General features: G+C 68.4%; 96 protein-coding genes, 1 tRNA gene, 7 pseudogenes and 2 CRISPR repeat arrays (2 of these 106 cut by a window edge). Of the genes and pseudogenes, 41 read left to right on the forward strand and 63 right to left on the reverse strand.

Annotated features, from left to right (window positions below; genetic code table 11):
- Positions 1–123: the 5' portion of a DMT family transporter gene (locus FHX45_RS03060; RefSeq protein WP_167096506.1), read on the reverse strand. Its footprint begins 780 nt before the window's first position; 123 of the gene's 903 nt are visible here — the first part of the coding sequence; its start codon is at positions 121–123; its stop codon lies off the left edge, out of view.
- Between the two features lie 169 nt (positions 124–292).
- Here FHX45_RS03060 and FHX45_RS03065 point away from each other — a divergent pair.
- Positions 293–376 (forward strand) — tRNA-Leu (locus FHX45_RS03065).
- 739 nt (positions 377–1115) lie between these two features.
- Here FHX45_RS03065 and FHX45_RS28675 read toward each other — a convergent pair.
- Both FHX45_RS28675 and FHX45_RS03075 read right to left on the reverse strand, forming a co-directional pair.
- Positions 1116–2015, reverse strand: a pseudogene (locus tag FHX45_RS28675) (recombinase family protein); the annotation flags it as partial.
- A gap of 1208 nt (positions 2016–3223) precedes the next feature.
- Complete coding sequence (locus tag FHX45_RS03075; protein ID WP_167096507.1) at positions 3224–3502, reverse strand: hypothetical protein; 279 nt, start codon at positions 3500–3502, stop codon at positions 3224–3226.
- 14 nt (positions 3503–3516) lie between these two features.
- On the opposite strand from FHX45_RS03075, the gene tmk reads away from it, so the two are divergent.
- Entirely contained in the window at positions 3517–4158 is a 642-nt protein-coding gene (tmk, locus tag FHX45_RS03080; RefSeq protein ID WP_167096508.1) for a dTMP kinase, read from the forward strand.
- Between the two features lie 9 nt (positions 4159–4167).
- Complete coding sequence (locus tag FHX45_RS03085; protein ID WP_167096509.1) at positions 4168–4635, forward strand: NUDIX domain-containing protein; 468 nt, start codon at positions 4168–4170, stop codon at positions 4633–4635.
- A 493-nt stretch (positions 4636–5128) separates the two neighbouring features.
- On the opposite strand, the gene FHX45_RS28535 is transcribed toward FHX45_RS03085, so the two are convergent.
- Positions 5129–5608 (reverse strand): winged helix-turn-helix domain-containing protein, encoded by a 480-nt coding sequence (locus tag FHX45_RS28535; protein WP_341771326.1) that lies wholly within the window; start codon positions 5606–5608, stop codon positions 5129–5131.
- A 197-nt stretch (positions 5609–5805) separates the two neighbouring features.
- Between FHX45_RS28535 and FHX45_RS03095 the strand changes: the two genes are divergently transcribed.
- Positions 5806–6525, forward strand: coding sequence for a DUF5753 domain-containing protein (locus tag FHX45_RS03095; protein ID WP_167096511.1), 720 nt, complete (start codon positions 5806–5808; stop codon positions 6523–6525).
- A gap of 90 nt (positions 6526–6615) precedes the next feature.
- On the opposite strand, the gene FHX45_RS03100 is transcribed toward FHX45_RS03095, so the two are convergent.
- The 3 genes from FHX45_RS03100 to FHX45_RS03110 form a co-directional block, all read right to left on the reverse strand.
- A complete protein-coding gene (locus FHX45_RS03100) occupies positions 6616–6849 on the reverse strand; it encodes a hypothetical protein (protein ID WP_167096512.1) in 234 nt (77 codons plus the stop codon).
- Between the two features lie 306 nt (positions 6850–7155).
- The gene (locus tag FHX45_RS03105; protein ID WP_167096513.1) at positions 7156–8103 is read right to left on the reverse strand and encodes a phosphotransferase family protein; all 948 of its coding nucleotides are present in this window, start codon (positions 8101–8103) and stop codon (positions 7156–7158) included.
- A gap of 15 nt (positions 8104–8118) precedes the next feature.
- Entirely contained in the window at positions 8119–8583 is a 465-nt protein-coding gene (locus tag FHX45_RS03110) for a glycine-rich domain-containing protein (RefSeq protein WP_167096514.1), read from the reverse strand.
- 191 nt (positions 8584–8774) lie between these two features.
- On the opposite strand from FHX45_RS03110, the gene FHX45_RS03115 reads away from it, so the two are divergent.
- A complete protein-coding gene (locus FHX45_RS03115) occupies positions 8775–9833 on the forward strand; it encodes a helix-turn-helix domain-containing protein (RefSeq protein ID WP_167096515.1) in 1059 nt (352 codons plus the stop codon).
- 12 nt (positions 9834–9845) lie between these two features.
- Positions 9846–10403, forward strand: a complete 558-nt coding sequence (locus FHX45_RS03120) for an HD domain-containing protein (protein ID WP_167096516.1) — start codon at positions 9846–9848, stop codon at positions 10401–10403.
- A gap of 102 nt (positions 10404–10505) precedes the next feature.
- Here FHX45_RS03120 and FHX45_RS03125 read toward each other — a convergent pair whose 3' ends face one another.
- Positions 10506–11141 (reverse strand): prepilin peptidase, encoded by a 636-nt coding sequence (locus FHX45_RS03125; protein ID WP_167096517.1) that lies wholly within the window; start codon positions 11139–11141, stop codon positions 10506–10508.
- A gap of 376 nt (positions 11142–11517) precedes the next feature.
- Here FHX45_RS03125 and FHX45_RS03130 point away from each other — a divergent pair, with 376 nt between their 5' ends.
- From FHX45_RS03130 to FHX45_RS03155, 6 genes are all read left to right on the forward strand, one after another.
- Entirely contained in the window at positions 11518–11961 is a 444-nt protein-coding gene (locus tag FHX45_RS03130; protein WP_341771327.1) for a hypothetical protein, read from the forward strand.
- Positions 11962–13117: 1156 nt separating this feature from the next.
- On the forward strand, positions 13118–14437 hold the full coding sequence (locus FHX45_RS03135) for a TadA family conjugal transfer-associated ATPase (RefSeq protein ID WP_424923786.1): 1320 nt from the start codon (positions 13118–13120) through the stop codon (positions 14435–14437).
- The gene (locus FHX45_RS03140; RefSeq protein WP_424923787.1) at positions 14434–15324 is read left to right on the forward strand and encodes a type II secretion system F family protein; all 891 of its coding nucleotides are present in this window, start codon (positions 14434–14436) and stop codon (positions 15322–15324) included. Before FHX45_RS03135 ends, FHX45_RS03140 begins: the two co-directional genes overlap by 4 nt.
- A gap of 5 nt (positions 15325–15329) precedes the next feature.
- A complete protein-coding gene (locus FHX45_RS03145) occupies positions 15330–16223 on the forward strand; it encodes a type II secretion system F family protein (RefSeq protein WP_167108297.1) in 894 nt (297 codons plus the stop codon).
- 24 nt (positions 16224–16247) lie between these two features.
- Positions 16248–16436, forward strand: a complete 189-nt coding sequence (locus FHX45_RS03150; RefSeq protein WP_167096519.1) for a hypothetical protein — start codon at positions 16248–16250, stop codon at positions 16434–16436.
- A gap of 4 nt (positions 16437–16440) precedes the next feature.
- The gene (locus FHX45_RS03155) at positions 16441–16932 is read left to right on the forward strand and encodes a TadE family protein (RefSeq protein ID WP_167096520.1); all 492 of its coding nucleotides are present in this window, start codon (positions 16441–16443) and stop codon (positions 16930–16932) included.
- Between the two features lie 5 nt (positions 16933–16937).
- Here the strand turns inward: FHX45_RS03155 and FHX45_RS03160 are convergent, their stop codons facing one another.
- Both FHX45_RS03160 and FHX45_RS03165 read right to left on the reverse strand, forming a co-directional pair.
- A complete protein-coding gene (locus tag FHX45_RS03160; RefSeq protein WP_208405777.1) occupies positions 16938–17774 on the reverse strand; it encodes a methyltransferase domain-containing protein in 837 nt (278 codons plus the stop codon).
- Positions 17775–17783: 9 nt separating this feature from the next.
- The gene (locus FHX45_RS03165) at positions 17784–18596 is read right to left on the reverse strand and encodes a hypothetical protein (protein ID WP_167096521.1); all 813 of its coding nucleotides are present in this window, start codon (positions 18594–18596) and stop codon (positions 17784–17786) included.
- A 113-nt stretch (positions 18597–18709) separates the two neighbouring features.
- Here FHX45_RS03165 and FHX45_RS03170 point away from each other — a divergent pair, with 113 nt between their 5' ends.
- The 4 genes from FHX45_RS03170 to FHX45_RS03185 all read left to right on the forward strand — a co-directional run bounded on the left by FHX45_RS03170 (position 18710) and on the right by FHX45_RS03185 (position 22733).
- Positions 18710–19204 (forward strand): TadE/TadG family type IV pilus assembly protein, encoded by a 495-nt coding sequence (locus FHX45_RS03170; protein ID WP_341771328.1) that lies wholly within the window; start codon positions 18710–18712, stop codon positions 19202–19204.
- A 52-nt stretch (positions 19205–19256) separates the two neighbouring features.
- A complete protein-coding gene (locus FHX45_RS03175; RefSeq protein ID WP_167096522.1) occupies positions 19257–19646 on the forward strand; it encodes a hypothetical protein in 390 nt (129 codons plus the stop codon).
- A 17-nt stretch (positions 19647–19663) separates the two neighbouring features.
- Positions 19664–20059 (forward strand): hypothetical protein, encoded by a 396-nt coding sequence (locus FHX45_RS03180; protein ID WP_208405778.1) that lies wholly within the window; start codon positions 19664–19666, stop codon positions 20057–20059.
- Between the two features lie 73 nt (positions 20060–20132).
- The gene (locus FHX45_RS03185; RefSeq protein ID WP_243868909.1) at positions 20133–22733 is read left to right on the forward strand and encodes a BTAD domain-containing putative transcriptional regulator; all 2601 of its coding nucleotides are present in this window, start codon (positions 20133–20135) and stop codon (positions 22731–22733) included.
- 32 nt (positions 22734–22765) lie between these two features.
- On the opposite strand, the gene FHX45_RS03190 is transcribed toward FHX45_RS03185, so the two are convergent.
- The 7 genes and pseudogenes from FHX45_RS03190 to FHX45_RS03220 all read right to left on the reverse strand — a co-directional run bounded on the left by FHX45_RS03190 (position 22766) and on the right by FHX45_RS03220 (position 32567).
- Positions 22766–23470 carry a replication-relaxation family protein gene (locus tag FHX45_RS03190; RefSeq protein ID WP_167096525.1) on the reverse strand — a complete coding sequence of 235 codons (705 nt, stop codon included), beginning with the start codon at positions 23468–23470 and terminating at the stop codon, positions 22766–22768.
- Positions 23471–23520: 50 nt separating this feature from the next.
- The gene (locus FHX45_RS03195; RefSeq protein ID WP_167096526.1) at positions 23521–26031 is read right to left on the reverse strand and encodes a type IV secretory system conjugative DNA transfer family protein; all 2511 of its coding nucleotides are present in this window, start codon (positions 26029–26031) and stop codon (positions 23521–23523) included.
- Positions 26032–26050: 19 nt separating this feature from the next.
- Positions 26051–27913, reverse strand: a pseudogene (locus FHX45_RS03200) (VirB4 family type IV secretion system protein).
- A complete protein-coding gene (locus tag FHX45_RS03205) occupies positions 27913–29079 on the reverse strand; it encodes a PrgI family protein (protein WP_167096527.1) in 1167 nt (388 codons plus the stop codon). The pseudogene FHX45_RS03200 and the gene FHX45_RS03205 overlap by 1 nt, the downstream one beginning before the upstream one ends.
- Positions 29076–31199, reverse strand: coding sequence for a TrbL/VirB6 family protein (locus tag FHX45_RS03210; RefSeq protein ID WP_243868910.1), 2124 nt, complete (start codon positions 31197–31199; stop codon positions 29076–29078). Before FHX45_RS03210 ends, FHX45_RS03205 begins: the two co-directional genes overlap by 4 nt.
- 4 nt (positions 31200–31203) lie before the next feature.
- On the reverse strand, positions 31204–31566 hold the full coding sequence (locus tag FHX45_RS03215; RefSeq protein WP_243868911.1) for a pilin: 363 nt from the start codon (positions 31564–31566) through the stop codon (positions 31204–31206).
- The gene (locus FHX45_RS03220) at positions 31557–32567 is read right to left on the reverse strand and encodes a hypothetical protein (RefSeq protein ID WP_243868912.1); all 1011 of its coding nucleotides are present in this window, start codon (positions 32565–32567) and stop codon (positions 31557–31559) included. The genes FHX45_RS03215 and FHX45_RS03220 overlap by 10 nt, the downstream gene beginning before the upstream one ends.
- Before the next feature lie 665 nt (positions 32568–33232).
- Between FHX45_RS03220 and FHX45_RS03225 the strand changes: the two genes are divergently transcribed.
- Together FHX45_RS03225 and FHX45_RS03230 are read left to right on the forward strand one after the other, a co-directional pair.
- Positions 33233–34036, forward strand: a complete 804-nt coding sequence (locus FHX45_RS03225; protein ID WP_208405779.1) for a hypothetical protein — start codon at positions 33233–33235, stop codon at positions 34034–34036.
- 126 nt (positions 34037–34162) lie between these two features.
- Entirely contained in the window at positions 34163–35113 is a 951-nt protein-coding gene (locus tag FHX45_RS03230; protein ID WP_167108315.1) for a TRM11 family SAM-dependent methyltransferase, read from the forward strand.
- A 967-nt stretch (positions 35114–36080) separates the two neighbouring features.
- A CRISPR array of direct repeats spans positions 36081–37150; the repeat unit is 29 nt; unit sequence GGGACCATCCCCGCTTGCGCGGGGAAGAC.
- A 51-nt stretch (positions 37151–37201) separates the two neighbouring features.
- Here FHX45_RS03230 and cas2e read toward each other — a convergent pair.
- The 12 genes from cas2e to FHX45_RS03290 all read right to left on the reverse strand — a co-directional run bounded on the left by cas2e (position 37202) and on the right by FHX45_RS03290 (position 57264).
- Positions 37202–37558 (reverse strand): type I-E CRISPR-associated endoribonuclease Cas2e, encoded by a 357-nt coding sequence (gene cas2e / locus FHX45_RS03235; protein WP_167096529.1) that lies wholly within the window; start codon positions 37556–37558, stop codon positions 37202–37204.
- Positions 37555–38502, reverse strand: coding sequence for a type I-E CRISPR-associated endonuclease Cas1e (cas1e, locus tag FHX45_RS03240; RefSeq protein WP_167096530.1), 948 nt, complete (start codon positions 38500–38502; stop codon positions 37555–37557). The genes cas2e and cas1e overlap by 4 nt, the downstream gene beginning before the upstream one ends.
- A gap of 3 nt (positions 38503–38505) precedes the next feature.
- Positions 38506–39174, reverse strand: coding sequence for a type I-E CRISPR-associated protein Cas6/Cse3/CasE (gene cas6e / locus FHX45_RS03245; protein WP_167096531.1), 669 nt, complete (start codon positions 39172–39174; stop codon positions 38506–38508).
- Entirely contained in the window at positions 39174–39893 is a 720-nt protein-coding gene (gene cas5e / locus FHX45_RS03250) for a type I-E CRISPR-associated protein Cas5/CasD (protein ID WP_167096532.1), read from the reverse strand. Before cas5e ends, cas6e begins: the two co-directional genes overlap by 1 nt.
- Positions 39890–41035, reverse strand: coding sequence for a type I-E CRISPR-associated protein Cas7/Cse4/CasC (gene cas7e / locus FHX45_RS03255; protein WP_167096533.1), 1146 nt, complete (start codon positions 41033–41035; stop codon positions 39890–39892). Before cas7e ends, cas5e begins: the two co-directional genes overlap by 4 nt.
- The gene (gene casB / locus FHX45_RS03260; protein ID WP_341771330.1) at positions 41032–41703 is read right to left on the reverse strand and encodes a type I-E CRISPR-associated protein Cse2/CasB; all 672 of its coding nucleotides are present in this window, start codon (positions 41701–41703) and stop codon (positions 41032–41034) included. Before casB ends, cas7e begins: the two co-directional genes overlap by 4 nt.
- Before the next feature lie 8 nt (positions 41704–41711).
- Positions 41712–43358: a type I-E CRISPR-associated protein Cse1/CasA gene (gene casA / locus FHX45_RS03265; protein WP_167096534.1), complete on the reverse strand. Its 1647-nt coding sequence runs from the start codon at positions 43356–43358 to the stop codon at positions 41712–41714.
- A 697-nt stretch (positions 43359–44055) separates the two neighbouring features.
- The gene (cas3, locus tag FHX45_RS03270) at positions 44056–46875 is read right to left on the reverse strand and encodes a CRISPR-associated helicase Cas3' (RefSeq protein WP_167096535.1); all 2820 of its coding nucleotides are present in this window, start codon (positions 46873–46875) and stop codon (positions 44056–44058) included.
- 248 nt (positions 46876–47123) lie between these two features.
- Positions 47124–47580: direct repeats of the CRISPR family, unit length 29 nt; unit sequence GTGATCCCCGCGCGAGCGGGGGTGGTCCC.
- Between the two features lie 766 nt (positions 47581–48346).
- Positions 48347–49939, reverse strand: coding sequence for a recombinase family protein (locus tag FHX45_RS27880; protein ID WP_341771331.1), 1593 nt, complete (start codon positions 49937–49939; stop codon positions 48347–48349).
- A 23-nt stretch (positions 49940–49962) separates the two neighbouring features.
- Positions 49963–50211, reverse strand: coding sequence for a hypothetical protein (locus FHX45_RS03280; protein ID WP_208405780.1), 249 nt, complete (start codon positions 50209–50211; stop codon positions 49963–49965).
- A gap of 586 nt (positions 50212–50797) precedes the next feature.
- A complete protein-coding gene (locus tag FHX45_RS03285) occupies positions 50798–51265 on the reverse strand; it encodes a hypothetical protein (RefSeq protein WP_167096536.1) in 468 nt (155 codons plus the stop codon).
- Positions 51262–57264 carry a PA14 domain-containing protein gene (locus FHX45_RS03290; RefSeq protein ID WP_341771332.1) on the reverse strand — a complete coding sequence of 2001 codons (6003 nt, stop codon included), beginning with the start codon at positions 57262–57264 and terminating at the stop codon, positions 51262–51264. Before FHX45_RS03290 ends, FHX45_RS03285 begins: the two co-directional genes overlap by 4 nt.
- Positions 57265–57927: 663 nt before the next feature.
- Here FHX45_RS03290 and FHX45_RS03295 point away from each other — a divergent pair.
- Complete coding sequence (locus FHX45_RS03295; RefSeq protein WP_341771333.1) at positions 57928–59922, forward strand: GH25 family lysozyme; 1995 nt, start codon at positions 57928–57930, stop codon at positions 59920–59922.
- A 787-nt stretch (positions 59923–60709) separates the two neighbouring features.
- Here the strand turns inward: FHX45_RS03295 and FHX45_RS03300 are convergent.
- Positions 60710–61405 (reverse strand): recombinase zinc ribbon domain-containing protein, encoded by a 696-nt coding sequence (locus tag FHX45_RS03300; RefSeq protein WP_167096538.1) that lies wholly within the window; start codon positions 61403–61405, stop codon positions 60710–60712.
- A 25-nt stretch (positions 61406–61430) separates the two neighbouring features.
- Between FHX45_RS03300 and FHX45_RS03305 the strand changes: the two are divergent.
- Positions 61431–61592, forward strand: a pseudogene (locus tag FHX45_RS03305) (proton-conducting transporter transmembrane domain-containing protein); the annotation flags it as partial.
- Positions 61593–61794: 202 nt separating this feature from the next.
- On the opposite strand, the pseudogene FHX45_RS28305 reads toward FHX45_RS03305, so the two are convergent.
- Positions 61795–61881: pseudogene (locus FHX45_RS28305) on the reverse strand (TIGR03943 family putative permease subunit); the annotation flags it as partial.
- A gap of 16 nt (positions 61882–61897) precedes the next feature.
- A complete protein-coding gene (locus tag FHX45_RS03315) occupies positions 61898–62260 on the reverse strand; it encodes an ArsR/SmtB family transcription factor (RefSeq protein WP_167096539.1) in 363 nt (120 codons plus the stop codon).
- 202 nt (positions 62261–62462) lie between these two features.
- On the opposite strand from FHX45_RS03315, the pseudogene FHX45_RS03320 reads away from it, so the two are divergent.
- Together FHX45_RS03320 and FHX45_RS03325 are read left to right on the forward strand one after the other, a co-directional pair.
- Positions 62463–62764 (forward strand): annotated as a pseudogene (locus tag FHX45_RS03320) (cation efflux transmembrane domain-containing protein); the annotation flags it as partial.
- 155 nt (positions 62765–62919) lie between these two features.
- Positions 62920–63072, forward strand: coding sequence for a DUF2382 domain-containing protein (locus tag FHX45_RS03325; RefSeq protein ID WP_167096540.1), 153 nt, complete (start codon positions 62920–62922; stop codon positions 63070–63072).
- Between the two features lie 136 nt (positions 63073–63208).
- On the opposite strand, the gene FHX45_RS03330 is transcribed toward FHX45_RS03325, so the two are convergent.
- The gene (locus tag FHX45_RS03330; RefSeq protein ID WP_167096541.1) at positions 63209–64801 is read right to left on the reverse strand and encodes a DEAD/DEAH box helicase; all 1593 of its coding nucleotides are present in this window, start codon (positions 64799–64801) and stop codon (positions 63209–63211) included.
- Positions 64802–65038: 237 nt separating this feature from the next.
- Here FHX45_RS03330 and FHX45_RS27885 point away from each other — a divergent pair, with 237 nt between their 5' ends.
- A complete protein-coding gene (locus FHX45_RS27885; RefSeq protein WP_341771334.1) occupies positions 65039–65497 on the forward strand; it encodes an SDR family oxidoreductase in 459 nt (152 codons plus the stop codon).
- Positions 65498–66110: 613 nt separating this feature from the next.
- Here the strand turns inward: FHX45_RS27885 and FHX45_RS03340 are convergent.
- From FHX45_RS03340 to FHX45_RS03360, 5 genes are all read right to left on the reverse strand, one after another.
- On the reverse strand, positions 66111–66686 hold the full coding sequence (locus FHX45_RS03340) for a hypothetical protein (RefSeq protein WP_167096542.1): 576 nt from the start codon (positions 66684–66686) through the stop codon (positions 66111–66113).
- Positions 66687–66702: 16 nt separating this feature from the next.
- On the reverse strand, positions 66703–67839 hold the full coding sequence (locus tag FHX45_RS03345; protein ID WP_208406426.1) for a zinc-dependent alcohol dehydrogenase: 1137 nt from the start codon (positions 67837–67839) through the stop codon (positions 66703–66705).
- Positions 67840–67971: 132 nt separating this feature from the next.
- Entirely contained in the window at positions 67972–68826 is an 855-nt protein-coding gene (locus FHX45_RS03350; RefSeq protein WP_167096544.1) for a formate/nitrite transporter family protein, read from the reverse strand.
- A 758-nt stretch (positions 68827–69584) separates the two neighbouring features.
- Positions 69585–70061 (reverse strand): ImmA/IrrE family metallo-endopeptidase, encoded by a 477-nt coding sequence (locus FHX45_RS28680; protein WP_208405781.1) that lies wholly within the window; start codon positions 70059–70061, stop codon positions 69585–69587.
- A gap of 398 nt (positions 70062–70459) precedes the next feature.
- A complete protein-coding gene (locus FHX45_RS03360) occupies positions 70460–71953 on the reverse strand; it encodes a hypothetical protein (protein ID WP_167096545.1) in 1494 nt (497 codons plus the stop codon).
- A gap of 115 nt (positions 71954–72068) precedes the next feature.
- Here FHX45_RS03360 and FHX45_RS03365 point away from each other — a divergent pair, with 115 nt between their 5' ends.
- Entirely contained in the window at positions 72069–72728 is a 660-nt protein-coding gene (locus FHX45_RS03365; protein WP_341771335.1) for a TetR/AcrR family transcriptional regulator, read from the forward strand.
- Positions 72722–72964, forward strand: a pseudogene (locus FHX45_RS03370) (NlpC/P60 family protein); the annotation flags it as partial. The gene FHX45_RS03365 and the pseudogene FHX45_RS03370, both read left to right, overlap by 7 nt.
- 158 nt (positions 72965–73122) lie before the next feature.
- On the opposite strand, the gene FHX45_RS03375 reads toward FHX45_RS03370, so the two are convergent.
- Positions 73123–73989: a transposase gene (locus FHX45_RS03375; RefSeq protein ID WP_424923829.1), complete on the reverse strand. Its 867-nt coding sequence runs from the start codon at positions 73987–73989 to the stop codon at positions 73123–73125.
- Between the two features lie 644 nt (positions 73990–74633).
- Between FHX45_RS03375 and FHX45_RS03380 the strand changes: the two genes are divergently transcribed.
- Positions 74634–75140 carry a tautomerase family protein gene (locus FHX45_RS03380; protein WP_208405782.1) on the forward strand — a complete coding sequence of 169 codons (507 nt, stop codon included), beginning with the start codon at positions 74634–74636 and terminating at the stop codon, positions 75138–75140.
- A gap of 323 nt (positions 75141–75463) precedes the next feature.
- Here FHX45_RS03380 and FHX45_RS27895 read toward each other — a convergent pair whose 3' ends face one another.
- Complete coding sequence (locus FHX45_RS27895) at positions 75464–76300, reverse strand: RHS repeat protein (protein WP_341771336.1); 837 nt, start codon at positions 76298–76300, stop codon at positions 75464–75466.
- 67 nt (positions 76301–76367) lie between these two features.
- On the opposite strand from FHX45_RS27895, the gene FHX45_RS28685 reads away from it, so the two are divergent.
- A complete protein-coding gene (locus FHX45_RS28685; protein WP_424923843.1) occupies positions 76368–76499 on the forward strand; it encodes a hypothetical protein in 132 nt (43 codons plus the stop codon).
- 74 nt (positions 76500–76573) lie between these two features.
- Entirely contained in the window at positions 76574–76900 is a 327-nt protein-coding gene (locus tag FHX45_RS27905; protein WP_341771641.1) for an LGFP repeat-containing protein, read from the forward strand.
- A gap of 957 nt (positions 76901–77857) precedes the next feature.
- Here the strand turns inward: FHX45_RS27905 and FHX45_RS03395 are convergent.
- A complete protein-coding gene (locus FHX45_RS03395) occupies positions 77858–78829 on the reverse strand; it encodes a GlxA family transcriptional regulator (protein WP_167096548.1) in 972 nt (323 codons plus the stop codon).
- 70 nt (positions 78830–78899) lie between these two features.
- On the opposite strand from FHX45_RS03395, the gene FHX45_RS03400 reads away from it, so the two are divergent.
- A complete protein-coding gene (locus FHX45_RS03400) occupies positions 78900–79532 on the forward strand; it encodes an HD domain-containing protein (protein WP_167096549.1) in 633 nt (210 codons plus the stop codon).
- Between the two features lie 562 nt (positions 79533–80094).
- On the opposite strand, the gene FHX45_RS03410 is transcribed toward FHX45_RS03400, so the two are convergent.
- Both FHX45_RS03410 and FHX45_RS03415 read right to left on the reverse strand, forming a co-directional pair.
- Positions 80095–81324 (reverse strand): hypothetical protein, encoded by a 1230-nt coding sequence (locus FHX45_RS03410; protein WP_167096550.1) that lies wholly within the window; start codon positions 81322–81324, stop codon positions 80095–80097.
- A gap of 65 nt (positions 81325–81389) precedes the next feature.
- Positions 81390–82007 (reverse strand): ABC transporter ATP-binding protein, encoded by a 618-nt coding sequence (locus FHX45_RS03415; protein WP_167096551.1) that lies wholly within the window; start codon positions 82005–82007, stop codon positions 81390–81392.
- A 53-nt stretch (positions 82008–82060) separates the two neighbouring features.
- On the opposite strand from FHX45_RS03415, the gene FHX45_RS03420 reads away from it, so the two are divergent.
- Complete coding sequence (locus FHX45_RS03420) at positions 82061–82639, forward strand: helix-turn-helix domain-containing protein (RefSeq protein WP_167096552.1); 579 nt, start codon at positions 82061–82063, stop codon at positions 82637–82639.
- A 263-nt stretch (positions 82640–82902) separates the two neighbouring features.
- Here the strand turns inward: FHX45_RS03420 and FHX45_RS27910 are convergent.
- From FHX45_RS27910 to FHX45_RS03450, 7 genes and pseudogenes are all read right to left on the reverse strand, one after another.
- Positions 82903–83104: pseudogene (locus FHX45_RS27910) on the reverse strand (aldehyde dehydrogenase family protein); the annotation flags it as partial.
- 602 nt (positions 83105–83706) lie between these two features.
- Positions 83707–83895: a transposase gene (locus tag FHX45_RS28690; RefSeq protein ID WP_167108336.1), complete on the reverse strand. Its 189-nt coding sequence runs from the start codon at positions 83893–83895 to the stop codon at positions 83707–83709.
- A gap of 47 nt (positions 83896–83942) precedes the next feature.
- Entirely contained in the window at positions 83943–84446 is a 504-nt protein-coding gene (locus FHX45_RS03430; protein WP_208405783.1) for a WapI family immunity protein, read from the reverse strand.
- Positions 84447–84527: 81 nt separating this feature from the next.
- Complete coding sequence (locus FHX45_RS03435) at positions 84528–84764, reverse strand: hypothetical protein (RefSeq protein ID WP_167096553.1); 237 nt, start codon at positions 84762–84764, stop codon at positions 84528–84530.
- Between the two features lie 864 nt (positions 84765–85628).
- Positions 85629–86384: an SDR family NAD(P)-dependent oxidoreductase gene (locus tag FHX45_RS03440; protein ID WP_167096554.1), complete on the reverse strand. Its 756-nt coding sequence runs from the start codon at positions 86382–86384 to the stop codon at positions 85629–85631.
- A gap of 79 nt (positions 86385–86463) precedes the next feature.
- Complete coding sequence (locus FHX45_RS03445) at positions 86464–87456, reverse strand: LLM class flavin-dependent oxidoreductase (protein WP_167096555.1); 993 nt, start codon at positions 87454–87456, stop codon at positions 86464–86466.
- Positions 87457–87498: 42 nt separating this feature from the next.
- Entirely contained in the window at positions 87499–89031 is a 1533-nt protein-coding gene (locus tag FHX45_RS03450) for an AMP-binding protein (protein WP_167096556.1), read from the reverse strand.
- 157 nt (positions 89032–89188) lie between these two features.
- Between FHX45_RS03450 and FHX45_RS03455 the strand changes: the two genes are divergently transcribed.
- Positions 89189–89806 (forward strand): TetR family transcriptional regulator, encoded by a 618-nt coding sequence (locus FHX45_RS03455; protein WP_167096557.1) that lies wholly within the window; start codon positions 89189–89191, stop codon positions 89804–89806.
- A gap of 58 nt (positions 89807–89864) precedes the next feature.
- On the opposite strand, the gene FHX45_RS03460 is transcribed toward FHX45_RS03455, so the two are convergent.
- Positions 89865–92576, reverse strand: coding sequence for an AAA family ATPase (locus FHX45_RS03460; RefSeq protein WP_208405785.1), 2712 nt, complete (start codon positions 92574–92576; stop codon positions 89865–89867).
- 54 nt (positions 92577–92630) lie between these two features.
- On the opposite strand from FHX45_RS03460, the gene FHX45_RS03465 reads away from it, so the two are divergent.
- Positions 92631–93083 (forward strand): winged helix-turn-helix transcriptional regulator, encoded by a 453-nt coding sequence (locus FHX45_RS03465; RefSeq protein ID WP_167096558.1) that lies wholly within the window; start codon positions 92631–92633, stop codon positions 93081–93083.
- A 43-nt stretch (positions 93084–93126) separates the two neighbouring features.
- Here FHX45_RS03465 and FHX45_RS03470 read toward each other — a convergent pair whose 3' ends face one another.
- Complete coding sequence (locus FHX45_RS03470; RefSeq protein ID WP_167096559.1) at positions 93127–93948, reverse strand: alpha/beta fold hydrolase; 822 nt, start codon at positions 93946–93948, stop codon at positions 93127–93129.
- A 159-nt stretch (positions 93949–94107) separates the two neighbouring features.
- Between FHX45_RS03470 and FHX45_RS03475 the strand changes: the two genes are divergently transcribed.
- The 6 genes from FHX45_RS03475 to FHX45_RS03500 all read left to right on the forward strand — a co-directional run bounded on the left by FHX45_RS03475 (position 94108) and on the right by FHX45_RS03500 (position 99721).
- Entirely contained in the window at positions 94108–94962 is an 855-nt protein-coding gene (locus FHX45_RS03475) for an alpha/beta fold hydrolase (protein WP_167096560.1), read from the forward strand.
- Positions 94963–94972: 10 nt separating this feature from the next.
- Positions 94973–95692, forward strand: a complete 720-nt coding sequence (locus FHX45_RS03480) for a hypothetical protein (RefSeq protein ID WP_167096561.1) — start codon at positions 94973–94975, stop codon at positions 95690–95692.
- 12 nt (positions 95693–95704) lie between these two features.
- Positions 95705–96649, forward strand: a complete 945-nt coding sequence (locus FHX45_RS03485) for an NADP-dependent oxidoreductase (protein ID WP_167096563.1) — start codon at positions 95705–95707, stop codon at positions 96647–96649.
- Positions 96646–97392 carry an enoyl-CoA hydratase-related protein gene (locus FHX45_RS03490; protein ID WP_167096565.1) on the forward strand — a complete coding sequence of 249 codons (747 nt, stop codon included), beginning with the start codon at positions 96646–96648 and terminating at the stop codon, positions 97390–97392. Before FHX45_RS03485 ends, FHX45_RS03490 begins: the two co-directional genes overlap by 4 nt.
- The gene (locus FHX45_RS03495) at positions 97385–98227 is read left to right on the forward strand and encodes an alpha/beta fold hydrolase (protein WP_167096567.1); all 843 of its coding nucleotides are present in this window, start codon (positions 97385–97387) and stop codon (positions 98225–98227) included. Before FHX45_RS03490 ends, FHX45_RS03495 begins: the two co-directional genes overlap by 8 nt.
- Positions 98228–98350: 123 nt before the next feature.
- The gene (locus tag FHX45_RS03500) at positions 98351–99721 is read left to right on the forward strand and encodes an FAD-dependent oxidoreductase (protein ID WP_167096569.1); all 1371 of its coding nucleotides are present in this window, start codon (positions 98351–98353) and stop codon (positions 99719–99721) included.
- Positions 99722–99857: 136 nt separating this feature from the next.
- Here the strand turns inward: FHX45_RS03500 and FHX45_RS27915 are convergent, their stop codons facing one another.
- The 7 genes from FHX45_RS27915 to uidA all read right to left on the reverse strand — a co-directional run bounded on the left by FHX45_RS27915 (position 99858) and on the right by uidA (position 106974).
- The gene (locus FHX45_RS27915; RefSeq protein ID WP_243868914.1) at positions 99858–100286 is read right to left on the reverse strand and encodes a hypothetical protein; all 429 of its coding nucleotides are present in this window, start codon (positions 100284–100286) and stop codon (positions 99858–99860) included.
- Between the two features lie 146 nt (positions 100287–100432).
- A complete protein-coding gene (locus FHX45_RS03510) occupies positions 100433–101026 on the reverse strand; it encodes a hypothetical protein (RefSeq protein WP_167096571.1) in 594 nt (197 codons plus the stop codon).
- A 103-nt stretch (positions 101027–101129) separates the two neighbouring features.
- Positions 101130–101693 carry a dihydrofolate reductase family protein gene (locus tag FHX45_RS03515; RefSeq protein WP_167096573.1) on the reverse strand — a complete coding sequence of 188 codons (564 nt, stop codon included), beginning with the start codon at positions 101691–101693 and terminating at the stop codon, positions 101130–101132.
- A gap of 223 nt (positions 101694–101916) precedes the next feature.
- The gene (locus FHX45_RS03520) at positions 101917–102384 is read right to left on the reverse strand and encodes a hypothetical protein (protein ID WP_167096575.1); all 468 of its coding nucleotides are present in this window, start codon (positions 102382–102384) and stop codon (positions 101917–101919) included.
- Between the two features lie 224 nt (positions 102385–102608).
- A complete protein-coding gene (gene manD, locus FHX45_RS03525) occupies positions 102609–103847 on the reverse strand; it encodes a D-mannonate dehydratase ManD (RefSeq protein WP_167096577.1) in 1239 nt (412 codons plus the stop codon).
- Between the two features lie 11 nt (positions 103848–103858).
- Positions 103859–105187: a glycoside-pentoside-hexuronide (GPH):cation symporter gene (locus FHX45_RS03530; RefSeq protein ID WP_167096579.1), complete on the reverse strand. Its 1329-nt coding sequence runs from the start codon at positions 105185–105187 to the stop codon at positions 103859–103861.
- Positions 105188–105195: 8 nt separating this feature from the next.
- Entirely contained in the window at positions 105196–106974 is a 1779-nt protein-coding gene (gene uidA, locus FHX45_RS03535; protein WP_167096581.1) for a beta-glucuronidase, read from the reverse strand.
- 106 nt (positions 106975–107080) lie between these two features.
- Here uidA and FHX45_RS03540 point away from each other — a divergent pair, with 106 nt between their 5' ends.
- From FHX45_RS03540 to FHX45_RS03550, 3 genes are read left to right on the forward strand one after another with little or no spacing between them, the layout of a single operon-like run.
- Entirely contained in the window at positions 107081–108088 is a 1008-nt protein-coding gene (locus FHX45_RS03540) for a substrate-binding domain-containing protein (RefSeq protein ID WP_167096583.1), read from the forward strand.
- A 36-nt stretch (positions 108089–108124) separates the two neighbouring features.
- Entirely contained in the window at positions 108125–109552 is a 1428-nt protein-coding gene (uxaC, locus tag FHX45_RS03545) for a glucuronate isomerase (protein ID WP_167096585.1), read from the forward strand.
- Between the two features lie 50 nt (positions 109553–109602).
- Positions 109603–110844 carry a mannitol dehydrogenase family protein gene (locus tag FHX45_RS03550; RefSeq protein WP_208405788.1) on the forward strand — a complete coding sequence of 414 codons (1242 nt, stop codon included), beginning with the start codon at positions 109603–109605 and terminating at the stop codon, positions 110842–110844.
- A gap of 45 nt (positions 110845–110889) precedes the next feature.
- Here the strand turns inward: FHX45_RS03550 and FHX45_RS03555 are convergent, their stop codons facing one another.
- The 4 genes from FHX45_RS03555 to FHX45_RS03570 form a co-directional block, all read right to left on the reverse strand.
- Positions 110890–111459 (reverse strand): potassium channel family protein, encoded by a 570-nt coding sequence (locus tag FHX45_RS03555; protein WP_167096588.1) that lies wholly within the window; start codon positions 111457–111459, stop codon positions 110890–110892.
- A 38-nt stretch (positions 111460–111497) separates the two neighbouring features.
- On the reverse strand, positions 111498–111908 hold the full coding sequence (locus FHX45_RS03560) for an SHOCT domain-containing protein (RefSeq protein WP_167096590.1): 411 nt from the start codon (positions 111906–111908) through the stop codon (positions 111498–111500).
- A 389-nt stretch (positions 111909–112297) separates the two neighbouring features.
- Entirely contained in the window at positions 112298–114811 is a 2514-nt protein-coding gene (locus tag FHX45_RS03565) for a winged helix-turn-helix domain-containing protein (RefSeq protein ID WP_167096592.1), read from the reverse strand.
- A gap of 140 nt (positions 114812–114951) precedes the next feature.
- On the reverse strand, positions 114952–115343 hold the 3' end of the coding sequence (locus FHX45_RS03570; RefSeq protein WP_167096594.1) for a winged helix-turn-helix domain-containing protein. 2278 nt of this gene lie beyond the right edge of the window; 392 of the gene's 2670 nt are visible here — the last part of the coding sequence; the start codon falls outside the window, past its right edge; the stop codon is at positions 114952–114954.

Genomic DNA, 115343 nt, shown 5'->3' on the forward strand with positions numbered 1-115343 from the left:
GAGCGCCAACGCACCCGGGGAGAAGTACTGGCCGGCCCCCCGGATGGCCACGAAGGCCGACGCCCAGAGCACGACGGTGACCCCCGCCGCGGCCACCGCCCGGCGATCCCTGCTGACCTGCATGCCCCCACGCTATTCGGGCGACGTTTCGGTGTCCGGCGAATTTCGGACGCCTCTCACCCAGCGTGAGCGCCCAGGCCCCATAGCGCACTGTTGATCACCCCCCGTGACCCACCCCCCGGACACGCCGCTCCGCGGATGGGCTACTCTTGTCCGCACAAGAGAAGAGCAGGTCCGAGTGGCGGAATGGCAGACGCGCTAGCTTGAGGTGCTAGTGCCCGTAAAGGGCGTGGGGGTTCAAGTCCCCCCTCGGACACAACCACTGCGCACACGGATGGTTGGGGCTGGGTTTCAGCCACCACCATCCGTTTTGTTTCGTTGTAGGTCAGTTTCAGGCCAAGCTGGCGGTAGACCTCCAGCTTGTCCCCCGGGTCCGCATCGCGCAGGACCTGGAGCAGCCCGCCCATCGCGTCGACCAGCTGACGGATCTCTGCAGCAGTCATTCTCCGGTCCGCCCCCGCACGGGTTCCCGACGTGGCGAGCTGCGCTTCCAGCGCCGCCTTCTCCTGCTGCACCTGCCTCGTCCACTTGGCCACCAGCGCCGGATCCGTGCCGGCTTCCAGTGCGGCCTGGTGACGCGCGAGTTTCCGGTCGCACTCCGCCAGCGCCCGGCGCGTCTCCGCTTCAGCGGGAGCATGGTCCGGCTGAGACTCCTCCATCGCGGTGAGCGACCGTTCGATCTTGCCGGGCGCGAACACCTGGGCCAGCCAGATGTCGAGCGGCTCCAGCACCACATCCTCGCGCAGGTGCACCGTCAGCGGGTGGTCGACCCGGTTGACGAGGGCGTACTCGTTCGGATAGCGGCAGCGGTAATGGGCCCGCTCGCGGATCCAGTTGCCCTGCATGCGCCGCCCACAGCTCTCATGGAACAGCAGACCCTTCAGCGCGTAGGGATGCTTCTTCCGCTCGGTCACCCGGCCAGTCGACCGCGGCCCACGCGAAGCCAGGAGAGCCCGCACCTGCTCGAACGTCTCCCGGCTGACCAGCGCCGGATGGACCCTCTGATCGGAGAAGACCCACTCGTCCCGCGGATTCCACGCCAGCCTGGTCCGATGCCCGAGCCCGACATCCTCGACATCGATCAGGGACTCCTGCTTGCGCTGCTTGTTCCACACCTCGTGACCGGTATAGCGCGGATTCGTCAGGATCGTCCGGACGGCGCTCTTCGACCACGCCGCCCCCGACCTGTGCTGATTGCGTCCACGGTCGTACGCGGACGGGCACGGAACCCCATCGGCGGTGAGCCGTTGCGCGATCGCGAAGACACCGATCCCCGACAGGTACTCGTGGAAGATCCGCTGCACGACCGGCGCCGTCTTCGGATCCGGCTCGAGCCGATGCAGCCGCTTGCCATCGGCCGCCTTCGCCGGGTTCGGATGCGGCCCGGCATCAGCCAGCCGATAGCCGTAGGGAGGTCGGCCACCGAGGTAACGGCCCTCAACCTGGGCCTGTGCCACCATCGCCGACCGCACCCGGACCTTGATCCTGGTCCGCTCCCCCTTGCTCATCCCACCGAACACCGACATCACCAGGTCGTGCGCCTCGGACTCCGGGTCAACTGCTCCCCCGACCTCCGGCACCCACAACCCCACCCCGTAATGCGCGAACACCGGGAAGGTCAGCCCGTACTGGTTGCCGTAGAACGCCCGCTGAGGTTCGCCGATCACCACTGCCTCGAAACTGCGATCAGGCCTCTTGCGCACCTCGAGCAGCCGAGCCGCCTCCGGCCGGCGCTTCCACGGAATCGAGCGGGACTGCCCCACGTCGAAGAACTCCACCACGATTTCACCGGGCCGCTCGACCAACGCTCGAGCCCGGGCCAGTTGCCAATTCCGCGAGGCATCCGGATCCTGCTGATCCTCAGTCGACACTCGCCCGTAGAACGCGAACCTCATCGCTACGCCGCCTCCCGCTCCCCCGACGCACCGCGCCGCGACGCTGCCCGGGTATCAGCGCCACCACACCCGCGCTCGCCCGCTACATTGCACACCAATCGCAACAGCGCGCGCTGCGGCCGACGACAGAACCGGCGACGTCGGCGGCACAACGACATCGACCTGTTCGTCACTGAAGCCGGGGGGCCGGTGCGGTCGGCGCTTCTTCCCCGCGGTCATCGCCGCGCCTTCCGCAGCGCGTCCGACCAGTCCGGTGGCCCGCCCATCGGCTGAACAACCACCTCTACCCGGAACAGCCCGGAACCTCTCAGCAGACCAAACGCCGTCCGCCCGGAAATCTCGACCACCAAAACATGCGACACGTCCATATCTACGCTCCGCAACTGCGCCGACGTCAAGGACAAACGTCAAGCTGTTCAGCCCTCGCTCACGAGCGCCGGGTTCCCATCCGGAACCATCACGGCCTGACACACTGAACTCCGCCAGAGGGGCACTTCGGGGACACATGGTCCGGAGGAAACGACGCCTGCGCGGTTGGAACAGCTCATCCAATCGCGTCGCTGAGCCCGCAGATAGAGCAACTGAGCCATCTGGCCGGGTTCGAGTACCTACCGATGCTCTGGGAGCACCTTCACGCAACAACTGCCGCTCCCCAGATCACCTCCACCGAGCCGCACTCGGCGCGATCCAGCTCGCACTCCACGGCGGACACGGATTCGGCTGTGGCGACACCTGAGACAGCTGGCGCACCCTGGACGGCCATCGACTGGGAAGGAGGACCCACGCAGACGAGGTCGTCCGTCACCTTCTCGGAATCGCAGCTGACCCCGACGGCCCTCTCCTGCGTGCAGGCGAGCTTCACCCAGGGAGGAACACAATCGGTGATCTCATTAACGTCGGGATTGATGGCATTCGAGTGCGGTCCCGCCCCTACAACGCAGTAGGCGCTGAAGCTGACGGCTGGACAACAGCACCAGGGGGCGATGACGAGTGACACTCGGGACTTCAGGCTCGGTTCACCACTTTCATGAGTAGCACAGGCGCCAGTGAGAATCCGATCGGAGCCAGCCGGATTTCCTTGATCATCTGGGCAATAACGGCTGGACGAGGAACCCCCAGAGCGACGACCTTATGCCCACGATGATGAGCGACCTGAGCAACGCCGGTCTTGACCTGCAGCGAATCAATCAGGCTATGGCTTCACTCGGCTATGGGACCTCACCGACAACCTGCCCGGCGCCTTCCGCGCCTCCGCCTTCGAATACCGCCCGTATCCCGGCACCCCTGATTGGCACCAGCTGCTCGCCACCGGCCGCTACACCCCGGACCAGCTGCTCAACTACAGCCACGTCGATCTCACCGACGCCGGCCTGGACGACACCCTCCGCGAACGCGACGAGTTCAACTTCTCCGTCAACCTCCCGCTCGCTGATGCCCCCATCGACTACATCCGCACCCACCTCGTCGCGCTCGCCCGCGAACAACACGCCCGGAAAGCCGCATGACCCTCCACCACCGGGGCCTCTTCATCGCCATCGACGGACCCGCCGGAACCGGCAAAACCACCCTCACCCACGCTCTCACCGAGCGCCTCACCCGTGACGGCTACGCCGTCCACGCCACCACTCAACCCTCCCGCGCCCAGCTCGGCGAGATCGCCCGCCACGGAACCGACACCTACCGCGGCCACGAGCTCGCCTGCCTCGTCGCCGCCGACCGCTACCACCAGCTCCGCACCGAAATCCAGCCCCACCGCGACGCCGGACGCATCGTGCTCTGCGACCGCTACATCGCCTCCTCCTACGTGCTGCAAACCATGGACGACGTACCACCCGCCTTCATCCACAACCTCAATGCCGCAGCCGATCCACCCGACGTCACGATCATCCTTACCGCCGATCCCGCCGTCGCCGCCGCACGCATCCGACGCCGCGGCGCGCACAGCCGCTTCCACACCGGCATCATCTCAAGCCGCACCGAAGCAGCCCTCTACCGAGACGCCGCCACCTACCTGAAGACGCAGGGCCAGGCCGTGCTCACGCTCGACAGCGCCCGCGCGTCGACCGCCGGACTCGTCGAGACCATCACCCGAAAGCTGGCCCCATTGGCCCGTCTCCCACGACCGGAACAAGCCACCGCGTAGCCTCACCGCGTGGCCGACCGACACCTCATCGACGTACACATACTCCTCGTCGACAACGGCAAACTCCTGCTCAGCCGCCGCCGCGACACCAATCCCACCTTCGACGGGCATTGGCACCTGCCCTCCGGCAAACTCGACGCCGGCGAATCCGTCCTCCACGCCGCAGCACGAGAAGCCCAAGAAGAAATCGGCGTCCTCATCAACCCCAACGACCTGAACCACGTCCACACACTCCACGTCAACGGCTCAGGCGGCGAGCCCCGCCTCGGACTGTTCTTCCTCGCCACCCACTGGACCGGTGAACCGGTCAACCGGGAACCCGACAAATGCTCCGCCATCGCCTGGTTCCCCCTCCACAACCTCCCCACCAACCTCATCGACTACCCCGCCGCCGGCATCCACGCCTACCTCACCGGACAAACCTTCGCCATCCACGGCTGGCCCACGAGCAGAACTCCTGCCAATATGCTCGGCTGACATCGCCCATAGCCACTTGCCGTCGCCGGAACACGCCGAGCCGCGAACAGGCATCACCTGCGAGCCCGCCCGCAACGTCCGAGCGGCGCTACAGGTTGTCCAGACCCCAGGCGAAGGCGGCGAGCAGCACGACCACCACAAGTGCGATAGCAACTCTTGCGAAAGGATCATGGACCCGTCTCGAAGTACGGGCGACGCTGCCCTGGATGACGCAGACCCGCTGATACGGCCTGAGCACGACCTGAGCGGCGGGGTGGTGGGGCCGGGCGTGGTGACGGTGGTGAACATCGTGTTCGGGGTGCTGGGGACCCTCCTACTCACCGCGGGCGACGGGGTATTTCGCGGCGCAGAAGCTCGCCTACATGGCGGTGGACCGCTCCCGGCTGAAGGCCCGCGCCGAGACGGGTGATCAGGGCGGCAGGGGTACTCTGGATCACCGGGCGGACGGAATCCACACAGGACTGAGACACGTCCGAAGCCACCCCAGGCAGACTCACTCTCGCGAGTCCGGCTCCTCGCACGGCCGCGCTCGAGACTCGCAGACGAACGTCCCCTTCGATGGCACCGTGACAACAAGGCCCTCGTCTCGGAGGAGCCGAGTCGCATGACGCACCGTCCCCAGCAAGAAGCCCAACTCCGCCGCCAGACGCTTTTCAGCCGGAAGGGCTGTGTTCGGCGGGAGCTCGCCGGATTCTATGCAAGCCTTGAGCTTCTCAAAAGCGACCCGATAGAGGTATTCCGGGGATCGGTGCCGCTCCGTCATCGCCAACTCCCGCGAACGCGTCCCCAACCGTTCTCCTCGTTGAGTGCGACCTTGACGCGCTTGGGCTTCGCGTGGCGGCGACGATGCTGCGACCGAGAGTCGCTGCCGCGATGAGTCAAAGCGTCGCGAATACGCAAAAACCGCCGCCACATGATTCTTCCCTTCACAACTCATGTTTGTCGCGTTGTTACGTACCAAACGACGGTGCATTGCCTGAACGAGAAGGGGCAATAGCCCATTCGGGTCGTTATGCCCCCGAGCTCTCTCTCGGTACTCTTGGCTTCATGCCGAGACGCCCCAGAGCGGCGACGTCGCTCCACGACCAACCGCTCGCAAGTCTCCTGCGCTCGCACTGGTTGTCTCGCGCGCCACGTCCCACCACGCGAAAGATCGGCCATGAGGTCGGCGTGTCCCACGCGACTGTCAGTCGTTGGCTCGACGGGTCACTCCTCCCCACCGTCGATCAGACCAAAGCGCTCGCTGACTCCCTGGGCATCACCGGCCAAGCACGCGCGGATCTGCTTCAGGTTGCCGAGTGGGTGAACCCGAACCGTGGCACTCGCGGTCTTTTCGGCATCTCTGATCGGGCCGCCGACGCACTCATGGCCGAGCACCGAGCGACCACGATTGTGGAATGGTCACCACTCCGCATCCCCGATCTGTTGCAAACCGATGCTTATGCTCGCCGCATCACAGATGAGACGAGCGGCGTGACCTCCAAAGCTGAACGCCAGAAAGCCTTGTTCGAGGACACGCGGAAGAAGTATGAAGTTTTCCTCGGTCTACCGGCCCTTACGTGGCGGGTAGGCGGAGCGAACGTTATGACGCAGCAGGTCGAGCGGCTAATCGACACCCTCGACCGCCAATCAGCCGTCGTGCGCCTCGTGCTCGACGGTTCCGACTGGCATGACGGCCAACTCGGCGCGTTTGTGCTCTACGACTGTGAGGGTGACGATGGCGCGGTCCTCATCCAACATCTCGGAGCCGCAACCCTCCTCACTGATCGCGCGCTGGTCAGGCGCTACCGACGGGTTCACGCCGAGCTGGAGCGATTGGCACTGACACCCGAGGAGACTCGCCAGCGCCTCGATGCTCTTCTGCGGGAGTTGAGCACCACATTGTCGTGAGGCCGACCGCGATCAGTCGTCGCGGCGACGTAGCGCGGAGGCCGGGACGAGCTGATCGACGACCTCGAGCTTGTTCCGCCGCGTATCGGCCTACGGGATCTCGAAATCGACAACACCGGGCCAGTCCCCCTTCGGCGTGGAGAACCAGCCCGTCAGACGGCCGGGCACGTCGCCGGTCATGTCCAGTCCGGTGACGACCGTGTGCGCGGGCGCACCCGGGACACGCACGTAGATGGCGTCCAGCCGAACCCAGACCGGGGTGATGACCAGGACCCGCTCGTGGTCGGCATCACCTGCGAACCGCATGTAGGGGGTGTGCAGCATCTGCAGCCTCCTACTTCCGCCCCCTCGGCGCCGGTTCCGACCACCTCCGGCTGTCTAAGTACGGCTGGTCGTCGAGCTCGGCCCGCGCGGCCGCCGACCCAGAAGTGTCGAGACGCCATGCTGCCGGAGAAGCGCCTTGGGCCCGGCACGCCTGGCACTCGACAGCGATCTCAACACCACCGACAACAGCCCGATACCCCGACGCAGCGAGGGAGTGCCGGCCCGCAAGCCCTGCAGGTCGCCGGCAGGACGATGACCCGCGCACCGTGCGCATCGACGCGGTAGTTGGCGAGGCCGTCGTACCGGTCACCGCCCAGGCCCTCCACGCTCATCACCGGAGACTAACACGTCGTCGAACTTGTGTTCGAATCCGAGGCCGTCCAGGTGGTACATCGCCCGGGCGCGGGCTGCCGGGACGAGGGTGCGCCACAGGTCGCGGCGCTGCTGCGCTGCCTGGTATTCCCAGATGCCCCAGATCTCGACCGCCAGCGCCGTGCGGACGGCCGGTGGAGTCTGCCGCCACACCGGAAGCGCCTCGGCCCACTCCTCGGCGGTGGGCGGTGGGTGGCCTGCGGCGACGAGCCGGGCGATCAGGAACGCGATGTCGACTGCCGCTGATCCGGTGCGCGACCACGCCCAGTCGATGATCACGGCCTGGTGCCCGGAGACCAGGATGTTGAGCGAGTGCAGGTCGGTGTGCACCAAGTCGTGCCCGTCGGCTGCCTCGACCGCCCGCTCCTCCCACGGGATGAGCTGCTCGGCTACCGCGGGACCGAGGCCAGGAGGCGGGTTCTTGGCGAGCCGTCGCCAGGGTGCGAGTCGTGCCCACTGGTCTGCCAGCCGGGGCGCGGTTGCTGGGCAGTCGGCGAGGTCTCGCCCGAGCGCTGCCACCGCGCCGGCCACCAGCGGCAGGTCGGGCGAGCCCGGGGCGAGGTCGGCGTGAGTGCCGGTGACGCGGTCGAAGCCGAGCAGGAGCCAGCCGTCGACCTCGACGCGCCACCGCAGTCGCGGCGCGATGGCCGAGGGCAACCACGGGTTGATGTCCGCCTCGTGGCGGTGCATCGCGCCGCGTTTGCCCTCGGCATCGGCGATGCCCTTGCAGAACACGACTCCGCCGGAGCGCAGGTGCAATGTGGCCGAGAAGTCGGAGTTGCGTCCGGCCGAGGGGATCTCGGCGCGCGCGACAAGTCCGGCCTTGCGCTCGATCGCGGCGCGCACTGTCGCGGGGAGCTCGTCCCAGGTGCTGCGAGGCATCGTGGAGCTCCCCTGTCAGTCGCGGGCCGGCGGCGGGTCGTCGTGGCAGCCATTGTGGCAACCGGTGCACCCGGCCGCCTGCGGCCACAGCTCGGTCTCCAGCGTGAAGCCCGCGGCCTCGATCGCCGTCACCGTTCGGGCGACCGTCTCGCGGGCGGCTTCGCCGCTGATGGACGGGTCGTGGTCCTCGGTGGGCACGTGGTGGAGGAACCGGCCGGCGATCTGCTCGCAGAAGGCCGCGTAGTCGCGGGTGTGCAGGAGGAAGGTGTGCCAGCCGATGTCCACCAGCTCGCTGGGCGCGAGCGCGGCACCGGTGTTGCGGGCGCACGCTGCCAGGAAGGCCAGCGCCTGGTCCATGATGCGTTCGGCCAGCCCCCGCTCGATGTCGTGCTCGGCGACGATCCCGTCCACCAAGCGCTCGAACAGAGCGGGCTCGACCAGGGACTGACCGGTCATCGAGGTGCTCAGTACTGCGGTCAACGTGTCCTCCTTCGGAGTGTGCGATCACTCGCCGTAATCGCTTGGGAACACGTTACGATCGGGGCGGCCACGGCAGAACGGACTGCCAGTGCGGGTTGCCTGGCAGCGGCGAGGCTCGACCTGGGGGCGAACGCATGGCGAGGACGTCACGAACACCGACCGGCAGTCAGGGATCACGCTGCCTGGGCGTCGTGGCGGGGTTCGTGCTCAAGCTCGCCCGCCAATCCGTGGGGGCGACGCAGGACCGGTTCGCCGAGGCCGCGGGGGTCGACGTCACGACGGTGCAGGGGTGGGAATCGGGACGGCGGCCCCTCGCCGCGATGCAGACCCGGGACTTCCTCCGGCTCCGGACCACCCTGACCCGGCTCGGCGCGCCGGCCTCGATCGGCCGGCACCTGCACGAGGCCGTCGAAGCCGACGTGGTCCTCGCCGCGGCGGTCGACGCCGGCCCGGCCTGGCTAGCCCCGGCGCAGCACCCGCTGGCGGCCAACGTGCATCGCCGGTCGCTGACGAACCTGATCACCTGGCCGATCACCGGGATCCTGCCCGAGCAACTCCGCCCGCTGGCAGCGCCCACTCGCCGACGTGGCCCATCGGCCTCGCGACCAGAGCTGTATCCCGACGAGCGAACGCGCTTCTTCGACCACCTGCTCACCCTCGCCGACCGCGCCGCAGGGCCCGACCACGCCCTGCTCCGTCGCCAGGCGGTCTACCTGCTCAGCTTCGACCAGCGGCCCGCGAGCGTCGACTGGCTCCGCGGCGAGTGGGCACGCGCCAGCCGCCAGTCCATCAGAGCCGACGACGTGAACCGGCTGCTCGAAACGCGCTCCGCCTCGGTCGCACTGGCCGGCCGCGGCGACGGCGACGTGCTGCGCGATTTCACCGCCGCCATGTCGGAGACCCCGGATGTGGCGAACCTGAACTACTGGGCCTACTGGATCGGTGAACTGCGCGAGGACCACGTCGACGACGCCTTCATGCTGCACGCCGACCCCCGATCCTGGGGCGGGATGCACCTGCTGGAGCACCTCACCCGCCGCGTCGCGCCGTCCTCGCCGCACCTACCGCTGAACCTGCACACCCTGTTCACGTTGATAGCCTCACGCCCGTCACTGCTGACCGACTGGCCCAACCTGCGCCCACCGCTCGCCGAGGCCGTCGAGGTGGGCCTGTCCACCGACGAACTCACCCGCACCGAGCGGGACCAGTTCGCCGGCCTGCACTACGCCCTCCGCATCGCCGACCGATAGGAGAAACCGAACGTGTCAGACGCCAGCGCCATCGCCAGCTTCGGCTACGAACTCGGCATCCTTAAACGGATCCGGCGCTCGGGCTGGTGGCACGCCGGCGTCCGCGACCCCGAATCCGTGGCCGAGCACTCCTTGCGCGTCGCCCAGCTCGCCGGGCTGCTCGCCGCCGAGGAAGGCGCCGACCCCGCCCGCGCCGCCTACCTCGCGCTCTGGCACGACACCCAGGAAACCCGCACCGGCGACCTCCCCCACACCGTCAAGCCCTACCTCACCAAGCCCGACCCCAGGCGCATCACCGCGGACCAGACCGCCGGGCTTCCCGAAGCCGCGGGCGCTTCGGTCCGGGACGCCGTCGACGAGTACGAGACAGCCGAGAGCGCGGAAGCCCGCTGCGCCCGCGACGCGGACAAGCTCGAGATGCTCCTCCAAGCTATCGAGTACCGCGAGATTGGCGTCCAGCGCGTCCGGGGCTGGATCGACAGCGCCCTCAAGGGCCTCACCACCGCAACCGCCCAACGCGTCGCCGAAGCAGCCACCTCGCTCTCACCCCTCGCCTGGCGCGACCGATGAGCCCGGGCGAACCGCGTTAATCGCGAATCGGAATTGGCGAGCCTGGTGGAATAAAGCCGCGGGATTTCGCCGAAAAGCCGTTAGCTGATTATTCCAAATTGCCTAGGGCGCGAGGCCGCACAGGATTGCCAACCACGCACCAAGAACAAGGTAGGGCCCCAAAGGCATCGGGGCATCACGAGCTACCTGCCCCGCGGCACGTAAGACCGCGCGTGCAATTCCAGCGAGCAGCCACCCCAGTACGGTGCCGGCCAGGACGGCGCCCCAGCTCTGCCAACCCAGCGCGAGCCCAAGGAGCCCGGCGAGCTTGACGTCCCCGGCGCCAAGGCCCCCGAGTGCGAGAGCGAGCACGAGATAGCAAGCGCCCAGAACAAACATCCCGGTCACGGCCCGGAACAAGTCGGCGTAACCCGCCACAAGCACAGACCCAAGGACGAAACTCGTCCCCACCGCGAGGACGCCCACGAGGATCAGCACACCGGGCAGGCGTTGCCCAACGACATCGATCAACGCCAAGACCACCGACACCGCCGCGAACGAGCTGTAGGCCACCAGGTCGATCCCCCAGCCGAAACGCCAGGCCGCGGCTGCGAACGCCACGGCCGTCACGCCGGCTGACACCGCCCGCTCCCCCACGCTGAGCAGTCTCGTCCGCACCAACGCTCGCGAGCCCATCGCCACCGCCGCACCGACGCCGGCGCCGACGGCAGCCCAGCCGGTCAAGGCAAGCGGATTCATCGAAACTCCAGTGACCGATGCGTGCGAAACTGTCGCGATTCCTAGCCGCCATGAATACCGGACGCAAGCCTCGAATGTTCATGTCGCGCGTCCAAAAGGGTGAATCTTTCATGGTTGAAGCCATGCCGACCTCAAAGTCAGTGCGAGATGACCGTTGCGACCACAGGGGGACCGTGGTGTAGAAAGTTTGATCTGGGTGAACAGCGATCAAGCGGTGGTGGGGGGTACCACGGTGCAGGGGAGAACACGTCGCTCCTCGAGCGGATGGGCGGTCACGGGGGTGACCAGCCTCGTCTTGTTCGCGGCATGCACTCCCGACGATCCGACGGATCTCGCGTCTGGGCCGTCGACTGCCGCCCCGGCTCCCTCAGCTGCCGTGAGCACCAGTCCTTCCCCGACGGGCGAGGACCAGGCGAGGCAGGACGCGCTGACGGCATACCGGGCGATGTGGGAGGACTTCGTCCAGGCCGGGACCACATCGGACTGGCAGTCTCCGGAGCTTGGGGATCATGCGACCGGCCTCGCGCTGACCAACTTGTCCCGCGGTCTCTACGCAGACCACTACAACGGCCTAGTGACCAAGGGACAGCCGATCCTGAACCCGACGGTGTCCTCGGTCGAACCGGCAGGCGACCCCGTGAAGATCATCGTGTCCGACTGCGGCGACTCCACGAACTGGCTCAAGTACCGGGCTGACAACGGTCAGCTCGCGGACGACGAGCCCGGAGGCCGGCACGCGATCAACGCGATCGTCGAGAAGCAGGCCGATGGCTCGTGGAAGGTCACCGACTACGGCGTTCACGACGCGGGGACGTGCTGACCATGCGCCGCACCGCTGTCGTCGCCGGAGCCTTCACCGTGGCCGTCCTCGGTCTCGCGACTCCTGCCGTTGCCGGCGGCGGCTGGGGCAGCACCACCTGCAGCCAAACGCCCACGCCCGCGTGTGAACTCGGCGCGGGCACCAACGGCACCCCGGGGAAGGCTCCAGGAGCCGGGGCCCCCAACTCCGGGCGTCCTGGCGGCGGAACCAAGCCAGGCAACGGAAAACCCACGAATCCCGGCGACACGATCACGGGCGGCGATGCCGACATGGCGAGCTGCTCGTACGTGAAGAGCGACTACCAGCCTCCCAGCGGCGGCGCGTTCCCCGTGGCGCACAAGCCTCGACCAAGCAGTGGAGGCGTCGTGCCGGTGGCATTGCCGCGCCCTGCTCCCGCCCAAGCCGGGCAGGGACCGGGCGCCTGGTACGTCTGGAAGTGCTCGGGAGAAGGCTCGGCCGACACGTTGTACCGGCCTCCCGTGTGGATCCCCGATGGGGAACAGCCCGGAGCAGCGCAGCTGCCATCACCTGAAGAGCTGGCGCAGATGGCGCGCCGCCAGCTGCGGCTGCCCTCGCCAACGAAGTGGATCCTGGCTCGCCCGGCCTGCCGATCGCCCGCTCCTCCAACGCGATCGTTCTCCTGTCACGTGCTCATGCCGACGACCTCGCGCACCTTCCACGACGACTACCCACCGTGGCCCGATGGAGCCCGAACCCCCGTTTTGTTGCTGGTCGGCCCGGGCTATTCCGAAGCAGAGGTCGCCCGCGAACTCGGGGTGCCGCCGCTGGGGCGGGTGCCTCACGATCCACGTGGTGCCGCCGTTCTCTGCGGCCGGCCGGCAACATCGCGATGGGGACCTTCCCGTTCGGCGCTCGGGCGTTTCGCAGAGAAGGTTGCCGGCGAACTCGCCAGCCGTGGACACCTGGCCACACCCGAACCGCCCCCATTGCACACGCCCGTCCCGGCTTTGCACGTGGTCCCCGGTGTCCCGCCCGCCGCTGTCTCGCCCAACGGTGTCCGCCCGGCACCCTCCGCCGGAGGGCAGGCATTGTGACGCCGTCAACCGCGCCTCAGCAGCCGGTCAACGGCGCGACCCCGAGGAGGTCGCCGACAAGTTGGCCTACCGATGGCCGCCCGGCCGAGCCGCCAGACGCAGTGAGCCGGTTACGCCAGTACCTCCGTGAGCGGCTGAACGCCGATTTGCCTCAGCGCGTCGCCGACCAGCAGGACCGCACCGGGACGACCGCCACGCGCGAGGCGCGCCGTGAGCTGGCCCGCGGAATCATCGACGACGCCCTGCGCAGGCATACGGAGAACGAACTGGCCGCGGGCCGGCAGTTGCTTCCGCGCGAGGTCGAGCAGCGGGTGGTGACCGAGGTCGTCAACGAGCTGTTCGGCATGGCGGGGTTGCAGCCGCTGCTGGACGACCCGGCGGTGGAGACCATCAACGCCAACCGTTACGACCGGGTTTTCGTGCAGTACAACGACGGCCGCCGCGCCCGGGTGGGCCCGATCGCGTCGTCCAATGAGGAGCTGACCGATCTCGTGCGGCTGCTGGCCGCGCGGGCGAGCAGTCAGGAACGGCGGTTCGACCAGGGCTCCCCAGCAGTCAACCTCCAACTGCCAGGCGGGGAGCGGTTGTTCGCGGTGATGGGGCTGACTGCCGGCGGCATGACCGCTCTGTCGATCAGACGCCACGGCTACCTCACCGTCACCCTGCGGGACCTCCGGCTGCGCGGCAGTCTCGATCCCGGCCTTGAGCAGTTCCTGCGCGCGCTGGTCAAGGCACGCAAGAACATCCTGATCACCGGCGGCACTGGTGCCGGCAAGACCACGCTGCTGAGGGCGCTGGCCTCCGAAATGGATCCGATGGAACGGATCGTCACCATCGAGGACGCGTTCGAACTCGGCCTGGACCACGATCCCGACATCCACGCCGACGTGACCGCCTTCCAAGCGCGTGAGCCCAACGTCGAAGGCGAGGGAGCCATCTCCCAAGCCGAACTCGTCCGCTGGGGTCTGCGGATGAGCCCGGATCGGGTCATCGTCGGGGAGATCCGCAGGCCGGAGGTCATCCCGATGTGCAACGCGATGTCGCAGGGCAACGACGGGTCGATGGCGACCCTGCACGCGTCCAGCTCGCGAATCGCGTTCACCCGCCTCGCCTCCTACGCCGCTCAAGGCGCGGAACGGCTACCGCTGGAGGCAACGAACCTGCTCGTCGCCTCGGCGGTGCACTTCGTCGTGCACCTGGCGCGCGCCGACGACCGACGAACCCGCGTGGTGTCCTCGATCCGCGAAGTAGTCGGCGCCGACGGACCGCAGATCATCTCCAACGAGATCTACCGGCCCGGTCCGGATCGCCGCGCTCGCCCCGTTGCCGGCGCCCTGCGCGGTGACACGCTCGACGATCTGGTCGACGCCGGATTCGACCCCGGTGTGCTCGAGAACCCCGAGGGCTGGTGGGCGCCGTGACCGTCGCTCTCACCGCGACCACCGGCCTCGCCGCGCTGCTCGGCGCCGGCGCCGGGTTCGGGTTGTTGCTGGTCGTCCTCGGCTTTCGGGGAACCGCCACTCACCTCCCTCGGCGCATCCGCCGTCCCGAGTATCCAGCCGACCCGCGTCGCTCGCTCCGGCTTGGTATCGCGGTCGCGGCCGGGCTGGCAGCCGGTCTGCTGACTGGCTGGGTGGTTGGCGGCGTCCTCGCCGGGCTCGCCTGCTGGGCGTTGCCCCGCGTCCTGGGCAGGGACCCGGAGCACACCCGTCGAATCGCTCGCATCGAAGCGATCGCGACCTGGACGGAGATGCTGCGCGACACGCTGTCGGCCGCCGCAGGGCTCGAACAAGCCGTCCTCGCCACCGCGCCCCTGGCCCCACCGGCCATCCGGACCGAGGTGCGTGAGCTGGCGGCGGGAATCGAAAACGGCGAGCGTCTGGCTCCGGCGTTGCGACGACTTGGCAAGCGGTTGGACGATCCGGTCGGAGACCTGGTGATCGCCGCCTTGCTGCTGGCCGCCGAGCACCAGACCCGGCAGCTGGCCGACCTCCTCGGGTCGCTGGCCGAGGCGGCCCGCGGCCAGGCGTCAATGCGGATGCGTGTGGAGGCCGGGCGAGCCCGCACCCGCACGTCGGTCCGGGTCATCGTGGGCACCACCGTGGCCTTCGCGGTGGCCGTGGTGCTGCTCAACCGCAGCTACATGGGCGCTTATGACAGCGCCGCCGGCCAGATCGTGCTGCTGGGGATCGGCGGTCTGTTCGCGGTGGGGTTCACCTGGCTGAGCCGGATCGCCCGTATCTCGCAGCCCGATCGGTTCCTCGCCACAGCCGATGACGCACGAGTAGCCATTGGGAGGCAGGAATGAGCCCCCTGATCATCTCCCTCGCACTTGGCACGGGCGTGGGCATCGGGCTGTGGGCGCTGGCGGTCTACTTGTTCCCGCCGCGTCCCGCACTGGGCGTCGTCCTGACCCGCGCCACCGCGCCGCCCAGTTCCGAGCCGATCCTGACCACTGGGGACGCCGGCTGGGCCGCACGACTCGGCCGGCCGGCCGTCGCGCCTCTGCGCGCCCTCAACCTGCCCGGCCCCCGTTTGGCGCGCGACCTCGCGGTGATCGGCCGCTCGAGTTCGACCCACCTGGCGGAAAAGGCCACCCTCGCCGTCGCCGGCCTCGTCCTGCCGGCGCTGTTGAGCGCTCTCCTCACGATCGCCGGATTCGGCCTTGGTGTCGAGTTCCCGATTATCGCCGGTCTGGTGCTCGCAGCAGCCGGGTTCGTCCTCCCCGACCTGCAGGTTCGCACCGAAGCAGCGAAACTCCGCTCCGGGTTCCGGCACGCGCTGTCGGCCTACCTGGACCTGGTGTGGATCGCGCTGGCCGGTGGCGCCGGCGTCGACAGTGCGCTGGGCGACTCCGTCGCCATCGGCCGCGGATGGGCCTTCGCACAGATCCGCCGCGCGCTGGACACCGCCCGCCTGACCCGCACGACCCCATGGGCGACACTGCGCCGGCTCGGCGAAGAACTCGACGTGACCGAACTCGCCGAGCTCGCCGCCTCGGTCAGCCTCGCCGGCACCGAGGGCGCCAAGGTCCGCACATCCCTCGCGGCCAAGGCACAGGCCCTGCGCACCCACCAGATGACCGAAGCCGAGGGCGATGCCCAAGCGGCAACCGAACGGATGTCGCTACCGGTGATGGCCTTGTTCCTCGGATTCCTCGCCTTCATCGCCTACCCCGCTCTAGTCCAGGTCCTCAATGGACTCTGAACCGGCGTACGAGAGGAGAATCTGATGCCCTCACAATGGGACACCTTGTGGACCATCATCCGGGCTCGGGTGGATATGCTGCGGCGTGAACCCGAGGCCGGGTACTCGACCGAAACGGTGCTCGTGACAGCGCTGCTGGTCGTCGCGGCCATCGCGGTGCTCGCGATCATCGTCGCCAAGGTCACGTCCAAGGCCAACAGCATCGACATGTGAAGCTATGAACCGCAGGCAGATCCTCTGCGCGAGACCCGCCTCGTGGCGAGTCCGGCTCCGCAAGTCGTTGATGGGCGATCGCGGCTCAGTGAGCGCGGAGCTGGTGATCGCCACTCCCCTGCTGGTGCTGCTGGCCATCGTGCAGTTCGCGCTGTGGTCGCACGCCACGCACGTCGCGCAGGCCGCCGCCTCACAGGGCCTGGCGACGGCGCGCTCGCAGAACGGGACCGCTGCGGCGGGCACGGCCAGCGCGCAACAGCTCCTCGGCCAGCTCGCCGGTGGCCCGCTGCGCGGCGCCGCCGTGTCGACTGACCGGGGCCCAGCTGCAGCCGAAGTCCGGATCTCCGGGACGGCCACGTCGGTGGTTCCGTTCCTGACGTTGCCCGTGCACGCCGAGGCCGCCGGTCCTGTCGAACGCTTCGTTCCGAACCTTTACGGGTTCACGAAGTCTGAAGCGGCCTCCGGCGGGAACCCGAGTGCTGGAGGCGCCGGATGACAGTATCAGGGAGCTTCGGTTCGGCGCGGCAGACAGCGATTGCCTCGGCCTGCGCGTCGCGCGGTGGCCAATTGAGTCATGTATCGCTTGGTTATCCGTCCACCGTAGCCGGTGTCGATCAGGTTCGCGATGCAGTTAAGCAGGCCGCGTTGACTGGTTGGTGGCATGGCTCGGTGTCCCGAGTAGGTCAAGAGCAGATCTATGTACTCCTGCGTGCTGTACGTGTGCTCCCACTCGTAGCGGCGGAACTGGACGGGACCGAAGCGTCGCGAGTCATCGATCTCAGTCGAATCGGTCGGCACGTTGGTGGATGCCTGAAGGCGCAAGCCTGGCGGTGTGGTGGGGTCGAAGCGTTCGTAACATTCCTGGACCTCGGCGAAGAACGGCTCTGTGCCCCCGGCGATGTGGTGCGTAGATATCACCGCCAAGGTGCCGCCGGAGCGCAGGGCGTCAGCGGCTTTGCTCGTCCGGATCTGGGGATCGATCCAGTGGAAGGCCGTCGCGGACAGCACGAGGTCGAATCCGGCGGCGGGCAACGGCCAGTCCTCGAAGGTCGACACCACAACCTGCGTTCCGGAAAACGCGGCGAGATGCTGCCGTGCGATGGCGGCCATGTCAGGGCTCAACTCCACGGCGACGATCGCGCATCCGCGCTGGGCCAAGGGGAGCGTCGCCTGGCCGGTGCCGCAGCCGATCTCCAACACCCGGGACTGAGGGGCGATGCCGGCCAGGATGGCGAGGTCGTCGAACATCTCGGCGGGATAGCCCGGTCGGCAACGGTCGTAGCGTTCGGCGTCTTCGCCGAACGTCGTTCGCAGCTTTTCCCGATCAGTCTCAGTCACGAGCCCAGACTACTGGGGTGTGGTGATGGGCTCGGGCGGATCGAGCACGGCGGTATAGCGGCTGGCGGCTTTGACGCTGACTCCGAACAGGTCGCAGAGGCACCGGACGTCGCCATCAGTGGCGCTGACTTCGTCGAGGATGCGGTCAGTGCGGATGTCGCGAGCGGCGGTGCCCAGCACGAGTCCGGGCCAGCGGGTGCCGACGGGTTTGGTGCCCAGCGCTGTGCGGTAGTGGATGAACAGGTGCGGGTTGGCCGTGTGCGGCCAACGGTGGTTGCGATAGTCCAGGTAAGCGGTCAGCCGGACGCGGACGGCCTCGGCGAGCAGGATGGTACGGCTGTCGAGGTGCAGACGGCCGTCTCGGATGTCGGTGAGGTGCAGGGCGCGCAGCTGCCCGGCGACCAGGCCGTGGAAGGCCGGCAGTGCGGTCATCGCCGCGCGGGTGGGGTTCGGGGAGGTCAGTCCTTCCTTGATCAGGGCCAGGTCGGCGGGCAGCGCTTGGCAACTCTCGGGTGCGCCGAGGCGCAGCCTGACGGAGGGGTCGACGGAGAGGACCTTGCGTGCCTTGAGGACTTTGAAAAATCGATTGCAGTCCGGCGCCGAGGGTGTAGCGGCCGTTGCCGCTTGCGGGCAGGACCGCGAGCACGTCGTCTCGGCCAATCTGGCGCAGCGAGTGGACTCCGTGATCGGCCCAGTCCTGAAGGACAGGCAGCGCCCGCGCAGTTTGATCTGCACGGTCGTGCGAACTCGGGGACGGCTGCTCGGCACGGCGGTGTTGCCGTCACGCAGCACCGTCCACCACACGCGCAACTTGTCGACCATGCGTCAACACATTCTTGCAATCGCGCGAAGCCACGGCTACCTGCACAAAGGCGTGACCAGGGCTTCTTCAGCCTGGACGAACTCGTAAGTGTTCTGACAGACGAGACGAGTGGATGACCTCGATGACCAAAACCTCACCTCGTCGCGGGCTACGCGGCCAGGAGGAGCGGATCGCCTGGTGGTGGGCCGACGACGGATCGGTGGCCTCCGAAATCACGCTCGTCGCCCCGTTGCTGATCATGCTCCTGGTGTTCGTGGGCGTCGTGATCCACCGCGGGGTGGACGCTCGGATCCGCATCGACGATGCCGCACACCAAGCCGCCCGCGCCGCGAGCATCGAGCGCACCGCTGCTGCCGCGATCCGTGCCGCCCAGTCCACGGCCGCCGCAGCCCTGGCCGACGCGGGTGTGGCCTGCCGGTCGTTCTCCGCGACCACCTCGACCGGAGGCCTGCGCCCGGGCGGCACCGTGGCGGTCACCGTCGTCTGCGATGTCGACTTCGGCGACGCCCTCATCCTCGGCGTACCCGGTGGCAAGCGGCTGACGGCCACGGCTGCCGAGCCGGTGGACCAGTGGCGGTCGACGGCGAACACCGGGACATCGTCGTGAGGCACCGAAGCACGAGCACGCGATCGTCTGGTGGCGTGCCGACGAGGGTCGCGTGTCCGCCTTCGTCGTCGTGCTCATCTCGGCAATCCTGGCCCTGGCCGGGCTGTCCCTCGACGGTGGGCTCGCCTTGGCCGCCAAGGTCCGGGCGAACGGGCAAGCCGAATCCGCCGCTCGCGCCGGCGCACAAGCCATCGACCTCACCGCGTACCGCAACAACGGAACCCTCCGCTTGGTGCCCGCGCAAGCCATCGCCAGGGCCCAAGCCCATCTGGCCGCTGAGGGCGCCGCGGGCACGGTCACGATCTCCGGCGACACCGTCACGGTCACCGTCACAGGCTCCCAGCCCACCCAGCTACTCGGGCTGATCGGAATCAGCTCCCTGTCCGTACACGGCCAGGGAAGTGCGCACCCTCAACGCGGAATCACCACCGTCGAGCCATGACGAAAGGAGAAGAGATCATGCCCACCGACGAAGAGGTCCAACACCGCATCGAAGACGTTGACGCCCCGCGTACTTCGAGGCGCAAAGCCGCCGCCCAGCAGGTGAATCAGCTGGCCCAGCGCCGTGCCGCGATCGTCGCCCAGCTGGAGGACATCGAGGGGCAACTCGGCGAGATTGTCGCCGACGCCGAGGACGTCATCAGCATCGAGGAACTCGCGCGGTTCACCGACCTGAAGGCCTCGGACCTCACGGAGTGGGTCACCGGTCGCAAGACCTCCCGAGCCAAGCGGAAGAAGCCAGCCGGGAGCAAGCTCGGTACTCGTTCCCGCAGCTCGTCCCAGACGAACGGACAATCGGGTGATCCTGCGCCCGCGCCGCCCGCACGTGATCTCAAGGTCGCTCAGCTCACGTGAGCGTCCGATGACTGGAAGTTCGATGCGTAGGGCCGGCCATGGTGTCGTCGTCGCAGCCAGGCTGCTTCGCGGGTTGCTCGCCACGGTGATCCTTGTTTCGCTGCTCGGCGGCGTTCCCTGGGCGCTCATCCGGTTCATCGGGTGGCCCCTGCCCGACCACCTGCCGACCTTGGCGGAGATCGAGGGCGTGCTGCTCGGCCCGATGACCGCAAACTTCCTGCTCAGCTCCCTCGCCTGCCTCAGCTGGGTGGTCTGGGCACTGTTCGCGGTTGACGTGGCCCGCTGCGCCATCGAGGTTGCGCGCGACATGCGCGTCCCTGGCGTGATAGCTGCCGGCCCCCTCCGCCACGTCACGGCGGCTCTCATCGGCGCGATCCTGATCGCGATCGTGGGTCACCGCGTTGACCACAGCCTTACCGCCGGGACGAGCTTGAGCGCCGAAGTCGTCACTACGTCCGATGTGAGGCTCGTGGCCCACGAGCACAACAGCGCCGAGGGGATCGCCGCGGCGAGGTCCGTGGTCGCCCTGGCGCCGGACCCGGAAACCGGCGTGCACGACTCGCTGTGGCGCATCGCCCAGCGCACTCTCGGAGACGGCAATCGGTGGCCGGAAATCTTCGACCTCAACAAAGGCAAACCGCAGCCCAACGGAGGCCTGTTCAACCGGCCAAACTTGATCTTCCCGGGCGAGGAGTTCAGGTTGCCGGCCGACGCAGCCACATCCCCGAAGACCGGACCTCCGTCCACGGCGGCTCCCGCCGAACAGCCGGCACCCGCGACACTGGAACCGCCGGCCGAGGACACGCCACCGCCGAACCCCGGCGCTTCCGGGGAGGCCGGGTTTCGCTGGGGTGAGGAGCTGTTCGTCGGACTCGGACTCGCCTCCACGGTCAGCGCGGCCTTGCTCATCGCGCGACGCCGGCACCGTCGTCGCTACCGTCCTGGCAGCGGCGACCGCACAGACCTGCCCGTCGCGCCAGTGGTGTACCAGCTACGACTGGCCCACTTGCGAGCCGCCGACGACGAGCCCGACACCACCGACCGCGAGCCACCAATGGCCTCCGAACCGCCGCTCGCGCAGGACAGCACCCTGCCCGTCGGTGTCCGCGACGGCCGGGAGGTTGCGTTGGACCTCGCCTCGGTCCATGGAATCGGCCTCATCGGCGAGGGTGCGCCAGCCGCGGCACGAGCACTACTGGTCGCCGCCGCCACGGCCACGCACTCCGGGGCACGGGTAATATGTCCAGCCGAAGACGCGGGCGCGCTGCTTGGACACAGGACGGACCAGACGAAGCTGCCGGCAGGTGTGCAGCTGGTCGCCAATGTCGAGGCGGCCCTGGACGCACTCGAAGCCGAGACACTGGCACGCGCACGACTTACGCCAAACGCGCAAGCCGAGCCGTGGCCTCCCGTCCTGCTGGTGGCACGCGCACCGGAACGGCATCGGCAGCGGCTGCAGGCCGTCCTGGACAACGGGTCGAGCTTCGGTATTACCGGGCTGCTGCTGGGCCAGTGGCCCGCCGGCGTCACCGCCTACGTCCGAGCCGACGGCACCGTCTCCGCAACCAACCCCGGCGCGGGCGAACGCCTGCGCGATATGCGGATGTTCGGCCTCGGTGACGACCACCTCGCCGATCTGCTCTCCCTGCTACGCCAGACCGAATCGCCGGACGAGAGCGACCGGCAGAACACCCCTGACGAGCCGAAACCCGGCCTCGAACTCCTGGCCGGAAAGAGCGCCCGCGACCAGTCTCACCCCGGCCTGGAAATTCTCAGCGGCACTGCCGACCTCGCTGATCCGCCCGTCCCGATTCCACCTCAGCAGCGGACGAGCGCAACCGGGAACCAACAGGACGCGCTCGCACCGCTGCGGGTCACGGTCCTGGGCCCGGTGCGCGTGTGGTGGCGGCCCCGGCCTGCTCAAGCAGCTGAGAGTGTCGAGAACGAGGTCACGTCGGCATTCCAACCCCGGGTACGCGAACTGCTGGTGTTCTTGAGCCTGCACCCGGACGGCGTCAGCCGCGAGGCACTCATCGCAGCCCTGTGGCCGGCGAGCCCTCCCGAGAAAACGACCAACGCGCTGAACACCAGCCTCAGCCGCCTCCGTCGCGCAGTCAGTGCCGCAACCGACGGTGCGCTCTCCGACGTGGTGGTGACCGGCGAGGGTCGCTACCACCTCCATCCGGGCTTGGTCGAGGTCGATTACCACCGCTTCGCCGCTGCCGTAGCAGCGCGGCGCGCCGCTACGAACCAGCAGGACCGGATCGACGCCAACCGCAGCGCGGTCGAGAGCTACGCCGGTCCCCTGGCCGACGGCATGAGTACGGAATGGCTTGAAACCGCCCGGGAATCCATTCGCCGAGATGCCATCGACGCCGTCGCCGCGCTTGCGCGAGCCCTGGTCGACCAGGACCCGCAGCAGACCCTTGATCTCCTTGAGATCGCCCGCGCTTTCGATCCGCACAACGAGCTGATCTACCGCGACATCATGCGGCTGCAGGGACGCCTCGGGCAGCTCGACGCCATCCCGCGGACCCTCACGCTGCTCACCACACGCCTCGCCGAGGTCGACGACCAACCGAGCCCGCAAACCATCGGCCTGTGCGAGCGGCTGCAACGCCGCCACGACCTACAGACAGATGCTGCCGGCCACGGTTACAGCAAAGCCGGGTGACCGCCCTCGGTGCACGACGCGGTCGTCGTGGTTCAGGCCGGCCGCGGCGGAAAATCGTCATCACCCTCGTCCCCGGACGACCCGCCGTGCTGGCCATGCTTGCGGCTGTATTCCTGAGCCTGCGCAAGCAAGTCAGGGTGTGCGCGAGTCCAGGCGATGAGCGGCTCCGCAGCCCGAAGCGCGTCGGCGACCGCCGGATTCAACGCGTATTCGACTTCCGGCGGAAAAGACTTCGTACTGCGCTCCCGGAAGACCAACCCCTGCATACGCATCTTTTTCAGCGTGCGCGCCAGAATGCTATCGTGCAGGACGGGTTGTTTATCCGTCCAGTTCTCGTCGATGAAATAAGAGTTGACCGTGGAAAGAACTTCTATCCGCCGCAACGGGCCAGCCCGAAGTGCCACCACGATCGCTGGCACCCACTTGTCCCCGAACAGGCTTCTCAAGTCGTACAGGCCCCTCAGAAGCCTGTCGTGCTGAAACCGGTCGACCACACCCCAGGTCCACAACTCGCGCAGCCGCATCCGACCGGACCGGAAGCTGGGAAAAGCAAGTGCGGTGAGCTGGTGCGAGGTGAGAACCCGGTGCTCCCACAGCATGCGGATGATCCATTTGTCGCGCGGAGTCAGCCGCCACGCGAGCATGGCTTGGTGTTCGGCGGTGTTGGCCGCGCGCGGGCTCGGGCGGCTTGCCTTGTGGCCGCGCAGGGAACGCTGCCTGGTGGGATTGGTGATCACGGCGGAGAAACCTCCTACTTTGAGAAAGGACGACGGGCGAATTGGGGTTCTCATTCGCTTCGGCGGGGGTCCGCGCTCCGAGGACCCGACACCCGGTCGTGGCGAGGCGCGGTCGGTGCTGAATCGATTGCTCGCGCGCTCGCCTTGCGGCGCGCCGCCGCACGGATCTCTCGTGCGCGCCCCGGAATAGCCGGCGGGAGTGGTCGCGTGCGGAGGGTGAACGGCTGGGCCTCTCCGCCGTTTAGGACGAGCCGGGCGGCGGCTTGGTAGGCGCCGAGGTGGGCCAGGTCGTGGTCGGACAGTCGTGGCGCGGTGTGGCGGGACAGCTCGCGCGCGTCTTCCGGGGAGGCGTTGAAGAAGATCTTGCTGCGTGCGTTGGTCGAGATGCCTTCGCGGAGTTCGCGGGGAAGCTGACCCAGGTGCTGGTGCGCCAGCGTCATCGAGGTTCGGAAACCGCGGGCCTCGGCCAGCATGTCCTCGATCGGGTATGGCAGGTTGAGGAAGTTGTGACACTCGTCGATGACGAGGCTCGCGTCCCTGCGACGGCGCTGTGGGATGCGGGCGCGGCCGGTGATGGCTTGCCAGGTGCGCGCGACGACCAGCGACCCGACCAGCCGGGTCGTCTCCTCCCCCAATGAGCCCTTCGGGATGCGCACCAGGCAGATGCCACCGTCAAGCACCTCCCTGAGGTCTACTGTAGAGCGTCCTCCCGCGATCGCGGCCCGGACGAAGGGGCGCAGGAGGAAGGCCCGGAGCTTGTTCATCAACGGGCTGATGACCTGCGAGCGGGCCGAGTCGGTCAGCTCCTCGTACCAGGACCAGAAGCCGCGCAGGACGGGGTCGGTGATGCCGGCGGTGACACGGCTGCGAAAAGCTTCGTCGGCCAGCAGCTTGGGCAGGTCCGCGAGGGTGGCGACGCCTTCCTGGGTGCGGAGGGTGAGGCAGGCCGCGCGCATCACGTCGTCCGTGCGCGGGCCCCAGAACGCCGAGTAGACCCGGCGGAACACGGACACGAGGTTGTCCACCATCAGGTCCGTTTCGCCGCCGTCCAGCGGGTTCAGGCAAGGTGGGCGCGCCTTGCTGTCGGCGTCGAAGAGCACGACCCGGTCGGCCGCAGAGCGAGGCAACCGAGACAGGACGTCGGTGACGAGATCGCCCTTGGGATCGATCAGGACGGTTCCGCGGCCGGCCTCGGCGTCGGCCAGGACCATGGTGGCCAGCAAGGTCGACTTGCCGGTTCCGGTCGCGCCCAGAACGTGGAGGTGGTGCCGGGCGTCGGGCACCCGTAGCGCGACGGGCCGCTCGTGGCCGGCATCGGTGACGCCGATGGGTTTCGCGTCGGGACCTTGGACAGCGATGCCGGGCGGGGGTGCGATGGCGCGGGCTCCGGCGCGCTGCAGCCCGGGGATGGCCTCGTCGGTTGGGAGGTGGGCGATTGCGGCCAGCTCGGGCACCGAGAGCAGGTCGCCCCGTGTCAGGAGCCTGGAGTCGATCACCTGGCCGGGGTGGCGGAGGCTGCGCCGGGTGTAGTAGTTGTGCTCGGTGTAGGAGGCGAAGGAGGCTGCGAGGGCGTGGGCCCGGCCGCGGGCGACCTGTCGAGCCGAGCGGACCTCCTCGGCGGCGGCGTCGGCGGGGAGAAGTGTGGCGACGGCGTAGCGGACGACGGTCTCGAACTGGCTGCCGCGCTGCTTGGCGACGATCGCCCGGTTCTGCGCACCGTACTCCAGCGAGGTCTGCGGATCGCTGTGCAGAGTTTTCGTCCGGGTCGCGGCTGATCGCCGGGTCCGTGGGGCGCCTGGCGTGATCGTGTCCAGCATGCGGCCGACCAGGCGCGCCGAGCCGCCGGTGTGGACCTGCCGGGCGACGCGGCGGGCACGCTGAACCCGGCGCCCGGCGACCGGCCGGGCCAGGATCTGCACGCAGGCGTGCTCGTTGCCACCGAGCCCGACCGGCGCGCCGATCAACGCGCGGACCGGGTCGGCCTCGAAGTCCGTGCGGATCGGCAGCGCCTCCGGCCGGGCGAGCCGCAGCTCGCCGCCGACCACGAGCCTCCGCTCGCCCTCGCGTGGAGCGGGTAGCGGCGGCTCAGCAGGCCGTACCCGCGTGTGGGCGCCGGGCCAGGCGGCCTCGATGGCGCGCTCGACGAGGCCGGGTGGGATGACGCCGGGCACCCACAGCCGGATCGCGACGCCGGCCTCGGAGAACACGTACTCGCAGGCGACGTGCGGCTGTCCGGTGAGCGCTCGTCGCCAGCCAGGCCGCAGCAGCCCCACGAGGTTGGACCACAACGCGGCACCGCCGGCGGGATCGACACTGGGTGGCGCGAGGACGGTGACCTGACGCGCGTTGTCGACGAGGCGCTCATGGCACCGTCGCACCCACCACCGCCGCCCGGCCAGCACTACCGTGGTCAGGACGGCAAGCACCGGCAGGGCGACTGGGCCATCATCCGCAGCGAGGTCGCGAAGCCGGTTCAGCAGTGCGATCAGCGCGCCGCCAGGGTCGCGCAGGTAGTTCTCAAGCCAATCTGTAGCGGCGAGATGCGTAGCCGGTATCCACATGGGACTGGTCCTCGGAGAGTCAAGCGGCGTCGAGGCTGATCTCGTCGCCTTCGAGGGGCTGAGGCCCCAGGTCGACGAACGCCGCAGCCTGGTCGTCGTCCTGCTCGGCGAGTTCGGCCGGGTTGCTGGTGATCAGGTAGTGCTCGGTTGGCGAGGCCACGCTTTGGAAGGCGACGCGCTGGGTTCCGGTGGACAGCAGTCCCTGGCCGCGGTCGGCTGCGAGCAGGAACTGGCGTTCTCCGGCGGAAAGGGTGAAGGTGCGGGCGATCTCGTCGATGGCCTGCGGGGCTTGCCGGAGCAGGATCTGGGTGGCCGCGTTGGCCACGACGGCTTTGCCGAGATCGGTGCCGAGGACGTCGTCGACGTCCTGGGTCGCCACCGTCAAACCGGCCCAGTACTTGCGGAAGGCTTTCGCCGAACGGAACAGGAACTCGGCGCCTGCCTTGTCCTGCAACAGCAGCCATGCCTCGTCCACCGCGACCATGCGCGGTCGGCGGTTCGCCGGGTTCGACACTCGCCGCCAGACGACGTCGAGCGTGAGCAGCGTGCCGATCGCTTTCAGCTCGTCGGGCAGATCGCGGAGGCTGAAGACCACGAGGTGTCCCTCGGGGTGAACGGTGCTGGGCCCGTCGAAGAGCTGTTTGAACGCGCCCTCGACGAATGGATGCAGTCTCGCCGCGAGCTCGCGGCCGGCCCCGTCCCCTGAGCTCGCGAGCTGATCTCGCAAAGTGCGGAGCTCGGGCGACGGGCGGGTCCAGGTGCGGGGGTCGGCGGTGATGCCCACGCTCTGGTAGGTGGCCGCGATCGCGCGGTCCAGCGCAGCGCGCTCGGCAGCCGACGGTTCGCCGCCGAGGAGAACGTCGATCACGGTGTGCAGGAACAGGCTTCGCCGGACGAGCGCGTCGTTGGGGGCGCTGCGTCGTCCGTCGGGACGCGTGTGGATGGGCAGGTCGAACGGGTTGAGCCGCACGCCTGGTGTGCCGAGGTGGACGTGGGTGCCGCCGACGGCGGCCGCGAGCCGGGCGTACTCGTCTTCCGGATCGACGACGGCGACCTCGATGCCCCGGTACAGCGAGCGCAGCAGCTCCAGCTTGACCAGATAGGACTTGCCGGCGCCGGAGCGGCCGAGGATGACCGAGTTGTGGTTGTGCATGCCCTCGCCGAAGCGGTCCCAGTGCACCAGCCCCTGCGAGCCGATGTTCTAGCCGTAGAGCACCCCCGCCGGTGCCGCGACCGAGGTCGGATCGGGCGCGGGCAGGTCCGGGCTGGTGAACGGGAACGCCGCCGACAACGCCGCGGTGTCGAAGGTGCGGCGCATGCCGATCAGGTCCAGCCCCAGTGGCAAGGTCGACACCCACCCCTGGAGGCTGCGGTAGGTGGTGTGCTTGGCGTCCAGCAGCAGGCTGGCGCACAGCGACCGCAGCGCGGCAACTTCCTCGGCGAGAGCGCTCTGGGAGGTGGCGTGAATGGTCAGGTACAGCCCGACGCGGAACAGCTTGCCGTCGCCACGCGCGACGCGGGAGGACAGGTCGTAGGCGTCCTCGGTGGCGGCCTCGACATGCGGGTCGAACAGCCGGCCGTGCTCGGCCGTGTGGCGGCGGCCGGCCTCGAGCTTGGCGAGCTGCTTCTTCAGCCGGGCGGCGGCGGTGGCCGGGTCGATCGGCTCGACGTGCAGAGAGACGTCCACGCGGCCGGGGTAGGTCAACAGCGGGGCGAGCCAGCCGGGGTGCACCTCGCGTGGGTAGCCGATGACGGCGAAGCTGGCGACCCATTCGCCGCCGACCTCCAGGTGCCGGGCGCCGACCGACAGCGCGTCCGGTGTGAAGGCGGCAGCTGCCGGAGAGGCCGGTGGGCGGGGCCGGTGGTGGTTGCGATGGCTCATCAGAACCGCTCCCCTCGCTCGTCCTCGTAGTCCCAGTCGTCGTCCTCGTCCCACGCGGGCTCGTCCTCTGCACGTGCATCCGCACGCCACCGGCCGGGGTCCTCATCGGCCACCTCCGAGGCGGTGGTGATGACCTCGTCCGCGCCGGCCAGTCCAGCTGATGGGGGCAGCAGGCTGTCGGGGTTGCACGCCGAGGCCAGCACCGCGGTGGCCTCTCCCGCGTCGAGCGGGTTCACTGTGATCCCTGCCGGGGACAGCAACTCCACAGCTTCGGTGAGGCGACGCACCAGCCGTGACTCGGCCGCTCGCCGTGTGGCGGCATCCACCTGTCCGGTGGTTCGGTCGCGGCGCGTACGCAGCGCAGCCAGCGGACCGGGTCCGCCGAGCCCGTCCGGCGGGCCGGCTACGGCGAGCGGTTCGCGCAGCACGAGCAGCACCTGCCGCCGCAGCAAATCAGACTCCTGCCCGAGCTGGACCAGGTAGTCGGCGTGCTCGACCGCTGCAGCTTCCAGCGCCGGGTGCGGCAGCCCGCCCGCGCGCTCGCGCAGCTCGGCGACCTGCGCCGAGAGGTCCAGGCGTTCGGTGCGCACCAGGACCTGCACCGGAGCGGTCAGCGAGTGCAGGTAGCGCCCGAACGCGGCGACCAGCGCCTCCTGCTCGGCCGGTGTCCGGAGCGCGAAATTCACCGTGCTCGCGACCGCCACGACCGCCAACCCGTCCGGGCCGAGGTCCACCACGCCGGTCTCCGTGACGGCCTCAGCGGGCAGGCGCAGCGCGGACGGGGAGACCGGTTCGGCCTCGGATGTCGGCCTGCGGAGGCCGGCTCCCTGGTCCGCGTTCGCGGTGAGCCACGCGGGCGCGGGACGCACGCCTTCCGGCGCGGCAACGCGGTAGCGGGGAGCGAGTCGCTGGCGGATCGCGGCGATCAGCAACTTGTCCAGGGGGACACCGTCGCGCTTGCCCAGAGCGAGCATCACCGACGCCGCGCCGACCGGAACCGCAAACGCGGCGAATAGCGGGATCGGCACGAACGCGCGCGTGGCGAGCCACACCAGGTACAGCGCCGCTCCCGCGGCGGCGAGGATGCCCAGTTGGCGTGCGGTGAGCGGGCCGAGCACACGGTCGTGCATGTCGACGTCGGCGGGAATGCGAACGGGTTCGGTCATGACGTGCTACCTCCTGGCTTGCGCCGTCGTGCGGCTGTCGGCGGTGGCGGGGTCACCCGCGGACGCGGCGTCTTGGCGGGCTTGGGCAGGTCCAGCGGGAGTCGCAGCTGCCGTCCGGCCGGCGGGGCACCTGGCTTCGGCGGTGGTGGCGGTGCGGGTTTGGACGGCACGCGTTTCAGCCCGTCGAGGGGCAGCGGGTACTGGCCGGAGCGGGTCGGTCGGCTGGCCTGGTAGGGGTCGAAGGGCAGTGGCGGTTGGACCACGCGCCGACCCGCTCCGCGACGAGCCGGAGGCGCTGGCGGGTTCGCCGGCCGAGCCACCTTGCGCAGGCCGTCCAGCGGCAGCGGGTACTGACCGGACCGGAGCGGCCGGTTGCCCTGGTAGGGGTCGAACGGCAGCTCGAGTTGTTTCCCGGTGCGCCCGCGGGGCGAGCGCCAACCACGCGTTCCCGCGGCGCCCGTTGAGGCGGCAGGTGGCGCCGCGCGCGGAACGTCGAAGGGCAGACGGTACTGCCCGTCGGGGCCGAGAACCGGCTTGTTCTCCGGCCAGTCATTGCCCAGCGGCAGCGCCAGCTGACGACCCGATTTCCGCGACGGCTTCGGTTCGGGTGCGGGCCCAGGCTTCGGCTTGGGGCGGGTCCGGCGAAGGCCGGGGAGCGGCAGCACGTACTGCCCGCTTGCGGTGGTCCTCGGCTCGGCTGAACGTGTGGACGAGCCGCCACGTCTGCTGCCACCGGTAGCTCGGGGCGTCGGGGGCTTTCCGCCGCCTCCGCCCAGGAGCCCGAACGTCTTGTAGGCGAGGAAGCCCCGGACGAGAGAGCCGATCAGGCTGCGCCCACCTCCGCCGCGGATCGAGCCCAGGATCCAGACCGGGATTTTGAGCAGGATGTACATCAGCGCGAGGGCGACCAGCAGGTTGATCAGCCCGGAGGCGGTCGGCCCGAACAGGGTGAACCCGCCAGGGGTGAAGAACACCTTCAGCGCGGTGATCAGGGTCAGGCTCTGTCCGAGCTGGATCGCGAGGCAGCCGCCGTAGGCCTTCCACCACCAGTAGGCGATGCCCTCGGTCTGGGGCAGGGCATGGAACATCAGCGCCAGCGGTGCGGCGACGATGAGAATGATCGTCAACGCGACCCGCACGACGTAGGTCACCAGCAGCGCGACGAGCAAACCGGCCAGGACGAGTCCGATGAAGACGATCCACATGCCACCCCTGAGCGAGCCCATCACGAGGTCGCGCAAGGCCGCGCCGGCGGCACTCGCGTCGAGCCCGCCGCCCATGATGGCGGCGACGAGGGCGTTGGCGATTTGGATGCCCTTGGTGGCCACCCACAGACTCAGGGCGCCGGCCAGGAACCCCACTGCCAGGCGCGGCGCGATCTCCAACGCAGAGTGCCGGGTCTGAATGGTCTGGTAGCTCATCACGATGACGCCGGCGATGAGAACCAGCAGTCCGTAGGAAGCGAGCAGGATCTGCCAGGAGTTGTCCCACAGTTCGCCCACGCGCGGCAGCGAGTCCGGCGTCGGTGTGGTCAGCAGTGTCTTGGACAGCAGGTCGAGCAGCGGGTTGAGCGCGCTCTCGACGATGCCGCGGAAGAACCCATCGATGACCTCGGTGATGCAGGCGCCGATGTTCGTGAGGCCGCAGTCGCCACCGTTCTCCGCGCCCGGGTCGGGCTGCTCACCGCCTGGTGCGGTGGGCAGCGTGGTCGTGCCGGGTTGCGGGATGCAGCCCTCACCGGTGCACGGCGGAGCGGGCGCGGTCGACGAGGACGGAACACACCCGCCCTGCAGCGAACCCGGGAAGCACGTCACCGACGTCGGCGCCTCGGTGGGAAGCGGCAGCGGCACCTCAGGCAGCGACGGTGCAGTGGTCGGCGCGGGCAGGGAGCACAGCGGAGAGCCGGGTTCGCACGGCTCGACGGTCGGGAGCGGCAGTGGTTGCGCGGCGGCCGGCGGCGCCATCGACGAACCGGGGTTGAGCGCTGCGACGGCGACCGTGCCGCCGAACAGTACGACGATGCTTACCGCCAGCCCCAGCAGCGCGCGGCCACGAGTCAGCTTGGGTAACCGCGCCTTCCGGCGTGATGGTGGGGCACCCGGTGTGTTCGAGGTGCGCATCGCCTCACGCCCCCACGATGCCTTTGAGCACCTCGACGACCAGCGGGGCGAGCGCGGCCAGAACGTAGCCGATGCCGGCGGCCTTGAACGCCTCCTTGGCCTTCTCCTGCTCACCCGGGTCGCCGCCGCCGAACACGCGCCGGACACCGCCGATGGTGAGGAACACCGTCGCCAGCCCGGCAAGGATCCCCATCAGCCAGTTGCGGATGTTGTTGAGGACTTCCTCGACGCTGGCCGCGAGCGCGAGCACCACCGTGTCGGCGTGCGCGTACACCCTGGAGGTCAGGAGGGTGAGCACGACGAGTTCGGCCAGCAGCAGCGTCCGCCGACGGCGATAGCGCGGGCGAGGAGTTCGAGTCAGGCGCATCGCTGCTCTCCCGGAGTCGAGCCCGGCCGCCACTGCGGCTGCTCGGGCGAGGGGGTGGTGTGCGCGCGGGAGGCTGGTTTCGTCCCGCACCCCTGAACTCCGGAAGACGCCGCCTTCGGGGACACACGGGCGCTCGAATTCCTGCCCTCACGACTACTCAGATCGGTTACGCCCCGTGACGATCTGGGCTGGACGATGGCAATCGTGTCGGCCACCTGAGTCGCCACATCGGACTCGCTCTGACCGGCATCGGCCTCACGGCGCATGTCCTCGAGGAGGTACGCAACGAGACGTCGCTCAGCCCTCTGCCGGGCCTTCTTCGCGGCTTGGTACGACACGTCGCGCTCGGCTGCGGCGTCCGCCAACGGCACACCCTCCAGACGGGTGGCGCCGATCAGCTCGGCCTCGGTAGCGGTGATCGCACCGTCCGCCACGGCGCGGGCGAGAACGAAGTCGGGGTGTCCCCACGGCGGCGGTGGCAGCGTCGAACGGAAGCCGTGTCCCGATGGCACGGGAGCGTCCAGCGCCTCCCGGACGCACGCGTGGCCGGCGCGGTAGGCCGCCCATCGAAGCCGGAGCATGATGCGCGGCTTGCGCAGGTCGATCGTCCCCAGCTCGGCGACGAATCCGGCGAGCACCGCCGCGTGAATGTCGCTCGGATCGCCCGCGAACTTCGCGGACAGGGTGGCGGCGATCGAGGTCAGTGCGGGCAGCGCGACACCGACCGCGGCAACCGTCCAGGTGCCGCCTTCGGTCCGAGCCCGCAACACCAGGTGCGCCCACACCGCATCGCGCAAAGTCTGCGGACACCGGCGCCGGAGCAGCCGGTCACGTAGCTCGTTCAGCGGCACTCGCCGCCGCGGCAAACCGGCGAACAACCGGCCATCGACCGTCACCGGATGCTCCCCGGCGACCAGCCACTCGAAGGCTGCCCGGGCGGCGTCCAACGGCATCGCGGCGCGCCCGAAACCCGAGCGCGGAACGGCATCACGCGGATTCATGAGTTGACTCCCGAAACGAGTCGGAACAATGACTCGCCCAGGACGCCACACCAGGTATTACCAACCACTGACCTAACCGGCACTGAACTAGTACCGAAGCCAAACCGACGATCGCACGCCGACCAGTTCAAGATCGACTTCCGCCGTCGCCCGGAGCATTCTCAAGATCGACGGCACCGACCTGGTAATACCGGTCTAGCTGCACCTTTGCCGTCGCGGTACCAGCTCGGTACCAGTTCGGTCAGACCCCGCTGAGGCGCCGCTCGACCGGTGGTTCAACGACCTCCAAAAGCAGACGGAGAACCCCGGGGGCGAAAGACTTCGCGAAGGACGCATCCGGTCGCCGAAAAGGAGCACAGCACGTGTCCCCGAAGGGCGTGTACGTCGGAGTTCAGGGGTGTCATCAGCGCCACGCACAGGCGGACGCGCTCGCCTTCTCAGAGGGGATACTCGTGACCACGCCCGACCGTCCCGGACGCCGCATACCTCGTAAGCGATCCAGCTCAACTCGCCCGCCATCAACCCGCACACGCGGGCGCCGCACCGGTGACCGCAGGCCGTGGCCGACCGCACCGACCACCACCCGGCCCAGCCCCGGCAAGCCCGCCAGCACCGCCCGTCGATCGCGGTCGAATGGTCTCCCATCGGCACCGACACCGTCCACCGTGTGGCCGGCAGGCCCATCCCCGATCGACCTCCACGCGGCCTGGCCGGCGGCCCTCATCGACCGGGTCGTAACCGCGTTCAGCGCACCCGGCGCGCGGGTCGTGCTACTCCCCTGGCCGTCGCCACACGGCCCGCGCCGGACGCTCACGCCCATCGATCCGGACGGCGTCGTCGAACGCACTCCCGACACAAATCCGGACCCCGAACTCACCGACGCCCTGCACACCGTCGAACGCCTCGGCCGCACCGCCCGCGTTCCGCACCCGACAGCGAGCGACACCCCCGCGTCAGCACCCTTCTGGGCGGACCTGATCGAAGGCACCGGTCCGGTGGTGACAACCTCTGCTGTCTCTGCGGACGACGCCATAGCGGACGAGGAAACGCAGAGCAGCAGCAGCGAAGATCTGATCATTTCCAGCCTGAGTCCCGGGCTCACCGGCGACCAAACCGCCGACCTTGTCGCACTGTTCGCCGCCCGCCGACTCCGCGTGGGCGGCATCCTCGTGGTGCTCACGCACTGTGACTGGACATCCGGCCAACTCACCGATCCGACCGGCGCCATCGTCGCGGCCGGACAGAACGCCGACCTGCTCTACCTCCAGCACATCGTCGCGGTCCACACGCCCATCCGTGACGGCCGATTCCACCACCCCGACGAGCACTCGGACAGCGCCGACGACAGCGCTCGCGGCCGGCACCGGGCGAGGGTGCGCGGGCTGCCGCTCCCGCATCGACGCATCCACTCCGACGTCCTCGTCTTCACGCAGCCCCACGACCAGCAGCCGCAGACCGACCACACCTGACGTGCACGCCGGAACTCGCCCTCGATCCTCATCACCAGGAAGGCATGCCCCGTGACAGACGAACGCCGCACACCGGTTCCCGCCGCCCCCGCCGACGAGCCGACGCAACCCATCCCCCGCACGCTCATCGATGCGCTCGACCACGCCGACGAAGACCAGGCCGACCTCTCGGTGTGGACCACCGCGCAGGTCTCCCCCGCAACGCAGCGCCGAGGCAAGTACACGCCCGAGTCGACCGCGCACCCGGCCAAGATGCTGCCCGACGTCGCCCGCCACGCGATCGAGCACTACACCAAGCCGGGCGAGCTGGTGCTCGACCCGATGTGCGGCATCGGCACCACGCTCGTCGAAGCCGTCCACCTCGGTCGGCGCGCCCTCGGCGTCGAATACGAACCCCACTGGGTCGCGGTCGCCCGATCGAATCTCCAGCTGGCCCGCGAACAGGGCATCGACCACGACGCGCACGTCATTCAGGGCGACGCCCGCCAGCTCGTCACGCTGCTTCCGCGGCAGTACGTGGGCCAGGCCGCGCTCGTAGTGACCTCCCCGCCCTACGGGCCGTCGACCCACGGACGTGTGGCCGTTGCGCCCAGCGAAGGCATCCAGAAGTACTGGCACCGCTACGGCAGCGCCCTCGACCGCGGCAACCTGGCCAACATCGGTCACCACCGGCTGCTGGCCGGGTTCACTCGGATCCTCGCCGGCCTCCGCACCTTTCTCCGGCCCGGCGGGCACGTCGTCGTCACCATCCGCCCCTGGCGTGAGCACTCCGAGCTCATCGACCTGCCCGCTCAGATCCTCGCCTGCGGCCGCGCCGCCGGGCTCATCCCCGCCGAACGCATCGTCGCGCTGCTCGCCCGGGCCGCCGAGACCGACCTCGTCGCCCGCGGCAGCTTCTTCCAACGCGACTTCATCCGCAAACAACGCGAAGCCGGACTGCCGCTGCACCTCATCGCCCACGAGGACGTGGTCGTCTTCCGAACACCCCTGCACCAGTCGATCTCAGCTTCGGCAGCTTGCAGGACCCACGTTCATCCACTTCATTGCCGTCCTCAAAACCGACGCCGGGCTGCATGACCCCTGGCAGGGAACTAGATGTACGCCGAACCGGGTCAAATCATGACCGCCGCGACGGTGACTGAGGACTGGCCAACCAGTCCTCGATCCCACACACGAGCCCGGACACCCCGTCTACCGAGGTGATTGAGCGAATTAAGGAGCTGGCGCGCGAGCACAAGTGGTCGGCACAGCGGATCATCCACCAGCTATCTGGGCTCGGCTAAGTGATCAATCATCGCACGTGATCAGGCACCTGGCCCGGCTTAGGGTCGAGCAGCGCCGGTCCCTCCGGAATACACTCTGCAGAAGAGGTCCTCGACACCGTTCACCAGCTAGAGCGAACGCGCAGCCGCATCCACTACAGAATGTCCACTTGCCTGATAGACCGGCTTTGACAAGACCTGCGCCCCTACCCCGACAGCACGATTGCCGTTGACCAACCCCGTAAGCTGCGGTCGAACGAAAGCCGAGCCGCAGATCAGCACCGGCGTCTCACCTTCAACGGTCACCTGCAACGTGCTCGCGGCCGCCCAACACGCACCAGCGACACAGATCGTCGCCATCAATCCCATCAGCCGTGACCACACAGTGGCTACCGTATTCAGCCCTCGTCTATGCATCCGGGCAAATCGACTGGAATCACACGTCAGGGTGCCTGGCCGATCGGACAATCACCGCCCTTATGAGGTACTTGTCCAGAAGGAGTGGTGAGAGCCCGACGAATGCCCCGCTGCACGACGTAACCGCGGGACCATCCCAGCCGCGCGGGCAAGACCACGCGGTCGTCCGCGAACTGCTGGGCGATCGGGAACCATCCCCGCTCGCGCGGGAAAGACCGGAACCGGGCTTTTGCCCAATGGTATTCACCGGGACTCTCCGCTCGCGCGGGGAAGATGGCGGCCTCTGAACCATGTGGGAGGCGACCTGGGACCATCCCCGCTCGCGGGGAAGACCACGCCGAATACGACTGGGATACCGACAGGTGGGGACCATCCTCGCTCGCGCGGGGAAGACTGATGGCTGTTCACCCCGGCCGCAGCTCAGCAGGGACCATCCCCGCTCGCGCGGGGAAGACGGAACCGTCTGCTTCCGCGAGGCCCAGCGCCGGGGACCATCCCCGCTCACGCGGGGAAGACCGGACACCGGCCGGAAGATTGGAGACGACTTGGGGACCATCCCCGCTCGCGCGGGGAAGACAACTGGCCCGGCTGCTCGACGAGGCGACCGAGGGGACCATCCCCGCTCGCGCGGGGAAGACTACAGCTCAACCGACCCGAAGCCTGGCATCCTGGGATCATCCCCGCTCGCGCGGGGAAGACGCGGTGAACGCGACCGACGCCTACGCCGCCCAGGGACCATCCCCGCTCGCGCGGGGAAGACATGCGGATGAAGTCGGCTGACGCGATGGCCACGGGACCATCCCCGCTCCCGCGGGGAAGACCAGCAGCCCGAAGACCAGCAGCCCGAACTGGTTGGGACCATCCCCGCTCGCGCGGGGAAGACGAACCACTCCGGAAACTGTTCCGCAGCATCGCGGGACCATCCCCGCTTGCGCGGGGAAGACGCGATCGCCACGTTGGTTGACCGCGGCGTGTTGGGACCATCCCCGCTTGCGCGGGGAAGACCACCTGGTCACCTCGATTTCGAGCCAGAGCCGTCGGGACCATCCCCGCTTGCGCGGGGAAGACTTGCCGAGGAACGCGTCGGTGAGCTGGTCGAGGGGACCATCCCCGCTTGCGCGGGGAAGACGCCCGCCCCGGCGGTGGGGGTGCCACCGTTGCCGGGACCATCCCCGCTTGCGCGGGGAAGACATCAAGTCCGGGGAGTTCGCCATCCACCCCGCGGGACCATCCCCGCTTGCGCGGGGAAGACCTGCTCGGCGACTTTTTCCCACGAGTAGGTGTGGGACCATCCCCGCTTGCGCGGGGAAGACTCCCGCGCCTCCACCCATCGGATCACCGCGAGGGGACCATCCCCGCTTGCGCGGGGAAGACAGAGCGCCCGCCTGTTAAGTGGGTGGTTCCAGGGGACCATCCCCGCTTGCGCGGGGAAGACACTTGGTGACCAGCGTAAACGCGGATCAAAACGGTGTTTCTTTGGCTTTGATCACCGATTGCCGTAGCGTCGGCGGCGGCTGGCTTTGCTCCAGCCCACTGATTTGACTGGCGGCTCGTGGTTGGGTCCGAGTGTGGTGTTGGGCCTGAGGATGAGGTGGATGCCTTCGTGCTCGATGGGTTGCCAGTCGTGCTGGTGGACTTCGAAAGCGAGGCCTTGTTCGTTGGGTGCGTGGTACACCATGATCGCCCGGCCAGTTTTGACCATGTCGATGACCCGCGCCCACATGAGTGCACGGATACGCTGGTTGATGGTGCCGACAAAGACGCCGGGTGAGATCTCCAACATCCATCGGGTGAGGTGGCCTCGGAGACCTACCGGACAAGCGGCGACCACAATGACTGTCACAGCTCGTCCTCGTAGGATGTTCCGCTGGGCAGAGGAGTTCCATCGTAGTCCCAGAGTTGCACGATATCGGCAGTGATGTCAGTGTCCTCGGTGCCTGCATCTTCGGGATTGAGGAGGTTCCTGATGTCGCGGACGCAGCGATCCATGAAGTTGTTGCCGCGGAGCCGGTCGCGGAACGCGCGGCGCGTTTCGGCGCCGATGTCGGCGTAGCCGGCTGCCGCGATGTCGAAGGCTACGGGAATGGTGAGTTCGGCCTTGTACAGGTCAGCGATATCGAAAACGAAGGATCGAATGTGTCCGGTGTGGACAAATCCGAGTCCGGGGGCGCAACCGAGCGCGACGATGGCAGCGTGTGCCGCACCGTAAAGGCAGGTGTTCGCGGCGGACAGCGCTTGGTTCACCAGGGTTCCACCAGCGAAGTCGTCGGGGCTGTAGTCGCGGCGTTTCCACGCGACACCGGTTCTTTCGGCGTTCTCGCGGTAGAGGCGTCGCACGCGGGCGCCTTCCCGGCCGCGCAGCTGCTGCATGGATAGCCCGCTAGTGTCTTCGCCGGGGAAGCGCATCGCGTACATGTGCCGGGCCACTCGCAGGCGGCTGGAGTCGGTGGACACGAGCACGGCTTGGACTTCCAGCAGCCGGGAGGAGCGTGTGAGGGTGCGGCCGTGCGCATAGTAGCGGACGCCGTGTTCTCCGACCCACACGGCGGTGGCCCCGCTCTCGGCGAGCAGCACGATGGCCTGTTGCGAGACCGTGGTGCCGGGCCCTAGCAGCAGGGTGCTGATGGTGGCGGCTGGGATGTGGACGGTGCCGCGCTGGTCCTGGGCGGTGATGGCGTTAGCGTCACGGTGGATCACGCAGTGCTCGAGGTAGAGGAAGCTGATCCGGTCTTGAGCACGCGTGAGGTGCGAGAGAGGGACCGGTGGTGCGCCTGGGATGTCGGCCATCGGTCACGTCGCCGGGGCGAGAGTGAGGAGTCCGCAACCGTAGCCCTTTGCTGGACCGATCCCGCGGGTGAGGGCGGCGCAGAGTGCGTCGGGGTCGGTGACCTCGAGGGTGCCGCCGTAGGTGGCGGTGGCCAGGGTGACGGTGCGGCCGTGGCGGGTGAACTTGTGGACGGTACGGCTGAGGATGGTCGCGTCGGGTTCCTTTTCGCCGTCGGCTGCCACTGGGGGGATGGTGAACCCGTGGCGCTCGGTGCGGGCAAGGAACCAGCCGAGTTGCTGGTTGACGGTGACGTGACCGAGCCTTTTGCCGCGACCTTCCGGTTGGGCGCGGGAGAAGGTGGGGTTGGCGGTGAGCCGGAACGCGTAGGTGTCTGTGGCGGCGAGCCGGCCGAGGAGGGGGGTGTAGTCGCGGGTGTCCCAGGTGTGGGTTGTGGGCCAGCCGGCCTCTTCGACGAGGTGGGTCAGATCGGGCTGCGCAGGGCTGACGATGTAAAGCAGTGCGCGGTGGGCTGGGTGGTCGAGACGCCATAGCACCCGCCCGCCGTCCTTGGTGACAGGTGAGTGTTCGCCGGGGAAGGCGGCGAGGACGGCGGCGTGGAGGCGGTGTGGTGAGGCGAGCAGGTGTTTGGCACCGCGTCGGGCAGGGTTGAACTCGAATCGGGTGAAGAACATCAGGAGGCTCCGAACAGCGCCATGGGGTCGTGGTCGCCCACTGCGGATGTGGGCATGTAGTCGGGGTTGGGCAAAGTCACCTGGCCAGCGATGACGGTGCGCCACGCGTGCTGGCGGTGCTCGGGAGCGAACGTGACGGGTTCGTCCTGCACCAGATAGCTCACGTCCTGGGCCTGCTCCCCGAGCGGCGCGTCCACGGCAGTGTCCAGGGTGACAGTCGCCGCACGGTGTTTCTGCTGAATTCGGGGCGAGGCTTGCCACGGCGTCCCGGCTAGCGCGTCCTCGAGGGTCTGGTTGCGGACGCCGAGGGTGAGTGGGCCGGAGGGCGGGCAGGAACGGCGGCCGAGGTAGAGCGGGAACACCGGTCGCCGCAACGCCTCGTGCAGTGTGGTCAGGAACTGTTCCTCGCCTTCGACGACGGCGAGGAACACCGCGTCGGCGAGGTAGAAGCGATACGACAGCGGCAGCGGCGCGGAGCCGTCGATGGGCCGGGCGGTGTGGAAGTCGCGTTCGACGTGTCCGGGTTGGTCGAGGCGAACCCCGAACCGCAGCGTGGCGAGGTCCTCGATCGAGTCGGTGCGCCGCCGACCTGCTGCGGCCGCCAACAGGCCGATGATGCCGCTCTTGCTGGGAGCGCGGTCGGTAGTGCGGCGGGTGAAGCGACTGCTGGTACCCCACGATTGCAGTGGGGCCGCGAGCCGGAGCAGCAGCACGCTCATAACGTGGCCTGTACCCGGTCGGCGACGGTGTCACCGAGGCTGGTGATGAGGGTGTCGAGGGTGGTGCGCTGGCCGAGTTCGCCCAGTTCGGCGGTCCGTTCGCCGACGCCGACGCTCCATCCGGCGACGGGCTGTTCGTCGTAGGCCTCGTGCACCTCGCGACCGTGGTCGGCCAGGCGGCCGACGGCGGCGGTGATGCGGCTGCCGTTGTCGCGGTCGGTGATGGCGTCCTCGAAAGCGCCGATGAGGTTGATCGACTGGGTTTCGCGCACCAGGACCAGGACCGCGTCGGGCAGCGTGCGGTTGGCGAAGGTGTTCTGTTTGCCGGTGGGCATGCTGGTCACGAACGCCCGGACGAACGTCTCTACCGCCTCGCGGGTGGCGGCCGGATCGCCGAGGTTGTCGTTGAGCCGGTCGACGTCGACGGTGGCGTAGCGGTACAGGGTGGATGAGGTGAACTCGACGGTGCCGATCATGCCGGCGCCGGCGTCTTCCTCGGGATCGTCGCGTTTGTGGTCGTCGACGGCGGTGTAGTAGTCGTACTCGGTGGCGGCCTCGTGCACGCTCAGCGCGTGGGCTACCTGCGCGGCGGCGTCGACGTTGAGATCGGTGTTGTCGGCGACCATCCGCCCAAACAACGCGATGTCAATCGAGTGCGCCTGGTCGGCGCGTGCCTTTGCTTCCTTTTTGTCCACCACGACCGCGGCGTCGCCAGCCTCCTTGGCGGCGGTGATCGCAAGCGCGGCCAACGACACGAGCTGGGCACGGGAGAGAAACAGCAGGTATGCGGACTCCTCCAACGGGGGTTCGCCGTTCTTTTTCCGCGGTTCCTTTAACTTGATGCCCGCGGCTTCCAATGTCGTCTTCGCCAGCACCGCGGATCGTTCCGCGTGCGCGGGAGACCGGGTGGCGATGGTTTCGGCAAGCAGCTCGACCACACGCTTGGTGCGCACGCCAAGTTTCGCGGTCTCCACCATGGCAGTAAAGGCGTCGCGAGTGGCCCGCTTCCACGCTTGGCTGGATACCCGGGCCCGCCGGGTGCCGCCGTAGGTGGCGGTTTTAGGGCTGCCGGTGTCGTCGCGATTGATATTGCTCGGCGGCACAGTCTGCAGCACGTGGATGTCAACGATGGTTCGCGTCAATACTTGTCCTCGGTAGGAAGCGGATCAGGGGATGAAGCACTGGCCGTCTCGATCGTGTCGGGCTTGGGCGCGCGGACGAAGTAGTCGCGACCCCATGCCAGGCGTACCTGCTCAACGCGGTGAGGGTACTGCCAGCGCAACAGGTCTTGCGCGAGCAGCCCGTAGTCCAGCGGCACCCGGGCGCCACGCAACTGCTGGATCAGGCTCCGGCTGTGATGAGTCAGCTCGGTGAAGCTGGTCGAGGTCAGCAGCGCCTGAAACCGGCGCACCGCCGGATGCGGGGGCGTGGTCAGCTCCCCCGGGGCCAGTCGCCGAGCCGACTTGCCCAGTCGGAACTCTCGCCCCTCGCGGTGCATCCCTGCGGGCACGGCTTGCTGATGCAGCGCGTAGAAGGTCAATGCGAGGTGCGCGGCGTGCTCGGCCGGGGTCGTCTCGTCACCGCACCCCGGTGGCGCGAATTCCGGATCGAGGGTGTACTGCAGGACATCCGGCACTGCACCCGGGGGCTTGCCGGCAGCTCGGCGCAACCGCGCCAGTGCGGCGACCGACGCTGACTCGTTGGCCAGGGCGCCCCTTTGCAGGTTGCGTACCTTGCGGGCGACGATGTCGCCGACTCTGGTTGTGAAGCTGTGTTCCTGCTCGACAGGCACGATGGAGGTGTCAGACACTCGGGCTCCTAGGGTGCAGAGCGGGTGTGGACAAGTGACTGCGCGTAGGGCAAAGCGTCGGCAAGGTCCCGGCGGAACCACTCGACGGCGTGCGCCACGGTGATCATTCGGTTGCCGACCTGGTGACCGGACCAGCCGGCGGCTGGGGTCTGCCGCACCAAATCGTCACCGAGGTCGCTCACGAGGCGATACGCTCGTTGATGCCAGGCCTGCTGCGCCTCCATCGAGTCAGTGTCGTCGTTCAGGGCGGCCAGCCACCGTCGAAATGGCTGGTCCAGCTCCGCGTACGCGGTCTCCGTCGCACGGGTGCGCTGCGCTACATCCTCCGGTGCTGGTATCCCGCCGCCGTTCGGTGGTGCCTTACCCGCGGCCTGCGCCAGCGTCAACGCTAGTTTCCCCACCGCTCGAACGGCTGCGTCGGTCGCTTCGACGCAGCTGACCGCGACACCGGCCAATAACGCTGCATCCTGCCGCAACAGCGTCGCGTGCAGCGCCAGCACGTCGTCGACGACCTCGTCGGTGACCGAGTTGTTGCTGCCGTACACCATGCCGATCGTGCGCAGCTGTAGTGGAAAGTCCGGCTCGACGACTTCGGCGTCGATGAGCTCGGCAAGCCACTCCAGCATCGTGCCCGGCCACCGCGCCGTGGCTTCCCGGCCTTGCCCAGCACCGGCGGTGGAGGCGAGCATGGACTGCAACCCCCGCCAGACGACCCGCTCCGGGTTGTGCTCCAACGGCATGTACACCACTGCTTCGCGGCGCTTCTTCTCCTGCGCCGGACTGCGCCGCCACCGCGAATGCGGCTCCAGGTGATGCTTGTTCTGCGGCTCCAGCGGATCGCCGTTGCAGACCAGCACGCTGCGCACAACACCGTCCTGCGGCACCAAACGTATCCGTCGGCTCTGCCAAGTGAACAGATCCACCGGGCCGCTCGGCGTGGACGATGCCCGGACAGCAGAGGTCAGCGGCTCACGTTCCCACGCGGGAAGATCGTCCCCCACCTTCTCGTGCCGAACCAAGTTGAGCAACAACGTCTCCCGCAGTGTGCGGCCCTCGGCGAGAACTCCACCGAGATTCCCGCTCCATCCCAGACCGATCGGGTATCCACGGCCGCCACGCACACGGTCGTCACCCACCGCACCGGACTTGATCCCCGAGGGGTCGAAAGCCTGGCAATGCACCAGCCAGCGCGCCGCCTCCGCAAACGACAACGTCACGTGCTTGCCCGGGCGGCTCGCGAAAAACGGCCGCCCGTTGGGGACATCCGCAATCAACCGGTTGAGCTCGAACGTCTCATCCCGCGCCGTCCGCAAGGACGCGACCTGGAAGAACGGAGCCTCAGCATCAAACAATTCAAAATGCGACTTGTGTTGCTCCAGATAGGCGTTGATCGCCTCATCAGGAAGGCGAGCGGCCTTCCACAGACCCTCCCACTGCTCCACATCTCGAGGCCCGTTCACAGCTCGGTGCAAGATCGCCACGAGCAACCGCACCAGAGCAAACGTCTGAGTTCCCAGATCGCCCTGCACGGCACGCAACTCGTGCGCACGGCCTAGAACGCTCCGCACGGAGAGAATTTCACGTTCCCCGCCGAGCGTGATCACGGGCAGCCAAGGCTCGGACACCAGGTTGAACCGTGGTGCACGTTCGTTCACAGGAAGCCCCCAGCTTCGCCTTGGATCCGTGTCACTAAGGATCTTGTCCGAATGAGCAACCGTTACATCGTGAGCCCGAATTAGCCCGTTTGGAGCAACGCGCTTGCCTTGGCGAGTTCCCAGTTCACGGTCGACGGAGCCGCCGAAACCGACGCGCACTGGCGAGACCGCCGTTCACACCCGCGCTGATCGCCAGCGCACCACACGTGCTCAGCGTGGCCGCGCTTGGCGGGCGGTCCAAAATCAGGAAGATGAAATGACCGACGCCGTAAGCGGTCGTCAGCCCGAGGGCGGTCGACGGCATCGAAACGAACAGGAAGTGGTGCATTCTCTCGACCCGGTTCGCCCAATCTCGTCCGTCGGGCCCACTGTGCCCGCTCTTCGAGCTTGCCATGCTGCACTCCCAGAACTTGCAGGGTATGTCTCGGTCGAGCTGGCCTGGTGCCGGCGTGCGCAGAACGCCGGCACCAGGCCCTAACGCCCCGCCTCCGCGCGGGGACTACCTGTACACGGTCAGCGCAGCAACGGACCATCCACGACGAGCGTGGATCAACGCGAGTACTTCCCGCGCAGCGATCAAGGTAGCGGTTGAGGGACAACGTAGCAAGTTCAACCAGAAGGCGGGTAGTGGCGTACCTCCCGACCAAGCGGAGGATGCACGCGTCAGCACCTCGGCTTATCTGATGAGGATCGCTTATTAGATCCTTTTCGCGCTGAGTCCGCGTCGTGGCTGGTAGGCGAGGTCGAACTGCACGTTCCCTGCTCGCACCAGCGCGCGCCGGGTCTGGTCCAGGACCAGCACGAGCTGGCCGGCCAGCAGCGGCGACCGGTCGAAGCTGGTGAAACGATGTGCTTCGAGGTCGGTGATCACGGCGTCGGCGACCCCGGGGTGCGACATGGCCAGTGGGAGTCGCAGGCTGCATCCGGCGATGATTCTCGCCAGCCAGGATGGAACCCGGTCGTCAAGCGGTACTTGGCATGATGCCCCGGTGGCGATCCAGTCCGGGGTGAGCAGGCCGCCGTGTTCGTCGCGCTGCACGACCAGAACCTCGATCGACTCGGCTCCGTCGCGGACTTGTGCTGCTCCTCGTGGGCCGTCCGCGTCGCCGACACCCGCCTGCAGCCACCCGACCAAGGTCCCGGGGCCTGTCGTCGAGCCCAAGAGGAAGACTTCCGCTTTCGCTGCTCGTCGCTCTGCGTCTTGCTCGGCCCGTTTGGCGGCTGCGTCGATGGCGTCCTGCCAGGATGCGGGTCCAAGGTTGTCGCTTCCGTAGGCGTGCTGGACGAGCGGATCGATGTCGGTGGGCAGTTCGACGGCCTGGAGGTCGTGCAGCAGTGCCGCGGCCCGCAGAAGCGGGTGCTCCGCATAGACGCGCCGTGCGCCGGCTACTGCCCGCACGGGCGCGCTGGTCCAGTCCTCGACGCCAGTGAGCGCGCAGCGCGGCGCTACCAGGGGGGCGGGGCGCGTGCGCTGGTGGCGGTGCAGTCGGCCCAGGCGTTGCAGGACAAGGTCAACTGGGGCGAGGTCGGTGACCAGCAGGTCGAAGTCGACGTCCAGCGATTGCTCCAGTACCTGCGAGGCCACGACCACGTGCCGGTGGGGGCGCTGGGCGCCGTCTCGGCCGAACCGGCGCACGAGGCCCTCATCGAGTTCGGCCCGGTCACAGCCCAAGAAGTGTGCATGGTTCACCGTGATCGCATCTTCGCCGAACTCGGCCACGAGCCGGTCAGCGGTCTCCTGTACCCGGGCCACGGTGTTGCGGATGACCGCCGCGCACCCGCCGTCGGCTAAGTGCCGCCTCAGATACGTCGCCAGTGCGTCCAGGTCGTCCGGCAGGCGATCCAGGGCGACCCTAACCGGGGATTCGGACGAGGGCACCACCACGGCCGGGCTCTGCGCGGAGGAAACCATCGGGTACCCCACCTCCGCGGGAACTGATGCATCCTCATCGCGGCCGGTACGGCCGTGGTGATAGGCGTTGAGCAAATCCCGGCGCCGCTCGGCCGGCAACGTCGCGGACAGCAACACCACCGGCACTTGATATGCTCCCAGCCACTGCAACACCCGGCGCAGATACACCGACATGTACACGTCATAGGCGTGTACCTCGTCAATCACGACGACCTTGCCCGCCAAGGCCAGATGCCGCAGCATCACGTGCCGGCACTTCAGCGCCGCCACCAAGATCTGATCGATCGTGCCGACCACGAACGGCGCCAGCGGCCCCTTCTTACTGCCGCGCATCCACTGATGCACGGCCACCGCGTCGTCCTCGTCCGCCCCAACACACGCGAAGTCGCCTCGGGAGAGCAGGCCCGTGTACTCGTCGTTCAACGCGGCCTTGCCGTGCGCCAAGTGCACCGCCGCACCGCCCACGCTGCCCGGCAGTGCCTGCAACCAATCCAGCACGCGGGAGAACATCGCGTTGGTGGTGGCCTGGGTCGGTAGCGCCACAAAGACCCCGTCCGCCCCAGACCCGCGAGCGAGAACCTCTGCCGCGATCAGTGCGGCTTCGGTCTTACCGACACCCATCGGCGCCTCTGCCACCACGATGCCCCCGCCCGCCTGCGCGCGGGCCATCTCCACGACCGCGGCCTGCGCCGGTCGTGCCACATCGATATGCGGGAACCGAGACGCGAACTCCGCGTCCAGATCAGGACCGACCGCAGAAGGCGTCCAGCGGGGCGGCAACGCCAATTCAGCCCACGCGTGCGCCACACGAGCCTCCAGCATCTCCTCCGGCCAAACGGGCCCAGGCGCATTCGCGGTGTCCATTGGCCACAACGGGAACAACTCGGCGTTCGAAGCGATCCAATCGGCCATGATCACGATCCCGGTCAGAAGTACCATCGCCGGCCGCCCTAAACGCACTCCCGCCAGTGACGCCAGCCGCTCGTGCCCGCCGACACGACCGGTCACGAACTCCAACAGCTGTGTGCGCGCCACGTCCCACACACCCGTGCCGGTCAAATGCGGGACCTGTCGTAGCGCGGCGACCTGCGACTGCTCCGGAGCGACACCATGATGACTAGCCACCACGGAAGCCAACTGCGCTGCCAACCCCGCCCGCTCAAACCCCGCCTCGCGACTAAGCCAAGTACGAACCGCACCGAAACCAACCAACGAATGAGTCGTGCGAGATCGCTGCGGATCAGCTTTCAACAGCGGAGATGCCGATAGGCCCGCATCCTGCATCCTGTCCGCGAGGAAATCGACCTGTACCGCGAATGCTGGTGACAACTTGCCAATATCATGGACGCCCGCCAGCCAGCACGCCAGAAAGCGAACATCAGCACTTCCTCCCGGCAGGTCCTTTCCGATCAGATCCAAAGCTTGACGAGAAACCCACCGGTCAACCAATAACCCGGCGACCGTCGCGCTGTCCATCAAATGCAGCCATAACGGCAGCCAACCCGTCAGCTCGCCACGATCATTGGTAACCGACTTTGCCCAAGAGGACAGCCATGCCGCCTTACCGATTGCATCGGCAGTTAAACCTCGCACCACATGGGCCATGATCGCGGATACCGCGCAAACCGTTACTCCGCGCCCGGGCGGGATCTCCTTTATCGACACTACGAACGAACTCCGCTATGCCTGCGAGTACCGGCGACCCTAGAACACCAAGCGCAACAGCCGCCCTACGAGGTCCACCTGCTCGCTAGAAGAGGACAGGCGCCGCAACCGTCCTGATCAGCTCACCCGGACGACGGCGAATGCCACAGTAACGCCGTTTCAGTTGATGAGTATGCTGGTCAGGTAGGGTGATCCCCGCGCGAGCGGGGGTGGTCCCGGGTGGAACGGGCATGTCGAAGACGAAGCTCTGTGATCCCCGCGCGAGCGGGGGTGGTCCCAGGTCAACCCTCACCTTGTAGCCAAGATCGCGGTGATCCCCGCGCGAGCGGGGGTGGTCCCACCTGCCGGATCGCGGGCAGCAGCTGCTGGAAGTGATCCCCGCGCGAGCGGGGGTGGTCCCGTGCCGCCCCCCTTGAGCACGATGCCGATCGTGTGATCCCCGCGCGAGCGGGGGTGGTCCCCGGCTGCCCAGTCGTTCACGTCTCGGCCCTTTGTGATCCCCGCGCGAGCGGGGGTGGTCCCAGCAGGCCGGGCTTCGGGTCGGTTGAGCTGTAGTGATCCCCGCGCGAGCGGGGGTGGTCCCGGGATCGGCAACTTCGCCGGCGCGATCCGGGAGTGATCCCCGCGCGAGCGGGGGTGGTCCCCCGCCGACGATGCTGGCGTCAGCCCGCTGGGTGTGATCCCGCGCGAGCGGGGGTGGTCCCGGGCTCATCGTGCAACTCGCTGTGTCGAGGCTGTGATCCCCGCGCGAGCGGGGGTGGTCCCTCGTAGAGGTCAGGCGGGATCGCGAGGCCGAGGTGATCCCCGGGCGAGCGGGGGTGGTGTCGTACGATTTCGGAAGGTCGTTCGATATTCGCCGTGATCCCCGCCCGAGCGGGGATCATTCCAACGTTCGGCGCGACTCAGCTCACAGTCGCAGGTGTCCCCTTGTAGGCGGGATAGTCCGACGCGAGCCAGAAACCTGTCCGGCACCTCGTCGTGCTCCCATCGAGCGGGGAGAGTTTCTGCGTAATACGTTCCCCGTATTTCCGCTTCCGGTGCTGCCTGCGCGAACAGAAGTGATGTCTTAAGCAATTGACCTAGGGCTTTTTCGTTCTCCATTCAAAGAATCGCGAAGAAGAGGTCCAGCGACCTGCCGGCAACGAGCCGGTGTCGGCTAACCCTAACCAACAAACACTCCATTTTCCGGTAGTTGTCCACGGTAGCAGCCAGTCCGCCAGGCCACGCGAGCGACGACTTCTCATTCCGCAAACCCTTCCGACACTCCATCCCCATCGGCGCCCGTACCTCAAGGACAAGCGACAGCTCAGCCCCAGGTTCCCGCGCGATTCCGCCTCAGCACGCCACCAGTTCGGCACGACCCGTATCCATTCGGACGGGGCCGCGCAGGATACTTGGTCTCCATGAAGCCCTATGCTCTATGGCAACTCAAACTGTTTCCGCTGGTAGAGCGCGTGTGCGTAGTGGCCGTTACGCCCCTCGGACACGTTCCATAACCCCAACCGTGCGGGTCGAGATTCGTCTCGACCCGCACAGTTCGTTTACCGGGGTGGTAGACCATCTGCAGGCCGAGCTGCTGGTAGACCGCTGCCTTGTCTTCGGGAGCGGCGTGGATCAGGGTGCGCCGGATGTCACCCAGCCCGTCGATCAAGCACTGGATCTCGTCCTTGCTCAGCCGCTGCGGCCGAGCAGCCGGCCGCGCCTTGGCGAGCGCTTCGGCGCGGCGGGCTTGGGTCTCGGCCATCCACCGAGTGACCAGTTGGGGGTCGGCCCCCGCTTCCAACGCGGCTCGGTGACGCCGGAGCGCCTGGTCGCACTCCTCGACGACCCGCATAGCCGCCACAGCGGCGGGTTCGCCATCGTCCTCGGCCTGGGCTTCGTACAACGTGTCGACCGTGTCTTTGAGCCGGTGCGGCGCGAAGGACTTCGCGAGCCACGCGTCCAGTGGCCGGAGGAGGTCACGCTCGGCGAGATAGACGTTGCGCGGATGCTCCACCTTGTTCGCCAAACCGTACTCCGCGGGAAACCGGCACCGGTAGAACAACACTTCCCAGCTTTGCTGCCCCTGCATCCGCCGACCGCATAGACCACAGCGAACCAACCCGCGCAACACATACCGGTGGCGGGTGCGTTGCCGCTCCCGCGTCGTTCGACCCGCTCCCCTGGCCCCCAGAACCTGCTGCGCCCGCTCGAACGTCTCCCCATCGATCAGCGCCTCATGCACAAGGTCATCCGACAAGATCCACTTGTCCCTCGCGTTCCACCGCATCCGCGTCTCATGACCCAACGCAACGTCCTCGACATCGATCAAGACCTCGTCCTTGCGCTGCTTGTTCCACACCTGACGACCGGTATAGCGCGGATTCGACAGAATCACCCGCACCGCACCCTTCGACCACGCGATGCCAGACCGATGCCGATTGCGTGCGGGGTCGTGGGCCGACGGCGAAGGCACATCGTCGCGCGTCAAGCCCTCCGCGATCGCGAACATCCCCCGCCCACCGAGGTACTCGCGATAGATCCGCTGCACCACCGGAGCCGTTACCGGGTCCGGCTCCAGTCGGCGCAGCCGCTTACCCTCAGCGGCCTTCGCTGGGTTTGGGTGCGGCCCGGCGTCCGCCAACCGGTACCCGTATGGCGGGCGGCCCCCCAGGAAACGGCCTTCGACGCTGGCCTGCGCTGCCATCGCCGACCGCACCCGAATCTTGATGCGGTTGCGCTCCCCCTTGCTCATCCCACCGAACACCGACATCACGAGATCGTGCGCCTCGGATTCGGGATCAACGGCGCCGCCGACCTCCGGCACCCACAGCTCGACGCCGTAGTGAACTAAGACCGGGAAGGTTAGTCCGTACTGGTTGCCATAGAACGCGCGTTGCGGCTCGCCGATCACCACCGCATCGAAATCCCGGCCCGGATCGCGCATAGCCACCAGCAGGCGTGCCGCCTCAGGCCGGCGCTTCCACGGAATCGACCGCGACTGCCCGATATCGAAGAACTCCACCACAAGCTTCCCGTGCCGGTCGATCAACGCCTGCGCAGAGCCCGCTTCTCCTCCGCGAATTCGTGTGGATTGTCCTGCGATATGTCGTACAGGGCGGTGTCGATGTCATAGATGGCGCGCCTGCCGGCCAGTGGATCGCGCGCCTCGAACGCCAACCCGAGCCAGCTCCGGGGCTCGACGACCACGGTGGCCTGCGACGTCGATCCCCCGAGCTGCCACTTCGACCAGCTGTCGGCCTCTTCGGTGACCACCACCGTCCACGTGGTCGTCACCTGGAGCTCGCGGAGGAGCTCAAGGAGCCGATCGCCCACTCCGCATGTCACGTACTCACCCCCTTGTAATAGCCATCCGGATCGGATAGCCAAAAAAGGATAATCGAAATCCGTGACAGGCGAATGAAATCGCTGACTCGAACCGGAACATCCCCGGAAACCCATCGGTACACACCGTCGCGATGACGCCGCTCCCTCGCAGCAGGACAAGGTGCCAGAGCATAGGCATGGGTCTAGATTTGTTCGACACGAAGCGGGCAGCCACCACGTGAGCCTGGTTCCTCAGGTCGAGGTTACCGGCATCATCAAAATCGAAGTCGATGTGGCCTGGTCTGCACTCAAGTTCTGCGAGCCCAGTGAACTTCACTACCACAACTCCTACCGCCTCCGCAGATGACCGTACACCCTGGCAATATCCCTCCAGCCTATGCTCGATACTGGCCCGTTACTCCCTCTACCGCCATTCGGATTCCTCGGATTTTTGCCCTGAGTATATTTATGCGGGGTCGGAATACGACGGCCAGTGGTTTTCTCATGGTGAGCCTCACGATGCCCAAAAGGGCCCCCGCCAGGTTGGCAAAAACATTCACTGCGATTCGACAACCCAACCGAGCGCGAACCCGATTTCCTGAATTGCGGGCTGAACGCGAAAGGCAAGCATATCCCGTGAGGCAGCAATGTGCAAGAACGAGCCATCACTTCCAGGCATCCAGGCCATCTTCAACTGGTCCGCCGAGAAGAATAGCAAGACAACATCTCCCAGCCACCAATCCAGATCGTCAACCGCTCCAACGAAATCAGCTGAACCTTCCTTGACCACACTTCTTCCTCGCTTCCCCGCAGTCAGCGTTTGATGGGTGCAATTTGGCGCTGCCGCCGTCATTATAAACTGCATCACCCGCCGCTTTTCATCGGGATTTGCAGCCTTCGGCCACTGCAATGTAATTGAATCGAATACGGTTGCTCGAAGTGTTTCCTTAGCAAAGGGTGGCACAAGCCCGGCGAATTCGCCAGGATTGTCGCGGAAGATAATCAGCAACATCTCACCGCTCATATCTTTCTCCAAACCCGGAAGACGCGTCTGGCTGTTCGACTAGACCCAGTGTGTATATGCCACCGTCCAGCGTGGTCATCTGCGTTCTTAGCGTACCGCTTCGTCAGATTGTGCGGAGCATTCAGGCTAAAAATGTGCCGGTTCCTGAATGTGATACCCTTCCCACCCAGTCTAACCTTTCTCAGCAACCTGTTCGCACGATTGGCAGCATCTTGCGACCGGGTTGTGGCAGTGACCCAGCGCCCTGCCTTCGATGCGACCCTACCGATGGCTTTCACCGCGGTAACGGCTCGTCCGACCCATCGGGTCACGCCGCCGGTGATGGCGGATGCGGCGAACTGGGCCGCTGCTGCCCAGTTGCCTTGGATGGCGTTGCCGGCGGCAGCGACGCCACTCGCGACAGCACCGATGGGCCCGGGAATGTTCGACACGACCTCGGCGACCGCGGTGACCGCCTTGACCAGGCTGCTGAACCAGCCGTGTCCGTCGAGGTCGAGGGTGTTGATGGGGTCGCCGGCGACGTAGTCGTAGTCGTTGGCGGAGCCGCCCTCTTCCGGGTCGACAGACAGGAACCTGCCCAGCAGCGGGCTGTAGGGCCGTGCGCCCATCTGGACCAGCGACAGCGCACCGGTGTGCTCATAGGGTCGCTGGTATTGGCCGAGCCAGCCGTAGTCCATGGAGCCGGGTGAGTTGTCGGGCACGTTCTGCGGATCAACCGCCCCGGCCTCGGTGAGGGGCTGGCCGTAGGGGTCGAAGGTGCGCAGCGCGCCGACCTGGTGACCGGCTGCGTCGGTGGTCAGGACCAGGTCGCCGCGGATTGAGGGGTGGTCGTAGCCGGGGGTGAAGGCGCCGTCGGTGCCGACTTTGCTGGTGTAGAGCACCCCGCCCGGCAGGGCCAGGGAGATCGAGGTGAGGCGGTTGTCTCCGTTGAGGGTGAGGTCAGGGGTGTCGCCGTCGCCGGTGAACCCGTACCGCACCACGGTGTTGTTGTCGCAATTCAGCGGGTCGCGGCGGATGATGCGGTTGGTCGCGTCGCGGGTATAGGTGACATTGGCGTTCAATGCCGGGTCGGCGCTGGTGGTGATCGCGCTGATGTTGCGGTCGGACCCGTCCCAGCCCAGTGTGGTGACGGTGCCGTCGGCGGCGGTCCAGCTGGTGGTGTTGCCGTCGGTGTCGTAGGTGAACCCGGTGAGCGCGGTGGCGCCTTCGGTCGCGAGCAGCCGGTCGGCGGCGTCGTAGCAGTAGCGGGTCTCCGCTGTACCGGGTGCGGTTTGGTCGAGCAGCCGCATCCGGTTGCCGTTCAAGCCGGCGTTGGTCTGGGTGCCGGTCGGGCAGGTGGCCGAGGCCGCGGACGTGTAGTCGTAGGTGTAGTGGTGCCCGCTGACGTAAGCCTCGGTCAACCGCCCCACACCGTCGTAGAGGTAGTTGGGAGCACCAGGGCGAGCATCGACCCCGGCGAGGGACTCGTCGATGATCGTGCCGGCCGCGGTGCGCCCGACCTGGCTCACGATGTGCTGGTTGTCGCTGGTCTTCCAGTCCAGGCTCAGCAGCCGGGCCGCGTTGTCCTTCGACACCGCGGCGAGGGAAGTGCCGTTGCCGTAGGTGACGGTGGCGAGTTCACCGGCGTTGTCGTAGGTGACGGTGGCGACGGTGGTGTTGTCCAGTTTCTGCGTCAGCACGCGGCCGGCGTCGTCGTAGGTGAACGACAGCACCCGCGCCGCGTCCGCCGCGTTGGGCGGGGTCACCGTGCTGGAGGTGACTCGTCCGACCTGGTCGTAGGCGGTGGTGGTGCGGACGCCGTTGGCGTCGGTGTAGGCGACGTCGCGGCCGAGCAGGTCGACGGTGGTGGTGATGGTGCCCTTGTCGTCGGCCACCGTGCTGGTGAGCGGGTCACCGCCGACTGCGTAGGTGTGGGTCACGGTGCGGGCGGGCACGGCGCCGTTGGCGGGGACCTGTTCCTGCAGCGGCCGGTCCCGGGTGTCGTAGGTGGTGCACGTCCACGCCCCGCCAGTGGCTTCGGCGACCACCCGGCCGGAGGCGTCGTAGACCTGCTCGTCCACCCGGCCCGGACCGGTAGCCGGGCTGGTGGAGGTGGTCAGCTTGGGTAGTCCGCCCTGGTTGACCGCGGGGCTGCCGGGCACGCAGGGGTTGGCGCGGGTTTCGGCGTCGCCGTAGTAGGCGTAGGTGGTGGCAGCGCCCGTGGCCATGGTCTTGGTGGTCTTGCGCAGGTAGCCCACACCAGGGGACTCGTAGGCGACGGAGCCTGCGATGTTGAGCCCGGTGGGGTTGGCCCGGCCGGAGGACGCGAGTCCGTAGACGGGGTCGAGGCCGTTTTCATCGAAGCGGGTGGTGCCGACCTTGTCTGCGACGCCGTCGGATTCCGAGGCGGTGGTGGACGTGGTCAGCCCGTATCGCGGTTTCAGCTGGACGCCGGGCACCGCTTCCTGCACACCTGCCGGAGTCGTCCAGTGCAACTCGAGCTGCGCGGTCAGGTCGAACTCGTAGTACTCGACCCGGATGCGTTTCGCCGCACCGGCGATGTCGTTGTGAAAGACACCGGTGCGCCACGCGGCAGTGGTGTTTCGCCAGTCGTCGATGACGACCTTGTCATCGACCCACACCCGGACGCCGTCGTCGGCCAGGACTCGCAAGGTGTAGTCACCGGCGGCGGGGAAGACGATGTCGCCGATGGCGCGGAGCGAGAAGTGGTCGGCGGGGACACCGGGAGTGGGGGCGGCGGTCCCCCAATTGTTCACCAGCTGCCCACCGGAACCGCCGATCCCGGTGGCGTAGACCTTGGGGGCGCCGGTGAGGCTGTCGTTGTCGTAGTAGGCGACCGACAGGCCGTTGATGTTCTCGTCGTAGGCGGTGTGCCCGTGCGAGACCTGCGGGCAGGTGCCGTTGGGCAGCTGTCCGGTGAAGCACGATGCCGGTGCGGGCCCGTAGGAGTCGGTGGCCCGGTCCGCGTAGTCGTAGACCGTGGTGGACTTGCGGCCCGCGGGGTCGGTGGTGGACAAGGGCTGGTCCTTGACGTTCCACTCCTGCGTGGAGGTTTTGCCCGCGGCGTCGGTGGTGGTGAGGGTGCGGTCGGCGTCGTCGTAGGTGACCCGGCTCGTGAACCCGATCGCGGGGTCGAGCCCGGCGGCGTAGGTGTAGGTCTGGCGGTGGTCAGGGTCGTAGCGGTAGCTCGTGGCCGGCCGCGGTTGTCCCGGCATCGGCGCGGGTTCGGTGACCTTGGTGGCCTTGGTGCGCCCGCTCAGCGTCGCGTAGTCGATCTTGGTGACGATGTCGGTGTAACCGGAGCGGGCCGCGGCATCGGCGGCAATCCAGTCCGTGACCAGCGGAGATCGCTGCGAGGTGAGCAGCCCGGCTGCGTTGTAGCCGTAGTCGGTGTTCTCCGAACCCGGGTCCTGGATGCGTGCCAGGCGCCCGCCCGTGTACCAGAGCAGGGTTTCGGTGCCGTCCCAGTAGGCGACGCGGCACAGCATTTGCGCGGGTGGGGCCGCGTCGGCACCCGGTGGCGGGGTCAGGCCGTGGTAACAGTCGTCGCCGGCCCGGTTGTAGTACAGGGTGTGTGCCCGCCCGGACACGGGATCCTTGATCTGGGTGAGCCGGGACGGTGTGCCGGTGTAGATGTTCTGCAGGGCGGCGGGTTTGCGGGAGTCCACCGCAGAGGCTTGGGTGTCGAGTTTGCCGTCGGAGCGGAACGTGTAGACGTCGCCGTCGTCGGTGAGGGTCACCTGACCCGCTGGGTTGAGGGCGAGGACGCCGTCTTCGCCGGTGGGCGGGGTGTAGCCGCCGGTGGATTTCTTGGTCCAGGTGTGTTTGGCGCCGGTGGCGTCGGTGAGCACGATGTTCTGGTCGGTCACCTTCGCGTCGGTGTAACTGGTGCCGTCCCCGTCCGCGTCGGCCGACAGTGACCAGCCCTGCGGCAGCGCCGGAAGGTCCGACGTGGACAGCCAGTCGGCGGGCACGATTTGCGGCGGAACGGTGGTTCCGTTGTCGGTGCGCGTGAACAACCGCATGCGCGCCAGGCCGACGCGTTCGGCGAGCTCGACCTTGATCGGCAGTCGTTGCCCCGCGGTCATCGGCACGCCCGTGGACTCGGTCCAGTTGACATCGCTGACGCCGCCCACGTCGTAGACCTTGGCGCCGTTGATCCAGATCACCGCTCCGTCGTCGTGCAAACCGGCGAACTGGTAGGTGCCGGTGGCCGGCGCTTGGAAGTAGCCTTCCCAGCGCACCACGAACCAGTCCGGCGCCAGCGCGGGCGCGAACGGGGACTGGTCGCCCCAGTCCACGTTGACCTGCGGTTCGGTGCGCACGAGCGCGGGCTGTTGCGCGTCGTTGATCAACCCGTTGTGCGACAGGTCGGCGTAGTACGAGGCACGCAGGCCCTTGGATTCGATTTGCTGGGAGTTGTAGGTCAGGGTGAGCCCGGCGTTGCCGCCCACGGTGTTGAAAGTGGGGGTTTGCTCCGACGTCGTGATGTTGCCGTTGGCGAGGTTCACCGTCACCGGTCCGGCGTCGTCGCTGGGTGACGGGCCACGGTCGCCGATGCGCTGGTCGGCCTTGAGGTGCCCTACCCAGGGTGGGGTGGTCGTGGTGATCCCGGAGTAGGTCATCGCCTGCCAGGTGTAGGCCACGCCGTCCTGCAACACGCCCGGCGGCACAGTCCACTGCGGACTCGGCTGACATCCGGAGTCCACCACGACACCGGACTTCGCGTCCGGGCCGGTGGCGATGCGGAAGCAATAGGACACCGGGTCCCCATCCGGGTCGGTCACGGGGTTCACCGCCAGCGTCGGGGTCAACACCGTCGACACGCTGTTGTCCGCGGGACCGACAAGTACCGCGGCGGGCGGGGCGGACCCGGTGTCCACGGTCAAGGTGGCGTCGAGGTTCTTGTAGGTCCAGGTGCCGGCGATCTCGCTGCCGGCCAGCATGAAGTACGCGCTCGCGTCGCGGTTGTTGACCACGGTGCGCAGGTAGTCCGCCAGGCGGGAATCGGTGAACGACCCCACGTCACCGGTCAACGCCGAACCCAGGTACTCACCGACGGCGTTGAAGTTGAACGCAGTCGCGTGATAAAGATCCGAGTTCCAGGTCTTGAGCGAACCCACCACGCTGGTGTTGCGGACGACATCCATCTTCGCGCCCACTACCGTCTTGCCGAACAGCGGCGAGTAGTCGAAGTGGAAAACCGACCGGTTGTAGGTGTCCCCCGCCGCCTGGCTGTTGCCGATCCGCAGACCGCATCCACTGCACTCCGTCCCGTCGCTGCGGTAGGCGTGCGGATCGACGACACCGAACGAGAACGTCGGATCGACCGTCACCGGATACACCCGCTTCGGGTCCTGCAGCCAGCTCTGGTCCACCGACACGGTCAACCACCACGACTTGCCTGCCTGATCCAGCCGGTACTGGCCACCGGTCACGGCGGGCGCGGTCTGCCCGCCGCCGGCCGAGTCCCAGGTCTCCACGGGCGGCATCACGATCTTCACCGCACCCGCCGGATCCACCAGCTCCACCGCCCCTGCACTCGTCAAGCGCGGGGTCACACCGGTGGTGTCCAACCGGAAGCGCCACGACGACCGACCCGCTGGCGGCGGCTTCTTCAGCGTGATGCTCTCCTTCACCGCACCCGGTGTCACCTCGTAACCCAGATCGGTGTCCTTGCTCACCTCCGCATACGAGACCCGGTCACCGCGCACCGCGCCCGGCACCGGCAGCGCCTGATCGAACCCCAGGCTGGCCGTTGCGTCGCCGGTCTGCACCCGCAGCACCGCCGGGTCGTTCGCGGTGCCCGCCAACGACGGGTGCAGCGGATGTGCCGGCGCGTCGGCACGCCGGCTGCCCTGATCGACGCCCAACATCGTGTCCACCGGACGCCACCGGCCCGAAGCTTCCTGCACGTTCAGCGGCTGCGTGGACTGCCGCACGGTGCGTGAGCCATCCGGGTTCGCGTACTCCTCGGCGAACATCGAGCGGGACACCACGGTCGAACGCTGCGGGTCGAAATGACTGCCACCCGATCCATCCGCCCGGGACAACGGTTCGAACCCGCCGCGCGCCGGAGGCGTCGGCGGTGGTGGCACCGGTGCCGGGCTCGGGAGCAGGGGCACATCCCGGGGATCGATGGGCGACGGCGCGGCTGCGGCCTGCGCCGAAGGCACTGCCTCTGCCAGGGACGCCACCAAAACCACGACGAGCACCGCGGCCAGCGCACGCAGAACCGACCACAACCGCGCACGCAGACGTGCCCCAGGCTGACGAGGAAACACTGAGCCTCCAGAATTCAGGCGCCCCAGAACCCGCGCCCCCAATGACGGCCTTCGAAGTATCAGGACACCGTTCAAACGCGGCAATACGCCAAATGTCCCAACCTTGGTGCGTAACCCCCGAACAGCCCAGACCGCACCACTCTTGGTACTCCTTATCGACGACGAGCTCCTCCGGTCGTCACCCGAATCGCCGTCAACCCCGGCTCTGGAAGTCAGTTATGCACCACACTTCCAGGCACTACCGCGTGACTCTTCTGATCGTGGTGACCCTTGTCACGCAAGGGTTCCTGCTTGGCCGTGGCCGGAACAGGGGTTAGAGTCTCGATGCCGGGCCGATCGGCCCCGCCATTTTCTGGGGGTTCTTTCACGGAGGTTCTCGTGGTATTTCGGCGTGCGCGCGTACTCGCGCTGGCACCCCTGCTCCTCGCCGGAGTGATGCTCGGAACCGGGCCGGCAGAGGCGGCACCCAAGGCGAGCCCGCCCGCTCATCCGGAGCTGGATTTCCTGGGTTCTACCATCCGAGCCCGGGAAATTCCGGCGAAACGAACACGGACACTGTCCACGCTCACTGCGTCGTCCAACGCGCAGGGGCTGGACGTGAGCCACTATCAAGGCGCGGTGGACTGGAGTTCAGCCGCCAGCGCGGGCGCGAGCTTCGCGTACATGAAGGCCACCGAAGGCACCACCTACGTCGACCCGCAGTTCGCCACCAACTACGCCGGATCGGCGAACGCGGGCCTCGCACGGGGTGCCTACCACTTCGCGTTGCCCGATGTCTCCACCGGTGCTGCGCAAGCCACCTTCTTCCTCGACAACGGCGGCGGCTGGGTCGGTGACGGCCACACCGCGCCGCCGGTGCTCGACATCGAGTACAACCCCTACGGCAGCGCCGACTGGCCCGGCTGGTGCTATAACAAGACCCCCGCCCAGATGACCGCCTGGATCAGCGACTTCACCACCACCATCCACGACCGCACCAACCAGTGGCCCGTGATCTATACGACCAACGGGTGGTGGACTAACTGCACCGGCGGCAACACCACCATCCCCGCCAACAGTCCACTATGGATCTCCCGCATCGGCGACGACCCCGGCGCCATCCCCAGCGGCTGGAGCAACTACACCATCTGGCAGTACGACACCGCCGGCACCTTCCCCGGCGACCAGGACCTCTTCAACGGCACCGTCGACCAGGTCCGAGCCTTCGCCCAAGGCAGCGTCCCCGACCAGATCGTCACCCACTACACCGCCCTCGGCGGCGCCGGCTCCTCCCTCGGCAACCCCGTCGGCGGCGAATACCCCATCGCCAAGGGCTGGGCGCAGAATTACCAAAACGGCACCATTTACTACGCGCCCAACACCGGCGCGTGGGCCGTCACCGGCCCGATCCTCACCCGCTACCAGCAACTCGGCGGCCCCGGCGGCAGCCTCGGCTTTCCCACCAGCGACACCACCGGCACCGGCGACGGCACAGGCCAATACACCACCTTCGGCGGCGCCTCCCTCTACTACTCACCCAACACCGGAACCCACACCGTCCAGGGCCAGATCCGCACCAAATGGCTCGCCCTCGGCGGACTCCAAACGCTCGGCTACCCGACTACCGACGAGGCCGTGACCCCGGACGGAACCGGGCGGTACAACCACTTCAGCCTCGCCGCCGGTGCATCCGTCTACTGGACCCCCAGCACCGGCGCCCATGCCGTGCAAGGCGCCATCCGCGACAAGTGGGCCGCCCTCGGGTGGGAAACCGGCCTCGGCTACCCCACTACGGACGAAACCGTCACCTCCGACGGGGCCGGCCGCTACAACGACTTCAGCCTCACCGCCGGCGCCTCGATCTACTGGTCCCCGAAAACCGCCGCGCACTCCGTCCTCGGACAGATCCGGGACAAGTGGGCAGCCCTGGGCCGTGAACGGGGCATCGGCTATCCCACCACCGACGAGGCAGTGACACCGGACGGGATCGGGCGCTACAACCACTTCAGCCTCGACGTCGGGGCATCGATCTACTGGTCCCCGAACTCCGGGGCCCACTCGATCCAAGGCGCGATCCGCGACAAGTGGGCCGCCTTCGGTTGGGAAAAGGGATTCGGCTACCCCACCACCGACGAATCGGTGACGCCGAACGGCACCGGCCGCTACAACCACTTCACCAACAACGCCTCCGTCTACTGGACATCCAGCACCGGAGCCTGGTCCGTCGTCGGCGCCATCCGTGACAAGTGGGCCTCCCTCGGCTGGGAAACCAGCGCGCTGGGCTACCCCACCAGCGACGAATACGGCGTCACCGGCGGCCGCCGCAACAACTTCCAACACGGCTACATCACCTGGTTCAGCGCCAACGGCACCACCCAAGTCACCTACAGCTGAACACCGGCATTACGTGGTGGTGCCTTCCACAACCGGGAGGCACCACCACCGCCATGCGGCCCCGCCTGCAGAGAGCCGTGTGCGCCTTGGAGTCCGGAACACGGCGTCGGCTACGCATTCGACCTGGCGAATGACAATGCGCCGAATTCGCGCGACGTCCTCGAACATTCTGTCGGCCGCGGCGCCCGATCGGTGGGCAGATCCGTCGAATGAGCATCAGCACCGGTATCCGCAATGGCAACCTCGGCCCAGGGTATTCGTCATCGCCGACGCCGCACGTAAGACACGCGGCGCGCCGTCGACACCAACGATGACCCCTTGCCGAACTGAGCGTCCTGGTCGGCATCGGCGGTCTGGCCGGCGAGGCCACCCGAGTCGGTACCCGCTGCGGCGACCCGACCAACATCCGCAGTGCTGGGCGCAAGGTCACCGCGATCACGACCGCCCGCGCAAGACTGTCTTCCGCTGATCGCCGGAATTGCCTCGCCGGCGACGATCACCATATGGCCCTCCACGCCCAACCAGATGCTGGCGGTAGCCGTCACCTTCGCCACATCCGCGCGAGCATCATGTCTCCCGGCACGACCGCCCATCTAAAGTAGCTGCAGGTCGGCGGCGTACATCAACCTGGGGTTTTGGGTCAGCTCCCCCCTCGGACACGTTCCATAACCCCAACTGTGCGGGTCGAGATTCGTCTCGACCCGCACAGTTCGTTTACCGGAGTGGTAGATCATCTTCAGGCCGAGCTGCTGGTAGACGGCTGCCTTGTCTTCGGGCGCGGCGAGGATCAGGGTGCGCCGGGGTCGCCCAGCCTGTCGATCAGGCCCTGGATCTCGTCCTTGCTCAGCCGCTGCGGCCGAGCAGCCGGCCGCGCCTTGGCGAGCGCTTCGGCGCGGCGTGCTTGAGTCTCGGCCATCCACCGAGTGACCAGTTGGGGGTCGGCCCCCGCTTCCAGCGCGGCTCGGTGACGCCGGAGCGCCTGGTCGCACTCCTCGACGACCCGCATAGCCGCCACAGCGGCGGGTTCGCCATCGTCCTCGGCCTGGGCTTCGTACAACGTGTCGACCGTGTCTTTGAGCCGGTGCGGCGCGAAGGACTTCGCGAGCCACGCGTCCAGTGGCCGGAGGAGGTCACGCTCGGCGAGATAGACGTTGCGCGGATGCTCCACCTTGTTCGCCAAACCGTACTCCGCGGGAAACCGGCACCGGTAGAACAACACTTCCCAGCTTTGCTGCCCCTGCATCCGCCGACCGCATAGACCACACCGCACCAACCCGCGCAACACATACCGGTGGCGGGTGCGTTGCCGCTCCCGCGTCGTTCGACCCGCTCCCCTGGCCCCCAGAACCTGCTGCGCCCGCTCGAACGTCTCCCCATCGATCAGCGCCTCATGCACAAGGTCATCCGACAAGATCCACTTGTCCCTCGCGTTCCACCGCATCCGCGTCTCGTCACCCAACGCGACGTCCTCGACATCGATCAAGACCTCGTCCTTGCGCTGCTTGGTCGTCGTCGTGATCGGCGTGGTCAGCGTCCTCTATGGAGCGTCCGTGGCGCTGGCGCAGCGGGACTTCAAGCGGATGATCGCCTACACCTCGGTCAACCACATGGGCTACATCATCCTCGCGGTCGGCGCCGCCGGGCTGGTCGCCGATTCGGCAGCCGAAGCCTCGCTCTGGCTCGACGATGCGGAGAAGGAGGCCCTCTACGACGACTTCGTCTCGGCAATCCGGAAGCGGCTCGACCACAGCCCGTCGCCCGGCCGCAGGCGGCATCTCCTGGCCACGATCATGTTCCCGACTGAGGTCACGGCATGACCCGGGACAGGGCTGTCGTCTACTGCCCGGCCCTCCCGCATTCGCCGTTGAGCTTGTAGCACAGGTAGCTGCCGTCCAGGCCGATCTTGAGCAACGCGCCGCCGAGCAGGAGCAGCAGGATGTTCTGGGTCTCGCGGCGCACGTGCGGAGGTGGCCCTTCATCCGACCGAGTGGCCGGTGTCCTCATCGGTGGTGATGCGGTGCGGGTGGTGCGGGATGCCGCGCACCGCATGGCCGACCAGGTCAGCCCGGTGGTCGCTGGTCAGGTGGTAGAGCATCCGGCGTCCGTCCCGCCGCGCCTGCACGAGGCCGGCGAGCCGCAACCGGCCCAGGTGCTGCGACACCGACGACCGCGACGCCGCCACCTGCGTGGTCAGGCTGGTGACGTCCTGCTCGGTGGACAGCAACCGCAGCAGGTGCAGGCGCGTCGGGTCGGCGACGTGTCCGAGCACCTCGGCCGCCACCGCGAGCCGTTCGGCTTCGGACGCACCTGCCCCCGAGGCGTTGTTACGCGCGCGCATGCCTGCCTAATGAGTGCCGTCAGGGGTACCTGGCAAGGGAACAGCCGCGAAAAAGAGACAGACGCCGATGGGCATGTCGAACGAGCACACCAGCCAGCACGGCCATGGACACGGACACGGCCATGCGCACGGCCACGGCCACGGTCACGCACATGGTCACGGCCGGCGCCCCGGCACCTGGGCCGGGCGGGTCTGGGCGTAGCTGCGGCACGTGGTCACCCCGCACAGCCACGACAGCGCCGACCGGTTCGACAGCGCGCTGGAGACCAGCAAGCGCGGGATGCGCACCCTGGTGTGGTCGTTCCTGGCGCTGTTCGTGACCGCAATCGCGCAACTGGTGATCGTGCGTTCACCGGCTCGGTCGCCCTGCTGGGCGACACGATCCACAACTTCGCCGACGCCCTGACGGCGCTGCCGGTCGGCATCGCCTTCGCACTCGGCCGCCGCGCCGCGACCCGCCGGTTCACCTACGGCCTGGGCCGCGCCGAAGACCTCGCCGGCGTCGCGGCCACGGCAGGGTGTGCGGACGAGACAGTCGGCAGTCGGCGGCGTCCCGCGGTGGCCGGGCAGGCAGCTCGCGATACCCGTCGTCAACGCGCGGGAGGGTGGACCGACGACGAGGACGGCCACCCGACCTGGTTGACGGTGCGGACCGGCATGTGAGGTGGAGGAACAGCAGCTCTACCGGCACCCTGCACGAGGAACGGCCCGTGGTGGCCACCGAAGCCGTGCCCGTGGAACGGGTCCGGCTGGCCAAGGACCAGATGCACGTGAACCACCTGTTCACCGCGGAACCCGGCGGCCACCGATGATGGTGCCGAGGCCCTGGGGCGGGAACCCTGGCGAACCCGAAGTCGACGACCGCCGCGACCAACCGCTCCGGGCTCGGGTGTGCGCGGCCCAGCCCCGCGGGTGAGCGGGTCCCCCGGAAGCCCCGGCCCGCAAGAGTCAGCGCGAGCGGCGGGAACCAGCGCGCGCACCGGCCGAGAAGGCGGCGGCACCGCCGGTTCGGGCAGGAACGCCACCGGAGGAGTCGCGACCGGATCCGGACGTTGCGTCGCCGGAACGGCGTGGACGGGACTCGGCGGCACCACGACGAGCCTGGCCGAACTTCCCGGCGCCCTCGCGACGTCCGGCGGGGTCGGCCGAGCGGCGGCCCTGACCAGCGGACGGGCCGCCATCGTGGTCTTCACCGGCCCGGGACCGCGCCGGCCGTCCGGCTGCGGCACCACGCCGCGCGTCACGGGCACTCCCGGACCCGCCACGGCCCAGCCCGGACGAGCGGTCCTCGGCACCCGACCGCGCCGCGCCAATCTTCGCGGACACCTTCTTCGGCCGCGTGTCCGCGGCCGGCCGCGACGGCGGTGTGGTGAACGACCGCTCACCCGGCGCCAGCTCGGACAGCAGCGGATGACCGGGACCAATCCGCGTCGTGGTGGGCTTGATCCCTGCCTTGCGGGTCAGGTCACGGACGTCGGCGACCTGCTCGTCGGTCATCAGCGTGACCACCGTGCCAGCCGCCCCGGCCCGCGCCGTGCGGCCGGACCGGTGCAGGTACGCCTTGTGCTCGACCGGCGGATCCGCGTGGATGACCAGCGTGACGTCGTCGACGTGAATTCCGCGGGCCGCGATGTCGGTCGCTACCAGCGTTCTCGCCGCTCCGGACGAGAAAGCCTCCAGATTGCGCGTCCGCGCCCCCTGCCCGAGGTTGCCGTGCAGTTCGACCGCCGGGACGCCGGAGGCGAGCAGTTTGCGCGTCAACTGCTTCGCACGGTGCTTCGTCCGGGTGAACACCAGCGTCCGGCCTGCCGCCGCGGTGAGATCGACCAGCACCGGCAGCCGGTGGCTCTCCTCCAGGTGCAGCACGTGGTGCGTCATGGTCGACACCGGCGACCGCGCCGAGTCCACGCTGTGCGTAACTGGATTGTTCATGAACCGCTTGACCAGCACATCGACCCCAGTGTCGAGGGTCGCGGAGAACAGCAGCCGCTGCCCGCGCGCGGGAGTGGCCGCCATGATGCGACGGACTTCGGGCAGGAAACCGAGGTCAGCCATGTGGTCGGCCTCGTCGAGCACGGTGATCTCGACGGCGTCGAGCCCGATGGCGCCCGAACGCATGTGGTCGGCCAGCCGGCCCGGGCACGCGACGACGATGTCAACGCCCTCACGCAGGCGGGAGATCTGCGGGTTGGCGCTGACGCCGCCGAAGATCGTGGTGACCTTGAGGCCGAGCGGCCCGGCCAGCGGCAGGATCGAGCCTTCGATCTGGGTGGCCAGCTCGCGGGTCGGCGCGAGGATCAGGGCCCGCGGGCGGCCGGGTCGGCGCCGCACCGGGGCGGCGGCGAGCCGGGCCAGCACAGGCAGCACGAAACCGTAGGTCTTGCCGGAACCCGTGCGGCCGCGACCCAGGACGTCCCGGCCCGCGAGCGAATGCGGCAGCGTGGCGGCCTGAATGGGGAAGGGGCTGGTGACGCCTTGCCCGGCCAGCGCGTCGACGAGGGTCGTGGACAGACCGAGTTCGGTGAAGGTAGGTGTGCTCATAAGCAGTTGTGGACGCGGGCGCCCTGGATCTCCATCAGTAGAGGGTTGTCCTGCCCGGCGCGGACCTGGTGACCGCGGCGCGTGGGAGTCGACAACGGAACGCGGCCCGAGGCAGAACTGAGCGGGCCGCGTGATCAGTGTACCCGACGCACGCGCGAGTCCCGTGGCTTCCGGTCTGAGCGCGGTGGTAACGGGTACCGACCGGGGCGAGGCGAAGAACCGACGACAGGAGTTCCCGTGTCCCAGCCTCCGCAGCAGCACACCCCGCCAGGCACCACCGGCGACATGGATCCCGCGCCCGACCACGGGGAGCACAGCTACCGCGGCTCCGGGCGGCTGGCGCGGAAAGCGGCCTTCATCACCGGGGCCGACAGCGGCATCGGCCGTGCCGTGGCGATCGCGTTCGCCCTCGAGGGCGCGGACGTGCTCATCTCCTACCTCGACGAGCACGAGGACGCGCGGGAGACCCAGCGGTGGGTCGAGGAGGCCGGACGCAAGGTTGTGCTGCTGCCCGGCGACCTGGCCAGACCCGCGCACTGCCGGTCGGTGATCGCCACCGCGGTGGCCGAGTTCGGCCGGATCGACGTGCCGGTCAGCAACGCGGCGTTCCAGATGACGCATGAGTGGATCGAAGACATCCCCGACGAGGATGGGACCACACGCTGGCCATCAACCTCAGCGCGTTCTTCCACCTGACGAAGGCGGCGGTGCCCATATAGCGCCGGGCTCCTCCATCATCGCCAGCAGCTCGGTCAACTCCGACAACCCGCCGCCCCAGCCGCTGCCCTATGACGTGACCAAGGCGGGGATCACCAACATGACCGCGGCGCTGGCCCAGATGCTCGGTCGAAGGGAATCCGGGCGAACAGCGTGGCCCCGGGGCGGATCTGGACGCCGCTGATTCCCTCGACCATGCCCGAGGAACAGGTGAAGAGCTTCGGTGCCCAGGGGCCCTTGGGCGGCGCCGGCCAGCTGGCCGAGCTCGCCCGGTGTACGTGCTGCTCGCCTCCGACGAGGCCAGCTACGTTTCCGGAGCGCGAATCGCGGTCACCGGCGCACGCCGGTCCTGTGACCCGCGGCCGCGTCCGGTGCGGTGGTGCCCGGCGGGGTGTGCCGCAGCACAACCAGGGCAGCTCGCTCCTCCCCCACCGCATGGGCCGGAAGAACGTCCGTAATCGTCCACAGTGGGCGGATAGCCGAATTCGGCACCGGTGCCCGCGCCGGCCAGGGCGTGTCCCTTCCGCTTCCTCCCGTGACCCGAAGGCGAGCGCCACAGGCCAGGTCCTGGCCGTTCGGCCGCCGGGAGGGATCACTGGCCCCCGCGCCGCAGCATCCTCCTGATGGCCGCGAAGACCAGCCCGCCCACCAGGACCCACGGCCCGGCGACGATGACCGGGTCCAGCATCTGGTGCTTGACGTCCGCGCGCTTCTTCCCGAACCGCGAGGACACGCCGTGACGGGAGAACTCGCTGAGCACCCCGGTCTGCGTGATCGGGTTGTCGGGACGCAGAGTCAGCAGCGAACGGATGTGGCTCTCCCACGCGTCCACCCGGTCCGCGGCCAGCAGGAGCAGCCAGTGCGCCGCCCGGCCCTCGCTGTACTTCCGGTAGGACAGTTTCCGCAGCATCCCCGAAAAACCCGCCGGTGGGCACGAAGTGCCAAAGACCGGGGTTAGAAACTCATGCTCGATCGACCGTTCCCGGGGCCACTTCTCCGGCTGCCGCTCCGGGAACTCCCAGTGCGCGCCGGTGCGGTCCTCCTGCCACTGCAGCTTGGGCACCGACGGGCGATCCTTCGGATCGAGGTCGGCGCCCCAGCCCGGAATCCGGGCGCGCAGCTGCTCACTCGTCTCGGGCAGCGGCGGTCGTTCCGAGGTGTAGGTCATGGCACCTTTCCTTCCTTCAGCTGCCCGCCACGATGAGGGGCTTGATGCAGCCGTCCAGCTTCGCCGAGAACATGTGGTAGCCCTCGGCGATGTGCTCGAGCGGGATGCGGTGGGTGACGATGTCGCTCGGTTTCAGGTAACCGTTGCGGATGTGCTCGAACAGCCGCGGCCATTGCCGCTTCACGGGACACTGGTTCATCCGCAGCGTCAGGCCCTTGTTGAGGGCGTCCCCGAACTTCACGGCGCTGAACATCGGCCCGTAGGCGCCCATCACCGAGATGGTGCCGCCCTTGCGCACCGAGTCGATCGCCCAGTTGAGGGCCACCGGTGAACCGCCCTGGAGCTTCAGCTTCGCCGACGTCACGTGCTGCACGAAGTTGCCGTCGGCCTCGGCGCCCGCGGCGTCGATCGCGACATCGGCGCCGAGGTAGCCGGTGATCTTCTTCAGGTGCACGACGATGTCGTCGTACTCGCTGAAGTTGTACGTCTCGGCGTGGGCGAACGTGCGGGCCTTCGCCAGCCGGTACTCCAGGTGATCGATGACGATCACCCGGCCCGCCCCCATCAACCAGGCGGACTTCGCGGCGTACAGGCCCACCGGCCCGGCCCCGAAGACCACCACCACGTCACCCTCCACGATGTCGCCGAGCTGCGCACCGAAGTACCCGGTCGCGAGCGCGTCGGTGAGCAGGACCGCGTCCTCGTCGTCCATCCAGCCGGGAATGACGGCGGGCCCCACGTCGGCGAACGGCACCCGCACGTACTCGGCCTGCCCTCCGTCGTACCCACCGCAGGTGTGCGAGTAGCCGTAGATGCCGCCGACAGCCGTGGCGTTTGGGTTGACGTTGTGGCAGTTGGAATAAAGACCACGAGCGCAGTACCAGCACGTCCCGCAGAAGATGTTGAACGGCACCATCACGCGGTCCCCCCTTGCGAGGTTCCGCACGCTGGAGCCCACCTCCTCGACCACGCCGACGAACTCGTGCCCGAAGGTCATGCCGACCCGCGTGTCCGGCATCATCCCGTGGTACAGGTGCAGGTCGGAGCCGCAGATCGCGGCCCGGGTGACGCGGACGACGGCGTCGTTCGGGTGCTCGATGGCCGGAACGTCCTTCTCCTCGACACGGACCTTGTACGGCCCGCGATAGACCATCGCACGCACGGCTTCTCCTCCGCCCTGTCGTCGAACGGCCTCTCGGGCCCCTCCCGGCACATACCCGTCCCGTGTCCGCGTAATCCTCCCGGGTGTTCCTCCGATGACGCTCGGCCGATCGGGCGGCCCGGGTCAGGTCGCTTGGCGGCCGGTTCCTCCACGGGACTCCTGCTGGGCCTCCTCGACGCGGTGGGACACCCGGAGCAGCCGGATCGAGGTGACCAGGCCGATGCCGCCGACTATGTTGCCCAGCGAGGACCAGGCCAGCGCGAGCGCCCAGTCGGCCCACGAGTAGTGCGCCATGCCTCCGAGCAGGCCGGCGAACATGAGGATCGAGTCGAGTACCGAATGGAACAGCTGCCCCCCGACGAGCAGGAACGGCATCGCCACCGCCGCGACGAGCTTGACTCCCATGTCGTTGGTCGCGTGCTGCATCCTGGTCATGAGAGTGATCACCGCGCCCGCGAGCACGGCCAGGAACAGCGAGGCCCAGGACACGCCCAGCGTCGCGTAGTGGTCGCCGGTCGTGGCGGCGGTGTCCCGAAGGCCGGGCAGCGCGACCACGATCATGCCGGCCATCACGAAACCCCCGGCGAGGTTCGCGGCGAGAGTGACCAGCCACAACCGGAGCAACCGTGGCCAGGAACCACTTCCGGACGCCAAAGCGGTCACCGGCACCAGGAAGTTTTCGGTGAACAGCTCGCTGCGCGCGAGAAGCAGCGCGATGAACCCGATCGTGAACGCGGCGGCGGCCAGCAGCGGCTGGCCGGTCTCGTGCTTGACGACCAGGTAGGCCAGCACTCCCACGGCGACGTCGACACCGCCGAGCACGCCGGTCGCCATCAACGGCAGCAACGGACGTCCCAGCCGGTCCCGCCCTTCGGCGATGATCCGGTCGAACGCCTCCTCCAGTTCCGGCTCGTCCCGGCTGCCGGCCTGGGACCGCAGGGGCAGAGTTGCGTGTTCGTCGTTCGAATCGTCTGACATCGTGTCTCCAACCGTGGCGGAACCCGGCGACCGGCCGCATACCCGGACGGGAGCGGACCTATTCGCCAGCCAGGCGCCGCGGCGGGGGTGCCACCACGCCACGGCTGATCAGCCCGTTGGAGGACAACAATTTCTTCAGTGGGAGGCGAAGCACGGGAGCTGGATTCGGAACGGGCGGAAGGCCTGCTTCCGCTAAGCGAAGGCTTGGGGGGACCTGCGAGTGGAAGCGGGGGATCAAGGCCGGTACGGGGTCGCCTCTCGGCGAGTGACGCCACACGGCTCCGGTGTTACCGGTATTCCGTGAGGGTGGAGGGTGAGGCCCGGGGACTCGGCCGTACCGACACCTGTTATAATGCGACCGCCGCCGGATAGTTCCCGCTCCCAGGCGTGATGTGCGTCGCCGCCGGCAGGGCAGCCGGCGGTGGATAAGTTGGTCACCAAAAGCGCGGGAGAACGCGGGGTCGGCGTGGCACGCGGGGAATCTGCCCGATCCGCTCGTCCTTATGCCGAAATCGCGCGGCAAGTTTTGCGACGGCTGTCATCTAGTCGAACCGAGTCGAACGGCGCGCAACCGCTTCAGAAGAAGCTATTGCGGGCTAACGTGCAGGAAAGTCACAGATGACGACGTTTGACCCGGCGCTAAAAACGCCCCACCTTTGGGCAATGACCAGCCAGTTCGGGTCGTCCGGACGCGGTCGCCCCGCCGGAAGAGCTCGCCGATGTACATATTGAGTGCAGCCACCACGTCACCTTCCACATCAAAGCTTCCATGCATCGGCTGACGTCACAGCCGAAGCCGTGTGGTTGGTGTGCAACTCCCCCTCGGACACAGTTTCGTGGCAGATCTGCCACATCTGACGTGCTGGAGCTGGACATTCATGGACAACCAGGCGACCAGCTGCGCGCGGTCGTTCTCGACCTTGATGCATCACCAAGTGTCCGAGTTCGTGCGCCGCGTCGAAGCGCTGTCGTTCTGCTGTCTTGCCGGTGTCGATGAAGATGAACGGCTCGTTCTCGATGTACAGCGAGAAGGCGTCGAGAGAACATCTCCGCTTGCTAACTAGCGAGCCCTGACCACGCGTCACCGACAAACAGCGAGAGAGCAGCCCGGGGCATCTCGATGCGCAGTGCCCAGTGGACTGGAGTCGAGCTCCTACTGGCACGTTGCGGCACACGGTGCTGTCCAGCGCGGAGAAAAGTTCCTGATCGACGAGCGTGGCGGCCGCCGTCTGCACCTGAGCCAGACAACGGCCGCCGCTGCTCCCACGTGTGCCTATTTCCTACCGCGTAGCCGATCCCACATCTTGACCACCAGCCCGAGGCCAAGCAGCACTGCGCACCCGATGGTCGCACAGATCACAGCGAAGATCGGATCGTGAAACACGAAGGGGAGCGCTACCCCGAAGGGCACGAGCCAGCAGGTCGCGACGACGAGGACGATGTCGCGAAGGTGGTGGCGGCTAATCCGTTTCAGCGGATCACCCAATGGTGTCGTGTGCGCAAGAGGGCTCGGGAAACGCGGATATGGCGTGCGACTGCTCGCATGTTCCCTCTAGAGCGCACGAACCGCTTCCCTGGTGCCCCGAATGGGACCTGGCTTCATCGTCCATGACGATGGGGTCGAGTTTTGCCTTCACCGCGCGCTCGGCGGTATTGCGGGGCGTTCAGCTGGGGTGGTGTCGATGAAGACAGGGGTCGACGAAACGGGGATTCGAAGTTCTCCGTCGTGGGTTTCCGTGGGCACGCTGACGCAGAGGGCGTCCACCGCGTGCGCGCTGGGGTATGGCCATTCCCAGGTGAGTTCGATCGAGGGCAGGTCCTCCCGGTCCGCACCATCGTGTCGTTGCCAGGCGATCAGCAGTGGTGTGCGGTTGGTTCGCTGGATCTCGAACAAGTACAGGTCCGGGTGGTTGGGCACTGTGATCCGGTCGACTCGTTCGACCTTGTCGAGGTGACGTGTCAACAGTTCGAACGTGTCGGCGGCCGGGTATCGGTGGCTGATGGTGTCGTCGCTGTAGTCCATCAGTTTGAGTTTGTCGAACATCAGTATCGGGGTGATGCGGAGGGCACGGTCCAGTTTCCACTCGGGTCCCATCGCGTAGTAGAGGTTGCGCCGCACGCCCGCCGACAAGGCCAGTACGGTTCGGACGACCAGATCTCGGCAGGCGATCCGATGACGCTTGTCGTCGAGTTCGGTCGGACATCCGGCCATGAACATCTGCAGGGTCGGCGGCAGCTCGTCCATGCGTTCGTAGAGGGCTATCACCGCGGGGGCTTCGGCGGCCTGCATGTCCTCGATCGTGTCGGGCATGGGCACCTCACCGAGGAACTGCTTCTGGTGCGCTGCGAGGACCGCGGCCAGGTACGGATGGTTGTCGGGGAAGTCTGTCGGCAGGGGGCCGCTGTGTTCGCTGGCGACGACGGGTTGCCGGCACCCGTGCGCGGCCAGCTGAGTGTGGCATGTCTGCACCAGAGCCGGGACCTGGTAGGCGTCACCGTAGGGGTGGATGTCGAAGATGTCGAAATACTCGGACCCGTCGCGCAACACCTGGCCGAAGAAACTCGCCCACGTCTGCGCTCCAGCCGGGCCGTCGCCGAGCATCGCTCCTGGCACCGCCGCACCGAGCACCACCAGGGCGGCGGGGTCGGCGGCCTTGACCGCGGCATGGAACACACGCAGGTGAGCCAGATACTCCTCAGCCGTGCCCGCCCAGAACAGCGGCAGGCATGGCTCGATCTCGGACTGCCAGAACCGGATCGATCCGGGCCGGCGGCCCACCAGTTCGGTGACGAATCGGTGGTACCGGTCGATATCGACCGCCGGTGATGCCGGTAGCCATCGAGTCGCGCGGCGCGTCGCCCACGGCGAGCTAGCACAGACCGTCACCCATGCCTCGTCACCGTCGTCGAGTTGATCCAGCAGCGCGTCCACGGCGCCCCACTCGAAAACCCCGGGCTCGGGCTCCACCTGCGACCAGTAGATGTTCACCCGCACGATGCCCGCCCCCAGCGCGTGCGCCTGCGGCATGAACTGCTCCGGCGGACCGAACAACCCGTAGGTCGTGGCACGCACCACGCCGACTCGGATGCCGGGCAGCAGATCCTCTGCCTGTGCGGTGTACGTCATCGCTACCATCTCTCCCTGAACACCCGTTAGAGGACGAACCGTCCCCTATATTGACGAGCTACAGTAACAGGACACGACAACGATAGAGGACCATCAGTCCCCTACTGTGATGGGAGTGACAGTGTCGACGAGATCCGACCGCGACCCCCGCGGGAGGCCACGGCGGCGCGGCACGGTACTGGAGCAGGCGATCCTGCAAGCCGCGCTGGACGAGCTGACCGAGGTCGGCTACACCGGCCTGACCATTGACCGAGTCGCCGCCCGCGCCCGCACCAACAAAACCGCGATCTATCGCCGCTGGCCCAGCCGCGCCGCACTGGCTGTCGCCGCGCATCGCCACGCCACGACGGCCGAGGATCCACCCGACACCGGCGACCTTCGCGCCGACGTACTCGCGCTGCTGCGCGGAGCAGCTCGACGGATCAGTTCCCCGCAAGGAGACATCCTGCACATCCTCGCCGCCGAGATGGGAAACGAACCCGACCTCATCCGTGAGGCCCGCGATCAAATGCTCGATACCAGCCTCACTCGATGGCTGACCGTACTGGGCCGGGCGGTCGCCCGCGGGCAAGCCCGACCCGAAGCACTCTCGCCCCGCATCGCCACCGTCGCTGTCGACCTGCTCCGCCACGAGTACCTCATCCGTGGCGCCGACACCATCGCCGACCACACCATCACCGAGATCGTTGACACGATCTACCTCCCCCTCGTGCAGACCCACAGCGACACGGACAAACCGAAAACTCGACGAGAAAGCGCAGACGCGGAGGAATAGAGCACCCCTGGAACAAGTCCCCTCCGCCAGCCAACGGACCCGACAACGGCGACCAAGGGTTCGACTGCAGCGGCCTGACAAAAGCCGCCTACGACGCCGCGGGAATCACCCTCCCCCGCACCGCCCACGCCCAATTCCACACAGGAACCCGCGTTCCCGACGGATCCCCGCTACCCGTCCAGATCGACAACTACCGCCATCCGAATGACAACTACGCCGGCGCCACGCGACCCTCATCAGACCACGACGAGACGCATTCACGTTCTATTGCAGTCATCCGTTTTTGGCGGCGCGCTCGCGTAGCACGGTAAGATCGTCAGGATGAGAGCGCGCCGTGATGAGGTGTCGAGCCCCCTCGCGCATCTCCTTGATGAGTTGTACGGCATCCGGGGCGTCAAGCACGAGACCCATTCGCTACGCGAACACACCGAGCTCGCCCGCACCGACAGTGGATTTTTGGACAATCGCTTGACATGGAGGCGGTGACGAAGCGTCCATAGTCGTCTAGCCCGAACCACCGGATGCGCATCGGCGGGCCACCGCCCCGGCCGGGGGATGACCACCCAATTCCATTCCAGCACACCAGGAGTTCGTCATGTCCCGTAAGAACCGCAAGAACCGGACCGCCCCCGCCATCGACGAGCGCCACCTTCATGCCCTCGACGACGGCCCCGGTCAACAGAACACGGCGACGACCACGGACGACAAGGTTCGCGCCCCACCTAGGGCGCGTCTGACAATGTTGTGGTCCAGGTGATGACGTCGTGGATGAGTATGGCGGCGCGGTGGAGGGTGGCGAGTTCGTCGTAGCGGGTGGCGATTCCTCGCCATTGTTTGATCTGGTTGAGCTGCGTTTGATGGCGTTGTGGCCACGGTAGTCGTGGGTGTCGAAGGCGGGTGGTCGTCCGCCGCGGGCCCCGCGGCGTGTGCGGTGTCGGGCTTGGTCGGACGGTTCGGGGATGACCGCCCGGATCTTCCGCCTGCGCAGGTGGGAGCGGATGGCGCGGGAGGAGTACGCCTTATCGGCGCGCAGCCGGTCAGGGCGGGTCCGGGCTCGCCCGCCGCCTCGACGAGGCACCCGCAGGTGGGCCATCAGCGGCTCGAAGATCAGCGAGTCCCCGGCCTGGCCCGGTGTCAGCAGCGTGACCAGACCGCGTCCGCTCCCGTCGACCACACGGTGGATCTTGGTAGTCCAGCCGCCGCGAGCGGCCGATCGCGTGATCAGGCGGCTCGGATCCGGGTTTCGTGTAGTTCGATCCAGCCCCCTGTGTGGCGGGTGATGTTCGTGGCGTGCTGATGCGCCCGCACGATGGTGGAATTCACCGAGACCGCTCGAGCACCAGTACCGCGCGGATTACCCGTTGGACCCCGGTACCGCAGTCGCGGTGCTGGAACTGGTGCGGGAGAAGATCCTCGTACCGTTCCCGGAGCACGATGAGGAGTGCCTCTCCATCCGGCACCAGTCCTTCAAGGCCACCTACCTGGTCAGCAGCCGCCTGGCGGTTGCCCATCGCGGTGACCACCGACGGCACCGACACCAGCGAGGTGCAGATCCACCCGGACGTCCGGTTCGCCCTCGGCGTGGCCGACGCCCCCGCCGCCGAGGGCACCGTGTAGCCGATGGCGACGCGGTCATGTCGCTGAACCGGTGGGTGTGGCCGCGTGGCTACCGTCGCCGCTCATGGCCGCAACACTGACACCGCAGCACCACGGCTGGCCGCACGGCTGGCGAACTCGTGGACACCCACCAGCGCGCTACGAGCGGGAGACCAACCTCGGCCGACGTGCGCGCCGCTGAGGCCGACGCCATCAAACAGGAAGTCAGGTCGATCGGCGAACAACTGAACAGGGGGTAGGGTAGTTTTCACGCAACAGACAACCGTTTGGGGTCTGACCTGCGGTGATGTGGGCCCGGCGCTGGACCGGGTGATCGGCTGGGGGACGATATTGCTCGTCATGACAATCGGCGAAGTAGCCACCGAGGGGGTTCCCATGCCGTTCGTCCGGATCACGTTGAGTACGGACCGTCCCGAACCGATGCGCGCAGCCGTTGCCGAGGGCGTGCGCAGCGCGTTGGTCAGCGCCATCGGCGTTCCCCCGGACGATCGGTTCCAGGTCGTCGACGCGCAACCGGCCACCGCCTTCCATGTAGACCGCCACTACCTCGACGGTGATCGGCGCGATCCGGTGGTGGTGGAGATCACGCTCACCCGCGGGCGGACCCGGGACATGAAACTCGCGCTCTACCAGGCGATCGTGGCCAACCTGTCCGAGGTCGGCGTGCGACCGGACGATGTGCTGATCATGCTGCAGGAGTCCGGGCGGGAGGACTGGTCCTTGGGCGGCGGGAAGATGCAGCTGCTCGACGAGGACCTGATCCGCAAGTACGGCTGGTCACCACCGGAGGCGTGATCCCGACTTGCCCTACGGCAACGCATTGGTTCCCGGAACTTCCCTGATCGACTCCGCCGCGCTCCATCAATGCCTGCGGCCCGGGGGATCTACCAGACCTACAGCGCGGTGCTCGTCGAGCGCGACGTAAAGGCCTGCGTGTGGTCCCACGTCGACTGACCAGAAGTGGTTTTGCCGTAGCAGCAGAAGGATCGTCGGCATTCACGCGGGGTGCGCGGTGGACAGCGCGTCGGCGGGCAGCCAGTACAGGCCTCCGACCTCCATGCGATCCAGCACTTTGATGCTTGTCTCGGGTCGATTTGCTTTTTCCAGTCTCGTGCGGGTTACGGCCTTCTTGGTTGAGGGGCAACTTCTTCTTGGTGAACGCCATCTTCAGAATTGCCGGCGGCTTGCGGGATACGCGAGGTAACTTGGCCGCCAACCGGGTATTCACTTTTGCGGGCCCTAACCCACCTAGTGACCTTCACGGCTGCGGCGACGTACTTTGTTGCGCCCATGGTTACAGCGGCAGCCGCGTACATCGCTGCTGCGCCCCAGTTGCCTTGAATGGCGTTGCCGGCGGCTGCGACGCCGCTGGCGATGGCGCCGATGGGGCCGGGGACCCAGGAGACGACTTCGGCGACCTTGGTGACGGCTTTGACGATGGAGCTGAACCAGCCGTGGCCGTCGAGGTCGAGGGTGTTGATGGGGTCGCCGGCGACGTAGTCGTAGTCGTTGGCGGAGCCGCCCTCTTGCGGGTCGACGGACAGGAACCGGCCGAGTAGGGGGCTGTAGGGCCGTGCGCCCATCTGGACCAGGGACAGCGCGCCGGCGTGTTCGTAGGGTCGCTGGTATTGGCCGAGCCAGCCGTAGTCCATCGAGCCGGGTGAGTTGTCGGGCACGTTCTGCGGATCAATCGCGCCGCCCGCGGTGAGGGGCTGGCCGTAGGGGTCGAAGGTGCGCAGCGCGCCGACCTGGTGCCCGGCCGCATCGGTGCTCAGCACCAGGTCGCCACGGATCGAGGGGTGGTCGTAGCCGGGGGCGAAGGCGCCGTCGGGGCCGATCTTGCTCGTGTAGAGCACCCCACCGGGCAGGGCCAGGGAGATCGAGGTGAGGCGGTTGTCTCCGTTCAGGGTGACGTCGGGGGTGTCGCTATCGCCGGTGAAGCCATACCGTGCCACGGTGTTGTTGTCGCAATTCAGCGGATCCCGGCGGATGATGCGGTTGGTCGCGTCGCGGGTATAGGTGATGTTGGCACTGAGAGCCGGATTGGGGCTGGTGGTGATCGCGCTGATGTTGCGGTCGGACCCGTCCCAGCCCAGTGTGGTGACGGTGCCGTCGGCGGCGGTCCAGCTGGTGGTGTTGCCGTCGGTGTCGTAGGTGAACCCGGTGAGCGCGGTGGCGCCTCCCTCTACTACTCACCCAACACCGGAACCCACACCGTCCAGGGCCAGATCCGCACCAAATGGCTCGCCCTCGGCGGACTCCAGACCCTCGGCTACCCCACCACCGACGAGGCCGTGACCCCGGACGGAACCGGGCGGTACAACCACTTCAGCCTCGCCGCCGGTGCATCCGTCTACTGGACCCCCAGCACCGGCGCCCACGCCGTGCAAGGCGCCATCCGCGACAAGTGGGCCGCCCTCGGGTGGGAAACCAGCGCGCTGGGCTACCCCACCAGCGACGAATACGGCGTCACCGGCGGCCGCCGCAACAACTTCCAACACGACTACATCACCTGGTTCAGCGCCAACGGCACCACCCAAGTCACCTACAGCTGAACACCGGCATTACGTGGTGGTGCCTTCCACAACCGGGAGGCACCACCACCGCCATGCGGCCCCGCCTGCAGAGAGCCGTGTGCGCCCTGGAGTCCGGAACACGGCGCCGGCTACGCATTCGACCTGGCGAATGACAATGCGCCGAATTCGCGCGACGTCCTCGAACAGTTTGTCGGCCGCGGCGCCCGATCGGTGGGCAGATCCGTCGAATGAGCATCAGCACCGGTATCCGCAATGGCAACCTCGGCCCAGGGTATTCGTCATCGCCGACGCCGCACGTAAGACACGCGGCGACCCGACCAACATCCGCAGCGCCGGGCGCAAGGTCACCACGATCACGACCGCCCGCGCAAGACTGTCTTCCGCTGATCGCCGGAATTGCCTCGCCGGCGATGATCACCATATCGCCCTCCACGCCCTACCAGATACTGGCGGTAGCCGTCGCCATCGCCAACATCCGCGTGCGCATCATGTCTCCCGGCACGACGCCCATCTAAAGTAGCTGCAGGTCGGCGGCGTACATCAACCTGGGGTTCTGGGTTAGCTCCCCCCTCGGACACACGCGCTAACCACAAGGGGCGACACCGTAGCAACCACGGTGCGCCCCTCAGGTTGGTAGAGGAGCCCTACGCCGAGCTCGCCGTACGACTGGTTGAGCGCTCCTGGTTCGGCTTCCTTCAGCTTCGCCCTCACGTCACCGAGTGAGTCGATCATGGCGTGTATCTCGGCGTCGGTCACGGCCGTCGGGGCCGGTGCACCTTCCAGTTCGGCTCTCGCGGCCGCCCGCTGGGCTTGGGCTTCGTTGATCGCGTCGACCAACGCCGCGGGATCAACGCCCGCCTCCACCGCGGCCTGGAGGCGCTTCAATACCAGCGGCTGTCACCACCGACTACGGAACAGACCCGAACGTTCCACAGTCCCCCGAGACGCATCCCCGACAGCGGTGGGGCACTGGAGTCAGTGGCACGCGGCTCGGCCCGGTTCTCGTCTGTGCTGGAAGAGGGTCCGGTACTCCTGGGGGGAGGTGCCGACGTGCCGGTGGAAAGCTGCCCGGAGCGCGGCGGGGCTGCCGAGTCCGCTGAGGCGGCCGATCCGTTCGACGGGCACGTCTGTCGCCTCCAGGAGTTCGCGCGCCCAGTCAATGCGGGCGCTGGTGAGCCAGGCCATCGGTGAGTTGCCTGTTTCCTGCTGGAAGCGTCGGATGAACGTGCGGCGGGACATGGACGCGCGGTGTGCCAACGCGTCGAGGGTCTGACGGTGGTCGAGGTTCTCGAGCATCCAGCTCCTGATCGCCGCGAGGTCGTCGCCTCGCGCCGCCGGCCGGAAGCGCTCGATGAACTGCGCCTGGCCGCCCGCGCGTTGTGGTGGGGCCACGAGTCGTCGCGCGCGAGCGTTGGCAGCCGCGGCACCGTGGTCCTTGCGGATGATGTGCAGGCATAGGTCGACGCCGGCGGTGACTCCGGCAGAAGTGAGGACGTCGCCCTCGTCGACGTACAGCCGGTTCGGCAGGACGTCGATCTGTGGATACAGGCGTTGCAGGCGCTCGGTCTCCTGCCAGTGGGTCGTCGCGGGGCGGCCGTCGAGCACGCCGGCGGCGGCCAATGCGAACGCGCCCGTACAGATCGAGACCAGTCGCGCTCCTCGCGCGTGGGAGCGGCGGATCGCGGACAGGGCTGCTGCGGGCAACAGCGCCTCCGGGTCCTCATAGCCCGGGACGACCACGGTCTCGGCATCCTCCAGTGCCTCCAGGCCGCGGGACGGGGTCACCGTAAAGCCACCGCTGTGCACCGGCCGGGCGGCCGCGGCGGAGCAGACGGTGACGTCGTAATGGGGATCCGGCCCGAACACCTGGACCGGAATGCCCAGGTCGAGCGCGAGGACCCCCTCAAGCACCAGTACCGCGACGCGGTGGACGTCGATTGCCGACATGGCACGATCCTAGCGACGGTGGGTTCTCGGGCCACTGTTGGTGTGCTGACGCTGTTCGTAGCGTGCGGTTATGACGTTCTCGCTTGAATTTCCCAGCGGCCCTATGGCCGACGCCGTCCTCGCCGTCGTACGGACCTCGGAGAGTCCATCGATCGCGAATCACAGCGTGCGCAGCTTCTTCTTCGCGCAACTCCTCGCCGAACACGAGGGGCGCCTGGACGATGCCGCCTACGATCGGAACCTCCTCTTCGCCGCGACTGTCATGCATGATCTTGGCGTCGGCGCGCTCGCACACGGCGAGGCCCGCTTCGAGGTGGAGGGCGCGGATCTCGCGGCCGAGGTACTGCGCGAGCATGGCGTCGCCGAGGCGGATGTCGACCGCGTCTGGGAGGCGATCGCTCTGCACACCTCGCCCGGCATTGCCGAGCGCCGCTCCCTTCTGGCCCGGCTGACCCGCGGCGGCATCGGCATCGATTTCGGGCGCGACGCCAAGGTCGTATCCGCCTGGGAGCAGGAGATCCACGCCGCCTATCCACGGCTCGCCATGGTCCGGTCACTGACCGACGCGATCGTGGAGCGGGCCGCCCGGTCCGACGCCGCGGCGCCCCGGTACTCGCTGGGCGGCGAACTCCTGCGTGAGCGCCAGACCGACGGGGTCACCACCTTGGAACTCGCTGCCGCGTCCTGCCCCTGGGGGGAGTGACACCAACGGGCCCAGCGGCGCGGAGTGGTGGTCACAGTCGATGGCGCGATCCGCGTGATGCGTGTCATTGACGCCATCGGTGAGCCCTCGCCGCTTCCAGCGCCGATTCACCGCCGAACTCGGCATCCCACCGGCGTCCTACGCCGCGCAGGTGCGCGTCGACGCGGCGCAGCGCTCCCGGTCGAGGGCGACGAACCGGTGGAGGCCATCGCACGGCGCTACGGCTTCGCCACGGCCGAGACCCTGCCCCGCACCTTCATCGCAGGCTCGGTGTCGCGCCGCCCGACTACCGGGCCCGGTTCCGCTCGACTCGGGAGCTCGCCACAAATCCCGGATAAACCATCTGAGCAAGGGAGTTGGCATGACCATCTATGGGCTGCTCGTCTTCGACGAGGCCGATGAGCTGGACATCGTAGGACCCTGGGAGGTCTTCACCCAGTCCGCCCTGCTGCGTGCCGGCGGCGACACCGTACTGCTCGTCGCCGAGCGCTCCAAGGCAGGCATCCGGAGGATAAGGATCACGCTTAGCACGGGATTGTCGCCTCTCCACCACAGGGCGCGGTCAGAAGAGGATGGCCAGTACACAAAGGACGATGGCGATCGGCGCGGCGAAGGCGACGCCGTTGCCAAGCAGGAGCAGCCCGAGCGCCAGCACCTCGGGACCGCGCGCCAGCTGCGTCAGCAGGCCCACCGGCAACAGCACCCCCTCGACGGCGACGATGCCGAGATTCCGGAAGTCGATGGGGGACCGGGTGACACTGCGGACCACCGCGGCCACTCCCACCGCGACGGCGAGCGCTGACATCGTCGACCACGGCACACCGAGCGCAAGGGTCACACCGAACCACAACGCCCCCACCACGAGGAGTATCCCAGCAGCGGTCACGGTCAGAACGCGGTCTCCGTTGCTCAGCCACCGTCGCAGGCCTGGGCTCCGGTTCAGCTGCGCGATCGGCGCCGAGAACGGCAGCACCGCCAGGTACGCGCCGATGCCGACCCACCACACCGGGTTCGCGCCGGGGAACGCCTTTCGCAGCGCCGCGATGGTCAGCGCCAGCATCAACGCGAACAACAGCGACCGCGCGCGGGTGATCACCCCCGCGAACACGAACCGCACCACCACCGGGCTCCCGGCCAGGGCCCCGCGCCACTTCAGCGGCCGCCCCTGCGGCAGCAGCGTCCATACGTCGAGAAAGCTCACCGAGGTGCGACGGACCATGCGTGCGGTGTACCGCTCGACCAGTTCCCGCCGCCCGGCCATCGACGGAAGCGACCGGCCCCGGGTCAGCAAGACCGCCGCGCACGTCGCCACCGCGGCCAGGCCCCACAGGACCACCGTGCTCACCACAGCGGAGGCCACCAGTAACCCGAAGACGGTGAGCACCAGCGGCATCAGCTGTTCGAGCAGGCGCAGCAGCGGACCCGGCGCCCGCGCTGCGGCCACCAACGCCAGCGCCGTCACCGCGGCGAACAGTGCCCCACAGGCGGCGAGCACCGGCCCCGGCCAGCCCAGGAGCATCCCGCCCGCACAGACGGCGTAGACGACCACGGCGAACCGCAGCGCCCACCCCACCCGCAGCCGCCGCAGCAGCGTCGCCGGCCGGGAACCGTCGAAGTCCGACCAGGTCAAGGCGGCGGGATCGGCCCAAAGGTACCCACGGCGCAACGTCGACCACCACGCCAGGGCGAGGCTCAGGCACAACAGCGCCGGCACCGCGAGGGGCGCCGGGGCCCGCGCGCCCAGCAGCTGATCGCGCACGGCGTCGCCGCCGTAGAACGGGGAGCCCAACAAGGCGACCAGGATGACACCCGCTACAACTCGGTCCGCGACCTCTTCCGAGGTCAACCCCAACCGGCTCACGCGAACTCCAGTACGGAGTGAGCGACCTCGTCGGCGAGTGCTTCGTGGTGGCTCGCCACGATCACCGCCGCCCCCGCCGCGGTGTCCTTCTCGATCAGACCCGCCAGCCACTCCCGCCCGGCGTCGTCCAGAGCTCGTTCCGGCTCGTCGAGCAGCAGCGCCTCGTGCGGGCGGGCCAACGCCGCCACCAGCAGGAGACGACGCCGTTGTCCCGCCGACAACGCGCCGGCGGCCAGATCCAGCCGCCCGGCCAGGCCGGCGGTCGCGAGAAGGCCCTCCACATCGGCCAGGGCCGCGGCGTCGGGGAACGACCGCAGGAGGAGGTCCATGTGCTGACGCGGCGTGAGCTCTTCGAATACGGCGGAGTCGTCCAGCAGTACCGAGACCCTGCGGCGAAACTCGGCGGAGCGCTCGTCAGGGAGGCTGCCGAACACAGTCACCGTTCCCGAGGTCAGCGGCTGGGAGCCGTACACACAGCGCAGCAGGGTCGATTTGCCGGCGCCATTCGGCCCGCTCACCACCATGCACTCCCCCGGCGAAACCGTGAAATCGAGCCCCTCGAACAACTCCGTGTCACCGGCCACCACGCCGAGGCCTCGCGCCTCGATCGACATCCGATACCCCCTTGTCGCGACCACCAGTCCAAGAAAATGTATCATTCTTATTTATGAGAACGTTTGAGGGGGGTCGTGCCGAACTGATGCTGCATCCGGTCCGGATGCGGATCATCCGGGTGCTCGCCCGTCACCAGCGCACCGTCAAGCAACTGGCGGCGCAACTCGCGGACGTGCCCAAGGCCACGCTGTACCGGCACCTCACGCTGATGGCCGAGGCCGAGATCATCCGGGTCGTCGCGGAGCACCGGGTACGCGGCACGGTCGAGCGGGTGTACGCACTCGGGCCGGGAGCGGCCCCGCTGGGCTCCGAGGATGTCGCGGGGGCGAGCGCGGATGACCATTTCCGATACTTCGCGACGTTCCTGTCCACCCTGCTCAGCGAGTTCGACCGGTACCTCGGCCGCGGGAAGATCGACATCGCGGCCGACGGGACGTTGTTCCAGGAGTTCGCGCTGCGGCTCGACGACAAGGAGTACGAGGAACTGTTCCGCGGCATCGGCAAGCTGATCCGGCGGTACCTGGAGAACGAACCGCGGCCCGGTCGCCGCACCAGGTTGCTGGCGATGGAGGTGTTCCCCGCCGACGACGACTTCGACCCGCCTGATCGGCGCAGCTCCACCCAGGATTGACCGGCCCGGCAGCGCACCGGCCAGCGGCACACGACGGCCTGGCGTGTCTCATGGACCGACCGCCACCGTGCTCACGGTCTTCGCGGTCATGCACACCGGGGCGGGCTGGGCGATTCTGCTCGCAGTCGTGTGGGTGCTGCCGGGGATCGTCGTGTCCACATCGACGACCCCGGCAGCGGTTCGGTGGAGGGACGTGTCCTCCCCGGTTCTCAGCCGGCGGTCGGGACGTGCGTGCTCGCGTCCGAGGTCTGCGCGGCCTGCGGTCAGCGGCTGGTGATCACCTTCGCGCGTGTGTAGAAGCCGACGCCCTCGGGACCGTGGATGTCGCTTTCCCCCAAACGGGGAGTCCTTCCCAGCCACCGAAGCTGTACTACGCCATCGGCACCGGGATCGGGACGTTGATGCGATCATGCCGACCTGCACGCCGCGCTGGAAACGGCGGGCTGCCTCACCGGATCCGGCGAAGGGTACTCTCTCATCGCAGGCACCCATCAATTCCTCACCGGCGCTGTCCCGTGGACCGTGCTCGTAGGCGCTTCGGCGACGATGCGATGCGGCTGCAGGAGGTGTATCGCAGTTTGCCTGACGTGGCTGCCCGATTGACACCCACGCGGCCGGTACTGGCCTCGCCCCGGGATGTCGATCCCGGTTCGGCACTGGCCGAACAGGTCCGGCTGCTGGAGTCGTTCACGAGCGGTGAGATCGCCGCCCCGGACTTTGCGCGCCGCTGGTTGGCCGCTCGCCGTGCAAACCCCCTCGTTCGCACGTTCTCGACAATCGCAAACGCAACATCCGACTAGCGCTTGGTTGCGTTGCCGAGATATGTTCTGTCACAGGAACACGCATTCTGCCCATGAATGCGACGAAAGCGCGATCCCCCCTCGGACACGCACACTATTCACCCGAATCGCCGGTTGGATGGTCACCTGACAGCCTGAGAGTCGCGATCGTAACGGACAGCTAGGTTGAGCGTTTCGTAAAGGCTCGACAAGCGGTCCGTTCTTGCTTTCGCGAGCTTCCTCCTGCGAGTTCTCGATCCGGGCGGCAGATCCGGCGTATTGGCGGTTTCACGCCGACGGCATCGGGCCTTTCTTCAGGTCCCCGGTCTCGCCAACAATCAGGACCGTGCCCTGGCTGCCGAGGGGATCACACGCGTCGCCACGCAGGTGGTCGCGGACCACGTCGGCATCCCACGCCGCCCGGGCGAACAGCTGCTGCAGGCCGTCTGGTTTCGCGTCCCTGACATGCTCGGCGATGGTTCAGCAAATCTTCCGCGCGCCCAGCAACCGCTTCTCCGCCCGGCCTACCGGGGCTTCTGTTCACGAAGCCGCCGGAGCCTCTGCTCCTCACCTCTGACTGGAAACTCATTCTCGATAGACAGTAACGAATCGATTATGCCAGGAAGATAAGACTGATCGATACCGTCGAGGCGGAATATCAGCTTGTTCCGACTGCCGATGGAATCGATGACCTCGCCGTCAATTTCGACGCGCCCGGACGAGTGCACCGTTGCAGCGAGACTTAGCCACCCCTCCATTGACTGCAGCCGTGCGATACCTCCGAAATTTTCGTAGACTTCTGAGAGGCCCGTTCGGAAAGCGCGCAATTCGTCAGCTCGAAGACTTGCCGGAATGCAAGCCGAGAAGTGGCCGACAACAACCTCCACCGGACTCAGCAACCAGTTCCCATCATCGAAATCGATGGCTTCTGGATGCATACGACCAACAACACTAATCGTCAGGCTACCACCGGCCGAGGAGCCGATCGTTACGGACGGCGTATCATTCCTATACTGCTCATCACTCATTTTATCATCACCGTTACGACGTCACCAAATTCATTGATAATGACTTGTGCGCACCCCCGTCGAGTTGGGGTTGACTCCGCCTCAGAACGTACCGTTGTCGCCGATCCCGGTCTTGGGCGGCCTGGCGCCGACCGTGCCGAGGGCCCGCCGGCGCACTGGACCCTCGGCGAACTCGGTACCTGCATCCGCAGAGATCCACTCCGCATGGTTGAGGACCCCAGTGCCGTCCACCCTGCCGTCGAAATGCGCGGAGATGCCCGCCGAGTGCGGATCGGTCCGCGCCGTCGGCTCCTCCACCGCGTCGAGCATCGTGTGCACGCGGCACTCGACGACGCCGTCAGCTATCGACGACGGCCGCACTCTCCGCATCCGGCTGGCACCGCGCGGGTCAGCGCCGCGGCACCCAAGCCGGCGAACTCACTCGTGACGCCCTGGGCGCTGCACGGGCCGTGCACGACTACGCCGATGCCCCAGGCACCGCTCGTCTTTAGTGCTAGACGAACATGACATAGACGACGGGGCGGTCTTGATCCAGCACCTCGGTGCGGCAGCACTCGTGACCGACCGCCAACTGCCTTCCCACAGGCATCACAGCGCGATCGAAACGCACCCAAGCGAACCAGGGTGCGGCGAGGAGCGACCGAACAACTGTGCACAGCTGGCACGTGCCATGCTCTGGATGTCATCCCCACCTGAACCGGGACGTTCACAGGGGTTGACAGCGGGGCTCCCGGTCGAGGAGCCGGGGTTCTGGCGACCTCGGCCGGGAGCCCTCCCACCCGTGTCAGTTCTGCCCGACGCACCGCTGGCAGGGCGCGGACGACCATCACGCCCACCCACGCCGAGCGGAACGCTCGTGTTGACCGTCGGCGAGGTGGGTCGCGGCGCCGACGTCGACCAGCATGGTGGTGGCCCGCGGTTTCCTGTCCTACGAAGCCGAACAGCACACCCTGGTTGGCGTGTGAACGACCGACGGTGGCGTGGTGAATGCGAACACCAGCATGAGCAGAATTCCGAACAGCGCACCGGCGGGCCGGCCGACGGCGAAGATCGCCGGACAGGGGATCGGTCAGCGAGCTCGCCCGCGGACCGCGAACGCCGGCTGATCGCGACCGCCCATCGCACGTCCCTGCGCGCGCCAGGCTGGCGGTCTCCTCGCACAGGCCCGCCACCCGGCGGGGTTCAGACGAGCGACGCGGTGAGCCCGCCGTCGAGGACGTAGTGGCTACCGGTGATCCACGTCGCCCGGTCGGAGGCGAGGAAGGCCGCCACCTCGGCGATGTCCTCGGGGGTGCCGAGCCTGCCCTGTTTCATCGCGACGAGATCGCCGAAGGGAACCTGGGTCGCCGCCTCGAAGTCCGGCACCAGCCGTTCGACCATGGCGGTGTCGGCGAAACCGGGGCAGACCGCGTTGACCCGCACGCCCGCCGGCCGCATCTCCACCGCCGCGACCCGGGTGAGCTGGATCAGCGCCGCCTTCGTCGCGCAGTACGAGCCGAGCAGCGGGCTGCCGCCGATGCCGGCGATGGAGGCGATGTTGACGACGTTGCCCTTGGACGCCACCAGGTGCGGTGTTGCGGCCTTCATCGCGACGAACGGACCACGCACGTTGACGGCGTAGATCTTGTCGAAGCTCTCCGTCGACTGCTGCAGCAGCGGTGAGGAGATCTCGATCCCGGCGTTGTTCACCAGGACGTCCAGGCCGCCGAGGAGGTCGGCGGTCTGCTGGATCGCGGCCTGGACCTGTCCCTCGTCGGTGACGTCGCAGTTCGCGACGCCCGCGGCGCCGATCTCGCCGGCCGCCCGTTTGGCCGCCTCGGCGTCGATGTCGCTGACCACGACCCGCGCGCCCCGTTCGATGAACAGCTTCGCGATCGCCTTGCCGATGCCGGCACCGGACCCGGTGACGAAGACCCGCTTACCCTCGAGCTCGGACATCTGTCTTCCTCTCACTTCGTTGTGCGGGAGGCGCCGCGGCGCGGAACCTCGGGATGGGGCTCTCGGTCGTCGCGGTCGGCTACATGGCCTCGACCTTCGGCATGATCTCCTCCTTGAGACGCTTGAGGTCGTCCAGCGTCTTGGCGACCGGCACGTCCGCGAACGGCGGCCAGAGCATCGGCATCGTCAAGCCGGCCTCCCGGTAGCGCTTGAGCATGTCGGTGATCTGCGCGGCGGAACCCGCCAGGAGGTTGGTGCCCTTGCCCATGGGCGTCTGGTCCATGTCCTGGTCGGTGATGACGAACCAGATCATGCTGCTGATCTCGAGGTCGTCGATCGAGCGTGCGGTGTCGAGCTCGTCGAGCTCGCGCTGGATCTCGCCGCGCCACCGCTGGATGTCCTCGGGCGAGTCCTGGATGCCGATCCAGCCGGCGAGGCCGTACTTCGCGACCCGGTTCGCCGCCCGCTTGGGGTCCTTCAGGCCGCTGAAGAAGATCGGCGGGTGCGGCTGCTGCAGCGGCTTGGCGCCGAACCCGCACCGCTCGAAGTCGGCGAACTCGCCGTGGTACTCGAAGACGTCGTTGTTCCAGATGCCCTGGATCACCTCGATGGTCTCGCGCACGTGCTTGTTGCGCTTGGGGAAGATGTGCGAGGCGCTCGAGGCGGCGAACTCCTCGGGCATCCAGCCCGCGCCGAGCGCGACGTTGAGCCTGCCGTCCGAGAGGTGGTCGATGGTCCCCAGCTCCGCGGCGAGCACACCGGGCGCGCGGTAGGGGGTGTCGATCACGCTCATGCCGATCCGGACCCTGGACGTCTTCGCGGCGAGCCACGGGATCAGCGGCATGCCCTGGAACCACTGCCCCCGCGAGGACACCGGCAGGCCCTTGGGGAAGCCCTCGATCATCCCGAAGGCGTACTGCATCTCCTGGCGGTCCGACGACTCGGGGACCACGATCCGGTCCAGCGTCCAGACGGAGTCGAAATCGAGGTCCTCGGCGAGGGCGGTGAGGTCCGCCAGCTCCTCGACGGTCACCTTGTCGCGGAAGTTGGGCAGGTAGAGTGCGAGCTTCACGGTGCGGCCTCCTTGCAGCTGCGTGAACGGGCGGTTGGTACCTCAGCGGGTGCTGAGCCGGGAACGGATCTCGGTCTTGAGGACCTTGCCGACGGTGGAGCGCGGCAGATCGGGCCAGATCTCGATCTGCTTGGGCGCCTTGACGCTGCCGATGCGGTCCTTGACGAAGGCGGTCAGCTCGTCGAGGTCGATCTCGGTGCCGGGCCGGGGCTGGACCACCGCGGTGACCCGTTCGCCCCACTTCTCGTCGGGCAGGCCGACCACCGCGCAGTCACGCACGGCGTCGTGGGCCATCAGCGCCTGCTCGACCTCGGCGGAGTAGACGTTGAACCCGCCGGTGATGACCATGTCCTTGGCGCGGTCGACGATGTGCAGGTAGCCGTCCTCGTCGAGGAACCCGATGTCGCCGGTGTGGTGCCACCCGTGGGCGGAGACCTCCGCGGTCGCGTCCGGGTTCTTGTAGTAGCCGGCCATCACCAGCGACCCGCGTACGCAGATCTCCCCCCGCTCCCCGCGCGCGACGGGCCGGCCGTGCTGGTCGAGGATGGCGACGGTCACGAGCGGTGATGGCCTGCCAGCGGAGGACAGCCGGGCGGTGTTGATCGTGCCGTCGGCGTTGCGGTGCTCGGCGGGCGACATCGTCGAGATCATCATGGGCGCCTCGGACTGGCCGAAGAGCTGCGCCATCGGCCCGATGCGATCCAGCGCTTCCGCCAGCCTGGCCGCCGACATCGGCGCCGCGCCGTACCAGAAGCACTGCAGCGACGACAGGTCCGTCCCCTCCAGCGCGGGGTGACCGAGGACCATGTAGATCAGCGTCGGCGGGAGGAAGGTGTGGGTGACGCGGTGGTGCTCGATGAGCTCGAGGAACCGGCCGACGTCGGGCTTGGCCATGATCACGACTTCGCCACCGCGGGCCAGCACCGGGAAGCACAGCACGCCGGCCGCGTGGGTCAGCGGCGCCAGGGCCAGGTACACCGGGCGCCCGTCGAACGGGTAGCTCATCAGCGTGATGGCCGACATCGCCTCGAGATTGCGGTCGGTGAGCATGACGCCTTTGGGGCGTCCCGTGGTGCCTCCGGTGCCGACCAAGGCCACGACGTCACCGGGCGGCGCCGCTTCGGCTGAAGGGTCGCCGCGCGCGGCGTCGAGCCAGGCGTCGAAGCCCGCCGCCAGCTCGTCGCCGTCGCCCAGCCGGACGAGGGTGGTGAGCTTCGGCAGGCGCGGCGCGATCGTGGCGACCAGTTCGTCGAAAGCCGGCTGGAAGATCAGCGCCGAGCAGTCGAACAGGTCGAGAAGCTGGGCGTTCTCCCCCGCCGCGTTGCGCGGGTTGATCGGGCACCACACCGCGCCCGCCCGCGCGATGCCGAACACGCAGCTGAACGCGGCCGGATCGTTGGCCGAGAGGATGCCGACCTTGTCCCCGGGCGCGACACCCGAGCGCCGCAGCGCCCTGGCGACCGCGTGCGACAGGTCGGCGACCTCGCCGTAGGTCAGTGACTTCCCGTCGAGCGTCAGGCAGGGGGCGTCCGGGTCGAGGGAAGCGCCTTTGTCCAGGTAGAAGGTCAGGGACACCGTTGTCTCCGTCGGTCGCTGGGGCGCGGGAAGGGCCGGTTCGGGAGTGCGGCCACCACCGTCGGGGGCCTGGCAGGACTGTTTCTCATCTTTGGACAGTTGTCAAGATTTCTTTGGACAGTTGGCCAGGAAAACGCTCGATGGGTATCGTCGTGGCGTGAGCAGCTCAACAGCCGCGCGGCGGCGAACCCGCGTCGACAAGTTTGAGGACCGCCGCCGCGAGCTCGCGGACGCGGCGCTGGCCACCCTGGCCGACTTCGGCTACGCCCGCACGAGCCTGCGCACGATCGCCGACAACACCGAGTTCTCGCACGGACTGCTGCACTACTACTTCGCGGACAAGATCGAGCTGATCACCTACTGCGTGCGGCGCTACAAAACCTCCTGCGTGCAGCGCTACGAGAACCTCCTGGCCGAGGCGTCCAGTCCCGCCGACCTGGCCGCCGCCTGCGGACACGGACTGTCCGCCACTCTCGCGGAGGCGCCGCTCATGCACCGGCTCTGGTACGACCTCCGCTCGCAGTCGATGTTCGAGGAGGCCTTCCGGGACGACGTCGCGGAGATCGACGGCACCCTGCAGAACATGATCTGGCGTGTCGTCTGCGCCTACGCCGACCTGGCCGACATCTCCCCGACCTGCTCACCCTCCCAGGCCTACGCCCTGTTCGACGGGCTGTTCCAGCAGGCGCTGCTGCGCCACCTCGCCGGTTCCGGAACGGCGCTGGACGACCTCCGCGAGGGGGCCCGCGACCTGCTGCCGCGCCTGTTCGTCTGACCGCTCGGCGCTGCTCGCGATCTCCAGCGACCAGTCTGGGCCACCACGTGGCGGACGGCTAGTGCGCGGCGTCGCCGAGGGCGGCGTGCAGTTGGCTCCGGCTGGTGATTCCCAGTTTCGGGAACACCTTGTACAGGTGTGCGGCCACGGTCCGGTGCGACACGTAGATCCGGTCGGCGATCTCGCGGTTGGTCAATCCGGAGGAGGCCAGTTGCGCGATCTGCAGCTCTTGTGAGGTCAAGGTTGCCGAGGGTCCGACCCTCGCCGCGCCCGGCGCCGCCACGCCTGCGGCCCGCAGTTCGGCGGCAGCGCGGTCGGTGAACGGCGTCGCACCGGCCGAGCCGAAAGCGGTCACCGCGGTGGTCAGATGGGTGCGCGCATCCACGATCCGGCGACGCCGGCGCAGCCATTCCCCGTAGAGCAGCTGGGTACGGGCCAGTTCCAGGTCGGCGTCGAGCCCCTCGCTCCCGGTCAACGCGGCCCTGAAGTGATCCTCGGCTTCAGCGTCGGTGGGGGCCAGCAACGCGTGAGCCCGGTGCACGAGGAGGCTTTCCAGCGGGGTGCCCAGTCGCCGGGCTTGTTCTTCGGCGTCGGCCAGGATCGGCCGCACCAGGTCCGGCCGATCGCATCCGGCCGCCGCCTCGGCCAGATCCGCGACGGCCCATCGCCGGCTTGTCCGGTGCACCGACATCCGCAGCAGATGGTGCAGTGCTTCGGTGTGGTTCGCCGCGCACAGCGCTGCCAGCCCCGCCGCCCAGTGCGCGTCGTCGTTCCAGAGGATCCCCGGATCCGCTGCCAGCAACTGCCGGGCCCGGTCGAGCGCTGGCCGCGCACGCTCGGTGTGACCCTGCCACGCCAGCGCCCGGGCCAGGATCGCCGCCGCGGACGCCGCGGTCATCGGCAGGTTCATGTCCTCGGCCATCCGCAGCGCGTTCTGCGCCGTGATCACCGCCGTTTGCAGGCTCCCGCGCTGCACCAGCAGGTGCGCCGAACCGCGCAGGCCTTCGCACTCGTCGGCCGAGGAGTTCCGGCGCCGGGACTGGTCCCGCACAAGTGTCCAGCACCGCAGCGCGCTGGCCCGGTCCGAGACCGCCTCGGCGGCGAAGGCGAGGGACATCACCGACAACGGACTGGCACCGACGCGGTCGATGAGGGCCGGTAGCCGTTCCTGCAGCCGCAGTCCGTCGCCGACGTCGTCGACCAGTGCCATGGCGATGTCGATCAACGGGTCGTCGCGGATGTCGAGGCTGCCGATGGCCGTCACGATGGCCTGCCGCGGTCCCTCGGCCAGGCCGCGCATGCGGCATTCGATCGCCGCCGCCCACAACAGCTCGCGCTGCCTGTCGTCACCGTCGGGGTATTTTCCGGCCAACGCGACCAGTGCGTCCGCCGGCTGACCCGGAATCGCCGCGGTCACGTTCAGCACGAACCTGGTGATCGCCAGTGGTTGCGCGCCTGACTGCTCCTCGGCGAGCGGTTCCGCCTCCTGCAGGATGCTGATGGCTTCCGCCGTCAAGCCCGCACCGCGGGCGACGTCGGCGGCCGCGGCCAGCCGCCGCACTCGATCCTCGACCGCGGGTGAGAGCAGCGCCGCTCGTCGCAACGCGGCCGCCGACTCGGCCCCCGCACCTCGCGCCCGGGTCAGTTCGGCCGCGCGCTCCAAGTCGGCCGCCACCTCTTCGTCGGGGCCGAAGGCCGCTTCGGCCCGGTGCCACGCCGCGCGGGTCGGATCGATTGTGGTGTCCGCCAGGGCGCGGTGGACGATCGCGCGTGCCGACAGCGGAGCAGCCCCGTACGCGGTGGAGCGGAGCAGCGGATGCCGTACGTGCACGTGGCCGCCGCCGACGGTGACCAGACCGGCCCGCTCCAGCGGCGCCAGCTCCTCCGTGAAACCCAATCCGATGCTGCGCGCGGCGGCGTGGACCTCGGACACCGACCCCTGCGCGGCCGCGATCAACAGCAGAAGCAGGCGACTGCCGTCGGGCAGGGCCTCGAGCTGGGTCAGGAAGGCTCGTTCGACGCGCTGGCTGGTGGGTAGCGGCTCGCCGGAAAACGCAACAGTGCGGCTGCGGCTTTCCCCGAGCGCCGCGCTCAGCTCGATGACGGCCAGCGGGTTGCCGCTCGCTTGTTCCAGCACCCGCTGCTGCAGGTGGACGTCGATCTCACGCGGCGAGTGCCGCAGCGTGTGCGCCAGCAGCTGTCGCGCATCCCCGGGCTCGAGCGGGGTCAACGGCAACCGCCGTACCCCCTCCAGACGGACTGCCGAGCCGGGGCCCGCACGCTCGGCGCACAGCAGCATCAACGGCGCGTTGGTCAGCCGGCGAGCGACGAAGGCCAGGACGTCCAGTGAAGACTGGTCGAGCCACTGCACGTCGTCGACCACGAGCAGCAGACGCCGCCGGGTCGCGGCTTCCTCCAGCAGGCCCAGCACCGCGAGGCTGACCAGTAACCGGTCCGGAGCAGGCCCGTCCTCCAGCCCGAACGCGGTCATGAGGGCGCCGCGCTGGCGGGGCGGCAGCTCCGCGGCCTCGCCCAGCAGCGGGTGGATGAGTTCGTGAATCCCGGCGAACCCGACCTCGGTGTGGCTCTGCACGCCCGAGCACCCGAGCAGGCGGAAACCGTCGGCCGTTGCCCGGTCGGCGACGGCGGCCAGCAGGGTGGACTTGCCGATGCCCGCCTCGCCGTCGATCACGATCGCCGAACCGCTTTCGGAAATCGACGCGAGCGCCTCGCTGAGCACGGCGAGTTCCGCTGATCGGCCGAATATCACTCTCGCCAGGCTAGCACGCTGGCTTGGTCTGACCTACCCAGCTACGCTGTGACGATGCGCATCGACCCGTGGTCCGACGACGCCTGCCCCATCGCGCGCGCCATGTCGGTGCTGGGCCAGCGGTGGGCCGTCCTGATCGTTCGCGAGGCCATGCTGGGACGATCGCGTTTCTCGGAGTTCCGGGAGCGGTTGGGCGTCGCCTCCGATGTCCTGAGCGCCCGGCTGTCCCAGCTGGTGGCGGCCGGCGTCCTGGAGTCGGTTGACTACCAGCGGCCCGGCGACCGCACGCGCATCCGCTACGTCCTGACCGACGCCGGACGCGACCTCGTGCCGGTACTGGCGGCGCTGGGGCAGTGGGGACACGTGCACCTGGCCCGGTCCGCCAGCAGCGGTTACCGCGTTGTCGACACCGAAACCGGCGAACCCGTCGGTGTCGGCTTCCGCCGCCCGGACGGCAGCAGCGTCCCGCCGGCCGGCGTCGGCCTGGTGGAACGTCCTCCCGGATAGCCGTGCGCCCGGGCGGCACAGCGGCTGCCCGGGCGCCGTCCTGCTAGCTCCGGATGAACTCGAGCAGATCGCGGCCCAGCTGCTTCTGGTACTCGCCGTGAATGCCGTGTGACGCACCGGGATACACCCGCAACGTGCCGTACCGGACCAGTTCGATCGCCTTCGCTGCGGCGTCGTGGATCGGCACGATCTGATCGTCGTCGCCGTGGGCGATGAGGATCGGCACGTCCAGCGCCTTCAGATCGTCGGTGAGGTCCGTCTCGGAGAACGCACGCACACAGTCGTAGGCCGGCGCCAGCCCGGCGTGCATGCCCTGCAGCCAGAAGTGGTCGACCAGCCCCTGCGACAGGACCGCGCCCTCCCGGTTGAACCCGTAGAAGGGCAGCGCCAGTTCCTTCCAGTACTGCGACCGGTCCGCGAGCACGTTGGCGCGGATCTCGTCGAACACCGACAGCGGAGTCCCCTCCGGATTCGTGTCCGAACGCACCATCACCGGTGGGATAGCGCCGACCGTGACCACCTTGCGGACCCGGCCCGCGCCATGGCGCGCCGCGTAGCGCACCGCCTCACCGCCGCCGGTGGAATGCCCGACCACCACGACGTCCGACAACCCCAGACCGTCCACCAACGCGGCGAGGTCCGCGGCGTAGGTGTCCATGTCGTTACCCGTCCAGGTGTCCTCGGAACGGCCGTGACCGCGCCGGTCGTGGGCGATGGCGCGAAAACCGTTGTCGGCGAGAAGCTTCAGCTCGACATCCCACGCATCCGAGCTGAGCGGCCAGCCGTGGCTGAACACCACGGGCGGACCGCTCCCCCAGTCCTTGTAGTACAGCTGAGCACCGTCGGAACCTTCGAAATATGGCATGCCTTCAGTCTGGGGCGCCGACCCCGATGCCGCCATACGTCACTTGACTACCGATTCCGCCGCGCGGTCGGCACGAAACCGTGGTCATCCTGCGGATACCCGGGAGGCCCGGCCTCGGTCAGTGTGGTGGTCGGACACCGGCTCATGAGGAGATGTGCGATGACGACCACCACCGGCAGCGCGGACGCGGCCAACCGCCGCGTCGACGTGGGGAACGAAACCTTCGCCTACCGCCGATTCGGTTCGCCGTCGGCCACGTTGCCACCGCTGGTGCTGCTGCAGCATTTCCGCGGAAATCTGGACTACTGGGACCCGGCGCTGCTCGACGTCCTCGCCGCCGACCGCGAGGTGATCACCGTCGACCTGCGCGGTGTCGGGCGATCCACCGGCACCACGCCCGACACCGTCGGTGAGATGGCCCGCGACGCGCTGCGTTTCATCGACGCGCTGGGACTGGACATCGTCGACCTGCTCGGGTTCTCGCTGGGCGGCCACATCGCCCAGGAGATCGCGCTGGTGCGCCCGCGGCTGCCGCGCCGGCTCGTGCTGGCCGGCACCGCTGCGCAGGGCGCACCGGATCTGCACCGCTGGTCCGACGACGTCTACGCCTACGCGTGCGGGGACGTGACGACGCCGGAGGACTTCATCGCGCTGTTCTTCTCCGGATCCGAGCACAGCACCCGGCGCGGATGGGAGTACCTCGCACGCACCCGGGCCCGCACGGTGGACCGCGACGCCGAAACCACGCTGGCGTGCCGCGACGCCCAGTACCAGGCGCTGATGACGTGGGGAATCCCGGAATCGGCGAAGCTGGAACGCCTGTCGGCCATCACCCAGCCGACCCTGGTGGCCAACGGCGACAACGACACCATGATGTCGACGAAGAACAGCTACCTGCTGGCCGACAAGATCCGTGGCGCGCAAATCCGCATCTACACCGACGCCGGGCACGGCTTCCTCGACCAGTACCCGGTGGAATTCGGCCACCACATCCGTCAGTTCCTCGGCCGCTAGGAGCAACACGATGACAGACCTTCTCGACCGGACCCTGCAGGCCTACGGCGGCTACGACCGCTGGAAAGCGGTGACGTCCGTCACCGCGCACAAGCACTTCGGTGGCGCGATCTGGGACATCAAACAGGTTCCCGGCATCGTCCACGACGGCGGGATCACGGTGTGGCTCAAGGAGCAGCGCACCTCCCTGTGGCCGTTCACCGGGCCCGGCCTGAAAACCGCATACACACCAGGTCGTGTCGGCATCGAAACCACCAGCGGCGACGTCGTCGAAGTGCTCGACGACCCGCGCTCGTCGTTCGCCGGGCACACCCTGGAAACGCCGTGGACCGCGCTGCAATTGGCGTATTTCACCGGTTATGCCATGTGGACCTACACCGCCGAGCCGTTCAACCTCACCTTCCCCGGTGTGCACACCGAAGAAGGCGAGCCCTGGTCCGAGGACGGCCGGCGCTGGCGGCGGCTGCACGTGAGCTATCCGGACACCATCGCCACCCACAGTCCGCACCAGGTGCTCTACATCGACGACGACGGCCTCATCCGGCGCCGCGACTACCAGGTGGACATCGCCGGCGGCTCCCCCGGCGCGCACTACGTGTCGGGCTTCGACGAGATCGACGGCATCGTCGTGCCCCGCACCCGGCTCATCTACGTCCGCGACGAGAACAACCGGCCGGTGCCCGAGCAGCTCGTCGTGTCCATCGAACTGACCGACATCAAGATCGACTGAGGAGTGACGCAAATGCGGATCGTGACCCAGCAGGAGCTCGGGGGACCGGAAGTCCTGCGCGTCACCGACGCCCCCCGCCCCGAGCCCGGCCCGACGGAGGTGCTCGTCCGGGTCGAGGGCGCCGGCATCAACCCGGTCGATCTCAAGGTGCGCCGGGGCGGCGGGTTTCTCTCCCGGCCACCGTTCACCGTCGGCTGGGACGTCGCCGGGGTCGTCGAGAAGATCGGCTTCGGCGCCACCGGCGTGCGGGAGGGTGACGAAGTCCTCGGGATGCCGTGGTTCCCGCGACCGGCCAATGCCTACGCGGAGTACGTCACCGCACCGTCGCGGCACTTCGTGCGCAAGCCCGCGGGGCTGTCGTTCACCGAAGCCGCCGCGTTGCCGCTTGCCGGGCTCACGGCGTGGCAGAGCCTGGTCGACATCGCGGACGTCCAGCCGGGACAGCGGGTCTTCATCGACGCCGCGGCGGGCGGCGTCGGGCACTTGGCGGTGCAGATCGCGAAGGCACGCGGCGCGCACGTGATCGGCGCCGCGGCGGCGGGCAAGCACGACCTGCTGCGGGATCTCGGTGCCGACGAGGTGATCGACTACCACGACGAGGACGCAACCGTGTCCGGTGTGGACATCCACCTGGGACTCGTCGGCGAGGACAGCGACCTGCGGTGGCTGCCCGCCATCAAGCGCGGTGGGTGGCTGATCGGTGTGCCCTCCGGTGTCTCCGGCCGCGTCCGGGACGCTGCGGCCGGGCGCGGTGTGCGGACGTCGCAGATCCTCGTCGAGCCGGACCGTGGCGGGCTGACCGCCCTCACCGGGCTGGTCGAGGCCGGCCGGCTGACGGTGCGTGTCGCGCGGGCCTTCCCGCTCGACGATGTCGTCCAGGCGCACGAACTGATCGAATCCGGCCGTGCCGGCGGCAAAGTGGTGCTGACGACCGGGCCGCGAGGGACCGACCGGTGAACGGGTGGAGCTTCGACCGGCACGGCGCGGTGGCCGTGCTCACCTTCCGGCGCCCGCCGGTGAACCTGATCGATTTCGCCGCGCTGCTCGAGCTGGGAGATCTGCTGGAACGCTGCGCGGCCGAACCGGAAGGCATCAAGGTGGTCGTCCTCGCCGGCGGGACACCGGGCTACTTCGTCAACCACGCGGATCTGGCGGACCTGGAGCGGGCGGGCAAGGGACTGGTACCGCCGGAAGAGCTGGGCAGCTGGGACAGGGCGCTGCGCCTGCTGGAAGAGATCCCGCAGCCCACCGTCGCGGCGATCGACGGCCTGGCCTCCGGCGGCGGGAACGAGCTGGCACTGGCCTGCACCGTCCGGATCGGTTCGGTCGGCGCCCGGCTCGAGCAACCCGAGGTGAGCGTCGGGATCATCCCCGGTGGCGGCGGCACCGTCCGGCTGTCCCGGCTCGTCGGCCCCGGCGTCACCGCGGACGCCGTCCTGACGGGCCGGACCTTCGACGCCGACGAGGCCGTCCGCGTCGGCTGGCTGACGCTCCTCCTGCCCGGGGACGACTTCTTCGGCGAGGTGCTGCGCTGGACCGGGCGGGTCGCCGCCGCGCCCGCCGCGGCGTTGAGCTCGGCCAAACGCTCCATCGTCGCCGGATCCCGGATGCCGTTCGCCGACGCTCAGCAACTCGAGAAGAGCCTGTTCCGCGCACTCAGCGCGAACAACACCGCCCTGCGGGAGGACAGCAATGCCTGACTACCGTGCCGACGTCGCCAAGACCGAATACGTAGAATCCGGTCCGGTGACGTTCGCCTATCGCAGGCTGGGACCTTCCGGCGGCGTACCTCTGGTTCTGTGCATGCGTTTCCGCGGCACCATCGACCACTGGGACCCGGCGTTCCTCGACGAGATCTGCGCGGACCGGGAGGTGATCATCTTCGACAACGCCGGTGTCGGCTTCTCGTCGGGGACCGTGCCCGCGAGTATCGGCGAGATGGCGCTCGGAGCGCTCGACTTCATCGACGCGCTGGGATTGACCACCATCGATCTGATGGGCTGGTCCATGGGTGGTTTCGTGGCGCAGTCGGTCGCGCTGACCCGGCCCGGGCTCGTGCGGCGGCTGATCGTCGCGGGCAGCAACCCCGGCAAGGTGGATGGCGCGCCCCGAGCGCCGCAGAAGACGTTGGAAATCTTGCCCAAGCCGGTCAATGACGACGACGACTTCCTGTACCTCTTCTTCCCCGAAACTCCCTCGGCCCAGGAAGCGGGGCGCGCGTCGCTGCGCCGGCTGGAACCGCGACTGGCGTCGTCCGGGATCTCCGTCTCCCCGGGAGGTGGCGCAGCGCAGCTGGGCGCGCTCCTGGACTGGTCGGCGGGCAAGAACGCCGCGTGGGACAGGCTTCATGAGCTGACCATGCCGGTGCTGGTCGCCAACGGAGCGCACGACGTGATGACCCACGCCTACCACTCCTATGCGATGTCGCAGCGGTTGCCCGACGGCAAGGTCGTGCTCTACGCCAACGGCGGGCACGGATTCCTCTTCCAGTTCCATGAGGACTTCGCCGGCGAGGTGAACACGTTCCTGTCCTGAGCACACGCACGGGATCGGCGCACCCACCGTGATGCGCGAGCTCACGCCGATCCCCGGGCACCCGCACCGGCTCGGTCACGGGCCGGCCGGGAGTCTCCCCGGTTCATCGAAAGGACCACACCAATGACAGCACCGGCCCTGACCTTCGACGTCCTCGTGATCGGCTTCGGCAAGGGCGGCAAGACCCTCGCCGCCACCCTCGGCCGCCGCGGACGCCGGGTCGCCATGGTCGAACAGTCCGACCGGATGTACGGCGGTACCTGCATCAACATCGGTTGCGTCCCCACCAAGGCGCTCGTGCACCAGGCCGAGCAGCGACGGGCGGGTGACGATCCCGGCGGCTGGTACGAACAGGCCATCCGCGGCGCCGACTCGCTCACCACCCTGTTGCGTGGCAACAACCTGCGCATGCTCGACACCCTCGACACCGTCACCGTCATCACCGGCCGCGCCCGGTTCGCCGACCCCAAGACCGTGTCCGTGCGAGCCGGTGACGACGAACTCCGCGTCAGCGCCGACACCATCGTGATCAACACCGGCGCCCATCCCGTCACCGGCGGCCTGCCGCTGGGCGGCCGGATCATGACCAGTACCGGGCTGCTCGCGCTGGAGACGCTCCCCAGCCGGCTCGTCATCGTCGGCGGCGGTTACGTCGGGACCGAGTTCGCCAGCATGTACGCGCAGTTCGGGTCGGAGGTCACGGTGATCGACCACGCCCCGCGCGTCCTGGCGCGGGAGGACCCGGACGTCGCCGCGGCCGCCGAGGAGATCCTGCGCGGAGCGGGAATCACCTTCGTCAACGGTGCGCGCGTGACCGACGCGAGGGACGGCACCAACTCCGCGGTGGTCACCTACACCTCGGGCGACACGACATCCACTGTGGAGGCCGAGGCGGTGCTCGTCGCGCTGGGGCGCGCCCCGGCCACCCGCGACCTCGGCCTGTCGGCGGCGGGGGTGCACACCACGGCGGGCGGCGCCATCGCGGTCGACGACCACCTGCGGACCTCGCAGCCGCACATCTACGCCATCGGAGACGTCAACGGCGGGCCCCAGTTCACCTACGTCTCGCTCGACGACCACCGCATCGTGCTCGACCAGCTCACCGGCGACGGAACGCGGTCGACCGCGGACCGCGTCGCCGTGCCCAGCACCGTGTTCATGACCCCGCCGCTGGCCAGGGTCGGGCTCACCGAGACCGAGGCCCGCGCGAACGGGCACTCCGTCCGCATCGCCAGCAAGCTGGTCGCGCAGATCGCGGCGATGCCCCGCGCGCGGATCATGAGCGACACCAGGGGCCTGATCAAGTTCGTCGTGGACGCCACGACCGACCACATCCTCGGCGCGGCACTGCTGTGCATCGACGCCCAGGAGCTGGTCAACACCGTAGCCCTGGCCATGCGGCACGGCGTCACCGCGACCGAACTGCGGGACGCCATCTACACCCACCCGTCCTCGACCGAAGCGTTCAACGAAGTCCTCGCCACCCTCGCGTGACGGGACCGGACCGCACGGCGATCCCCCGGGCGGCGGCCCGCGGCGGGTGACGGTGCGTTGAGCACGTGCACCCGCCGCTGGGTCCGGGCGTAGTGGACGTCATCGACCGGCTTGTCGTCGGCGAACGGCGCCAGGCCTATTCCACCACGACGTAGTCGCCGCCGGTCCGGGCGGCGGCAAGATCGGCGCACGTGGACACGCCGGCCAGGAAGCGACCCTGGACGACGCGGACATAGGAGCCGTTCAGAGGAAAGACGAGCACGAACTTCGACCCGTCATTCCCGCGCAGAACGGCTCCCGTTCGCAGGTTGCCGAGGAACTCGATGATATCCCGTTCTATCTCATCCGCGAATTCACGTTGATTGTCCTGCGAGATGTCGTACAGGTCGGTGTCGATGTCGTAGGTGGCGCGCCTGCCGGTCACCGGATCCCGCGCCTCGAACGCCAGCCCGAGCCAGCTGCGCGGTTCGACGATCACGTCGGCCTGCCATGTCGGTCCCCCGAGCCGCCACTTCGACCAGCCGTCGCCCTCGTCGGTGACCACCACCGTCCACGTGGTGCTCACCTGGAGCTCGCGGAGGAAATCAACGAGCCGACCGCCCACTCCGGATGTCACGTACCCACCACTTCTCGTAATAGCCCCCGCGGAACCAGGTGAAGTCCCTGCCCGCGATCGCGTCCACAACCGCGCGGCCAGCTCGAGGAGCGGGATCAGCGCCTTCCGAAGATATCCCGCACGATCTTGCGTAGCCGGTAAGAATTGGACCTCATGACTTTCCGGTAATCCCGGCGACCTACTGAATCAAATGGAATCAGGATGGCGCAGAGGGAGCTCTCCTGATTGACGCCCACCCAGTACCCGGCAGAGGAAAACGTCCATTGCGGCATATCCGCCGGCGAGACCTTGCCGGCATAAAGGCCTTCTTCGGAGATAAGCCGGAATGCAAAATAGTCCGAATATTCATACGTATCACTGTCCTCGGGATCGAAGTCCAACCCGAGATGCACCGAGGCCGGTTCGCCCGGGGGAAGCAAGAACGAGGCGGTGGTTCGGGTGAAATCGCAGGCATCCAGCCTCGCGGACAGCCCGATGATCTTGTTTCCCGCCAGCACGAAATCCACTTCGAACTCGTCGAGCATGACGGTCGCGTTGGCCCTCGCCGGGAGCGAGCGGAAGTTCGCATCAAGATAGACTTCGAACCAATCGTTCTGCCATTCCGCCTGCCTCGCCAGAACCCTGGACTCTATTCGCCCTGGAGCACCCGCAACAGCGAGTGGAAAAGGTGAGAAGCGCTTCTCGTTCATCTTTTCTTGCTCTGGCAGGTGAACCGATGCAATTTTTCATGCTCGGGGGTGGACCACCAGGTAGCAGTACCCTCAAGAAGGATGCCACCGCGGAGCATCGCGCTCACCACTTCGACTCGTACCTGGTCAGCACCACGCCGCCGGGAAACGTCCGCGTCTCCACCAGGTTCAAGTTCACCCAGCTGTCCACCGCGGCGAAGAACGGTGTGCCGCCGCCCACCAGCACCGGATGGGTCACGATCTCGTACTCGTCCACCAGCCCGGCCCGCATGGCCGCGCCTGCGAGCGCTGCGCCACCCACCCTCATCGGCTCGCCGTTCCCGGCCTTGAGCCGGGTGATCTCCTCGACCGCGTCACCGGTGACCACACGGGTGTTCCAGTCGACCTTGTCAACCGTCGAGGAGAACACCACCTTCAGGGTATCCCGCCAGTTCCGCGCGAACTCGACCTGTGCCGGAGTGGCGCCCGGCTGCTGATCGCCCGTCGGCCAGTAGGAACTCATGCTTTCCCACAGCTTGCGCCCGTACAGCAACAGACCGATCGCCCGCTCCTGGTCGAGCCACCACTGAAACAGCTCGTCGCTCGGCCCGCTCCAGCCGAGGTCGTCGCCCGGCGCGGCGATGTAGCCGTCCAGGGACACGTTCATGCCGTAGACCAGCTTCCGCATGACGCGCCAACCTTTCTGCCGGTCCGTCCCGGGAGCCCGGAACGGCTCGATGCGGAAGACCCCCGGACGCCTGAACCGCAACGTCTGCACCAACGTACTGGACACGCGGGTCATCATCGGCCCGCCAACTGCCGATGCCGCACGCCCCACGGCCCGCGACATCGCCTGAACACCGTAGCAGAGCAATCGCGCGGATAGTCCTCCTACAGTCCGGCGAACGCACCTACTGCGATTCGACGGACCAACCGAGCGCGAATCCGATTTCCTGAATCGCGGGCTGAACGTGGCAGGCAAGCACGTCCGGCGAAGCAGCGATGTGCAAGAACGAGCCATCGCTCCCGGGCATCCAGGCCATCGTCAACCGCTCTGCCGAGGAAAACAGCAAGACGATTTCCCCCAGCCACCACTCAAGACCATCAACCGCTTCGAGGAAAGCAGCCGAGCCTTCCCTGACCAGACTTCTTCCGCGCTTCCCCGCCGTCAGTGTTCGCCCGCGGCAATCTCGCGCTGCTGCCGTCATGACGAACTGCATCACCCGCCGCTTCTCGTCGGGATTCGCCGACTTCGGCCACTGCAAGGTAATCGAATCGAACACGGTTGCCCGAAGAGCTTCCGCGGCAAAAGGTGGCACCAGCTCAGCGAAGTCGCCATGATCGTCCCGGAAGACAATCAGCGACATGTCATCGCTCACATCTCTCCCCGCCAAACATGCCACCACCGCCGTCATCAGCTGGTTCCGAGGACTTCCTGTGTTACCACCTCCAGTATCATCCGAAGTCCACCGTACGTACAGGTCCGCGCGCCCTTGATCGATCGCCGTCTTCAGCAAACCGGCGACGCGACAACGGTTCCCGGGACTGCCGCACGTTGAGCGACGATCGCGGGCCAGGATCCGTCCCGGCCCGCGCAGGTCGTTCACCAGTCGTGCACGGTCCCGTCGCGCAGCCGGTTCGTGGGCAGGTACGCCGGCTCGTAGGGGTACTTCGCCGCCAGTTCCTCGTCGAAGTGGATGCCCAGCCCGGGTTCCTCACCGGGCCGCAGCCCGCCGTCGGCGAAGGTGAAAGTCGGCCCGAAGACCGCCGTCGTCTCCGCGCTGTGCACCATGTACTCCTGGATGCCGAAGTTGTGCACCGCGAGTCCGATGTGGACAGCGGCGGCGAGTCCGACCGGTGACACGTCCGTCGGGCCGTGCATGCCGGACTTCACCTGGTACATCGCGGCGTAGTCGAGGATGCGGCGCACGCCGGTGATGCCGCCCGCGTGGGTGACCGGGGAACGGACGTAGTCGATGAGCTGCTCCCGGATCAGGGTCTGGTAGTCCCAGACCGTGTTGAACACCTCACCGATCGCCAACGGTGTCGTGGTGTGCTGGCGGACCAGGCGCAGGCTTTCCGGGTTCTCGGCCGGGGTCACGTCCTCCAGCCAGAACAGGTCGTAGGGTTCCAGCGACTTGCCGAGCCTGGCCGCCTGGATGGGCGTGAGGCGGTGGTGCGCGTCGTGCAGCAGGATCAGCTCGGGGCCGAATTCGTGCCGGACGGCTTCGAACACCGACGGCACGTGACGCAGGTACGCGCGCGTGTCCCAGGTCTCCTCGGCGGGCAGGGCGGCGCGCCGGGCCGGTTCGTAGTCGTACCGGCCTGATCCGCCGACCGAGGCGGCCGAGCTGGTGGCCACGCCGTACACCGAGTCGAGCCCGGGCACGCCGGTCTGGACGCGGATCGCGCGGAACCCGAGGTCGAGGTGCTCGCGGATCGAGTCGGACAGTTCGGGGATCCCGCGCCCGCTGGCGTGTCCGTAGACCAGGCAGCGGTCGCGGCTCGCGCCACCGAGGAGCTGGTACAGGGGCAGCCCCGCGACCTTGGCCTTGATGTCCCACAGCGCCGTGTCGACGGCGGCGATCGCGGCCATCGTGACCGGGCCCCGCCGCCAGTAACCGCCCCGGTAGAGGTACTGCCAGGTGTCCTCGATGCGGTGCGCGTCCCGCCCGATCAAGAGCGGGGCGACGTGGTCACGCAGGTAGCTGGCGACCGAGAGTTCCCGCCCGTTGAGGGTGGCGTCGCCGTAGCCGACGACGCCGTCCCCGGTCGTGATCTTGAGTGTGACGAAGTTCCGCCCCGGGCTGGTGACGATGACGTCGGCACGATCGATCCGCACTGGTACTCCGTTCATGATTCGACCAACTGGTTCCGGTGGCGCGCGGCCTCGGCGGTGATCTCGCGGAGACGCTTCTCCGTCAACGGGTACCTGATCATGATGGCGATCGCGATCACCGTGCAGACGGCGGGCACCACCCCGGCGGCGGCGCGGATGCCCCACAACGCCCCGTCGCTTTGCACCTTGGCGCCGCCGACGTATCCGGCGAGGGCGATGGTGTACGCGGCCGCGGCGCCGCCGAGCGCCTGACCGATCTTGCGGACGAACGAGAACACCGCGTAGGTCGTGCCCTCGGTGCGGGCGCCGGTCTTCCACTCGCCGTAGTCCACGGTGTCGGCCTCCAGCGACCACATGAGGGTGTTGACGATCCCGAGACCGATGCCGATCAGCAGGAAGAACCCGAGCGACACGAACGGGACCGTGGCCGGTGCGAGCAGCACCCCGATCCCGCCGACCACCATCACCACCCCACCGGCGACGTAACTGGTGACCTTGCCGAACCGGCGGGCGAGCTTCGGCACGAGCGGCGCGAGCACGAACATCAGGACCAGCTGCGGCGCGGAGATCGCGATGTAGAAACTCGGGTCGCCGAGCACGTTCCGGGCGTAGTACACGCCGACCGTCTGGATCGAGGCCATCGCGGTCAGGAAGAACAGGGAGCTGACGGACAGCATCACCAGTGGTTTGTTCTGCCGCAGCGTCCGCAGGCTGTCCTTGAAGCTGACCTTCGCCACGGCCCGCGGCACGGTCTCCCTGGCCGTGACGAACGTGAACAGGTACAGGCCGGCACCCACGACCACGAAGGCCAGTGTGGTGAGCAGCAGGGACCGCTGCAGGTTGTCGGAGTTCTTGATCTGCGGGGACACCACGAAGATCAGCATCAGCATCGTCGCCGACGCCCCCATCGAGCGGGCGCCGGCCAGCTTGGTGCGCTCGACGGGATCCTGCGTCATCGCCGCGGCGAGCGAACCGTAGGGGATGTTGACCAGACTGTAGGCCGTGCCCATCGCCGCGTAGGTCAGGTAGGCGTAGGCGATCTTGGCCGGCATCGGCCAGTCCGGCACGGCGAAGGCGGCCACGCTCAGCAGCAGCAGTGGGATGGCGGCGTACAGCAACCAGGGGCGGAACTTCCCGAACCGCGAGCTGGTCTTGTCCACGAGCCGGCCGGCGGCCAGATCGGCGAAGCCGTCCCAGATCCGCACGACGAGGAAGATCGTGCCGGCCGCGGCGGCCGGGATTCCGGCCACATCGGTGTAGTACACCAGCAGGAACATCGACGACATCGCGAAGGCCAGGTTGTTGGCCGCATCCCCGGCCGCGTAGCCGAAGAGCTGTCTCATGCGCAGTTTCACGGCCGGCTCCAGCGACGACGCAGGGTGAACGCACCCGCCTTGGGTTTGCGGTCGCGGGTGAACACACCCTTCTTGTTGCCCTCCACCCGGAAGACACCGGCCGAGGTGGCGAAGTCGGCGAAGTTCCACACGTGTTCGCCCACCACGGCGTCGACGCGGTCGAAGACCCGGTGGTACATCTCCAGGAACTCGGCCTGGTACTCCTCCGTCCACGGCTGCGGAACGACCGAATGCAGGCCCGCCATGGTGTCGGCGCCGTACTCGGTGACGATGATCGGTTTGCTGTGCCGGTGCGCCCACGCCGTCAGATCGGCTTCCAGTTCGCGCTCGGCCGCGGTCAGGTCGCCGGTCTGGGTGTACCAGCCGAAATACCGGTTGATCATCACGACGTCGGCCAGGTCGCTCACCAGGCACTTGTCGGACGGCGACAGCATGACGTTCACGAAGCCGACCGGGCGGGTGGGATCGAGCTGCCGCGTCTCGGTGAACAGCGGTTCGAAGTACTTCTTGGACTCCTCGGTGTGCGACTCGGGTTCGTTGGCGATGCTCCACAGCACGACACTGGGATGGTTCTTGTCCCGGGCGACCAGCTCCCGGATCGCCTGCAGATGGGTGCGCTGGGTGGCGTCGGAGACCGTCTCGGCGGAGAAGGTCGGCTGCTTCGCGCCGTGCAGGATGCCGCCGCCGAGCCCGAGGTTGAGCCCCACCGCCGCGGTCTCGTCGATGACGACGATGCCCTTGCGGTCGGCGTAGTCGAGGATCTCCTCCGCGTACGGGTAGTGCGAGGTGCGGAACGAGTTGGCGCCGATCCACTCCAGCAGCGCGAAATCGTGGACCATCGACACGTCGTCATGGCCCTTGCCGCGAACGGCGTGGTCCTCGTGCATGCCGAAACCGGTGAAATAGAACGGTTCCCCGTTGATCAGGAACCGGGTGCCGTCGACGGCGACCGTCCGGATGCCGACGTTCAGCGAGTACCGGTCGGCGGGTGATCCGCCGTCCCACAGCTCGACGTCCAGTGTGTACAGATAGCCCTCACCGGGACGCCAGGGGTGCGCGTCCCCGACGGTGAGCGTGCCGGACGCGCCGGCGGCGCGCGCGACCTCGGTGCCCGACGCGTCGCGCAGGACGACGCGCGTCTCCACGTCGTCACTGCCGGTGATCACCACGTCGTAGTCCACCGTGCCCGTCGTGCCGGCCAGCCCGGTCCGGACGGTGACGTCGCTGACGTGCGTGGCCGGTGTCGTGTACAGCCACACCGGCCGGTGCAGGCCGGCGTAGTTGAAGAAGTCGTGGTGGTACCGCTGCCGCGGCCCCTCCGGGGTCTGTTCGACGTGTCCGGGCGGGATCGAGTCCCAGCTGAGGCGGTTGTCGACGACCACCGTGACCCGGCTGGTCCGCCCCGGCCGCACGACAGCGGTCACGTCGGCCTCGAACGGCGTGTACCCGCCTTCGTGCACGGCGACCTGTTCGTCGTCCACCCACACGACCGCGCGATGGGTCGCGGCGTCGAACCGCAGGACAACGCGCTCCCCCGCCCAGCTCGCGGGCACCACCACGTCGGTCTGGTACCAGACGTCGCCCACGTGCTCGCGGATCGCGGGGTCCGGGATGACGTCGTTGAAGCTGGCCGGCACCGGCATCTCGACGCGGCCGGGAAGCGGCGCCTGCCACCACTTCTGGTCCCGGCCCGCTCCGCCGGGATCGGTGGCGAAGCGCCAGAGCCCGTTGAGGGTGCGGCGATCTCGCCAGGTGTTGAGGATCGGTCGAAGCATCGTTGCTTCCCTTCTGGGCAACAAGAGGTACCGCCCGAAAGTATGAGGCCGCCAGTAGCATGACAATCTGTTGCCAGCTGTTGCCACGAGGACCGGAGGGCGGGGCGTGGGCCAGGGACGGGTCACCATCTACGACGTGGCGCGGCACTGCGGGGTGGCCGCGTCCACGGTCTCGCGGACCTTCAGCGACCCGGCGCGGGTCAACGCGGCCACCCGCGAGCGGGTGCGGGCCGCCGCCCGCGAGGTCGGTTACGAGCCGAGGCCGCTGGCCAGGGTCGACTCGCCCGGCCGCAGCCGCACGCTGATGCTGGTGGTCACCGACATCGCCAACCCCTACTACGCGCCGCTGATCAAGGCGGCCCAGGCACGGGCCATCGAACGGAACTTCACCCTGGCGCTGACCGACAGCGACGAATCACCCGAGGTCGAGGCGCGGAACCTGCGGCAGTTGCTCGCCGCGACCAGCGGCGGCATCCTGGCGACCTCGCGGCTGTCCGACGACGTGGTGCGCCAGCTCGCCCAGCACCGGGCGCTGGTCATGGTCAACCGGGACATCGGCGGCCTGCCGAGCCTGTTCGTGGACACCGCCGCCGGCATGCGCAAGGCGGTGCGCCACCTCGCCGCACTCGGTCACCGCCGCATCGCCTACCTGTCCGGGCCGCGCAGCTCCTGGGTCAACGGTCAACGCTGGCGCGCCGCCCAGGAGGAAGCGGGCGCGCTCGGCATCCGGGCCGGCTTCCTCGGACCGTTCGCGCCCAACCAGCAGGGTGGCCACGAGGCGGCCGACGCCCTGATCCTCGACGGCGCGACCGCCGCGATCGCCTACAACGACCTGATCGCGCTCGGCACGCTCCACCGCCTGCACGTGGCCGGGGTCCGGCTGCCGGACGACATCAGCCTGATCGGCTGCGACGACATCTTCGGAGCGGACCTGACGGTGCCGGCGCTGACCACGATCGCGGGCCCGACCGCCAAGCTGGGCAGATGCGCGGTGGACGCGTTGTGCGCGGAGCTCTCCGGGCGCGGCGGGCAGCAGGCGGCGCAGAGCTTCGACGCCCACCTCATCGTCCGCGGCTCGACCGGTCCCGCGCCCGCGGCAACTGGTGGCAACTAGTTGCCACGACGCCGGTCGCGGCGGGAGCCTGCGGGAATGCACCGTGGCTCGACAGGGATCGCCCTCGAACCCCATCCGGACCGGCTCCTACCCAGCGACCCCACCGAGCGGTCGATCGCGCGCCGGTTGTACGACAGCGTGCGCGACCTGCCGTTGGTCAGCCCGCACGGGCACGTCGACCCGGCACTGCTGGCCCGGGACACGCCGTTCGGCAACCCCGCCGAACTCCTGGTCACGCCCGACCACTACGTGACCAGGCTGCTGCACGCCCACGGCGTCCCGCTGCGCGACCTGGGCCTGCGCGACGAGGACGGGCACACCGCTGCGCCCCGGGAGGTGTGGCGCGCCTTCTGCTCGCATTGGCGGTTCTTCCTGGGCACCGCGTCGCGCCAGTGGCTGGAGGCCGAACTGCACGACGTCCTCGGCGTGACGGTCCACCCCTCCGCGGCGACCGCCGACACGTTGTTCGACGAGATCACCGAGCGGCTCGCCAAACCCGGTTTCCGGCCCCGCGAGCTGTACGAGTCGTTCAACATCGCCGTGCTCGCCACGACCGACGACCCCGCCGACGACCTGCGGCACCATCGGGCGCTGGCGGACGATCCGTCCTGGGCGGGCCGGGTGGTGCCGACCTTCCGTCCTGACCGCTACCTCGACGCCACGCACCCGGGCTGGCCCGCCGCGCTGGACCGCCTCGCCGAGGCGAGCGGCATCGACACCGGCAGCTACCGCGGCACGATCGCCGCGCTGGAACAGCGCCGGGAGTTCTTCCGCCGGCACGGCGCCACCACCACCGACCACAGTGCCCCGGACGCCCGAATGGAGTTCCTGCCGGAGGCGCAGGCGGCGCGGTTGTTCGACGCGGTCCGCGCCGGCAACGCCGGACCCGGGGACGCGCGGCTCCTGTCCCGGCACCTGCTCGGCGAAATGGCCCGGATGTCCAGTGAGGACGGCATGGTGCTCACCCTGCACACCGGTGTCGACCGCAACCACCACGAACCGACCTTCGCGCGGTACGGGGCCGACACCGGCCACGACATCCCGTTGCACGCCGAGTTCACGCAGGCGCTCAAGCCCATGCTGCGACGGTTCGGGACCCATCCGGTGTTCCAGACCGTGCTGTTCACCCTCGACGAGACGGTGTTCTCCCGCGAGCTCGCGCCGCTCGCCGGCTTCTACCCCACCGTCTACCTCGGCGCCCCGTGGTGGTTCCTGGACGCCCCCCGGGCCATGCGCCGCTTCCGGGACGCCGTCACCGAAACGGCCGGTTTCCACCGCACCGCCGGCTTCATCGACGACACCCGCAGCTTCTGCTCGATCCCGGCGCGCCACGACACCGCCCGCAGGGTCGACGCCGCGCACCTCGCGAGCCTGGTCGCCGAGCACGTCCTCAGCGAGGACGACGCCCAGGAAGTGCTGCACGACCTCAACGACCGCCAGCCGCGGAAGGCGTTCCGGCTGTGACGCCGCGACTCACCCGCACCGCCGCACCGCCGCCCGTTCGCGCTGTCCACTTGGGACTCGGCGCGTTCCACCGTGCCCACCAGGCCTGGTACACCGCGGCCGACCCCGCCTGGGGCATCGCCGCCTACACCTTCCGCAACACCGAACTGCCACGGCTGCTCACCCGGCAAGGTGGGCTGTTCTCCCTGCTCGTCCGCGACGAAACGGGCGACCGGGTGGACACGGTCGGCTCGATCGCGCGTGCGCACCCCGGCGCGGACACCCGGCAGTGGCTGGCGGACGTGGCCTCGCCCGAGGTCGCGCTGATCACCCTCACGGTCACCGAGGCCGCCTACACCGTCCCCGAGCCGGGCGCCGACTCGGCCGTGTCCCGGCTGGTGGCCGGGTTGCTCGGACGCTTCCACGCCAACGCGGCCCCGATCACGCTCGTGCCGTGTGACAACCTCCCCGACAACGGGGAGGTCCTGCGCTCGGTCCTGCGCAAGGTGTGCCGGCAACCCGCGTTCGCCGAGTGGGTGGAACACGAGGTCGCGATCGCCGGCACCGTGGTCGACCGGATCACGCCGGCCACCACCGAACGCGACGTGCGGACCGTTCAGGAGCTCACCGGGCTGCGGGACCAGGCGACGGTGGTCACCGAACCGTTCACCGAGTGGCAGATCGCCGGCACCTTCCCCCGCGGCCGACCGGCGTGGGAGCGGGCGGGGGCGCAGATCGTCGACGACCTCGGCACCTACCAGCGACGCAAACTGTGGATCCTCAACGCCGCCCACTCACTGCTCGCCTACACCGGACTCGCCCGCGGGCACACCACCGTCGCCGGGGCCGCCGGCGATCCGGTGCTCGGCGAGCTGACCGAGTCCTGGTGGGACACCGCGGCGGCGTACCTGCCCGTCTCCCCCGCCGAGATCAGCGACTACCGGCGGCGACTGCGGGACCGGTTCGCCGCACCCGGCATCCGGCACCTGCTGAGCCAGATCGCCGCGGACGGCTCGCACAAGATCCCCGCCCGGATCCTCCCCGTGCTGCACCGCGAGCGGGCCCGGGGCCGGCTGCCGCACAGCGCGGTCACCGGCCTGGCCGCCTGGCTGGCCTACCTCCGCGGGAGCGACGTGCGGGACACCCGCGCCGCCGAGCTGGTCCCCCTGGCGGCCACCGCGAACCCCGCGCAACGCGTCCTCACCAAGATCGACCCCGCGCTGGGCGACGACCGGGAACTGCTCGCCGCGATCGACACCGAACTGCGGGAGCTTCGCGCATCGTCCGGCGCGGCCGCCGGATCGTACCGGTAGACCGACCGGTCGACCGCGGGTCGTCAGCAGAGCGCCGGGTGCAGATCACCGGTCATCCCGTGTCCGGAGATCACGGTCTCGGTCGCCGTGTCCTCCTGTCCGGTCCGTCCGGTCCCGTCCGCGCTGGACGGCGGTGAGGATCACCCGCAATCCCAGGCCCAGCAGGAGCAGGTCCCCGAGCATCTGAACGGTGACCAGGATCCGCGCGGTCGACGCGACCGGTGTGATGTCGCCGAACCCCACGGTGGCGAACACCGTCACCACGAAGTAGAGGGCGTCGGTCTTGCTCAGCGCGACGGTGAAACTGCCCGGCTGAACCAGCTCCATGACGTGGTAGGCCTCGGCGAACAGCAGCAGGAACAACGGGACCGACAGCGCCAGCGCCTGCACGCCCTGTAGCAGCGGGTACGGCGAGCGGCCGATCGCGCGGACCTCCCAGACGACCACCAACGCGACCACGACCAGCCCGGCGACGAGGAACAGCGCGCCCCTGCCGCGGACCCGGTCCCCGAGAGGCAGCAGGTAGTACGCGGCGACGGTGAACGACGGGCGGAGCGCGCCGAGGACCAGCAGCCGTCCCCGGTGCGCCCGCGCCCGTCCCTCGCCCAGCGTCATCCCGGTCGCTCCCGGTCAACCGGGCACGCCCGCCGGCCTCACCGGGCCAGTGCCTTCGCCTTGAGATCCTGGAACTCCTGGTCGCTGATGGCACCGTTGTCCAGAAGCCGCTTCGCCTCCGCGATCTGGCTCGTCGCACCGGTCCCGCCGCCGTTGTGGGCGACCGAGCGGACGTAGTCGTTGAACTGGGTCTGCGCCGCGGTGGCCTCGGCCCGCCGCCGCTCACCCATGTGCTTGCCCTCGGCGATGAGGTAGATCAGCACGCCGAGGAACGGCAACACCAGCAGGGCCACCGTCCAGCCGGCCTTGGCCCAGCCGGTGATGTCCGCCCGGCGGAAGACGTCCGCGAAAATGACGACCAGGAGCCAGAACCAGGTCACCCAGCCGAAGAACACCAGCATGGTCCAGATCAGGTCCAGGAACGGGTAGTTCGATTGTGCCAGTGTCATGGCGCCTCCATTGCTCGACACTCGGCCGGCGCGGCGCGGCGGCGCGGCGCCATCGGGCAACCACCGCAACCCCGGCGTCCGCAGGCAGCACCACTCGCACTGAATGCCCCACGGCAGCGGGGCGTCCTGCTGGGGATTGGGCGCGTGGTCACGCCACCAGCGTCACGGATGGCCACCACCGCGACCTCACCCCGATGGGGTGAGTTGCCCGTGCCCGTTTGCCGGGAGAGTGCGGGACCGAGCTCGCCGGGCAGGCGCCAGGACCCCACGAACCCGCAGCCCCGAGCCGTGCACTCACTCGCCCGGAGCGCGAACTCGTCCGGGGCCGTCCTGGCGATCGCGGGGAACGCGGGAGCCTCCTGGGGCCACCGCCACCGCTCAGCCACCGCTCAGCCGAGGCCCAGCTCACGGGCGGCGACCACGGCCGCCCGCCGGTTGTTCACGCCGAGCTTGGCGTAGATCGCGCGGACGTGGGTCTTCACGGTGTTCACCGACACCCGCAGCTGCGAGGCCACCTCGTCGAGCCGCTGCGGTGAGGTCAGGTGCGTCAGCACGGCGCGTTCCCGTCCGGTGAGCGTCACCGCCGTGGCCGTGCCGGGGCCGGCCACGGCGGCGCGGATCCGCGTGGCGAGCGCCTCGGAGTCGCCGAACCCGCCCATCTGATCGAGCAGCAGCTTCTTCACCTCCGGGTCGGCGTGCGTGAACGGGCGGATGAGCCCGACCGGCACGGCTCGGGCGAGCGCCTCCTCCAGCCGGTCCCGGGCCCTGGTGCGGCATCCGAGGCGCAGGGCGGTGGCCGCGTCGAGGAGGTCCAGTTCCACGTCGGTGCCGGCGGCGAGCGCGGGTCCCCCGGGTTCGCGCGCCGCGCGCACGGCACGGTCGGCCCCCTGGAGGTCACCCCGGGCGAGCTGGGTGCGTGCCACGATGACGTGCGCTTCGGCGGCCCGGCCGAGACGGCGGGTGCCCCACTCGGCGACGTCCCGGGCGTGCGCGGTCTGCGCCAGGTCGAGCGCGCACTGGTGTTCGAGCATCATCACGCTCGCGGCGAGCGGAGGTGGCAGCGGAGCGCCGGACAGGGCGGCCCGGCTGTCCTGCAGCAGTCTCAGGCCGATCACCCGGTCGCCGCTGTCGAACCGTGCCACACCCTCCAGCACCGCGCCGGCGAAACGCAGCGCTCGTGGCTCGACGCCCGCCAGGGCGGCGGCGCAGGCCAGTGCGCCGCGCAGGTCGCACCGCAACAGCCGGACGAAGCCGAGCATCGCGTGGCACACCGCCAGCCAGGGCGCCCGTCCCCACGTGCCCCTGCCGGCGAGGGTGAGCGCCAGTTCGCTCGCCTCGGCCACCGCGCGGTGGTCGCCGGTGGCGGCCGCGAGCAGGGCGTGCGCGGTCGTGGTGTGCACCGTCAGGTAATGCAGGTCCTGTTCGTCGCTGAGCCGGCCGGCGGCCGCCAGCTCGTGCGCCGCGTCGCGATGGTCACCCGCGACGAGCAGTGCGACGCCACGGTCGAGGCGTGCCCACGCCTCCATCGCCGGCGAGGAGCAGGCCCCGTCCGCCCCCGGCACCGGCGCACGGCCACAGGCCAGCGCGTGCGCGGACACCACCAGGCGCCGGAAGGCCGCCAGCCGCTCGTCCGGCCCCGCAGGCCACACCCGCGCGCTGCGCGCGATGTCCGACTCGGCCGTGCTGAGCTCACCGAGCTGGAGGTGGGCGAGCGCGGAGAAGAGCAGCAGCCAGGGATCCCGCGCGACCGTGGTCCCGGCCGCGGTCAGCCCGCGCAGCACCAGCCCGGGCCTGCCGTCCAGCAGCACGTCCAGTCCGCGGTCGTGCAACAGGTCCGCGGCGGCCCGCTCGTCGCCGGTCCGCTCGGCGTGCTGCAACGCTTCCCGCGGGCGGTTCTGCCCGGCGAACCAGCGCGCGGCCCGGTGGTGCAGCGCGGTGACCAGATCCGGCTGACGGCGGGTGAGCTCGGCCCGCAGGTACGTCCGCAGCATGGGGTGGAGCTGGTACCACGGCTGCTCACCCTCGACCGCGGTGACCAGCACGCCCTCCCGCTCCAGTCCGGCGAGCACGGCCCCGGCGTCGTCCCGGCCGCTCAGCGAGGCGGCCAGCCGGGGTGTCACCTGGTCGCTCACGCTCACCATCGCCAGGATTTCCCGGGAATCCCCGGGCAGCTGCGCCAGAACCTCACCGGTGAGGAAGTCGGCCGTCGCACGATCGTCGTCGGCGAAGTGCGGCAGCAGACGTTCGGGGTCCCCGGCGGCGCGCAGGGATCGCGCGGCCAGGCGCAACCCGGCCGCCCAGCCGTCCGTCTGGGCCACCAGCCGCCGCAGCTGATCCTCGGTGAGCACGACCCCGGAACGCTCGAGCAGCTCCCGGGCCTCGACCGGGCCGAATCGCAGCGCGTCCGCCCGCAGTTCGCTCAACCGGCCCTGGACCCGCAGCCTGGCCAGCGGCAGCAGCGGATCCGACCGGGCGGCCAGGACCAGCCGGAGGTTGCGGGGCTGGTGGCGGATCAGCGACGCCAGCACGCGCACGACGTCCTGGCCGGGCAGCTCCTGCACGTTGTCCAGCACCACGACCAGCTCGCCGGGCAGAGCCTCGATCGTCTCGACGAGCTCGGCGACCGTCGACGCGACGTCGCCGGGCGGCGCGAACCTGCCGGGCCGCACGAGTTCCCGCCGGCCGGGCCCGCATTCCCCGATGGCGAACCGCAGGGAAGCCAGGAACCGCTCGGCCGTATCGTCGTCGTGGTCGAGTGAAACCCACACCACATCCCGGGTTCGCGTGCACATCCATTCGGCCAGCAGCAGTGTCTTGCCACATCCCGCGGGCGCACACACCAGGGTGACCGGGCTGGCCGCGACGGCACGCGCGACCAGGTCGCACAGACCACGCCGTGGCACGAAGTTTCCCGGTAGCCGCGGCGGCACAACCTTCGTACGCGGCACAGTCCATCGCCCGGCCGCCGTCCGGTCCGCACTCCTCTCCCGCATCACGGCCGAACGTACCGGGGGACGCGTGGGCCCGGTAGGGCCGACATCCCTCAGCGGTCGTCGCTCCGTTCCGCCGATTCCGCGCCGTTGACACCGAGAAGTCCCTGCGCGACGGCGATCCCGACGGCGTCCCGCCGCCGGTTCACACCGAGCTTCGCGTAGATGCCGCGGATGTGGGTTTTCACGGTGTTGGGTGACACCGTGAGGTCTTCGGCGATCTCCTCGACCGAGCGCAGCGTGGGCAGCAGCCGCAGCACCGCGCGTTCACGATCGGTCAGCGGATCGGGGATCGCGCTGACCCGCAGGTTCCTCCTGCGCGCCAGGAGTTTCGCCGCGAAGCCTTCGCTTGCCCCGATCCGGCCGAGCAGGCCGGTCAGCACGGTGATCACCTCGTCGGTCGCGAACACGAACGGCCACCACACATCCAGGCGCTCGGCGTCGG

Source organism: Amycolatopsis granulosa, from assembly GCF_011758745.1.
In the GTDB taxonomy this organism is placed as follows: Bacteria; Actinomycetota; Actinomycetes; order Mycobacteriales; family Pseudonocardiaceae; genus Amycolatopsis_E; species Amycolatopsis_E granulosa.

Excerpts from the sequence above, each read along its gene's own strand:
- tmk (WP_167096508.1), top strand. The coding sequence starts at position 3,517 with ATGACCCTCCACCACCGGGGCCTCTTCATCGCCATCGACGGACCCGCC.
- FHX45_RS28535 (WP_341771326.1), bottom strand. The coding sequence starts at position 5,608 with ATGCACCGTCGTTTGGTACGTAACAACGCGACAAACATGAGTTGTGAA.
- FHX45_RS03100 (WP_167096512.1), bottom strand. The coding sequence starts at position 6,849 with ATGCTGCACACCCCCTACATGCGGTTCGCAGGTGATGCCGACCACGAG.
- FHX45_RS03105 (WP_167096513.1), bottom strand. The coding sequence starts at position 8,103 with ATGCCTCGCAGCACCTGGGACGAGCTCCCCGCGACAGTGCGCGCCGCG.
- FHX45_RS03125 (WP_167096517.1), bottom strand. The coding sequence starts at position 11,141 with ATGAATCCGCTTGCCTTGACCGGCTGGGCTGCCGTCGGCGCCGGCGTC.
- FHX45_RS03150 (WP_167096519.1), top strand. The coding sequence starts at position 16,248 with ATGCCCTCACAATGGGACACCTTGTGGACCATCATCCGGGCTCGGGTG.
- FHX45_RS03155 (WP_167096520.1), top strand. The coding sequence starts at position 16,441 with ATGAACCGCAGGCAGATCCTCTGCGCGAGACCCGCCTCGTGGCGAGTC.
- FHX45_RS03165 (WP_167096521.1), bottom strand. The coding sequence starts at position 18,596 with ATGGTCGACAAGTTGCGCGTGTGGTGGACGGTGCTGCGTGACGGCAAC.
- FHX45_RS03170 (WP_341771328.1), top strand. The coding sequence starts at position 18,710 with ATGACCTCGATGACCAAAACCTCACCTCGTCGCGGGCTACGCGGCCAG.
- FHX45_RS03180 (WP_208405778.1), top strand. The coding sequence starts at position 19,664 with ATGCCCACCGACGAAGAGGTCCAACACCGCATCGAAGACGTTGACGCC.
- FHX45_RS03195 (WP_167096526.1), bottom strand. The coding sequence starts at position 26,031 with ATGTGGATACCGGCTACGCATCTCGCCGCTACAGATTGGCTTGAGAAC.
- FHX45_RS03205 (WP_167096527.1), bottom strand. The coding sequence starts at position 29,079 with ATGACCGAACCCGTTCGCATTCCCGCCGACGTCGACATGCACGACCGT.
- FHX45_RS03210 (WP_243868910.1), bottom strand. The coding sequence starts at position 31,199 with ATGCGCACCTCGAACACACCGGGTGCCCCACCATCACGCCGGAAGGCG.
- FHX45_RS03215 (WP_243868911.1), bottom strand. The coding sequence starts at position 31,566 with ATGCGCCTGACTCGAACTCCTCGCCCGCGCTATCGCCGTCGGCGGACG.
- FHX45_RS03220 (WP_243868912.1), bottom strand. The coding sequence starts at position 32,567 with ATGAATCCGCGTGATGCCGTTCCGCGCTCGGGTTTCGGGCGCGCCGCG.
- cas1e (WP_167096530.1), bottom strand. The coding sequence starts at position 38,502 with ATGGCCGACATCCCAGGCGCACCACCGGTCCCTCTCTCGCACCTCACG.
- cas6e (WP_167096531.1), bottom strand. The coding sequence starts at position 39,174 with ATGTTCTTCACCCGATTCGAGTTCAACCCTGCCCGACGCGGTGCCAAA.
- cas5e (WP_167096532.1), bottom strand. The coding sequence starts at position 39,893 with ATGAGCGTGCTGCTGCTCCGGCTCGCGGCCCCACTGCAATCGTGGGGT.
- cas3 (WP_167096535.1), bottom strand. The coding sequence starts at position 46,875 with ATGGCCCATGTGGTGCGAGGTTTAACTGCCGATGCAATCGGTAAGGCG.
- FHX45_RS03285 (WP_167096536.1), bottom strand. The coding sequence starts at position 51,265 with ATGAGCGGTGAGATGTTGCTGATTATCTTCCGCGACAATCCTGGCGAA.
- FHX45_RS03315 (WP_167096539.1), bottom strand. The coding sequence starts at position 62,260 with ATGCGCGCGCGTAACAACGCCTCGGGGGCAGGTGCGTCCGAAGCCGAA.
- FHX45_RS03330 (WP_167096541.1), bottom strand. The coding sequence starts at position 64,801 with ATGAGCACACCTACCTTCACCGAACTCGGTCTGTCCACGACCCTCGTC.
- FHX45_RS03340 (WP_167096542.1), bottom strand. The coding sequence starts at position 66,686 with ATGACCTACACCTCGGAACGACCGCCGCTGCCCGAGACGAGTGAGCAG.
- FHX45_RS03345 (WP_208406426.1), bottom strand. The coding sequence starts at position 67,839 with ATGGTCTATCGCGGGCCGTACAAGGTCCGTGTCGAGGAGAAGGACGTT.
- FHX45_RS03350 (WP_167096544.1), bottom strand. The coding sequence starts at position 68,826 with ATGTCAGACGATTCGAACGACGAACACGCAACTCTGCCCCTGCGGTCC.
- FHX45_RS03360 (WP_167096545.1), bottom strand. The coding sequence starts at position 71,953 with ATGACGTACACCGCACAGGCAGAGGATCTGCTGCCCGGCATCCGAGTC.
- FHX45_RS28685 (WP_424923843.1), top strand. The coding sequence starts at position 76,368 with ATGTTGGCACTGAGAGCCGGATTGGGGCTGGTGGTGATCGCGCTGATG.
- FHX45_RS03395 (WP_167096548.1), bottom strand. The coding sequence starts at position 78,829 with ATGTCGGCAATCGACGTCCACCGCGTCGCGGTACTGGTGCTTGAGGGG.
- FHX45_RS03400 (WP_167096549.1), top strand. The coding sequence starts at position 78,900 with ATGACGTTCTCGCTTGAATTTCCCAGCGGCCCTATGGCCGACGCCGTC.
- FHX45_RS03415 (WP_167096551.1), bottom strand. The coding sequence starts at position 82,007 with ATGTCGATCGAGGCGCGAGGCCTCGGCGTGGTGGCCGGTGACACGGAG.
- FHX45_RS03420 (WP_167096552.1), top strand. The coding sequence starts at position 82,061 with ATGAGAACGTTTGAGGGGGGTCGTGCCGAACTGATGCTGCATCCGGTC.
- FHX45_RS03430 (WP_208405783.1), bottom strand. The coding sequence starts at position 84,446 with ATGAGTGATGAGCAGTATAGGAATGATACGCCGTCCGTAACGATCGGC.
- FHX45_RS03440 (WP_167096554.1), bottom strand. The coding sequence starts at position 86,384 with ATGTCCGAGCTCGAGGGTAAGCGGGTCTTCGTCACCGGGTCCGGTGCC.
- FHX45_RS03465 (WP_167096558.1), top strand. The coding sequence starts at position 92,631 with ATGCGCATCGACCCGTGGTCCGACGACGCCTGCCCCATCGCGCGCGCC.
- FHX45_RS03470 (WP_167096559.1), bottom strand. The coding sequence starts at position 93,948 with ATGCCATATTTCGAAGGTTCCGACGGTGCTCAGCTGTACTACAAGGAC.
- FHX45_RS03475 (WP_167096560.1), top strand. The coding sequence starts at position 94,108 with ATGACGACCACCACCGGCAGCGCGGACGCGGCCAACCGCCGCGTCGAC.
- FHX45_RS03480 (WP_167096561.1), top strand. The coding sequence starts at position 94,973 with ATGACAGACCTTCTCGACCGGACCCTGCAGGCCTACGGCGGCTACGAC.
- FHX45_RS03485 (WP_167096563.1), top strand. The coding sequence starts at position 95,705 with ATGCGGATCGTGACCCAGCAGGAGCTCGGGGGACCGGAAGTCCTGCGC.
- FHX45_RS03495 (WP_167096567.1), top strand. The coding sequence starts at position 97,385 with ATGCCTGACTACCGTGCCGACGTCGCCAAGACCGAATACGTAGAATCC.
- FHX45_RS03500 (WP_167096569.1), top strand. The coding sequence starts at position 98,351 with ATGACAGCACCGGCCCTGACCTTCGACGTCCTCGTGATCGGCTTCGGC.
- FHX45_RS03510 (WP_167096571.1), bottom strand. The coding sequence starts at position 101,026 with ATGAACGAGAAGCGCTTCTCACCTTTTCCACTCGCTGTTGCGGGTGCT.
- FHX45_RS03515 (WP_167096573.1), bottom strand. The coding sequence starts at position 101,693 with ATGCGGAAGCTGGTCTACGGCATGAACGTGTCCCTGGACGGCTACATC.
- FHX45_RS03530 (WP_167096579.1), bottom strand. The coding sequence starts at position 105,187 with ATGAGACAGCTCTTCGGCTACGCGGCCGGGGATGCGGCCAACAACCTG.
- uidA (WP_167096581.1), bottom strand. The coding sequence starts at position 106,974 with ATGCTTCGACCGATCCTCAACACCTGGCGAGATCGCCGCACCCTCAAC.
- uxaC (WP_167096585.1), top strand. The coding sequence starts at position 108,125 with ATGCACCGTGGCTCGACAGGGATCGCCCTCGAACCCCATCCGGACCGG.
- FHX45_RS03555 (WP_167096588.1), bottom strand. The coding sequence starts at position 111,459 with ATGACGCTGGGCGAGGGACGGGCGCGGGCGCACCGGGGACGGCTGCTG.
- FHX45_RS03560 (WP_167096590.1), bottom strand. The coding sequence starts at position 111,908 with ATGACACTGGCACAATCGAACTACCCGTTCCTGGACCTGATCTGGACC.